Genomic DNA, 99,252 nt, shown 5'->3' on the forward strand with positions numbered 1-99,252 from the left:
ACACGCTCAACGTGCGCCTCGAGCAGGCTCATGGCCAGCTGCTACAGAACGAGAAGCTCGCTTCGGTGGGCCAGCTCGCGGCTGGCATGGCTCACGAGATCAACAATCCGATCGGCTTCGTATCCTCCAACCTCGGCAGCCTCGACAAGCATATCCAGGCCTTGCTGCGCCTGATCGAGCATTACGAAGTGCTTGAACGCGATGGAGCGCTGGCCGCTCCGCAGCTGGAAAGCCTGGCCCTGCTCAAGCGCTCCATTGATTACGACTACCTGCGTGAGGATGTGCAGGATCTGCTCCAGGAATCCCGCCAGGGTGTTGAGCGGGTGCGCCGCATCGTCAAGAGCCTGAAGGACTTCTCACGCGAGGGCGTGGAATACCAGTGGGGCGAGATCGATCTTCACCACTGCCTGGAGAGCACGCTTGATGTGCTGGCGCGCGAGTTCGACGGGCGCTGCGAGCTGCATCGGGAATATGGCGACATCCCGCCTGTGTTCTGCCTGGCCTCCGAGATCAACCAGGTGTTCATGAGCGTGCTGCTCAATGCGGCGCAGTCGATTCAGACGCGGGGCCGCATCACGGTGCGCACCACGCTGGAGGGGGAGCGCGTGGTGATCAGCATCGAGGACAGTGGTTGTGGCATTGCGCCCGAGGTGCTGCCGAATATCTTCGATCCCTTCTTTACCACCCGCTCGGTGGGGCAGGGCAGCGGGCTTGGGCTTTCCGTGGCCTACGGCACGGTGCAGCGGCATGGTGGTGATATTGAAGTGCACAGCACGCCCGGTGCCGGTACCCGGGTGCGCATCCTGTTGCCGCTGCGTGGCGGCGCAGCCCATCTTCAGGGAGGCAAGCCATGAGCGAACTGTTGCCTGCCACTGGCTGGCCACCGGGCTTCACGGCCGCGCCAGTACTGCTGCTGGTCGATGACGAGCCTAATGTGCTCTCAGCCCTGCGCCGCCTGCTGCGGCCCAGTGGCTACCAGCTGCATCTGGCGGGCAGTGGCGCGGAGGCCCTCGAGCTGCTTTCCCGCGAGCCGGTGGATCTGATCGTGTCGGACATGCGCATGCCCGGCCTGAGCGGCGCCGAGTTGCTGGCCCAGGCGCGCGCACGCTGGCCGGATACCCTGCGCATCCTGCTCACCGGTTATGCCGAGGTCAGCTCGGCGATTGCGGCCATTAACGAGGGCGGCATCTATCGCTACATCGCCAAGCCCTGGAATGACGAAGAGCTTCTCAAGACGCTCCAGCAGGCGCTCGAGTTGCGTGGCCTGCAGGCCGAAAAGCAGCGCCTGGAAGCCCTTACCGCGCACCAGAACGCCGCGCTGCGCGAGCTCAATGCGACGCTCGAAGACAAGGTGAGAATCCGCACCGAGGAGCTGCGCATCGCCAATCAGGAAATCTCGCTGGCGATGGAGAAGTTGCGTAAAACCTTCTTCACCTCGGTACAGGTGCTTTCCAATCTGATCGAGATGCGTGCCCCGGCACTGGCCGGGCATAGCCGGCGGGTGGCCGATGTCGCGCGCAAACTGGCCGAGAAAATGGGGCTGGGTGCCGATCTGCAGCACGAAATCCTGCTTGCCGGCCTGCTTCACGATATCGGCAAGATCGGCTACCCGGACGCCCTCTTTGGCACTCCGCTGACACGCATGAACAGTGACGAACTCGGGATTGCGCGCAAGCATCCGATCAATGGGGCGGCGGCCCTGATGTCGATGCCGGATATGCGTGGCGTGGCCGACATCATCCGCAGCCACCACGAGCGCTGGGACGGGCAGGGCTTTCCAGACGCGCTCACGGGCGAAAAGATCCCGCTCGGTGCCCGCATCCTGGCGCTGGCCAATGATTACGACGGCGCCCAGCTTGGCACTCTCAGCGCCAAGCGAATGACGCCGGAAGAAGCCAAACAGTGGGTCATCGAAGGGCGCAAGTTCCGCTACGACCCGGATGTGGTTGATGCCTTCGGCCAGCTCATCGGCAAACTGCCACGCCAGACCATCATCGAGCGCCGCCTGAGTGGCGCCGAGCTGGAGGCCGGCATGGTGCTCTCGCGTGATCTGCATAGCCCGGACGGCATGCTGCTGCTCGCAACCGAGTATGTACTCGATGACTTGCTGATCCGCCAGATCCGCGATTTCGAAGAATCCTTCGGCCGCCGTCTGGTGGTGTGTGTGCGGGTATGAAGCCGGCCATGGACGACACGCTGAAGATTCTGCTGGTCGATAGCGAAGCCGGTCTCCATGAGGCCGTCAGTGCTGCCCTGCAGCGCGGCGGCCTGCGTTTTACGCTGCAGCGAGTGGCCACCCCGCAGGCACTGCCTGATCTGCTTCGCGCCGGGCCAGTCGATTGCCTGCTGTGCTGTATGCGCCCGGCCGGTGCATTCCCGGCGGACGCGCTTCCGGCAGGCCTGCGCCTGCTCGAAGAGTGGCTGGCGCTGCCCGAGCTGCCGGCAGTGATCATGCTTTGTGAGCCTGATGATGAGCAGGAAGGAGCGGGCAGCGGCAAAGGGGCCTATGCGCTGCGCAGCCTGTGGCTGGGAGCGGCGGATTACGTGCTTAGCGACAATCTCGCGTTGCTGCCCCGGCGCGTCCGCTCGGCCGTGCTGCACCAGCGCGCACTGGCCGAAGCGCGGCTGCATGATGCCGAATATGCCCTGGCGCTGCAGATCCTTCGCGGCAGCAGCGATGCGATCTGTGTGACGGATGCCGAGGCGCAGATCGTGCTGGTCAATGATGTGTTCAGCCAACTGACCGGCTATTCCTATGACGCAGTGCGCGGGCGCAATCCGCGCATGTTCCAGTCTGGCGAGCACGATGCAGGCTTCTATGCCGAGATGTGGCGCGCGATCGAGGAGGAGGGCTGCTGGCAAGGCGAAGTCACCAATCGCAAACAGGATGGCGAAACCTATCGCGAGTGGCTGCGGATCTCGTCGGTGCGTAATGATGCTGGCGAGATCACGCATTACGTTGGCCAGTTCGGCTACGTGGCGGCCCAGCGCCAACTGGTGGAGCGCATCCACCATCTGAGCCAGTTTGATCCGCTCACCGGCCTGCCCAGTCGCGGCCTGTTCCTCGATCGGCTTGAGCAGGCGCTGGTGACCGCCAAGCGCAGCCAGCGTTGTGTGGCGGTGATGCTGATCAACCTTGACCGCTTCCGTAGCATCAACGACGCACTGGGTCAGGCCCTGGGCGATCAGGTGCTGATTGACATGGCCCAGCGCTTCTCCAGCCAGATTCGCCAGGGCGATACCGTGGCGCGCCTGTCCGGTAACGAGTTCTGTTTCCTGCTTGGCGAACTGGCCGATCCTGAACTGGCCCTGCATCTGGCCAGCCGCCTGCAGAGCCTGATCACCCGGCCGGTGGAATGTGCGGGGCACAGCGTGATCGTGAGCGCCAGCATCGGCATCAGCGTGTCGCCACGCGATGGTCTCAACTCCGATGAGCTCATCAAGGCCGCCGATGTCGCCCTGATGCGCGCCAAGCATGAGGGCGGCAACTGCTTCAGCTTCCACTCGCATGGCATGGACGAGGACGCGCGCCGGCGTCAGCTGATCGAGGCCTGCCTGCGCGAGGCGCTGGGCAAGGGCGAGTTCGAACTGGTGTATCAGCCGCAGAACAGTCTCGACAGCGGCAACATCATCGGTTGTGAGGCCTTGCTGCGCTGGTATAGCCCGCAACTCGGGATGGTCAGCCCGGGTGAGTTCATCCCGGTGGCCGAAGATACCGGCCTGATCATTCCGATCGGCTCCTGGGTGCTGCGCGAAGCTTGCGAGCGCAACAAGGCCTGGCTGGATCTTGGTCTGCAGCCGCAGCGCGTGGCGGTCAATCTCTCGGCGCGCCAGTTTCGGGGAGACAGCCTGGTTGAGGAAGTACGTAACGTGCTGGTGGATACCGGGCTGGCCGCAGAGTTCCTGGAGCTGGAAATCACCGAGTCCGCGCTGATTCACGATCTGGATGCGGCGATTAGTACTTGCCGCAAGCTCAAGGCATTGGGCGTGAAGCTTTCGCTCGATGATTTCGGCACCGGCTATTCCTCGCTGGCCTATATCGCGCGTTTCCCCTTCGACAAGCTCAAGATCGACCAGGGCTTTGTGCGCGACATTACCCATAACCCGGCCAATGCTGCGATCGCCACGGCGGCCATCGCGATCGCTCACGGCCTCAATCTGGCGGTGCTTGCCGAAGGCGTGGAAACCGAGGCGCAGGCCCTGTTCCTGCGCAGCCGGCGCTGTCATGCCATGCAGGGCTATCTGTTTCATCGGCCGTTGGCGGCGGACGACTACGCCCGCCTGCTCGCCAGCCGTGAGCGCCTGCATCTGGGTGAAGTGCAGGCACAGGGCAACCAGTACCTCCTGATCGTGGATGACGAGCCCTCCATCCTCAGTGCGCTTACCCGCCTGTTCCGCCACGAGAGTTTCCGCGTACTCACCGCAGCGAGCTGTAATGAAGCCTTCGAGCAGTTGGCGCGCCATCCGGCACACGTGATCCTTTCGGATCAGCGCATGGCCGGCATGACCGGCACCGAGTTCTTTGCCCGCGTGCGCCAGCTTTATCCGGATACCGTGCGCATCATCCTGTCGGGCTATACCGAACTTGAATCGGTCATGGATGCGATCAACCGTGGTGCGGTGTACAAATTCCTCACCAAACCCTGGGAGGATGACCCGCTGCGTGAGCAGATCCGTGAAGCCTTTCGCATCGCGGCCAGCAAGGAGCCATCGTGAGTGTCCGCCAGGCCCTGGCCCGCATACCCTGGCCGCGTCCGGGTAGCCAGGTCATGATGGCCGGCATGGTGCTGCTGGCATTGCTGACCTTCATGCTGGTGGGCTGGCATTTCACTTACGAAGCGCGCAGCAGTGCAGACAGCAATCTTGCGGCGATCGCCGAACTCAAAGCGCACGAGATCGAGCGTTTGCTGGAGGAGCGCCGCCATGCCGCCATTCTCGCTGCCTCGCGGGACTTGCCCCTGGCCATGAAGGTATGGGCCGGAGAGCGTCAGCAACCCCATGCCGATGAGCTCATGCGCGCCAGCCTGAACAGCAGCCTGCGTCGGCTCAAGGATGCGAGCCGGATTGATCTGTATGACCCGAGTGGCAGATTCCTGATCAGCTCGGCTGAGCGCGCACCCGATTTTGCGAGTCTGACCGGTGCGGCCTCCGGGGAGGCGCCACAGCCGCACTTTGTGGATCTTCACATGAGTGCCGCCTCGGGGGCTCCGCGCCTGGGCTTCGTCGTGGCGCTCGGCCGGGATGATTATCTGCCTGGCTTTGCCTACATCGAATTTGATCCGGAACTCACCCTGTATCCGACCCTGGCCGTCTGGCCCGGCAGTCAGCGCAGTGGTGAGCTGGTCCTGGCGCGGATCGACGGGCGCCGGCTGGATTATCTTGCCCCCCTCGGTGCGGGCCGGATTGCCGCCCTCAGCACGCACGCCGGGCTGGATGAGCTAGGGGTTGAGCTGCCCCGGCCGGGCATGACCTTGCTGTCGCCCGGGCGGGATTACCGCCAGATCGAAGTGCGCCGCGCCTTGCACGATATCGAGGATGGCCGATGGTGGCTGGCGGCCAAGGTCGATGAACAGGAGATCCTCGCACCGGCGCGACTGGCCACCCTCTATGCCGGCCTGTTCATTGCAATTACTACCTTTGCCCTGCTGCTGCTGGCTCATCAGAACAATCGTTTCGCTCTGACCCGTGCCTTGCAGCGCGAGCGGGAGCGCTATGCCGGTCTCCTTCAGGCCTTCATGAATGCGGTGCCGGAAACTCTGCTGATGCTCAAGCCGGAGGGGCGTCTGGAACTGATCAATCAGACGGGAGCCCGGCGCCTGGGCAGTACGCCCGAGCAGATGATCGGGCAGGATATTTTCCGTCAGCTCAGCCCTGAGATCGCGGCCAGCCGCCGCGCCGCGCTGGAGCGGGCACGTGATACGGAGGTGCCGCAGCGGCTGATCGATCATCGCCAGGGGCGTGAGTTTGAAAGCATGATCTATCCCTTGGGCGATGGTGAGCATGTCGTCGTGATCGGCATTGATGTGACCGAGCGCAATGCCGATGCGCGCCGTGCCCAGCGCCTGCAGGCCACCTTGCAGAGTTTCATCGATCACCTGCCGGGCACGGCTTACGTGAAGGACCATGAGTCCCGCGTGCTGATGGCCAACCGGGGGTTTCAGACACTCCTTGGCATCGATCCGGCCGGCATGATCGGCAAGCTCTCGAGCGAGATTTTTCCGGGCGAGTTCGGTGCCAAGATCGTGGCGGATGATCTGCGCGTGCTGGCCAGCGGCGAAACCGAAGTGCTCGAAGAGGAGCTTGCCGGCCGTCATTATGAGTCGATCAAGTTCTGCATTCCGCGCGATGAAGGCCCGCCGGGGCTGGGGGGGGTGACACTCGATGTGACTGCGCGCTTTGAAGCACTCAAGGCCTTGCGTGAGCGGGAGGCGCTGTTCCGCACCGTGGGAGACAACCTGCCCGAAAGCTATCTCTATCAGATCCTGACCGGGCCGGGCGAGGCGCGCTGCTTTACCTATATCAGCTCAGGCGTGGAGCGCATTCACGGCATCACGCCCGAGAGCGTGCTGGCCGATGGCCAGCAGCTCTATGCCTGTGTACATCCAGAAGATGTGGCGGTGCTGGCCGACACCGAAATGCGTTGCCAGACCGACTGTAGCGAGTTCTCGATGGAGCTGCGCATGCGTCGCCGCGAAGGGGATTACGGCTGGTTCATCATGCGCTCGCGGCCGCAGGTGCTAGACAACGGTCAGCTGCTGTGGAACGGCGTGATTACGGAAATTACCACCCGGCGCCGTACCGAACTTCTCATCGAACTCCAGGCCCGGCGTGCGAACGCCTTGCTGTCCATGCCTTTGAAAGCCGAAGTGCTCGATGAGGCAGGTTTTCTGTCTTTCGCCCAGGATCTTGCCGAAGCGCTCACGGCCAGCCAGATCGCGTTCATCCATTTCATCAGTGAGGATGGCCGCTCCATCGAACTCGTGGCCTGGTCGCGCAACACCCTTGCACACTATTGCCAGGCGGTTTTCGACAAGCATTACCCGCTCGAAAAGGCGGGTATCTGGGCTGATGCTGCGCGGCTGCAACGGCCCGTGATGGTCAATGATTACCCCGACGCGCCGAACAAACGCGGTCTGCCCGAGGGCCATGCCACGCTCCAGCGCCTGATCACCGTGCCGGTGATCGAGGAAGGGCGCGTGCGCATGCTTGCCGGGGTGGGCAACAAGGCAAGTGATTACACCGATACCGATGTCGAGAGTCTGCAACTGATCGCCAACGAGGCCTGGCGTATTTCCCGCAAGCGCCGCATTGAGAGTGCGCTGCGGCAGACCGCGCAGGTGGTTCAGGCGAGCCCTGCGATCTGCTTCCGCTGGCGTCTGGAGGAGGGCTGGCCGGTTGAGTTCGTGTCAGACAACGTTCGCCGCTGGGGCTATGAGCCCGCCGCGCTGGTTGCAGGGGAACCGAGCTTTGCCAGCCTGATCCATGCGGAGGATCTCGCGCGGATTGGTGAGGAAGTCGGCGTACATCTGGCTGCCGGGCATGCCGAGTATGTCCAGGAGTACCGCCTGCGTTGCGCCAGCGGTGAGTACATCTGGGTCTCGGACTACACCACGGTGGCGCGGGATGTTGATGGGCGGGTCTGCTATGTCGACGGGGTGCTGACCGATATCAGCGAGCGCAAGGCACAGGAGGCGTATCTCGCCGAAAACCTGCGCGCCCAGGAAGCCCTCAACCGCCGGCTCGAAGAGGCGCACACGCAGCTTCTGCAGGCCGAGAAACTGGCGGCCATTGGCCAGCTCGCAGCCGGCGTGGCCCATGAGCTGAACAATCCGATTGGTTTCGTACACTCCAACCTGGGCACCCTCAGCGAGTACTGCACTGCACTGATCGCCCTCTGCGACGCTTACACCACCCTGATCGACGAGGCTCATCCGGATAATCCGAATCTCGCCGAAATCCGTCGCATCAAGCAGGACCAGGATTACAACTACCTGCGCAGTGACATCTTTCCCTTGCTTGAAGAGTCTCGTGAAGGCCTGCAGCGGGTGCGCAAGATCGTGCTGGACCTGCGCGATTTCTCGCGCACTGGCGAGCAGGACTGGGGCTGTGCCGACCTGCATCGGGGCCTCGACGCCACCCTGAACATCCTTGCCAACGAGCTCAAATACAAGTGCAAGGTGCACAAGGCCTACGGCAGGATTCCGGAAATCGAATGTGTCATCTCGCAGCTCAATCAGGTCTTCATGAACCTGCTTGTGAATGCTGCCCAGGCCATTGAAACCCAGGGTGATATCACCATCACCAGCTGCATGGTGGGCGAGGATCAGGTGTCGATCAGCATCGCCGATACCGGCCAGGGGATTCCGCCCGAACACTTCAAGCACATCTTCGATCCCTTCTTTACCACCAAGCCGATTGGTGTCGGAACCGGTCTTGGCTTGTCCCTGGTATTCGGCATCGTCAATCGCCACCACGGCCGCATCGAGGTCAGCAGCGAAGTCGGGCAGGGCACTACCTTCCGCATCCTGTTGCCAATACGCCAGCCGGCACCGGCCGAGCCTTCCGAATCCAACCCCAGCCAGGAGGCCCCCTATGAGCCAGATCCTGATTCTTGATGATGAGCCTGCCATTCTGCAGTCCTTGCGCCGCATGCTGCGCGTAGCCCCCTGCGTGTATGGCAGCCAGCACTTCGATCTGCAGATCGAAACCTTCGTTTCCGCGCGCGCTGCGCTGGAACGGGCTCGCCATGAGCCTTTCGACTTGTTCCTGACGGATTACCGGATGCCGGAAATGGACGGCGTCAGTTTCCTCAAGGCCGCCAAGGAGGCTCAGCCGGATGCCTGCCGCCTGATCCTCTCGGGCTACGCGGATTTGAATGCGCTGACGCGGGCAGTGAATGAGGTGGGCATCGATCGCTTTATCGGCAAGCCCTGGAACGATTACGAACTGGTCTCGGCAATCGCCCAGGCGCTGGCGCATCGTGAGCTACTGCTGGAGAACCGGCGCCTGGCCGATCTGATGCGCGTGGATATCGGCGATCTGAGCCCGGCCGATCTCGAGGCCCGTCGCCTCGAAGCTATCGAACCCGGCATTACCCGGGTCAGCTGGGCAGCGGATGGCTCCGTGATTCTTGAGCCAGATCCCGAGTCTGAAGCACCCGCCGGACCTGTAACCTGAACAAGCGCCGCCTCTGGGTGATCTTGCGGGTGTTGGGTGCCAAAACTTTATGGGACTCCTTGGCCATCACCAGCAAGGGGCCTTGGGTCAGCGCGGGCGCTTGAGTCTCACAGCGCACTCCAGATCAGCTTGATGCCGGTGAGCAGCAGAAAAATGTAGCTCAGGCGGTAGAACAGCTTCTCGTCGATACGCTTGTGCAGCCAGATGCCCAGATACACGCCTATCGGCGCCAAGGGCGCGAGCACCAGCGCCGTGCCGAGGTTGCGCGCGTCCAGCAGGCCCAGCTCGGCGAAGGGCACCAGCTTCAGGTAATTCACCACCGCGAAGTAGAGCGTTAGATTCGCCACCAGCACCGTCTTGTCCAGCTGCTTGGGCAGCAGGTAAATCATCATCGGCGGCCCGCCCGCATGCGCCAGCGTGCTCGTGAAGCCGGAAAGGCTGGTCCACCAACCGGCGCGCAGCCACTCCGGCAGGCGCGAGGTGTCGCGCAGCTGCAGGCCCGCCAGGCGCTGCAGCGCGAAGAGGATGGCAATGCCACCGATGATCAGGTTCAGCGCCGTGGGCGAAATATGGCGGAACAGCAGCCAGCCCACGCCGATGCCCAGCACCGCGCCCGGCATCAGGCGGCGCAGCAGCTTGTAATCCCAATGCGGGTGATAGCTCCAGCTGCCCACCAGATCCATCAGGCACAGGATCGGCAGCATCACGCTCGCCGCCTGCGGCGCCGGAATCGCCAGCGCCATCAGCGGCACCGCCAGCACGCCCAGCCCACCGGCGAAGCCGCCCTTCGAGATGCCCGCCAGCAGCACCGCTGGCACGGCGGCGAGGTAGAAGTACGGGTTGGTGATGAATTCCATGGGGCGGGAGGTGGCGGGTGGATAGGGGATTATCCTGCGATTTGGAGCGAGAGAAGGGAGCGTGCCTTACATGATGCGGTTCGACGAGGTGCGGCATGTGACGAGCTAATTACCAAGAGCATCAATAACCCGCTTTAGTTTTTCATATTGCGGGTCATCGAATGTTTTGATCTCGCCTAGGCTAGCCTCGAATAGCGCTTTCTTTGCACGCCTAAGTCTATCCAATAATGGAATGGTTTGACCGTTAACAAGCTCAACAAAATCCATGTAATCAGCGTGTGTTTGTGGAATTTTGTAGCCCCGGTTTGAACTGGAAATGAGAACATCGCAGTCACGCAACTTTGATATAACCATGGACTTAAATTGGTGCTCTGAGATGTCGGCATAGCCGCATGCAGCAAGGTGGTCACGCAATTCTCCCGAGCTAATATACTCGGTGTGTACGAATTGAGCTTGAAATAGCAGGTACTTAAGGACGATGAGTTGGGGCTGGATTTCCTCATCCGAAAATTCGGAATTCTCTGAGACAAAGCTTGCTGCGCTGTTCATTGCGACAGTAAAAACAACTTCGTCATGCTCTTCTCGATCCGGTCTTTGGTCAATGCGTCTAAAGTGCTGTGGGGGCCATTCTTCAATTGATAACCTAGATTTTGTTGCCAGTTTTATGAATGCTTCGTTTAAGTCTTTGGATGCGTTTTCTTCGTAGAAAATTCGGATTGTTCCGGCGAGAAAATCTGCTAACTGTACTAGTACGTTGCTTTCACTTTTTACGTGTTCAACGGTGCACGTTTTGAATAGGTCTGGAATGTGATTTTTGGTTATGTAGTTACGAAAACCAATCATGAACTCTTCTCGGCCATGTTCGTCCGCGCGAATGGAAATGTCTTGATATGTCGCCACAAGACTTTTATATAAAATCCCGTGTAAAAATTTTACAAAGCTTTTTTTGTGAGGAAAGCCGCCGATTTTTTGAAGCTCATTTTTGTTGACGGCAATTGCGGTGAATTTGAAATCTATGTCGAGAAGGTCGTTAATGACGCGCAGTCGTCGATCCTCTTTAGTCTTGCTGGATTTGATCTCGCCGGTTCCATAGTGCTTATTTTTGATTACATCGACAGTTTTAGTGAGAGACTCAACGTTGGCGCTCTTGCAGACAATCGCGGCAACAACGTAGTACGTGGATACTCCTTCTTTGGATGTATCCAAGTCGTGGTTCCCCGATTCATCAATGAATGCAAAATATTCGGACATGTTGCTGCTACTCATGAAGAGTTAAAGGAACGGGGCTCTAATAGTTTCTTAACAAGCGGCGCGGAAATGGGATCAAACTCGAATAATTGCTAGATCAAGAGTGGTTATTAGGTTGCAAACAGGGCCTGATCTTCCGCGAGGCTAATGATAAGCCTATGCAATGCGGTTCGGTATGCCGCCATCGTGAGGTGCAGCTTGTCTTTGACCTGGCGCGCAGATGCGGGAGCCGGAAGAATAAGGCTGAGCACACCGCGTAAAAGTAGGACAGCACTGAACGCTGCAAGCTGCGCCGAATGCACGGGCGAAAAATCCGGCGCAATTCCGCTTCGCTCCATTGTTCCCTGCGGCGCCCTACGTTTCCATTGGCTCATTGCAGCTTCATTGGTTGCCCGAAGAACTAGGCTGGGCGCGGTTCTTCAGGCTGGCTGCAGCATTACGAGCTTGATGTGTTCCTGCTCGACCGGGCGCAGGGTGACCTGTCGGTAATTCAGCGGGCCGCGCTGTGGGTGCAGGAAGCCGCGTTCGCCACCTTGGCGCTCCAGCACGTCGTGCTGTTTCCAGAAGGCGGCGAAGTCGGCGCTGCCGGTTTCGAGTTCGTCGACGAGGCGGAGCAGGGCGGGTTCGTCCAGCCGCGTGCGGCAGTCGGCGCGGAATTCGGCGCTGATGCGGCGGGCGCGTACTTCCCAGTCGACGAGAAAACTTTTGGTTTCTGGCCGCAGGAAGACGAAGCGCAGCATGTTGGGCGGCGGGGCGTTGGCGTCCTGCGGTTGGTCGAGCCAGCCGGTGAAGAGCTCGGCGGCCGGGGCGTTCCAGCCGAGGATGTCCCAGTAGCGGCCCATCAGGTAGGCGGGCACGCGGATGTCTTCGAGCAGGGTGGAAAAGAGCGGCGCTGCGTCATCGTCTTCAGGCAGGCTGGCCTGCGGGTCGCGCCGGTCGGCCATCTCGAAGAGGTAGGCGCGCTCGCTGCGGGTGAGCTTGAGGCTGCGGGCCATGCGGTCCAGCACCTCGGCGGAGACATTCACCTCGCGGCCCTGTTCGATCCAGGTGTACCAGGTGGGGCTGATGCCGACGAGTTGCGCCATCTCCTCGCGGCGCAGGCCGGCGGTGCGGCGCCGGCTGCCGGCCGCGAAGCCAAAGTCGGCGGGCTGACTGCGGGCGCGCAGCACCTGCATGAATTCACCGAGTTCCTTGCGGCGGGTGTCCATCCGTCTATCCTGAGTGATCAATCCTGTTAGTGTTGATACTAGTATAAGTGCTTGCCTTGTGCGGGTATAGAACCCGGCCTAGTATCCGCGTCACAAACCGGGTCAGGGCCGCAAGCCTTCCCCGGAACCCAGATCCGCGCTGAGTTTGCAGCGCCCAGGCAAGGAGTGATTTGAATGGCCAAGACTCTCTACGACAAGCTGTGGGACTCCCACGTTGTCCGTCAGGAAGAAGACGGTACCTGTCTTCTCTATATCGACCGTCACCTGATGCACGAAGTGACCAGCCCGCAAGCCTTTGAAGGCCTGCGTCTGGCTGGCCGCAAGGCCTGGCGCAATACGTCGATCGTGGCGGTGCCGGATCACAACACGCCGACCAATCACTGGGATCGCGACATCGAAGACCCGATCTCGAAGACTCAGGTCGACACGCTGGACGCGAACATCAAGGAATTCGGTTCGCTGATCTACTTCCCGTTCAAGCACAAGAACCAGGGCATCATCCACGTGATCGCGCCGGAAAACGGCGCGACCCTGCCGGGCATGACGGTGGTGTGCGGCGACAGCCACACCGCGACCCACGGCGCTTTCGGTGCGCTGGCCCACGGCATCGGCACCTCGGAAGTTGAGCATGTGCTGGCCACGCAGACGCTGGTGCAGAAGAAATCGAAATCCATGCTGGTCAAGGTCGAAGGCGCGCTCGGCGCTGGCGTGACGGCCAAGGATGTGGCGCTGGCTATTATCGGCAAGATCGGCACTGCTGGCGGCACGGGCTACTGCATCGAGTTCGCCGGTTCGGCGATCCGTGGCCTGTCCATGGAAGGCCGCATGACGGTGTGTAACCTCGCCATCGAAGCGGGCGCGCGCGCCGGCATCATCGGTGTGGATGACACCACCATCAATTACCTCGAAGGCCGCGAGCATGCGCCCAAGGGCGAGCAGTGGACCAAGGCCGTCGAAGTCTGGAAGACCCTACATACCGAAGACGGCGCGAAGTTCGATGCCGTGGTCGAGATGAATGCCGCTGACATCGAGCCGCAAGTGACTTGGGGCACATCGCCCGAGCAGGTGCTGGCGGTGGGCGGCAATGTGCCGAACCCGGCCAACGAAGCCGACCCGGTGAAGCGTGCCGGCATCGAGCGCGCGCTGCAGTACATGGGCCTGCAAGCCGACATGCCGATCACCGACATTCAGATCGACAAGGTGTTCATCGGCTCCTGCACCAACAGCCGCATCGAAGACATGCGCGCTGCGGCAGTTGTGGTGAAGGGCAAGAAGGTGGCTGGCAATGTGAAGCTGGCGCTGGTGGTGCCGGGCTCCGGCATCGTCAAGCGTCAGGCTGAAGAAGAGGGTCTGGACAAGATCTTTACCGAAGCGGGCTTCGAATGGCGCGAGCCGGGTTGCTCGATGTGTCTGGCGATGAACGCCGACCGTCTGAGCCCGGGCGAGCGCTGCGCTTCGACCTCCAACCGCAACTTCGAAGGCCGTCAAGGCCCCGGTGGCCGTACTCACCTGGTGAGCCCGGCCATGGCCGCTGCCGCCGCGATTGCCGGTCACTTCGTTGATATCCGTCAGGCATAAGGAGCTAACAGATGAAAGCATTTACCCGTCTTAATGGCCTCGTGTGCCCGATCGACCGCGCCAATGTCGATACCGACGCGATCATCCCGAAACAGTTTCTGAAGTCCATCAAGCGCAGCGGCTTCGGGCCTTACCTGTTCGATGAATGGCGCTACGCCGATTTCGGCGAGCCGGGCATGGACTGCACGAACCGCCCGAAGCGCCCCGAGTTCGCGCTGAACCAGGCGCGCTATCAGGGCGCGCAAGTGCTGCTGGCGCGTGACAACTTTGGCTGCGGTTCCTCGCGCGAGCACGCCCCGTGGGCTATCGAGGATTACGGCTTCCGCGTGATGATTGCGCCGTCTTTCGCCGATATCTTCTTCAGCAACAGCTACAAGAACGCGATCTTGCCGATCGTGGCCTCCGCTGAAATCGTCGACCGCCTGTTCAAGGAATGCGAAGCGACTGAAGGCTACAAGCTCGATGTGAATCTGGAAGCCCAGACCGTGACCACGCCGAGCGGCTTCTCTTTCAGCTTCGACATCACGCCGCACCGCAAGCATTGTTTGCTCAATGGTCTGGACGACATCGGCCTGACGCTGGTGCATGCCGAAGAGATCAAGGCTTTTGAAGAGAAGCACAAAGCCGCGCAACCTTGGCTGTTTGCCTGATCAAACCATACGAAATACAAAGTGCCGGCTGATGCCGGCCTTTGTTCATGCAAAGGAAAAGAAATGAAGATCTGTGTTCTGCCGGGTGACGGCATTGGTGTCGAGATCATTGCCGAAGCGGTGCGCGTGCTGGATGCGCTGAAGACCGACGGCCTCAAGCTGGAAATGGAATACGCCGAGCTGGGCGGCTGTGCCGTGGATTCCACTGGCTCGCCTTACCCGGAAGCCACCCAGAAGCTGGCGCGCGCGGCCGATGCTGTGCTGCTCGGCGCCGTGGGCGGCCCGAAGTGGGACGTGCTGCCGCGTCCGCAGCGCCCCGAGCGCGGCCTGCTGGGCATCCGCAAGGATCTGAACCTGTTCGCCAACCTGCGCCCGGCCGTGCTGTATCCCGAGCTGGCCAATGCTTCTTCGTTGAAGCCGGAAATCGTGTCGGGTCTGGATATCCTGATCGTGCGCGAGCTGACCGGTGACATCTATTTTGGCGAGCCACGTGGTATCGCCGTGGAAGACGGCAAGCGCGTCGGCCGCAACACCATGATCTACAACGAAGACGAAATCCGCCGCATCGGCCATGTGGCGTTCAAGTCCGCCCAGAAGCGCAACAAGAAGCTGTGCTCGGTCGACAAGATGAACGTGCTGGAAACCACCCAGCTGTGGCGCGATGTGATGATCGAGATCTCGTCCGAGTACCCGGACGTGGAGCTCTCCCACATGCTGGTCGACAACTGCGCGATGCAACTGGTGCGCGCACCGAAGCAGTTCGACGTGGTGGTCACTGGCAACATGTTCGGCGACATCCTGTCCGACGAAGCTTCGATGCTGACCGGCTCCATCGGCATGCTGCCGTCCGCTTCGCTGGACCAGAACAACAAGGGGATGTACGAGCCCTGCCACGGTTCCGCACCGGACATCGCCGGCAAGGGTGTGGCCAATCCGCTGGCAACGATCTTGTCCGCCGCCATGATGCTGCGTTACAGTGGCAATAACGAGGCGGCAGCTGTCCGCATCGAAGCCGCCGTGAAGAAGGTGCTGGCCGCAGGCCTGCGTACCGGCGACATCTGGGAAGAAGGCACGAAGCGCGTCGGTACGCGCGAAATGGGCGACGCGGTCATCGCAGCGCTCTGAGTTTTGGCCCCCGGCTAAATTCTTGGGAATTTAGCCGCCCCCGAGGTGGCGCAAGTCAATCTTGGGGCGGCCCTGCAATTGACTTGGCGAAAACGTGATGCAACGGAAACAAAATACATTCGGGCTGGAAGCTTTCTGCGTTGCAGAGGCTTCCGCTCGCGTGTCCGTTGCCACGACCGTCACCACCACGACCAAAAAAACCACCACGGTTTAGCCCTGTCACGCCGCTTGATGTCTCCGCGGTGGCGGAGACAGGCTAAAGCGAGCGGAGGCAGTTCAGGCAAAAGGTAATCACGATGAAGAAAGTTGGTATTGTCGGCTGGCGCGGTATGGTCGGCTCGGTGCTCATGCAACGCATGCGCGAGGAAAACGATTTCGCCCTGATCGAGCCGGTGTTCTTCACCACCTCGAACGCGGGCGGCGCTGGCCCGGCCGAGAGCGGCGGCGCGCCTCTGAAGGATGCTAAGTCCATCGCCGATCTGGCGAAGATGGATGTGATCATCACCTGCCAGGGCGGCGACTACACCAACGAAGTCTTCCCGCAACTGCGTGCTGCTGGCTGGAATGGTTACTGGATCGACGCGGCTTCCAGCCTACGCATGAAGGACGACGCAATCATCATCCTCGATCCGGTCAACAAGAACGTGATTCAGGATGGTCTCTCCAAGGGCGTCAAGAACTATGTAGGCGGCAACTGCACGGTCAGTCTGATGCTGATGGCGCTGGGCGGTCTGTTCCAGAACGACATGGTCGAGTGGGCAACCTCGATGACCTATCAGGCTGCATCCGGCGCCGGTGCGCAGAACATGCGCGAGCTGATCGCGCAGATGGGCAAGATTCACGCATCCGTGGCCGACCTGCTGGCTGATCCGGCTTCCGCGATTCTTGAAATCGACCGCAAGGTCGCCGAAACCATGCGTTCCGCCGACATGCCGGTGCAGAACTTCCGCGGTGTGCCGCTCGCCGGCAGCCTGATTCCCTGGATCGATGTGCCGTATGAACACGGCCAGAGCAAGGAAGAGTGGAAGGGCGGCGCCGAGTGCAACAAGATCCTCGGCAAGCCGGCGTTCCGCACGGCGGGCTCGGTGCCCATCGATGGCCTGTGCGTGCGTATCGGTGCGATGCGTTGCCATAGCCAGGCACTGACCATCAAGCTGCGTCAGGATGTGCCGCTGGATGAGATTCACGAGATTCTGGCCGGCGCCAATGACTGGGTGCGCGTGGTCCCGAACGAGCGTGAGCGTAGCGAGCGTGAGCTGGCCCCGAACGCCGTGACCGGCCATCTGCATGTGCCCGTTGGTCGCCTGCACAAGATGGCGATGGGCGGCGAATACCTTGCTGCCTTCACTGTTGGCGACCAGTTGCTGTGGGGCGCGGCCGAGCCGCTGCGCCGCATGTTGCGCATCCTGCTGGAGGCTTGAGCGGGTTTTTACTGTTCTTGTGAAATAAGTCCTTGTAGTCCAGTGTTTTGATCTATAAGGAATTTGGGATGCGGCGGTTGCGCTTCAGAGCGGGCCGCCGTATTTTCATCTGGCTTTCAGATTGATGCCTGTGGCGTATTTTTTGGCCAGGCAGAATTGCCGCAATGCCCCTGAAATACGGTGTTGTATTGCTGATACTCAGGTAATAGGTTAGCTTGCGGCGATAACTCGTTGATGTTATTTTGAAGTTTATCTCTAACCCTCAGAGACGGTGGCTTCCTGAATGCACCGCGCGTACTCGATATGAAAACTCCGATGCTTCGTAACACCCTCGTCGCAGCGATGATGTTGGCCTTTTGCGGAAGTGCCGGCGCTGCCGGGCTTGGCCGTATCAATGTCATGAGTGCGCTAGGGCAGCCTTTGCGCGCTGAAGTCGAGCTCTCGGCCAGCCCCGAAGAGCTCGATGGAATGATTGCGAAGCTGGCATCAGCCGAAGCCTTCAAACGTGCCAACGTTGAATATCTCGCTGAATTCACCAGCGTAAAAATGGCTATTGAACGTCGGGGCAGCAGATCGGTTGTCAAGATCTCTACAGACCGTGCTTTCAATGAGCCCTTTGTAGAACTACTGCTCGACCTGAACTGGGTGGGCGGTCGTCTGCAGCGTAATTACACTTTCTTGCTGGATCCTTCTGATGTCGGGGCCGCTCGGGTTGCTGCACCGGCGGTTGCGCCAGTCGTGTCCGCACCGGTTGCCAAGGGGGTAGCGCCGACTTCCGGCCCCGCTACGCCTCGCGAAACGAAATCTGCAGCGGCCGCGTCTCCAGCACCGGCAGCAGACATGACTTCCGGTGAGTACAACATCAAGCGCGGTGACACGCTCTCCAAGATTGCAGCAGAAACCAAGCCGGCTGAAGTCAGTCAGGAACAGATGCTGGCCGCCCTGTATCGAGCCAATACCGATGCATTTGTGGGGGGGAATATCAACCGTCTGCGTGCTGGGCGCATTCTTAAGGTGCCGGAAGCAGGTAGTGTCGCGGATATTTCCAAGCGTGAGGCCCGTCAGATCGTCCTTAAGGCCTCGAGTTTCGAGCAGTATCGTCAGTCCGTGGCTTCTGCCGCAACAGCCGCTCCTGCCAAGGAGGGCGGTGCAGCTCAGGGTTCCTCGGGCAAGATTGCTCCCAAGGTTGAGGAAAAAGCTGTCGCCGCGCAGCAAGGTAAGGACAAGGTCAAAGTGACGGCTGCCGAAGGCAAAGCCTCCGCAGCGGCAACGGGCGATGCGGCCACCAAGGCACGCATCCAGTCGTTGCAGGATGATGTGGTCGCGCGTGAAAAGGCGCTCAAGGAGGCTAACTCGCGCGTTGCTGACCTTGAGAAGAATGTGCGTGAGTTGCAGAAGCTTGTCGATCTGAAGAACAAGAGCTTGGCGGATGCCCAGGCTGCAGCAAAGGCTGCCGAAAAATCGGACAAGGCCAAAGCTGAGATGAGTAAGGCAGACAAGGCCAAGGCTGAAAAGGCCGAGGCTGCAGCCAAGGCCGAGGAGGCCAAGCGGGCTGACGAGGCCAGGAAGGCTGAGGAGGCGCGCAAGGCAGAAGAGGCTCGTCTGGCTGATGAGGCCAGGAAAACTCAGGAAGCTCTCGCCGCTGAGGAGGCGCGCAAGGCCGCCGAAGCCTCGGCAGTTGCTGCATCGGCGCCTGTTGCAGAAGCGTCTGCACCGGTGCTTGAGTCACCGGCGCCGGTCGCCGAAATATCTGCGCCTGCGGTGGAGCAGTCTGTAGTGGCGGCCCCGAAGCTTGAGCCAGCCCCGTTACCGGTTGAGGAGGAGGGGTTGCTCAGCAATCCCTTGTTGGCATTGCTTGGACTGGCGGGGGTTGCCGGTGCTGTTGGTTATGTGGTTGTTAAACAGCGTCGAAAAATGGCAGCTGCGGGTAGCGGGAATACTCAGCTGACTGAGTCCTCGATTACCAGCCCTAACTCTGTGTTTGGCAGCGCCGGTGGTCAGACGGTGGATACGGGCGGCACTAGTTTGCTGCATACCGACTTCAGCCAGTCTGGCATGTCCGCGATTGATGCTGATGAAGGCGTTGATCCGGTAGCTGAGGCCGATGTATACATGGCTTATGGCCGTGATGCTCAGGCTGAGGAAATTCTTCTCGATGCACTGAAGAATGATCCTTCGCGTGCTGCGGTGTATTTGAAGTTGCTCGAAATCTATTCGCAACGCCGCTCCCTGAAGCAGTTTGAGAACATTGCTACTGATCTCTACACTCAGACGGCAGGTGTAGGTGATGATTGGAGCAAAGCTGCGGCGCTGGGTCTGAAGCTCGATCCAGCTAATCCGCTCTACAAGATGGCTGCTGGTGATGCGGCTCCTGCTGTCGTCGCTGCTTCGGCTGCAGTGAATCTGCCGCCTGAAACGCCGGTGGCGGAAGCGCCGGCAGTGAGTTTTGGCACCAACAACATTTCGCAGGTCCGTTCGACGTGGACTGTACCGGGTGAGATTAATCAGTTCACGACGGGTGAGAGTGACATGCCCGTGCTGGCTGAAGCGACTCCCGCAGCGCCGGTTCAGCCGGTCCCTGAGTCTCTTAATCTGGATTTCAATCTGGATCTTGAAACTCCCGCAGGTGTCGATCAGCCGACCGAGATGGAGCCTCGTGAGGACGAGTTTCGGACGATGGATGAAGCGACTTCGACCCAGCCTTCATTGCCGAGTGAAGAAATGCCGCTTGAGTTTGATATCGGGCTGGATGATGAGCCAGTGACGCAGGCTGTTGTGAAGCCTGCTCAGGCTGCGGTAGCGGCGGATGAGGATTTCGATCTCGGTATTGAGACGTCTGCTCGCGGGGAGTCGCTTTCTGAGGTGGATCTGGAGAAAACCAACTTTGAAGGCAGTTTGCTTGATTTTGATTTCGAGTTGGGTGAAGAAACCAATACCAAACCGACCATGCTGGATCTGTCTGCTGTGAATCTCCGTGCCGAGAATGCCGCGACTCCTGCCGCCTCGCTGACTGCTTCCGTCGTGCATGAGCCTATTCAGGACAATATCGACGTCAATGAAGAGGTCAGCACCAAGCTCGAGCTTGCTAAGGCTTACGAGGAAATGGGCGATATGGAAGGCGCGCGTGAGCTGCTCGAAGAGGTGATCTCGGATGGTGCCGACTTCCAGAAGGAGCAGGCTCGCACGATGCTCGGGCGCCTAGGCTGATTCATGAGGTTTGCCAGCTGAATACAAATGTTTAGATCTATCCATCCGGCCGTCTGCATGACGGCCGGTTTTTTTTTGATTCTCCTGTTGCAATGCCTTAGCGGGCCAGGTTTCTGGTTGCTTGCGCTGCTGGTTGGCGCAATCAGTCTGTTGCTGGCGAAGACGCCTACCTGGCGTACCTGGCGGCGTATGCGCTTCATTCTTCTTGCTCTGTTCATCCTGTTTGCCTGGCAGACGCCTGGAAGTCTCATGTGGCCGCAAGCAGGGGGCTTCAGTCCGAGTCGCGAAGGGGTGTTGCTAGCCCTTGAGCAGTCCTTGCGCCTGCTGGCGGCTGCTAGCGTACTGGCTGTTCTGCTCGTGGTGCTTGATAAGTCAGCCTGGATGAATGGTCTGCACAGTTTGATGAAACCCTTGGTTGTGCTTGGGGTTAGTGTGGATCGCTTCATCCTGCGCCTGCGTCTGGTGCTCGATCATCTTGCTGTGGATGCGGGAAATTGGCGCGAAATCCTCATGGCTGCCCCAAGGGAGCAGGATTTGACCCCTCTGGGTTGGGAGCTGAAATCCTTGTCCGGGACTGACCTGGCGCTGATGATGCTCATGCTGTTGATTGCGGGAGGTTGGCTATGGCTCGCATAGTGCTCGGCCTGGAGTATTGTGGCGCCGCTTTTGAGGGCTGGCAGACTCAGCGTCACGGACGCACGGTGCAGGATTGCCTGACCCGTGCGGTGAGTGAAATAGCAGGCCAATCTGTACAGCTACAGTGCGCTGGGCGGACAGATACGGGTGTGCACGCTGCCGTGCAGATTGCACATTTCGACACCACGGTTTGCCGCCCTGCAAGTGCGTGGGTGCGTGGCGTGAACGCTCACTTGCCGGAAGGGGTGGCGGTTAATTGGGCGCAGGAGGTTGCGGAGGACTTTCATGCTCGTTTTTCCGCCCTGGGCAGGCGCTATCGATACGTGTTGCTTAATCGACCCGTGCGCAGTGCGCTCCTGCATGGCCGGGTTGGCTGGTTTCATTCGCCGCTGGATATTGCTGCAATGCGGGCAGCGGTGCAGTACCTGCATGGGGAGCATGATTTTTCTTCCTTCCGGGCGGCTCAGTGTCAGGCCAACTCGCCAGTGAGGAATTTGCGCGAGGCCTGTGTGATACAGAGCGGGCCGTGGTTTGTATTCGACTTCGAAGCCAATGCCTTCCTTCATCACATGATCCGTAACATGGTGGGGGCGCTGGTGTATGTCGGCAAGGGCGCCTGTTCTCCAGAATGGCTTGGCGAGCTTTTGGCGATGCGCAATCGCCGCCTGGCGCCGCCGACTTTTGCGCCGGATGGTTTGTATCTTGCCGGGGTGGAATACCCGGATCGCTGGAATCTGCCGGACGGAGGCCGTATCATCGCGCCCCTGTTCCTGCCTACAGGACTCTGAATCATGCGAACCCGCATCAAGATTTGTGGACTGACTCGCATCGAGGACGTGAAGGCGGCTGTTGTTGCCGGAGCGGACGCGATCGGTTTCGTGTTTTATCCGCCCAGTCCGCGCGCCGTAAATATTGAGCAGGCGCGCGAGCTTTGCGCGGTTTTGCCCCCGTTCGTGAGCAGCGTGGGCTTGTTCGTTAATGAGGCTCCGGAACGGGTGCGCGAGGTACTGGCGGAAGTGCCGCTATCTTTGCTGCAGTTTCATGGCGAAGAGGACGCTGCCTATTGCGCATCCTTTGGCCGTGCCTGGATGAAAGCGGCTCGGGTGAGGGCGGGCTTCGATCTGTTAAACTACGCGGCTCGTTTTCCGGGGGCGGCTGGCTTGCTGGTTGATGCTTGGGTCGAGGGTTATGGTGGCGGTGGCGAAGTGTTTGACTGGAGCCTTCTTCCTGAGACCTTTCCGGTGCCACTGGTGCTGGCTGGTGGCTTGAGCCCGGGGAATGTAGCGCAAGCTGTCCGCACGGTGCAGCCGTGGGCAGTGGATGTGAGTAGTGGTGTCGAAGCGGCCAAAGGAATCAAGGACCGCGCCCTGATGGAAGCTTTTGTTGCTGGAGTGCGTGAAGCAGATGGCCGAAAACAATTCCTCGTATAACTTCCCCGATCTGTCTGGCCATTTTGGCCAGTTTGGCGGCATTTATGTCGCTGAGACCCTGATTCCAGCGCTGGATGAGCTGCGCGTCGAGTACGAGAAGGCCATCCGGGATCCGGAGTTCATGGCCGAGTTTCATTACGAACTGAAGCATTACGTGGGGCGCCCAAGTCCTCTTTACCACGCCAAGCGTTGGTCTGAATTGCTCGGAGGGGCGCAGATCTATCTCAAACGTGAGGATCTGAATCACACCGGCGCTCACAAGGTGAACAACACCATCGGTCAGGCCTTGTTGGCTCGCCGCATGGGTAAAAAGCGCGTGATTGCTGAAACTGGCGCTGGTCAACATGGTGTGGCTTCGGCGACTGTGGCGGCCCGTTATGGCCTCGAGTGTATCGTTTATATGGGGGCTGAGGACGTGGCCCGCCAGGCGCCGAACGTGTTCCGCATGAAGCTTCTGGGGGCGACCGTGGTGCCGGTGGAAAGCGGCTCCAAGACTCTCAAGGACGCCATGAACGAAGCCATGCGTGACTGGGTCACCAACGTCGATTCCACCTATTACATCATCGGCACCTGTGCCGGCCCGCATCCGTATCCGCAACTGGTGCGTGACTTCCAGTCGGTGATCGGCGAAGAGTGCAAAGTGCAGTGCGCCGAGCAGCTGGGGCGTCAGCCCGATGCTGTGGTGGCCTGTGTGGGGGGCGGGTCCAATGCGATTGGTATTTTCTACCCCTACATCGAAGTGCCGGGGGTGCGCCTGATCGGAGTCGAAGCTGGTGGCCATGGTATCGAAACCGGCAAGCATGCCGCCCCGCTGACGACCAATGCCCGTCCTGGCGTGCTGCATGGCCAGCGCGTCAATCTGATGCAGGACGAGAACGGCCAGATCGTGGATACCCATTCGATCTCGGCAGGTCTGGATTATCCTGGCGTTGGCCCCGAACACTGCCACCTCAAAGACATCAATCGTGCCGAGTATGTGGCCGCGAATGACGATGAGGCGTTGGCAGCCTTCCACGATCTGTGTCGTTTCGAGGGCATCATTCCTGCGCTGGAATCAAGCCACGCACTGGCCCATGCCGCCAAGATGGCCAAGGATATGAGCTCTGATCAGGTGATCGTGGTGAATCTGTCCGGTCGTGGCGACAAGGATATTCCGACCATTGCCCGTCTCGACGGCATCGTCCTGTAACCCGGCTTCAGATACATCATGTCCCGTATTCAGAACACTTTTTCCCGCCTGCAGGCCGAAGGCCGCAAGGCATTGATTCCCTACGTCACTGCAGGCGATCCGAATCCGGCGGCAACGCTGGGGCTGATGCACGCATTGGTTGAGGGGGGCGCCGATATCATCGAGTTGGGCGTACCGTTTTCCGATCCAATGGCGGATGGCCCGGTGATCCAGCGTGCTGCCGAGCGTGCGCTGAAGTTCGGTACCAGCCTGCGTCAGGTCATCGCGATGGTGGCGGAGTTCCGCAAGACCAATACCGATACGCCGGTGGTGCTGATGGGCTATGCCAATCCGCTCGAGGCCATGGGCTATGAGGTTTTCGGTGAGCTGGCATCCGTGGCAGGCGTGGATGGTGTGCTGACCGTTGATCTGCCGCCTGAGGAGGCTGTTGAGCGTGTGGCCGTGCTCAAGCGTTTCGGCGTTGCCCCGATTTTCCTGCTGGCCCCGACCACCCCTGTCAGTCGCATGCAGGCTGTGGCGAAGCTTGCTGAAGGCTATGTTTATTACGTTTCCCTGAAGGGGGTGACGGGCGCAGCAAACCTGGATGTGGCCAATGTGGCAGCCAAGCTAACCGAGTTGCGCGCGCATATCTCCCTACCGATCGGTGTGGGCTTCGGTATCCGTGATGCCGCGTCGGCTCGTGCCGTAGCTGCCGTCGCGGACGCTGTGGTGATCGGCTCGCGCATCGTGCAGGAAGTGGAGCAGGGCGAAGAAGGGCTGAACGCCCGTGTCCAGGCCTTTTTGGCTGGCATCCGTTCTGCCATGCGGCCTGAGTAATTTAAGATTGAAGAGGTATTGATATGAGCTGGCTGACCAAACTCCTGCCCCCGAAGATCAAGCGCGACCAACCGGTGCGCAAGTCGATCCCGGAAGGTCTATGGATCAAGTGTGATAGTTGCGAGGCGGTGCTGTATCGCTCCGATCTCGAAGCCAGCGAACATGTGTGCCCGAAATGTGGCCATCACAAGCGCATCCGTGCGCGCGCGCGCCTGGATCTGTTGCTCGATCCGGAGGGGCGTTTTGAGATTGGCGCGGAAGTCGTGCCGGTCGATCCGCTGAAGTTTCGCGACAGCAAGAAATACGTTGATCGTCTGGTGGCCGCTGCCGAAGATACCGGTGAAGCCGACGCGATGGTGGTCATGCAAGGCGCGATCAAGACCGTACCGGCCGTGGTTGCCGTATTCGAATTCGACTTCCAGGGCGGCTCGATGGGCTCGGTGGTCGGCGAGCGTTTTGTGCGCGGCGTGAACGCGGCTGTTGAGCAGGGACTGCCCTTCATTTGCTTCACCGCCACCGGCGGTGCGCGCATGCAGGAAGGCCTCTTTTCCCTGATGCAGATGGCCAAGACGACGGCTGCTATCACCAAGCTGTCAGCCAAGAAGCTGCCCTTCATTACTGTGCTGACCGACCCGACCATGGGCGGTGTGTCGGCCAGTTTCGCTTTCATGGGTGATGTGGTGATGGCTGAGCCGAATGCGCTGATCGGTTTTGCCGGCCCGCGCGTGATTGAGCAGACCGTGCGTGAGAAGCTTCCTGAAGGTTTCCAGCGTTCCGAATTCCTGCTCGAAAAGGGCGCCATCGACATGGTGGTGGATCGCCGCGAACTGCGCGATCGGCTGTCCCAGGTTATTACCTTGTTGTCCCGCCAGCCGGCGGTTGCCAACGGCTGATTCATGCCCGCAGCATTTGCCACGCTGGAGGCCTGGCTGGCGCACATTGAGGCGCAGCATAGCCGGCCGATCGACTTGGGCTTGGACCGTGTTGCTCAGGTGCGCGATGCGCTTGGCGCTAGCTCGTCGGCTCGAGTCATTACGGTGGGTGGCACCAATGGCAAAGGATCGACCTGCGCCATGCTGGAAGCCATTCTGCATGCGGCAGGCTACCGAGTGGGGCTTTACACATCTCCTCACCTGCTGCGTTATAACGAGCGCGTACGCATTGATCTGCAGGAGGCGAGTGATTCTGATCTGTGCGCAGCTTTCGCTGCGGTAGATGCGGCCCGTTGCGCCAGTGCAGAGCCGGTTCCACTGACCTATTTCGAGTACGGTACGCTGGCGGCCTGGTGGCTGTTCTGCCAGAAAAATCTTGATGTGATCATTCTGGAGGTAGGTCTGGGCGGTCGGCTTGATGCCGTCAACACCCTTGAGCCGGATTGCTGCATCGTGACCGGCGTAGCCATGGATCACATGGATTATCTGGGCGACACGCGTGAAAAGATCGGCTTCGAGAAGGCGGGTATCTTCCGTGCCGGCAAGCCCGCAGTGTGTGGTGATCCACAGCCGCCGGAGAGTCTGCTTGCGTACGCCCGGGCCATCGGAGCCGATCTGCGCCAGCAGGGCAAGGATTATGGCTTCACGGGTGACAAGACGCAGTGGAGTTTCCAGGGGCGTGCCCAGCGACGCAACAGCCTGGCCTATCCGGCCCTGCGTGGCGCCAATCAGCTGTTGAATGCATCGACTGTGCTGGCCGCGCTGGAGTGTCTGCAGGAAAACTTACCGGTCCCCATGCAGGCGGTACGTCAGGGACTCATGACGGTTGAGCTTCCTGCGCGGTTTCAGGTGCTGCCAGGCCGGCCCGCTGTGGTGCTGGACGTGGCGCACAATCCACAGGCTGCTGCCGTGCTGGCCGACAATCTATCCAATATGGGCTTCTTCCCGGATACCTGGGCGGTATGCGGGATGCTGGCTGACAAGGATATTGCGGGGAGCCTGCAGCATATGCTTCCGCGGGTCGATCACTGGTTGCTGTGTGACCTGCCGGGGCCGCGTGCGGCCAGTGCCGCGCAACTGGCTGAGGTTCTGGATGCGTCTGGCTGCAAGGCCAGTCTTGCCTGTTTTGCGAGCCCGGCCGAAGCTTTTGCCGCAGCGCGGAAGCAGGCTGCCGAGGGTGATAGAATCGTGGCCTTTGGTTCCTTCCTGACCGTGGCCGACGTGATGTGTGCGGCTGCTTCCCGGTGAGTTTTCATGGCTGAAAACGACGTCCAGCTCGATCTCAAGAAACGCGCCCGACGCCGTCTGGTAGGGGCCATTGCATTGGCTCTGGTGGCGGCCATCGTGCTGCCGATGGTGATGGACAGCGAGCCCGCCCCCGGTTCTCAGGAGCTCTCGATCCGTATACCCAGCCAGGAGGGAGGTAACTATGCCTCCCGCTTGATCGCCGGAGCGGCTCCGCCACCCGTTTCACCGGTTTTGCCTGTCCAGTCAGTGCCTGCCGCCAAGCCTGCGGAGCTCGCCCCGGCCGTTGCGCAAAGTGCTGTAGTCCCTCCTCCTGTTCCTGAAGCGCCCGCCCAAAGTGCGCCCAAGCCTGCTGTCAAACCGCCTGTGGAGGCGCAGCGTGCGCGTGACATTCTTGAAGGGCGCAGTGATAGCAGTGCTGCTGCCCGGTCTGCCGAGGCCAAGCCAGCTGAGCCTAAACCCGCTGAGCCCAAGCCTGTCGTGACGGGGAAGTTCTTCGTGCAGCTGGGGGTGTATCGCGAGGAAGCCAATGCGCGCGAGGTGGCGACTCGGGCCTCATCCAGCGGAGTGAAGGCGAGTCTGGAGAAGCAGGCGGATCGGACCCGCGTGCGCGCCGGTCCTTATGCTGATCGCGCAAGTGCCGATAAAGTCGTGGAGAAGCTCAAGAAAGCGGGTCTTAACGGAATCGTGACAAGCAAGTGAGCGTCGGAGCGTGACGCTGTTTGATCACATCTTTCTGGTCTTGCTCGCGCTGAGCGCGTTGCTGGGCTTATGGCGTGGGCTGGTTGGCGAAGTATTTGCGCTGCTGGGCTGGATCTTCGCGCTGGCCACCGCCTGGTACTGTGCGCCCCTGGGCGTTCCGATGTTGGCGGGTGCGGTGGAAACGGAGTGGGCTCGCTGGCCGCTGGTCTTTTTGGCGGTGTTCGTTACGGTCTTGTTGTTGCTGGCCTTGCTGAGATTCCTGTTGCGGGAGCTATTGAGTGTGGCAGGCCTCGGTGTGTTGGATCGTATGGCAGGGGCCGGTTTCGGTGTGCTGCGCGCGCTGGTTCTGGCCTTGCTGCTGGTGGCAGCAGCGGGCATGAGCAGCCTGCCGAAAGAACAATGGTGGCGCGGATCAACTTTCGCACCGCCGCTGGAAGTTGCTGTACTGGCTGTCAAACCCTGGCTCCCCCGGGATCTGGCAGATCGAATCAAGTATTGAATACAGGTGAAGAAGGTATGTGCGGAATCATCGGCGTAATGGCCAAAGGCCCGGTCAACCAGTTGCTTTACGATGGCCTGCTGGTCTTGCAGCATCGCGGTCAGGATGCCGCCGGTATCGCCACCACGGAGTCCGGTCGTTTCCACATGCACAAGGGTTCCGGCCTGGTGAGCGAAGTCTTCCGCACTCGCAATATGCGTAATCTGGAAGGTAACTGGGGGATCGGCCACTGTCGCTATCCGACTGCTGGTTCGGCCTTCAATGCGGCAGAAGCCCAGCCTTTCTACGTCAATTCGCCCTTCGGTCTGATGCTGGCACACAACGGCAACCTGACGAACTCGGATGAACTCAAGCGCGAGATGTATCTGGGCGATCTGCGTCACATGAACACCAACTCTGATTCGGAGGTGCTGCTCAATGTGCTCGCGCATGAGTTGCAGGTGGCCTCGAACGGTGCATTCCGCCTCGACGAAGACACCATCTTTACCGCTGTGGCGGGTACTCACAAGCGTGCTAAGGGTGCCTATGCTGCGGTAGTGATGATTGCAGGTTATGGCCTGCTGGCTTTCCGTGATCCGCACGGGATTCGGCCGCTGATTCTCGGCGCGCATGAAACGCCTGAGGGCACCGAGTACATGGTGGCCTCCGAATCGGTCGCGATGGATGTGCTTGGCTTCAAGACTGTGCGCGATATCGCGCCGGGTGAAGCGGTGCTGATCGATACCCATGGCAAGCTGTCTACACGCCAGTGCGCGGATATGCGCAGTTTCGCACCCTGCATGTTCGAGTATGTGTATCTGGCTCGCCCTGATTCGATCATCGACGGTATTTCGGTCTACGAGAGCCGCGTGAAAATGGGCGTGTATCTGGCGGAGAAGATCAAGCGCGAATACAGCCATCTCAAGATTGACGTGGTGATTCCGATTCCAGACTCCAGTCGTTCGGCGGCGATGGAGTTGGCAAGCCATCTCGGCGTGTCGTATCGCGAAGGCTTTGTGAAGAATCGCTACATCGGCCGAACCTTCATCATGCCGGGCCAGGCAGTGCGCAAGAAGTCGGTGCGCCAGAAGCTCAATGCCATGCATCAGGAGTTTGTCGGCAAGAACGTGCTGTTGGTGGATGACTCCATCGTGCGCGGTACCACCAGTCGCGAGATCATCAACATGGCGCGCGAAGCCGGAGCAACCAAAGTCTTCATGGCCTCCGCTGCGCCACCGGTACGCCATGCCAACGTGTACGGGATCGATATGCCCAGCAAGAACGAGCTGATCGCTGCTTTCCGCGATGCCGATCAGGTGGGCAAGGAAATCGGGGCCGATGCGATGATCTATCAGGATCTGGAAGACCTGAAGAAGGCTGTCGGTGATTTGAATCCGGCCATTGAGCAGTTCGAGTGTTCCTGTTTTGATGGTGTGTATGTCACCGGCGATGTGACTTCCGCTTACCTCGATAGCGTTGAGGGTGGGCGTGGTGCGGCCAGCAAGGCGGCTGACGATGACGCTGAGCAGCTCGATCTGAATCTGATGGCAGGCGCCAGCAACTGAGTCTGGCTTTGCTGCTGAAACGACAAGCCCCGGCTGATGACCGGGGCTTGTCGTTTCAGCTGGCCGAATTCAGCCGCCGCGTGCAATGAGTCCCTCTGGTCCGGCTTCCAGCCAGGTGGCCTTGCCGTGCCAGTCAGCGAGCACCCAGCGCTGGCATTCGCGCCCGTCCACTGCCAGCGTGTGGCAGGCCGGCTGGTGTGTATGGCCGTGAATCATGATATCTGCGCTGGTTGTGCGGAAGACCTCGGCGATCGCGTCGGCATTCACGTCGGAGATTTTTCTTTCTCCGTACTTTTGCCGGTTCATGACGCTGCGTTGGCGAATGCGGCGCACGATGGCACGCCGTACAAAGTAGGGCAGATTGCGTTGCAAAGCCTGAATGAAGGGCGAGCGGATGCGGCGGCGATAACGCTGGTAGGCGACATCATCCGTGCACTGCGCATCGCCGTGCAGCAGCACCAGACGTTTGCCCTCAAATTCGAGTAGCGCGGGTTCAGACACGATACGGGCGCCGCTGCGCGCTTCGAAAACCTTGCCGAGCATGAAGTCGCGATTGCCTACCACGATGCGGACGGCAACGCCGCTGCGGTAAAGCTCGTTCAGCGCATCGGCGATGCTGGCCGGAAAGGCTTCGCGCAAATCGTCGTCGGCTGTCCACAGTTCAAACAGATCGCCCAGAATCCATAGTTCGCGAGCCTGGCGGGCTGGGCCAGCGAGAAACTCTAGGAAAGCCTGTGCTGTTTCCGGTTCTGCGGCTTGTAGATGCAGGTCGGAGATGAAGAGGATCAAGGTGTGAAGTCCGGTAGATGAAAGAACGCCGGCTCGAAGCCGGCGTTGCTCAAATCGGGTGGTGAGGAATCAGACCACTTCCGCTTTGGTGATGACAACTGCTTCCACCGGCACATCCGAGTGATAGCCGCTGCGACCGGTCTTGACTGCGCGGATCAGGTCGACGACATCCATCCCTTCCACAACCTTGCCGAATACGGTGTAACCCCAGCCCTGCACGGATTCGTTGCGGAAGTTGAGGAAGTCGTTATCGACGGTATTGATGAAGAACTGGGCGGTAGCTGAGTGCGGATCCGAGGTGCGGGCCATGGCGATCGTGCCGCGTTCGTTCTTGAGGCCGTTGTTGGCTTCGTTCTTGATCGGTGCTTGAGTCGGTTTCTGGCTCATGTCCGGCAGCATGCCGCCACCCTGGATCATGAAGTCCTTGATAACGCGATGGAAGATGGTGCCGTCATAGTGGCCGGCCTCCACGTAAGCAATGAAATTTTTGGTGGATTCGGGGGCTTTTTCGGCGTCGAGTTCGAGGGCGATGATGCCGTGGCTGGTGTGCAGCTTGATCATGTAGGGCTCCGGGGGAAAAACGGCCCCGGATGGGGCCGGATGGTGAAAGTTATTTGGCGGCAGGTGCCGGCAGTAGCTTCATGCTCTGGATGGTGACGGGCTTGACCGGAACGTTCTGATGCATGCCGGCATTGGTGGTCGGCACGCTGCGGATCCTGTCGATCACGTCCATCCCTGTCACAACCTTGCCGAATACGGCGTAGCCCCAGCCGTCCTGGCCCGGGTAATCGAGGAAGTTGTTATCCACTGTATTGATGAAGAACTGGGCGGTGGCGGAATGCGGGTCGCCGGTGCGGGCCATGGCAATGCTGCCGCGAACATTCTTGAGGCCGTTGGCGGCTTCGTTCTGGATCGGGGCCTGCACGGACTTCTGGCTCATGTCGGCGCTAAAGCCACCCCCCTGGATCATGAAATCCTTGATCACGCGGTGGAAGATGGTGCCTGCGTAATGGCCGCTTTCAACGTACTTCAGGAAATTGGCAACGCTCTTCGGCGCGCGCTCGGCGTTCAACTCGAGGGTGAATTCGCCTGCGCTGGTGACGACCTGAACGCGGGGTGCTGCAGTCTGGGCGGCAACGGGCAGAGCTAGGCAACTCAGCAACAGCATGGTGCAGCGCATCAGTCGGATGATCGTTGTGCTCATGTTCAGGCAACTCCTTCGTAGATGATTTTCCAGCGCCCGTTTTCCTTGCGCCAGTATTGGCGCTTCTTGGCGACATTGTTGAGATTGCTGCTGCGGTACTCCTGCTCGAAACTGACCATTACCATCTCATCCTGGCTGCCCGGGTTGCGTAGCACGCTCAGATTGCGCAGCTCGACTTTGACCCAGGTTTTTCCAGCAGTGACTTCACGTTTCTGACGTGCCCAAGCTTCAAAATCCTGATCATTGGTCTTGAAGCGGGTGGAGTAGTGGGACAGGTAGCGCGAGACGTCGCGGCTCTCCCAGTCGCGCCGCCAGTCGTCGATAGCCTGATTCAGTGCGCTGCGCTCGTTTTGCCAGTCATCCAGCGACAGCCATTCGATGCCGTTGCTGATGATCACTGGAGTGACACCGATCTGCAGATAGGTGGAAAGAGCGTCCAGGTCTTGGTTGGCCAGTACGACGCAGCCTTCCGAGGCCTTGGGCGGGCGGGCGAAGGTATCGCGTGGTACCCCGTGCAGCCAGATGCCGTGACCGTTGCGCCCCTGCATCTTGTCCCATTCATTGGGATAGTTGAGCGGGAAGGCACGCTTGCCGTAGAAGTCGGTGAGCTTTTCTGGCGGCATCACGCTGGTGACCTGGTAGAGGCCAACCGGGGTTTTGTTGTCACCCTCGCGCTGCTTCTCCGCGCCAGCTTTACCCTGACTGATATACCAATCCGCGACGAAGACCGGGCGGCCTTTTTCGTTGCGATAAAGATAGAGGCGAGACTGCTTGGTATCGACCACTACCGCATGGTTCTGATCTTCGCGCATCTGCAGCAGATAGCGGGGCACTTGATTCTGTGCCGGGCGATTGCGATAGCCCTGCAAGCGTGCAATGGCTTCTTCACGCAGATCACGCAGTTTGTCGGCGGGCGCGCCTGCAGCATTGCCAAAGGTTGCCAGTGGCTGGGTGCGCGCAAGTAGCAGATCGCCACGGATCAGGTGAGCGAGCCGGAAATTCGGATAAAGCCCGAGCAGGTTTTCGGTGCGTGCCAGCGCGACATCGAGCTTGTTCTGCTCAATGTCACGAATGATCAGAGTGATCGTGGCATCCGGACCAGCATCCGATACGCCGGCGTAGAGTCCGGTGGGTGCCCAGGCGGCCGAGGAGACGATGAGCGCCGCACAGGCGGCGATGCGGTGCAGCTTGCTGCTGAACAGGTGCTTGAGTGTGCGGGTCAACGTCCGATCCGTTCCTGTTGAATCTGCCAGCGACCATTGCGCAGGATCATTTCAAGGGTCTTGCCACTGGCAGACTTGAAGCTGGCAGACTGGTAGTTCTGCTTGAAGCGGACGATGGCACGGTCGCCATTGAGCTTGATGTCTAGTTCGCTGAGCGTAACCTTGATGGCTCCTGGCTTGCCGACCCGATCGATACGTTCTGCTTCCCAGGCGCTACGGGTCTTGCCATCCGGCACGTCAAAATCCCTGGCGTAGTAGCCCAGATACTCCTTGGTGTTTTTCTTCGACCAGGCCTCCGCCCAGGACAGAACTGTGCTGCGTACGGCACGCTGATCGTTGTCTGCTGTAGCAGGTTTGGCCGGCGCTTCGGCCACGGCGCTGGAACTCGCTGCGGAAGCTGCAGGCTTGCTGCTGGCTGCAACGGCTGCCGTACTGCTCGCGGCCTGCACCGGTTTGACGGCAGGAACTTCAGGTGCGGCGGTGGGGGCTGGCGTGGTGACGGCAACGGTGACGGGCTTGGTCGGTGTGGCAGGGCGGGCGCCGGCCGTGCTGATATCGCGCAGCAGGTTCAGCTTGGCCTGTGCATTGCTGTTGCTTGAATCGATCTGCAGGGCGCGGTCATAGGCCTGACGGGCCATCTTTGCGTAGAGATCGCCCAGATTCTCGTGCGCTACGGCATACGAGGGATGGGTGCGGATAGCCATTTCGAGCGCGGCCTTGGCCTTGTCAAACTGCTTCTGCTGGGCGTAGATGACGGCCAGGTTGTTATAGGGTTCGGGGAGTTCCGGGGCTTCTTCAGTGAGCTTCACGAACACCACGGCAGCGTCATCGAGACGATTCATCTCGGCGAGAATCACGCCTTTCAGGAAGCGCGCCTGACGATCTTTGGGGGTGCTGGCCAGCACACGGTCGATCTTGTCGAGGGCCTGGCTGCGCTGGCCTTGAGCGAGCAGGGCCTGGGCTTCGCTGAGTGTGGCCTGGGCAGCAGCAGGAGCGGAGAGCGCAGCAGTCGAAAGAGCCAGCAGTGCAGTGATGCAGATGCGGGAGCAACGGGAGATCGAGTGGCGCATTATGGTAGAGTCGGTCCGGTTGTGCGTGGGTCGGCAGAGTGCGAGCGCGATTTTACTATGCTCTGTCCCCAATCCCAACGCATTCAAGGAGGATGTCCTTCCGGACGCGCCCGGAGACCCTCATTCCCACAGACTGTCTTCGTCGAATCATGCTCAGGATCCACAATTCGCTCGCCCGCGAGAAGCAGGCCTTTACGCCCATTGAACCCGGCAAGGTGCGCATGTATGTGTGCGGCCTCACGGTTTACGACTATTTTCACATCGGTAACGCTCGCACCCTGACCGTGTTTGACATGGTCTATCGCTGGCTGACGGCCGCCGGCTACGAGGTGAAATATGTGCGCAACATCACCGATGTGGACGACAAGATCATTGATCGCGCGAACAAGAATGGCGAGCCGATCGAGGCCTTGACCTCCCGCATGGTGACGGCCATGCATGAAGACTGCGACCGCCTGTTGATGCTGCGTCCCTTGGCCGAACCGCGTGCCACCCAGCACATTGACAACATGCTGGGGCTGATCGGCGATTTGGTGACCAATGGAAAGGCCTACCCAGCCAGTAATGGCGATGTTTACTACGCCGTGCGCGAGTTCCCGGGGTACGGCAAGCTTTCCGGCAAGTCGATTGACGATTTGCGTGCAGGCGAGCGTGTGGCGGTGGATGGTCACAAGCGAGATCCGCTCGACTTCGTGTTGTGGAAGGCGGCCAAGCCACAGGAGCCGCATTGGTGTTCGCATTACGGCGAAGGCAGGCCGGGCTGGCATATCGAATGCTCGGCGATGAGCCGGGCCGAGCTCGGTGAAACCCTGGATATCCATGGCGGTGGTTGGGACTTGCAGTTCCCGCACCACGAGAACGAGATCGCCCAGAGCGAGGGGGCTTCCGGCAAGCCTTTTGTGAATTACTGGATGCATGCGGCTTTCCTCAACATGGACAACGAGAAGATGTCCAAGTCGCTGGGGAACGTGTTTACGACGCGTGCCGTACTCGACAAGCTCGATCCAGTACAGGGCGGCGAGGCTGTACGGTTTTTCTTGCTGCGCGGCCATTACCGCTCCGAGATCAACTACACCTGGGACATCCTGCAGGATGCGCGTGGGGCACTGGTCTCGTTGTACACCGCCTTGCGCGACGTTCCGCCAGCTGAGTTTGAGCTTGACTGGACTGAGCCCTACGCCAAACGTTTCTTCGACGCGATGTGCGATGACTTCAATACGCCGATGGCTTTTGCGGTGCTCTTCGAGTTGCGCAACGAGATCAACCGCACGCGCGACGCGAAACTCTCCGCGCTGTTGTGCGCGCTGGGCGGCACGCTGGGGTTCTTGCAGGCGGATCCGGCGGCTTTCGTGCAGGGTGAGGCGGCGGGAGACGAGGCCGCCGAGATCGATGCCCTGATTGCGGCGCGCAATGAAGCGAAGAAAGCGAAGAGTTTTGCTGAAGCCGATCGCATCCGTGATGAAATCAAGGCACGTGGCATCGTGCTTGAGGACGGTGCCGGCGGTACCACCTGGCGCCGCGCTTGATGTAAATCTGCTGCGCGGGGCAAGCCCGAAACTGTAGTGCTCGGCCTACCCCCGTAGGCTGGCGCTCCTTCTTTCGGCCTTGTCCCCGCGCGTTACGATTTCCATTCAGGCGCGGATCGACTGCGATTGAAATCTGGAGATTAGTCATGCAGGTCTATCTCGTCGCCAATCCCAAGGGTGGGGCCGGTAAAAGCACGCTGGCCACGAATCTGGCTGGCTTGTTGGCCTGGCGTGGTGGTGCGACGGGGCCTGCGACAGTGATGCTGGGGGATGTTGATCGCCAGCAGTCCTCGCGTCTATGGCTCGCACGGCGTCCTGCCGTGTTGCCGGTGATCCGGCCATGGGACTTGAAGCCGGATCGCGCCGCGCGCCCGCCCGCAGGGACAACACATGTGGTGCTCGATACTCCAGCGGCGTTTCATGGCGACAAACTCAAGGAGTGCCTGAAGCTGGCTACACGCGTGCTGGTACCGGTGCAGCCTTCGATGTTCGATATTCTCGCTACGCGTTCATTCTTCGATGAGCTCGCCGAGCTCAAGGCGGCACGCGGTGTGCAGGTAGCATTGATTGGCATGCGCGTGAATGAGCGCTCCCGCGCCGCCGCCGAATTCCTGCGTTTCGTGGAAGGCAGTGGCCTGCCATTGGTGGCCTGCCTGCGCGATACGCAGAACTATGTGCAGCTGGCTGCCCACGGCATGAGTTTGTTTGACATCGCGCCCGCGCGGGTCGCGCGCGATCTCGAGCAGTGGCAGGCGATCGCGGCGTGGCTGGGCGTGAACTGCTTGCCGCCAACACTGGATTGATCAGCTGAGCCGCTGCTCGATCGCTTCCCACAGCCCGATCGGGTCATTACTGCCTAGCATGAACTGCTTGCCGTCCTTCAGCGTGATGGCCACTGCATCCCGTCCGGATACGTTGTAGAGCCAGCCACGCTTCGTGTAGTGGATACCGACGCCGTCCCATAACCGGGTACGGACGATTTCCGCACGGGCTACGTCGGCTATGGGAACCGCTTTGCGGATCAGACCGGGACCAAAGTGCCAGTGCAGCTCATCGTTCGACACACGGATCGTCAACGACGAAAACAGCATGAAGGCGATAAGAAAAATCGAACTGATGATCCATAGGCTGAAACCATATTCCTTGCGGCTGATGGCTGCGAGCAGGCAGATCAGCAATGGGATGCCAACCATTACCGCCAGGGTGCGGGCTGGTTGGCGATTGGAATAAGTCTGCAGGTTGTGTTTCGGGCGGTTCTGGCGTTGCGGGCGACGGCTGGGTTTGCTCATGAGTGTTCCGAGTGCTTGAGGATGCTGGCTGCGAGCTGTTCGATGCCGGCCGTGGAAAGGTCGTTTGTCTTGCAGCGCTGTGTTTGCGGGAAACGGGTGAAATTACGATTCTGTGAGCGTGTGTAGAGCGGATAGTAGTGTATCGGCGTAGAGCACAGACAGTGCTCGTGCCAGTACCCAGTCTTGCCAGTGGCTGAGTGTTTCGTTGGCTTGCAGCCCCTTGAGAAAGCCCAGTTTCTGAGCCAGTTCGGCAGACTGCTTGCCGAGCCAGGCATAGTCACGCAGCAGATATTCGACACGCGCCTCGCGGCTAGTTTCGATTTCGATGCAAAGGGCTGCACGTATCCGCTCGATGAGAATTGCAGGTACGAACAGGGTGAAGATCTTGCGGCTCTCCGCTTCGACAAAAACTGGGCGGACCAGATCGAAGCACATCAAGGTCTGCTCAATCAGGTTTTAGAACCATTTCTGAGCGGGTTGGGGCTGGCTTGGCCGGCCACCGAGCACAGAGCCCTTGTGTGCCGCCAGGCCTTCCAGATCAGCACTTGAGCATCTTGAGCGGTACACCGATCATGGCCCTGGCTATTGTCGACATGCCGCTGGATAAGTTGCCGCCCAAAGTGATTGGCAAGGTGCTCGAGGGCGATGCCAGCATCTGCCGCGAAGTGGGCTTCCGATCGCAGGCTGGCGTTCGATTGATGTGCTGGGGCCGTTCTATGGCCTGGTTGCGCTGGGGCGGGTGGAACCCGACAAAGTGCGCTGCAATGCCGACGCTCAAGCGGGGGAGTACTCATCCCGGGCTAACCGCTCGGAGTGGGGGGCTCTCTGCCGCACTTAAGAAGGAGCGGCTGGACGCACCAGGCTATGCCGAGATGGTCCGCCACACAACCCAGCTCAATCGGGTTGGCCCCTTGCTGGTAGCCCTCGATGGCGTACATGCGATTACCAATGTGACCGACTTTGGCCTAGCCGGCCACCTGCTCGAAATCTGTCGCGGTTCGCCGTTGGCTGCAACGATCGAGTTTGCCCGTATCCCACGGATTGCTTCGGCTGAAGTCTTTGCCTGTGAGGGGCTGCGTACCGGAGCCAGTCCGCGCAACTGGAAGGTCTATGGTCAGGATGTGCGCTTGCCGGTAGTCTGTCCGGACTGGCAGCAGATCTTTGCTGACGGATCCGCAGACCCGCGGCGGTTTGTTGGTGAGTTGCGCTCCGTCCGTCGCCGAGGCGGCCTTGCGGGTATTCCATGACAACGGATTTGAAGTGGCGAGCGTTATTGGACACTTGATCAACGGCGCACCGGAGTTGTTGGTGAGATGATTGCCTGTTTCGAATTCTTTTAATCGTGAGCGTCCCTAGAAGGCGCCAGGGCCGGGAGTTAATGCATGAAGAAAACGACGATTGTGCTGTGCCTGCTCGGTCTGTTCGCCTTCGGGGCACAGGCCGAGGTTTATAAATGGTTGGATGCTGACGGCAAAATCCAGTACGGCGATACGCCGCCCAAGGATGTCAAGGCTAGCAAGGTGTCTGGCGGCGTTACGGTGATGCCGGCTTTCACGCCGCCGCCTGCAGCGCCGTCACCGGAAGCTGCCAAGGCCGCGTCGAAAGCGGTGGGGCCGGCGGCGGGGGGGATTACCACCAAGCCAGAGCAGGAGAGCGCCAGCAGCGCCGCACCGGTGTCGGATGTCGAGGCGGCTCGTCTGCGGATGATCGAAGCCTGCAAGCGCAATCGCGGGGTGGATTGTGAAGACAATGTTGATGCCCAGCTCTACGGCCAGGGCGGCAGTTCAACGGTGTATGTACCGGTACCCGGCTGGAGTCAGCCGCCGATTCGTCCGACACCCAAACCTCCGGCACAGTCCAGTTCGTCTTCAAAAACGGCAAAAATGGCTAAGGAGCCCGCAAAAAAATCCAATAGCACCAAGGCTGACGGCTTGTGAGTACGGCTACTTGCGCAGCAGCGGTTTGAGCGCTGACCACACGTTGGCGAGGATCAGAGGCTGGGCCTCTGCGGTGGGGTGAAGGTTGTCGCCCTGGAATAGCTCGCTGCGCTCGGCGAAGCCTTCCATCATGAAGGGCAGAAGGGCCGTCTTGTACTGCTGCGCGAGCTCACTGTAGGTCTGCTGGAACTTTTGGGTGTAGACCGGGCCGAAGTTGGGCGGCATGCGCATGCCGATCAGCATCACCCGGGCGCCGCTGGCCTGAGCGCTGCGGATCATGGCATCAAGGTTCTTGCGCATGGCCGGCACCGGCAGGCCACGCAGGCCATCGTTGGCTCCCAGTTCGATGATGATGATGGACGGCTTGTCGCGGGTCAGGGCTGCAGGCAGGCGGCTCAGTCCGCCAGCACTGGTCTCGCCGCTGAGACTGGCGTTGATTACCGTGTGGCGGTAGCCTTCGGTGGCCAGCTTGCGGCTCAGCAGTTGCGGCCAGGCTTGTTCCTGGGCAATGCCGTAGCCGGCTGAGAGGCTGTCGCCCCATACCAGGATGTTTGCCGCCAGGGCATTTTGAATCGAGCAGATTGCAAACAGGATGATGATGAAACGAGACATGCCTAAGGGCTCCGGGCCAGTGCTGGAAGTGAAAGGGCTTGCCAAGACGGTTGCCTTGGCCGATGGCGGCAAGCTGGACATCTTGCAGCAGATCGAATTTTCGGTCGAGGCCGGAGAGACGCTGGCCATCGTTGGCGCTTCGGGGTCGGGGAAATCCACCTTGCTCGGACTGCTGGCCGGCCTCGATGTTCCCAGTTCGGGGGATGTAAAGCTTGGCGGGCAGAGTCTCTATGCCCTCGATGAGGACGGGCGAGCAGCCTTGCGCGGGCGCATGATCGGTTTCGTGTTCCAGTCCTTTCAGCTCTTGCCGGCGCTGACGGCACTGGAGAACGTCATGATGCCGTTGGAGCTGGCTGGGCGCAGCGGTGCGAGGGAGCTTGCGCGGCAATGGCTGGACCGGGTCGGGCTCGCTGCACGGGCCGGGCATTATCCGAAGCATCTTTCCGGTGGTGAGCAACAACGGGTGGCGCTGGCGCGTGCTTTTGCCATGCAGCCGGCCTTACTGCTGGCTGACGAACCGACAGGAAATCTGGACGGCACCACCGGCCGGCACATCATTGATCTGCTTTTCGAGCTCAATAGGGAGTCCGGTACTACGCTCTTGCTGGTGACGCATGATGATGGACTGGCCCATGCCTGTGGTCGCAGCATCCGCCTGCGCAGCGGCTGCATGATCGAGGCGGAGGCCTTGCTGGCGGATTGACCGCTAGGGTGGCTGTCATGCCGCCGTCAGCCGGGCGTGGGAGAATGCGGGCCTGTTTGTGCTTGTGCCTGGTTCGATCCATGATTACCCGCGAAAAACTTCTTGCCTTGCTTCCCCGCCTGCGTCAGCTGGCAGCACGCCGTAGCGTGAAAATTGCTGCCGCCAGTGTGTTGGGCTTGCTGGTGCTGGCTTGGCTGGGTACGCCGCCCTTGCTGCGCTGGGCCGTGGAGACTCAAGGCAGCGCAGCGCTCGGGCGCAAGCTCAGCGTGGAGCGGGTGAGCTTCAATCCGCTGCGTTTGTCGGCGCGCCTGGAAGGGTTGCGAATCGCTGAGGCGGATGGGCAGAGTGATTTTGTGGCCCTCGCTGCCGTCCAGGCGAACGTTTCCACCGCGTCGCTCTGGCATCGTGCCCTGGTGCTTGATGCCTTGCGCGTGGAGCAGCCGCGGCTGAAACTGGTGCGGATCGAGGCGCAACGCTTCAACTTCAGTGACATCCTTGAGCGCTTTGCTAAGCCCTCTGCCGAGCCCGCCCCAGACGCTGCGCGCTTTTCGCTCAACAACATCGAGCTTGAAGGGGGGGAGATCGAGTTCGACGATCGCCCGCTCGGCAAGCAACACCATGTCCGCGCGCTGGCCCTGGGCTTGCCTTTTCTTTCCAACTTGCCGGCCCGCGTCGAAAACTTCGTCAAGCCGAGACTGGCCTTCGACCTCGAAGAAAGCTCCTTTGAGTTGCTTGGTGAGCTCAAGCCTTTTGCCGATCGTCGCGTGGCTACGCTGGATGTGGACATCGAAGATCTGGATCTCACCGCCTACCTCGCTTATGTGCCGGTGAAGCTGCCGGTGCGCATAGAGCAGGCTCATTTCGGCTCCGCCCTGCGGTTGCACTGGGAGGATGCTTTGGGCGACAAACCTGCTGCGTTGGCGGTGAGTGGTCGTTTCGGTCTCAAGGACTTGAAGATCAAGGAACACTCCGGCGCCGATCTGCTCGCAGTGCAGAGCCTGCAGGTGGAGCTTGAGCGCGTGGAGCCGATTGCCAGCCAGCCTTTGCTGCATGTGCGTGCGTTGAATGTCGAAGCGCCGCAGATCGAATTGTTGCGCGAGAAGGACCGTCGCTTCCGTCTAGAGCGCCTGGCCACGGAATTTGTCGCGCCTGCGCGCAAGGTACAACCAAGCCCCGCCGCGAAAACAGAAGTGAAAGTGGCCGCGCCGCGCGTGCTGATCGACAAATTGAGCGTGAGCCATGGGCGCCTCAATTGGCGCGACGAAGCCGTGCCCGGCGGTTTTGCACTCAAGCTCGATCCTTTTGAGGTGCAACTGAGCCAATTCGATCTTGGCACTAGCAAACCCGCCAGTTTTACCTTGCAGGCGGCCAGCGAAAAGAGCTTGCGCATCGATCTGCAGGCCCAACTGAACGTACTAGCCGAAACCTACAGCGGCCATTTTGCGTTTGCCGGCATGCAGCTTGAACCCTTGCGCCCCTACTATCAGGCCGCCTTGCCGCGCGCCTTATTCAAGGGCGAAACGGCGCTGGCGGGCGAGTTCAGCGTGGTACCCGGCAAGGCTGGTCCTGCAGTCAGGCTCGACAAGATGGCGCTGGATCTGCGGGATTTCAGCCTTGCAGATGCGGCTGCAAAGCCGGACAAGGCCGGTCAGCGCAGCATTCTGCTGAAGGTACCACAGACTCGTGCGGAGGAAATGCGCATGGATCTTGAACTTCGCGAACTCCATATCGGCCGTTTCAGCAATCGTGGCCTGCAAGCCATGCTGCTGCGTGATGCTGACGGCGTGCTGAACCTGGCAGACATGTTCCAGAGCCATTCGAATGCTGATTCAAAGGCCCGCAAGGTGCTCAAGGATCGCCTGGAGCGTGCGGCTGAAGCAGTGCTGGAGGCCGCTCCGGCGGCCGAACCCGAGCTGCCCTGGCAATTCAGTGTGGGTAGGGCCGAGATCAATGAGGGCGGCGTGCGCATCGAAGATCGCAGCAGCAGTGTGCCGGTTGTCGTGGATGTGCGCGAACTGGGGCTGAGTCTGCAGGACTGGAGTTCTCGGCGCAATGCCCAAGCCAAGGCAAGCCTGAGCGCGCGCATCAATCGCAACGGGCGCATGAATGCGGACGCTGCGTTCTCTACCGAGCCGCTGCGCGGGCGCGTAAATCTCGACCTGAGTGCGGTGGAGTTACTGCCTGCCCAAGCTTATCTTGAAGATCAATTCCGCGTGCTGCTCACCCGAGGTACGTTGACTGCGAAAGGAAAACTTGATTTCGATCTCGCCAAAAGCCAGCCGGATATCCGTTTTGCCGGCGCGCTGGCGGTAGATGATTTCAACATGCTGGACCGGGTGAATGAAGAGGACTTCCTGCGCTGGAGGCGCCTCGCGCTGCAGGACATGAGCGTGCAGACCGAGCCGCTGGGCTTCAGCAGTCGCGAAATTCGTCTGAGTGACTTCTATACCCGCCTGATTCTGGATGCGCAGGGGCGTTTGAACCTGCGCGAGATCACAGCCCACGAAGCTGCTCAGATGGCCGCTGCGCCGCAAGCTGCACAGTCGGCGGCGGCAAGTGCTGTGAACAAACCACTGCCTAAGGTCAGGGTAGAGCGCATTGTGCTGGAGAAGGGTCAGGTGCGTTTCAGCGATCGTTTCGTGAAGCCCAATTACGATGCCAATCTGCTTGCTCTGAACGGCAGTCTGGGAGGGCTATCCTCGGATGAAAGCTCGGTGGCGCTGCTCGATCTCGGCGCCAGCCTGGATGGCGCGGCGCCGGTGAAGGTGAATGGCAGCCTCAACCCTTTCCGCCAGGATGGCTTCCTCGATATTCAGGCTCAGGTACGCGACGTGGATCTCACCTCTGCGTCGACCTATGCCGGCCGCTACGTGGGCTATGGAATCGATAAGGGCAAGTTGTCGATGGATGTGCAGTATCAGATCCGCGATCGCCGGCTCACTGCGAAAAACAGTGTCAAGCTGGATCAGCTGACCTTTGGCGACAAGGTTGAGAGCCCGGACGCGACGAAGTTGCCTGTGCTGTTTGCGGTCTCCCTGCTGAAGGACCGCAACGGCATGATCGATATCAATTTACCCATCAGTGGCTCGCTTGACGACCCGGAATTTTCGGTCGGAGGCGTGATCATCAGGGTCATTACCAATCTGATCGGGAAGGCAGTGACAGCGCCCTTCGCCTTATTGGGCTCGATCTTCGGCGAAGAAGCGGAGGCTCTGGCATGGGTGGATTTCGAGCCAGGTTCGGCGACGCTAAACAAGGCGGCACTCGACAAGTTGGGGGGGCTGGCCAAGGGTCTGACGAGCCGGCCGGTGCTGAAACTGGAGATCGCCGGTAGTGCCGATCCGGCATCCGACACGACGGGCCTCAAGCGTGCCCGCCTTGAGGCCCGGGTGCGCGCCCTTAAAGCTGAGCAACTGGTTCGGCGCGGCGACAGTGTTGATCAGGTGGATGCCTTGCAGATCGAGGCTGCGGAATATCCGGCACTGCTCAAGCGTGTGTATGAAAGCGAGAAAGTCGATGCTCGGCCGCGTAACGCGCTGGGCATTCTGAAGGATCAGCCGCCTGCCGAGATGGAACGCATCCTGCTGGCCAGCTTCGCGATTACCCAGGCCGACCTGCAGACTTTGGCCAGAACGCGGGCACAGACTGTGCGGGCGTATCTGCTCGAGAAAAATGGCGTGGATCCGGCGCGGGTTTTTCTCGTAGCCAACCGGGAAGCGGAAGAGGGTAAGCCTCTGCAAGCCCGCGTCGAATTCATGTTGCGCTGAAGCAGAAAAAAAGCCGCCTCCAGACCGCAAGTTTTCGCTTTCCCTGCCGATACCTGAAAGAGATGGTTACGGATAGGCAGGAGCGGGGCATGGGGGCAGTGGACAGGGAAGCCACGGTATCAGACGCAGCATTCCGGGAGGACGTACGGTGAGTTCGACCCTCGAGCAGGGGGATGCGATAGCGCAGGCGGGCGACATGCTGGAGTTCGTCGACGAAGCGCTGGCTCATCCGGTGAAAGAGGGGCCTGCGCCCTGGAAAATCCTGATTACTGACGACGATGACGAGGTGCACCGCGCCACCGCTTTCGCACTGCGCGGGTTTCACATTGACGAGCGCCCGCTCGAATTGCTGCATGCTTACAGCGCGCGTGAGGCCGAAGCGATGCTGCGTGAACATCCAGGCGTGGCAGTGGCGATGCTGGATGTGGTGATGGAAACGCCGGATGCTGGTTTGCGCTTGGTCGATACCATCCGCAACGAGCTCGGCATGCATTCTGTGCGCATCGTGCTGCGTACTGGCCAGCCTGGCTATGCACCGGAACTGGAAGTGATACGGCGCTACGACATCAATGACTACCGTACCAAGTCCGAGCTGTCGCAAACCCGACTGATCACGACGCTGACTGCTGCCGTGCGCGCTTACGAGCAGATCGAAACTGTGCGTGCGGCCAATCGCGGCATGGATGCCGTCTCGCGTGCGGCCAATACGGTTTTCCGCCTGCGCAGCTCAGTCGAATTCTCGCGGGTACTGCTTGAGCGCGTCGAAGAGATCCTGGGGGAGGCTGCCGATGCGCTGGTCGCCATGGAGCACAGCTCGGCTACCCCGGGTGAGGCTGGGTTGCACGTGGTGTGTGGCCGTGGGCGCTACGCCAACCTGGCCGGCTGCGCGATCGAGCGCAGCGTGGATGTGGAGATGCAGCGCGGTATCCGGCGTTGCCTGGCAGCGCATACCTGTGTTTTCGAAGCCGGGCGTTTTTTGCTCTGGCTCGGCAATGGCGGGCGTGACGCGGTGGTGGTGGTGGACCATCCACATCCCCTGCGTAGTTTGCAGCAGCGACTGGTGGAAATGTTCGCGGCCAGTCTCGGTGTGGGGTTCGAGAACGTAGATCTGATCGAGCGCCTCGATTTCTTCGCTTTCTATGATCCGCTGACTCATCTTCCCAACCGCACGTGCTTCATCAATGAAGTCGATCAGGATCTGCTGGTGCGTCAGGGTGGTTCGCGTTGCCTGGCTCTGGCGGACGTGGTGCGGTTTTCCGAAATCAATGATGCGTTGGGCTATCGCTGTGGTGACACCTTGCTGGTAGCTGTAGCCAAGCGCCTGCGCAGCGCACTGGGCCCGGGCGTCACGCTGGCGCGGGTGTCCGGTGACACTTTCGGTATTTTCGGTCCGGAAAATGCGCTCGATCCGGCGCTTATCAACAAGGCTTTCGAGCAGGCTTTCTTTGTTCATGGCCACGCGCTCACGGTGCAGTTGCGTATCGGACTAGTGCGCCTTGCGGAGTGCAAGGGCAATGCGGTGGAGCTCATGCGCAACGCCAGTCTGGCGCTGAATCAGGCCCGGCAAGCCGGGGGGAGCGCTTTCAGCGTTTTCTCGGCAATGATGTCGGACGACGTACAGACCCGGGTGGCGATGTTGCACAGTCTGCGCGCCGCCATTGATTTCAAGCGTGGTCTGAGCCTGTGCTGGCAGCCCATTGTGCAGGCTGGCAGCGGCGAGTTGCAGGGGCTTGAGGTGTTGCTGCGCTGGCGCAACGATTTTGGAGAGCTGGTGCCGCCCGCCCGTTTCATCCCGCTCGCGGAGCGTACCGGCATGGTTCATGAGCTGGGCCAGTGGGTGCTGGGTCAGGCGCTGGAGCGTTTCGGTATCTGGCGGCGCCAGGGCTGGCGTGGTCTCGAGCTCACCCTGAATATCTCCTCGGTGCAACTGCGCGACGAGCGCTTCGTGCAGCGCTTGCGGGCCCAGCTTGAATACAGTGATGTGGAAGCAGATCGGCTAGTGCTGGATCTTGATGAAAGCCTCGCTTTCGAGGAGCCTCGGCTGTTGCAGCATCAGTTGCGCGGCTTGCGCGAGCTGGGCGTACGCTTGGCACTCGATAACTTTGGTTGTGGCCGGGCGTCCCTGAGCCAGCTCGGTACTTTTCCGGTCGATCGGATCAAGCTTGATCGGAACCTGTTGGCCAACTTCGGCGAAACACCTGAGGCGACAGCGCTCCCTGCTGCAATCGCTGAGCTGGCGTGCAAGCGTAAGCTGGTGCTGATGGGGGAAGGGGTGGAGAGCGCAGCCCAGGCCTCCATGCTGGAGACTCTGGGGTGTAGCCTGCTGCAGGGTTTTCATTTCGCTCGGCCGATGGCCGCCGAGCAGATGGATGCCTGGTTGCGCGAGCGACGCAGCAATTTCGACGTGCTCTGAGGCTTCTCCTGCGCCGCGATCTGCGGCGCAGATGTCACTCAAGTTGCCTGCGTGACCTCGATCAGGCCACGCAAGGCGTTGCCCAGCCAGATACGGTTGGCGCGTGCCAGGTCCTCGCGTTGCAGTACGGCTTCACGGGCCTTGCCGCTGGCCAGCAGGCTGGTACGCAGTACGCCTGGCAGCAGGCCGCAGTGGCTGGCGGGGGTGAGCATTTCCCCATCAATCTCGAGAAACAGGTTGCTACGCGTGCCTTCGCACAATTCGCCGCGCGTGTTGCAGAACACGAGGTCGAAGAGGCCGCGCTGCAATGCGCTCTGCAAGGCGCTGTCGTAGAACCGGCGTGCGGTGGTCTTGTGCGACAGGCGTGGGTCTTGCGGATCGAGTGCCCAGTCTGCTAGCGCGAAGCGGGCTGTGGCTGGAGTCTCGTCCAGTCCGGCGTTTTGCAGGTTGAACTGTCCGTTGCGTGACAACAGCAGACGCACGCGTTGTGCGCAGCCAGGCAGGATGTTGGCCAGTGCTTGCAGTGCTGCGCGGATCTCTGTCAGGGGGCAACTGAAGGCCAGTGTGCGGGCCGAGGCCTGCAGGCGTTCGAGGTGGCCGTTCAAGAATGGATAGCCCTCTGAGGGCGTCCAGCGCAGGGTTTCAATGAGTTGCAGGGGGGGGGCAAGCTGGGTGAGGAAGCGGCTTTTAGTGAGGCATTCGCGATACTCGGCGGCCGGCTCTGAATCGGCCACGACCCCACTGCCCACATCCAGACGGCAAGCGCCCTCGGAATCCACCAACAGGGTACGGATCGGCACATTTAGGCTGAACTCGCCCTCCGGAGCGAGCCAGCCCAGCGCACCGCAGTAAATGCCGCGCGGTCCGTCTTCAAGCTCGTTGATGATCTGCATGGCACGTATCTTTGGCGCACCGGTGATCGAACCGCAGGGAAACAAGGCGTGGAAGATGGTTTCCAGGGGAGCGCTGACGGGCTCTGCGCTGACCGTGGAGGTGAGCTGATGCACGCTGGGATAGGTTTCCAGCGAGAACATCTGTTCGACGCGCACCCCTCCGGCGGGGGCAAGACGGCCAAGGTCGTTGCGGATCAGATCCACGATCATCAGGTTCTCTGCGCGATCCTTGTCCGAGTGCACGAGGCGGCTGGCGGCTGCGGCATCCGCCAGCGGATCGTCGCTGCGTGTGGCCGTACCCTTCATCGGGCGGCAGGTGAGGGTACTTGCGTGACGCTCGACGAAGAGTTCCGGTGAGCGCGAAATGATCCAGTCTTCGCCGTCGTGGATCAGCACGCCATGAGCTACGGGTTGGGCCTCGCGCAGCCGAGCGGCGAGCGCCAGCGGATGGCCATAAATCTGGCCCCGGAGGGGAAAAGTCAGGTTGACCTGATAGCAATCGCCGGCGTGGATGTAATCAAGGATGCGCTGGCAGGCAGTGGCATGGCGCGCTTCGTCCCAATCGGCTTCAAGGTGCAGCAAGCCGGCCTCACTCGCTTGCGGGCTGAGTGCGGCAGCCTGCATCTGCCACCAGTGGGCGAGCGCATCGCCGCTGAGCTCACTTCGGTGGGCGAACACCCAGGCCTGTAGCAGAGGCTGGGTGCTGTGGCAGTGGAGCAGGTGGGGTTCGAAGGCGCTACCAAGCTCATAGCGGGCCGCGAGGGCAATCCAGCGGCCGCTTGCCTGGGCAGCCTCCAGACGCTCGAAAAATTCCGCCAGTTCGCTGGAGTGGTGGGCAAGCAGGCGCTGTTCAAGTCCTTCAAGCAGACAGGCGCGCGGCGCTTGGGCGAGATTGTCCTCAAACAGCGCGAAGGCGCTGGCCCCCAGCTGTTGCATGTCAGCCGCGCCGGGTCGGTGTTTTCTTGGCCGGTGCGCGTGCCGCAGCCTTGTTCAGGGCTGGCGATGGAGCACGGCTGGAGCTCTTGTTCTGCACGCCAGGCTTGCTGGTTTCTGCCGTTTCGATCGGCGCTGTGATGTCGGTGGCGTGCGGCACGAGCAAGGTATAGCCGGCTGCCAGTTTGGCGCGTGGGGGCAGGCCATTGGCACTGCGCAGAGCGTCCGGGCTCAGCTTGAGGCTTTGGGCGACCTGCTCGACGCGCGCCCCGCGTGGCAGTGAATAGGTCTTCCAGCTCAGCAGCGGGCCACCGTGGGCGGCGAAGTTCTCGCTGAACTTCCGTGCGTTGTCGACTGGCAGGATCAGGTCTGCATCATGGTTGCCGGGAATGATCGGGCGGTTATACGCAGGGTTCAGGGCCAGAAATTCGTTCAGCGGCATTTCGGCGAATTTCGCCGCGAGCGCCACATCCATGCCTTGATCACGCTCCACCGTCACGAAATAGGGTTCGTCCGGGATGGGGGGGAGGCGCAGGCCATAGCGCTCCGGGTTGGCTACGATCATTTTCACGGCTTGCAGCTTGGGCACGTATTGGGCCGTTTCCTTGGGCATGCGCAGGCTGTTGTAGTCGGTCGGCCGGCCGGCATTGCGGTTGGAATTCACGGCGCGCAGCACCGCGTTTTCACCCCAGTTGTAGGAAGCCAGCGCGAGGTGCCAGTCGCCCTGAAGTTCGTATACAGCCTGCAGGTAGGTCAGTGCGGCGGCGGTGGAGGCCAGCACGTCGCGACGCTCATCCACCCACCAGTTCTGCTGCAGACGGAAGTCACGCCCCGTCGAGGGAATGAACTGCCACAAGCCGGCGGCCTTGGCTGGCGAGAAGGCCATCGGGTTGTAGGCCGACTCCACCAGTGGCAGCAAGGCCAGCTCGGTCGGCATGCCACGCGCTTCGAGTTCGCTGACGATGTGATAGAGATACTTGCTGCCACGCTCCATCAGATTGGTGATGGCTTGCGGGCGGGCCTGGAAAGCGGCGATGTGGCGATCCACATTCGGGTTGTCGACCAGATTTGGAATGCCGAAGCCCTTGCGGATGCGGTCCCAGAGGTCGGAACTGGCTTTGGCATGGGCACCGGTATTGATTGGGGTGCGCTGCGGCAGTTCGGTCGTGACCGGCGTGCTGGCGCCTTCACTGTTTGCTGTTGTGCCCGCCGCGGGCGCCGGGGCAGTCAGAGCGTTGGCAAACTGAAGGCTGACCGTTTCAGGCTCGGCGGCGTGCAGGAAGGGGCTGCCGCAAAGGCAGAGCAGGCTGAGGCTGGCAGTCAGCAGGCGCGAAATCAAGGCGGGCGCTCCTTGGGCTAGGGTGGCGGGATTGTAATGGCTGCAGCACGAAAGCGGCTTTGATGTTTTTTATGCGCCGCCGAAACGAAAAAGGCCATCCCGCAGGATGGCCTCTGGTGACGCTGTGCGGTGCTCAGGCTTCGTCGCTGCGGAAGGCACGCTTGCGTTCGTGTTCCTTCAGGTAGCGCTTGCGCAGGCGGATCGACTTTGGGGTGATTTCGACCAACTCGTCATCGGCGATGAACTCGATGGCGGATTCGAGCGTCAGTGCAATCGGTGGTACCAGACGCACGGCTTCATCGGTACCCGAGGCGCGCACGTTGGTGAGTTGCTTGCCCTTGATCGGGTTGACCACGAGGTCGTTATCACGCGAGTGGATGCCGATGATCATGCCTTCGTACACCGGGTCGTTGTGGCTTACGAACATGCGACCGCGATCTTGCAGCTTCCACAGGGAGTAAGCCACAGCAGCGCCGTCGTCCTGCGAGATCAGCACGCCGTTGCGGCGCTCGCTCATGTTGCCAGCCACCGGGGCGTAGTCGTCGAACACATGGCTGGCCAGACCCGTGCCGCGGGTCAGGGTCATGAATTCACCCTGGAAGCCGATCAGGCCACGCGCCGGAATGCGGTATTCGAGGCGCACGCGGCCCTTGCCGTCCGGCGCCATGTCTTGCAGTTCGCCACGGCGGCGGCCGAGCTCTTCCATCACGCCGCCCTGATTGTCCTCTTCCACATCCACGGTGAGCATTTCGTAGGGCTCGCACTTCACGCCGTCGATTTCCTTGAACACTACGCGCGGGCGGCCCACGGCCAGCTCGAAACCTTCGCGGCGCATGGATTCGAGCAGGATGGTCAGGTGCAGTTCGCCACGACCGGAAACTTCGAACACATCAGCGTCGTCCGTATAGACCACACGCAGGGCAACGTTCTTAAGGAGTTCTTTTTCCAGGCGCTCGCGGATCTGGCGGCTGGTCACGAACTTGCCTTCACGGCCGGCCAGCGGGGAGCTGTTCACGATGAAGTTCATGGTCAGGGTCGGCTCATCCACTGCGATGGGCTTCATGCCGTCGAGTTGGTCCGGGTCACAGATGGTCACGCCGATGCCTACTTGATTGATGCCGGACACCAGCACGATGTCGCCGGCTTCGGCCAGCTCTGAGGATTTGCGCTCAAGGCCTTCAAAGGTCAGGATTTGGCCGATCTTGGCCTTGCCCTTGTTCTCGTCACCGTACATCACGACCACTTCCTGGTTCGGGCGGATGCGACCGCGCTTGATGCGGCCGATGCCGAGTTGACCGATATAGGTGGAGTAGTCGAGCGAGCAGATCTGCAGTTGCAGAGGGCCGTCCGAATCCACTTCCGGCTGCGGCACGTGCTTGAGAATGGCTTCGAACAGCGGCTTCATGTCGGTGCCAGGCTGATCGGCGTCGAGCATGGCAAAGCCATTCAGTGCCGAGGCGTAGACGATCGGGAAATCCAGCTGTTCTTCGGTGGCGCCGAGCTTGTCGAAAAGATCGAAGGTCTGGTCGATGACCCAGTTCGGGCGTGCGCCCGGACGGTCGATCTTGTTGACCACAACAATCGGCTTCAGCCCCATGGCCAGTGCCTTGCGGGTCACGAAACGGGTTTGCGGCATCGGGCCTTCAACGGCATCCACCAGCAGCAGCACGGAATCAACCATCGACAGCACGCGCTCGACTTCGCCGCCGAAGTCAGCGTGCCCCGGGGTGTCGACGATGTTGATATGGGTCTCGCCGTACTTGATTGCGCAGTTCTTGGCCAGAATCGTGATGCCGCGCTCTTTTTCAAGATCGTTGCTGTCCATCACGCGTTCGGTCACGGCCTGGTGGGCGGCAAAAGTGCCGGACTGGCGGAGAAGTTGGTCGACCAAAGTGGTTTTGCCGTGGTCGACGTGGGCAATGATGGCGATGTTGCGGATGGCACGGCTCATGATATTTTCGGTCTGCGGGGGAAGTGGTTAGACGCGTCAACCCTGAGGGCTTGATCGCAAAGCCCTCTATTCTATCATGCTGAAGTGGACAAACCGTGACAGTTTGTCAGCCATGCCTTCAGCCCCGTGAGCCGCCGCGGCCGCCATGGCCGCTAGCTGCGGCGAGCCTGCAGCCCTGCGTGCTAAGATCCATCGACTATTTTTCAGCCCGGTACGGACATGATCGCAATCATCGGTGGCAGTGGCCTGAGCCAGCTTTCCAATCTCGACATCACGCGCCGTGAAGTGGTGCGTACGCCTTATGGCGAGCCTTCCGGTGCTTTGCTCTTCGGTCATCTGTGTGACCAGCAGACGGTGTTCATTGCCCGGCATGGTTACGGCCACACGATCCCGCCGCATGGCGTGAATTACCGTGCCAACCTCTGGGCCCTCAAGGAAGCGGGTGCCAAGGAGATCATCTCGGTGGCGTCGGTGGGCGGTATTCAGGACCATCTTGGACCGGGCGTGCTGATGGTGCCTGATCAAATCATCGATTACACCTGGGGCCGCAAGGCGACATATTTCGACGGCGTGGATGGCCCGGTCGTGCATGTGGATTTCACCGATCCCTACGATGCCTCCTTGCGCACGCGCATCCTCGCCGCTGCCCGGAATGCAGGTGAGGCGATCGTGGATGGTGGTACCTATGCTGCGACTCAAGGGCCACGTCTTGAAACAGCGTCCGAAGTCACCCGGCTGGAGCGCGATGGTGCACACGTGATCGGCATGACCGGCATGCCTGAAGCGGTGCTGGCGCGAGAGCTGGGCATCCCGTATGCGGCAATTGTGGTCGTGGTGAATCAGGCGGCCGGGCGTGGCAGTAGCGCCCACGGCATCCAGATGGCCGATATCGAGGCCACCGCCAAGACGGCGATGGTGCGCGTGCATAACGTGTTGCAGCATTTCTGCACCAATTGCTGAGGCGCCAATGATTCGCGAGATCCTGCGGATGGGGGATGAACGCCTGTTGCGCCATGCGCAAGAGGTGGAGGCTTTCGACACGCCGGAGCTGCACGCGTTGATCGCTGACATGTTCGACACCATGCGTGAAGCGGGTGGTGTGGGCCTCGCCGCACCGCAGATCGGAGTAGATCTGCGGGTGGTGATTTTCGGTTTTGAGGCCAGTGAGCGCTATCCGGAAGCCCCGGCCGTGCCACTCACGGTGCTCGTCAATCCGGTGCTGGAATTCATCGGCGATGAGCTGGAAGAAGGCTGGGAGGGTTGCCTCTCGGTGCCGGGATTGCGTGGCGTGGTGCCGCGCCATGTGCGCCTGCGCTATAGCGGCTTCGATCAGTTCGGCACGCCGATTCTTCGCGAGGTGGAGGGTTTTCATGCCCGCGTGGTGCAGCATGAGTGCGACCATCTGGATGGCACCCTGTATCCGATGCGGGTACAGGACTTCACCCGCTTCGGTTTTACCGAGGTCTTGTTCCCAGCCTGAGTTCGGCAGCAGTGCAAGGGGTATCAAGCCCCTTGTGGCTTGAACATCTCGGTTGGCGTTAGTCCGAAGTTTCGCCGGAAGGCTGCGATGAAGGCCGAAGGTGAGGCGTAGCCGGCATCCAGCGCCACGCGTGTGACGCGTTCGCCGCGCTCCAGTCCGTTCAGTGCTAAGAGCAGACGCAGGCGCTGGCGCCAGTCGCCGAAACTCATGCCGCTCTGCTGCACGAAAAGCCGGGCCAGACTGCGCTCGGAGAGGCCGACCCGTTCGCCCCAGGCTGCCATGGTCCGGGTGTCGTCGGGCCGGTTCTGTAGTTCGCTGCAGATCCGGCGCAGGCGCGGATCGGTCGGCATCGGCAGGTTGAAGGCCACTTCGGGCAGGTGCTTGAGCTGATCGACGAGGACCTGGATCAGTCGTTCGGCTTCGCCGGACGGCTCGTAATCTTCCGGCAGCGTCGTCACGGCCAGCATCAGCTCCCTCACCAGGGGCGTGATGCGCACTACCCTGCAGTGTGGCCCGGCCCATTCCATCAGGCTGTGATCCACATACAGATTGCGCATTTCGGTGAGCGGAGCGTTGGTGGCTTGATGCTCGATGTCTGGCGGAATCCAGATCATTCGTTCTGGTGGGGCCATGAAACTGCCATCTTGCGTTTCGATGGCCAGTACGCCACTCATGGCCCAGGTCAGCTGCCACCAGCGATGGCTGTGCCACGGGGTCAGCGAGCCGGGAAGGCGATCACCTATGCGGGCAACGACAGGCCGTGGGAGTGTCTGGTAGCTGGGCAGGCGCAAAATGATGTTGTGGCTGTTTTGCGACATATTCTGGCTTTTTGTGGTTAGACGGAATTTTCACCCTCACCTATATTCTTTCGCAAGCCCTGCGTAGAGGCAGGTGGCATCCATTCCACAGGGAGACGTGATTTGAGCGCGCAGTCAGCAGGGCAGACAACCTCGTTCCGTGTGCTGGGCGCGATCAGCGCCTCGCATTTCCTCAATGACATGATGCAGTCGCTGATCCTGGCGCTGTATCCCCTGCTCAAGGGCGGTTTCAATCTGAGTTTCGGGCAGATCGGCCTGATCACCTTCACTTTCCAGGCCACCGCTTCCTTGTTGCAGCCACTGGTCGGGCTGTACACCGATCGCTATCCCAAGCCTTACTCGCTGATGTTCGGCATGTGCAGTACGCTGGTGGGGCTGCTCTTGCTGGCCACGGCCACGACTTATCCGGCCTTGCTGATCGCAGCCGCGATGGTCGGCACCGGTTCCTCGATCTTCCATCCTGAGTCTTCGCGAGTGGCGCGCATGGCTTCGGGCGGCCGTCTGGGGATGGCGCAGTCCGTGTTCCAGGTCGGCGGTAATGCCGGCACGGCGCTGGGCCCTTTGCTGGCGGCGCTGATCGTGATTCCGAACGGGCAGGGTAGTGTGGCCTGGTTTGCGCTGGCTGCCTTGCTGGCGATCACTTTGCTGTGGAAGGTGGGGCAGTGGTATGCGCATCAACAGGCGCAAGGGGCGCTGAAAGCCAGGATTCGCCAGGGGGCGGCCGAAACCGGCCTGTCGCGTGGCAGGGTGGTGGGCTCTGTTGCAGTCCTGCTGAGCCTGATCTTTTCAAAGTATTTTTATCTCGCCAGCCTGTCGAGCTACTTCACTTTCTATCTGATGGAGAAGTTCGGGCTCGGCGCGCAATCGGCCCAGTTGCACCTCTTTGTTTTCCTGTTTGCGGTGGCTGCAGGGACCGTGATTGGTGGGCCGCTGGGCGATCGCATCGGTCGCAAGCGGGTGATCTGGTTCTCGATCCTCGGCGTGGCGCCGTTCACCCTGATCCTGCCGCATGTGGGGCTCACTGCGACAACCGTTCTGAGCTTTATCATCGGCTTGATCCTGGCTTCGGCTTTCTCGGCGATCATCGTTTATGCGCAGGAATTGTTGCCGGGCCGGGTGGGGCTGGTGGCGGGCCTGTTCTTTGGCTTTTCCTTTGGCATGGGAGCCATCGGTGCTGCGTTGTTGGGCATGCTGGCGGATCTGCGCGGCATCGAGTTCGTCTATCAGGTCTGCGCCTTCCTGCCCTTGTTGGGACTGCTGACAGTCTTCCTGCCTGACCTGCGGAAAAAAGCGGCCTGAACAGTGTGCATTGCAACATGCCTGCGGCACACTGCAGGCTGTTGCACACCTGGATTGCGCACATGTTTGCCAAGGTCAGCCCGAGCTCGTTCTCCCTCAATCTTGCCTTGCAAGGCGGTGGTGCCCACGGAGCCTTTACCTGGGGTGTGCTGGATGCCTTGCTGGAAGACGGCCGCTTCGGCTTCGAGGGCATCAGCGGCACCAGCGCCGGAGCCATGAATGCGGTGGCTTTGGCGCACGGCTGGCTGCTCGGTGGTGCGGAGGGCGCACGTGAGGCGCTGAGTAATTTCTGGGAGGGAGTGGCCTTGAGCGGGCCCCGTGAGGTGGTGCCGCCGATCATCGACCCGACCACCCCTATGCCCGGCATGAACTGGATGCTGCAGCTTACGCGCTGGTTCTCGCCCTACCAGCTCAATCCGCTGGATCTGAATCCCTTGCGGGATCTGGTTGAAGCTCAATTCGATTTCGAGCGTCTGCGCCGCGAGTCGCCCTTCAAGTTGTTCATTGCCGCAACGCATGCCAACAGCGGGCATCTGAAGCTTTTCCGGAATGCCGATCTGAGCGCCGATGCGCTGCTGGCCTCGGCCTGCCTGCCAACCATCCACCATGCCATCATGATTGATGGCGAGCCCTACTGGGATGGTGCCTATGCGGCCAATCCGGCGGTGTTTCCGCTGTTCCGTTTTTGTGATTCGCGCGACATCCTGATCGTGATGCTGGCGCCGCTCCATCACGAGCGCACCCCGCGCGGTGCCGATGAGATCCAGGAGCGCGCTGCGCAACTGGCTTTCACCAATGCCTTCATGCGTGAAATGCGTTTGCTGGCGGCCATGCGCGAGATGGCGAGCGAGAGTGGTTGGCTTTCCGGCTCGTTGGAAGCACGTCTGCGCAGCACACGTTTCCATCTGATCGAAGCCGAAGCGGTGCTCGGCGGGCTCACCGCAGCGAGCAAGAGCGTTGCCAATCAAGCCTTTCTGCACCGCCTGCGTGATGCCGGCCGCAGTCATGCCCGGCGCTGGCTGGCAGAGCACGCCGAGGTCGTGGGGCATCGAGCCAGCCTGGATCTGCAGGCGACTTTTCTTCCAGCGTAAGAGGCTCCGGAAAGCGCATTGAGCCTCCTTGCTGCCCGTGGGTGTGGCGGCGCTTGGGTCAGCAATGCCTGAATAAGCCCGCTTTCTCATCCCTGTTCGGCCCGGCAAGGATTGCCGTTGCGGCAAATAATGCCTCTATTGCGCAGAGGCAGTGGACATGGCTGAAGGCAGCGACCTCGAAAAGACCGAACCAGCGTCAGGCCGGCGCATCGAGCAGGCACGTGCCGATGGGCAGGTGCCGCAGTCGCGTGAGCTAGCCAGTTTCCTGACCATGATTTCGGCTGTGCTGACCTTGCTGGTGGTTTCCCGCTGGATGGTGGCGCATGCCTCGGCATTGATGCGAGGCGGGCTCAGCTTTGGTCGTGAGCAGAGTTTCAATAGCGAGTACATGTATGAGCAGCTCTTGCGCCTGAGCATCGATGCGCTTACGGCACTGCTGCCTTTTTTTGTGGTGATGCTGGTGGCCGCTGTGGCGGCGCCGGTGATGATGGGGGGGCTGATTTTCTCCTTCAAGGCTTTTCAGCTGGATCTGAATCGGCTGGATCCTCTTAACGGCCTCAAGCGCATGGCGTCGATGCATGGTGTGGCCGAGCTGGTGAAAGGGCTGCTCAAGTCCGGTCTGATCGGCAGCATCGGCTGCTGGGTGCTGTGGTCGCAGCGGGGCGAGATAGTTGCTTTGATGAGCATGCCGCTGGAGTCTGGCATGAGCATGTTCGGCGACATGCTGCTGATGTCCCTGTTGTGGGTCGTGGCGAGCCTGGCGTTGGTGGCGGCGCTTGATGTGCCCTTCCAGCTCTGGCGTTACTACGAGGGGCTCAAGATGACCAAGGAAGAGCTCAAGCAGGAATACAAGGAAATGGAAGGCGATCCGCAGCTCAAGGCACGGATCCGCGCCCGCCAGCGCGACATGGCGCGTCGCCGCATGATGGCGGCGGTGCCCAAGGCCGATGTGGTGGTGACCAACCCGACCCACTATGCCGTGGCACTGAAATACGAAGCCGGGGCGATGGGGGCCCCCACCGTGGTGGCCAAGGGGGCGGATCTGGTGGCACAGGCGATCCGCGAACTGGCCCAGGAGCACAAGGTGCCACTGCTCGAAGCTCCGCCCCTTGCGCGTGCCCTGTTTCGCCATTCCGAGGTCGGCGATCAGGTGCCGGCCGCGCTGTACACCGCCGTGGCCGAGGTGATGGCCTATGTGTATCAGCTCAATCATTTTCTCGCTCAGGGCGGCTTGCCACCTGAGCGACCGCACGATCTTGATGTTCCACCAGAGCTGGATCCGGGGGCAGCCACCGCGCCCGAGGCTGCTGGTGCGAATCGATATTGAAGAGGGTTTGAGTCATGGCGAGTAACGCAAACACGGTCAATTTGAAGACGCTCTTTGCGCCGAGCAACATCCGCCAGTTGGCTGCGCCGATCCTGCTGCTGGCGATGCTGGCGATGATGGTGTTGCCGCTGCCGGCGTTTGCGCTGGACGTGTTTTTCACCTTCAACATCGCGATCTCGATGATGGTGCTGCTGGTGGCGATGTACACCAAGAAGCCGCTGGATTTCTCGGTCTTCCCCACCGTGCTGCTGATCACCACCTTGCTGCGCTTGTCGCTGAACGTGGCCTCCACCCGGGTGGTGTTGCTGCACGGCCATACCGGCCCGGACGCGGCAGGCAAGGTGATCGAGGCCTTTGGTCACTTCCTGGTGGGCGGCAACACGGCGGTGGGCGTAGTGGTGTTTGTGATCCTCACCGTGATCAACTTCGTGGTAATCACCAAGGGCGCCGGGCGGATCGCCGAAGTGGGGGCACGCTTCACCTTGGACGCGATGCCCGGCAAGCAGATGGCCATCGATGCCGACCTGAATGCTGGCCTGATTGACGACAAGGAAGCCAAGCGGCGGCGTATCGAGGTGGCCCAGGAAGCGGATTTCTATGGTGCCATGGACGGTGCCTCGAAGTTCGTGCGCGGCGATGCGGTGGCCGGCATCCTGATTCTGTTCATCAACGTGATTGGCGGGCTGATCGTCGGCGTGCTGCAGCACCATATGGAGCTTGATCGCGCGACCAACCAGTATGTGATGTTGGCCATCGGTGACGGCCTGGTGGCCCAGCTACCGTCCCTGATCATCTCGGTGGCCGCTGGCATGGTGGTCTCCCGCGTGGGTGATGAAGGCGATGTGGGCGGGCTGCTCATCAACCAGCTCTTCGGCAATGTAAATGTGAGCATCCTGGCCGCAGCGATCCTCGGCGTGCTGGGCATGATCCCGGGCATGCCGAACTTCATCTTCCTGACCCTGGCGGCGGGCCTCGCGGCGGTGGCCTGGAATACCGGCAAGAAGCAGGCGGCCGAGGCAGAGGCCGAAGCGCAGCCCCTGCCGGCGCAGACACCGGGGCAAGCGCCCGAATCGCTGGATGCGACCTGGAACGATGTGACGCCGGTGGACGTGCTGGGCCTCGAGGTGGGCTATCGCCTGATCCCGATGGTGGACAAGAGTCAGGATGGCGAGCTGCTCAAGCGCATTCGCGGCCTGCGCAAGAAGTTTGCGCAGGACATCGGTTTTCTCTCTTCGCCGGTGCATATCCGCGACAACCTGGAACTCAAGCCGAACGCTTACCGGATCACCCTCAAGGGGGTGGAGATCGGCAAGGGAGAGGCCTATCCCGGGCAGTTTCTCGCCATCAATCCGGGGCGTGTGGGCGGCACCTTGCCCGGCACCGCCACGACCGATCCGGCCTTTGGCCTGCCTGCTGTGTGGGTGGATAACGCCCGCCGCGAGCAGGCGCATGCCCTGGGCTATACCGTGGTGGACGCCAGCACCGTGGTGGCTACCCATCTCAATCACCTGCTCATGAGTCATGCGGCAGACCTGCTTGGGCGCCAGGAAACCCAGGCCTTGCTGGATCACATTCAGCGCGAGTCGCCCAAGCTGGTCGAGGATCTGGTGCCCAAGGTATTGCCGTTGCATGTGCTGCAGCGCGTGCTGCAATACCTGCTGGAAGAAGGCATCAATATCCGCGACATGCGTACCATCGTCGAATCGCTGGCCGAGCATGCTCCGCGCAGTCAGGATCCGGTGGAGCTCGCCTCCCGGGTGCGTACTTCGCTGGGCCGGGCCATCGTGCAGCAGCTTTTCCCGGGCAGCAACGAAGTGTCGGTCATCGCGCTGGAACCGGGGCTGGAACGTCTGCTGCATCAGGCCCTGGCCTCAGGCGGCGAAGGTGGCGCAATCGAACCCGGCCTGGCCGATACCCTCATGCGCGAAACCGCTGCGGCGGCGCAACGTCAGGAAGAAGTCGGCCTGCCGGCGGTGTTGCTGGTGCCCAACAGCCTGCGCTGGCTGCTGGCGCGTTTCCTGCGGCGTGCCGTGCCTTCGCTCAAGGTCATTGCTCACTCCGAGGTGCCCGAGAGCCGCAGCATCCGCGTGGCGAGCATGGTGGGCGGCTAAGCACACCTCCGCCCCGCGCCGGGGCGGCCTGCTTGATCAGGCGCGGGCTTCGTGGCTCATGATCTGGCACACCCAGGCCCGCTGCTTGTTTTGCTTGCGGGTGATCAGCATCTGCTCGCGGATGCGATCGCGTACCTGGGTCAGGGGCACCTTGCCGGCCGGCTGGATGTTTTCGCAGCGCAGCAGGTGAAAGCCCATGGGGGATTCCAGCGCTTCCGACAGGCTGCCGGCACGCATCGTGAACGCGGCCGCATCCAGCGCCGGGAACAGCTGGCCTCGCGGCACCTGGCCGAGCAGGCCACCCTGCATCGCCGTGGGGCATTCGGAGTGACGCAGGGCCTGTTCACCAAAACGATCCGGATGGCGCAGCAGTAGTTCGCGGATAACTTCGATGCGCTGACGGCTCGTAGCGCGGCCCGCCTCGCTGTCGTCATGGGTCAGCAGGATGTGGCGAAGGGTACGGCGCTCTGGGGTTTCAAAGCGGGCGTGGTGCAGGTGGTAGAAGAGCTCCACTTCCATGTTGCTGACCGGAGCGACTTTTGCCGAGACCATTTCCAGCACGGCTTCGACGCGCAATTCGCGCTCCACTTCGGCGCGCAGCGATTGTTCGCTGAGTCCGAAACGGGCCAGATCGCACACGAATTCGGCCTCATTGCTGAAGCCTGCAGCAATCTCGGCAATGCTGTGGGTGACTGCCTCCGGACTGATCACGACGTGCGTGGCCTGGCGGCTGCCGAGGATGCGCGTTTCGATCGCGCGCTGGCGATTGACGACGGCCTCGAGCTTGCGGCGTTGCTCGGCGTCGAGGCGCTCGGGCGTGGTCTTGAAGAGGGCCTGAGACTGCTTGAGCGCCAGGTAACCCGAGGCGGCAGGGCTGGCGGGCGTGGCGGACGCTGGAGTGGCGGCGACTACGGGGGAGGGGGAGGCGATTTCAGACATTGCAGCAGGCTTCCGGCAACGGGGTTGAAACAGGGGCAAGCGCAGCTTCGCGCACGATCAGCGGGTGGCCCGCCCAGCACTCGAAATGCACGTGGTAAGCCGGGCCTTCCGGCAGATCGCGGAGTACCTTGAGGATTTCGCCGCGTGCACCGGCGGGCACGCGCACTTCACCGCCAATGGCCAGATCGCGTGCGCTGAGCACGCGTTCGCGCGATTCGAAACGGGTGTCGATCCAGGCTTCGTCCAAGCCGAGCAGCTCTTCTTCGCGGCAACCGACGATGCGGTTCTGCTCAAGAAAGTGCAGTGAGTAGATCACCTGATCCATCAGAAAGCTGCCGATGTCGACCACCGTGCCGATGCTGCCGCGGCGCACCAGCAGCTCGCCGCGGGTGGCGCCGGGAAAGGTGCCGTCGTCGCGCACATTGCGCGTCACGCGCAGGCTTTCGCCAAGCTCCCAGCGCGGTCTCATGGCTGCCTCCTGCCAATGGCGGTGATCGCCACGGTCTGGATGCCGCGAGCACGTTTGAAAACGCTGAAGACTCCTTCGGTGAGCGCATCGGAATGAACGAAGTCCTGATAGGCGCGAGCCAGCAGATGTTTCCAGGTTTCGTATTCCAGCGCCTTGCCGGCCCCGTTCAGATAGTTGTGAAAGCGCTGCAGGATGTGCAGGTGATTGATCCTTACAACCTTGGGATCAAATGCAATGCCGAAGTAGGTGAGGAAGTCCTCGGCCGATTCGAGCTCGGCCAGATCGTCCGTAAAGTCAGGGTGCTCGGTGCTCATGATGACCTCTCTCTGTCAGCAGCATTCCTGATGCAGGCCCTTGAAGAGCAGCATCAGTTCGGATTCGTCCGGGGTACGTTTTTCGAGGGCGACGAAACGCCGCACCATCTCCAGCAGCAGGTGTGCCTCCAGATCGCCGAGTTGGCGCCCGAGGGCGGCGAAGACCGACTTCACGGCACGGGTGCCGGAGTGTTTGCCCAGCACCACGCGATGCTCCCGCCCGACGATGGCCGGATCGAAACCTTGGTAGTTGTGCGGGTCCTTGAGCAGGCCATCAACATGGATGCCTGCTTCATGCGTGAACACGTTCGACCCGGTCAGGCTTTTCTGGGCCGGAATCGGTCGCCCCGAAGCCTTGGCTACGCACTGGGCGAGTACCGGAAAATTGCACAGTTCAACGCCGGTTTCGAGCTTGTAACACTGACGCAAACCGAGCACGACTTCTTCCAGCGCCGCATTGCCGGCCCGCTCTCCAAGCCCGCCGACCGTGGTGTTCAGATGGCTGGCACCGGCCCGTGCTGCCGCCAAGGTGTTGGCCGTGGCCATGCCCAGATCGTTATGAGCATGCATCTCGATTTCGAGCCGGGTCGTCTTGCGCAAGGCCTTGATGGCGCGCTCCACGCCGAAGGGCTCCATGATGCCCAGGGTGTCGGCAAAGCGCAGGCGACGCGCGCCCGCCCGGGCCGCTACCTCGGCAATCTGGGCGAGAAAGGCGGGGTCGGCCCGTGAAGCGTCCTCCATGCCGATACTCACTTCCAGGCCAAGGTCGCGGGCGAAATGCACCAGACGATGGATCTCGGAGAGCAACCAGCTGCGCGGGCGCCCCAGCTTGCTGGCCAGGTGCTGGTCGGAAGAGGGCGCCGAGATGTCGATCAGCTGCGCGCCGAGACCGGCGCAGGCGGAGATGTCACGTTCATTCAGGCGGGCCCACACCATCAGCCGGGCTTGCAGACCCAGCTCGGCAATGGCGCGAATGCAGTCACGCTCGGCTTCGCCCATGGCCGGGATGCCAACCTCCATCTCCGGCACGCCCAGCGCGTCGAGCTGGCGGGCGATATCCAGCTTCTCGGCGGCGCTGAAGGCTACGCCGGCGGTTTGCTCACCGTCGCGCAGTGTGGTGTCGTTGATGATGATCCTGCGGCCCATGCCCAGCCCCTTTGGTTGCCTTGGCTGTATTCAGCAAGCACGGTGCCAGAACTTATCCGCATGATTTAAAAGGGATAAATTAAGAGGCGGGAGCGTTTGTGTGGGGGCTTGGTGACAAAACCCTGCAGGATTTGCGACAGCAGCGTCAGCTGCGCACGATCTTCAGGATTTGTACTAGCGCGGCTGGCTGCTGGGTGAGATCGGCCAGGGTGTATTCATCCAGCGTGGCGTAGAGCGCATCGAAGGCGCGGCGCAGGGCGCCCGCCAGTTTGCAGTTCGGAGTGATCCGACAAGTGTCGTTGGCGCTGAAGCATTCCACGATCGGGCCGTCGCCCTCGGCTTCGCGTACAACCCGGCCGATGCGGATCTCGCTCGCCGGCAAGGCCAGGCGGATGCCGCCGCCCTTGCCACGCAGGGCTTCGATCACGCCGGTCTTGGCTAGATGCTGCACCACTTTCATCAGGTGGCTTTCCGAGATGCCATAGGCTTCGGCGATGCCCTGAATGGTGGCGAGGCGGTCCTGATTCAGCGCGAGGTACATCAGCACGCGCAGGGTGTAATCGGTGAAGGTGGTGAGTTTCATGGCGGGCGACGATCTTTTCCTGCTGCGAACGATACAGGCTTACGCCCTTGGCGGCTGCATCAAAACAGGCCGAGGCTGGCCGAATGGGTGATGGCCACGCACACGATGTAGGCCACGCAGAGCAGCGCGCCGCCGAAAGCCAGCGCCGCGCGCCGGGGCGGCTGGCCGGCCTTGAGCGCCAGACGGCCAAGCAGGATGTAAGCGACGAGCGCCAGCACCTTGGCGGTGATCCAGCCATGCACGAAGGGAATCTGCTGCAGCAGGGTGGCGAGCCAGATCGCCGCACTCAGCAGCACCGTGTCGACCACATGCGGGGCGATGCGCAGCAGGCGCCAGCGCCGCCAGTCGATGCCCGCCAGCTGCAGGCCGCCGCGCAGGCTGAAGAGGCTGATGCTGAGGCCGGCACACCACATGTGCAGGGCCTTGATCGTGAGGTAGTCCATGCCGGGATTGTGCAAGAAAAAGCCCGCGCTGGAGGGCGCGGGCGGGTGATGAAGCGGCTTAGCGTTCGGCGGTACGGACCTGCCCAACTGCTTCGGGCTGGCGCCGCTTGCCGAGCAGGCGCAAGGCGAACACGCCGAGGCATAGCACGCCGATGGCAAACACGATGTCGCCCGGCACACGCAGCCACACCAGGGTGTGCATCACGGCGGACTGCACGATCTCCGGCGAGCGGGCATACCACAGGCCTTCGCTGACGCTGGCCCAGGCTTGGTAGATGCCGGCCGGTACCAGCGAGATGAAGACCATCATCGCTAGGCCGATATTGAGCATCCAGAACATGCGCTTGAGCCACACATCCTGCCAGTTCTCGCGCGGCATCAGGCCCCGCAGGCAGAACAGCATCAGGCCGATGCCGAGCATGCCGTACACCCCGAACAGCGCGGCATGGCCGTGTGCCGGTGTCATGTTGAGGCCTTGCATGTAGTACAGCGAGATCGGCGGGTTGATCGAGAAGCCCAGCAGACCTGCGCCCACCGAGTTCCAGAAGCCGACGGCGACGAAGCACAGGATGATCCAGCGGTAGCTCGCCACCCACGGCGCGGCCTGGCTGCGCTGATAGTTGCGATAGCCTTCGAAGCCGATCAGGGCCAGCGGTACCACTTCCAGCGCCGAGAAGATGGCGCCGATGGCGATCACCGAGGTCGGCGTGCCGGTGAAGTAGAGGTGGTGCAGGGTGCCGAGGATGCCGCCGAAGAGGAACACGATGGTTTCCATCACGATCGCGGCGTTGGCCGAGGCCGAGCGGATCAGGCCGAGGCGCGTGAAGATCAGGGCGATCACGGCGGTGGCGAACACCTCGAAGAAGCCTTCCACCCACAGGTGCACCAGCCACCAGCGCCAGTACTCGATCATCGAGTAGTGGCTGTGCTGGCCCCACATCAGCGAGCTGGCGTAGAAGCCGCCAATGCAGGTGGCGGACAGGAACACCATGGCGATCAGGCCACGCGATTCGGAGGGCTTCTTGAGTGCCGGCCACAGGCCACGTGCCATCAGGCCCAGCCAGATCATCAGGCCGGCGAACAGGCCGTACTGCCAGATGCGGCCCATGCTGGTGTATTCGAGGCCTTGGTTACCGAGCCAGAAGCTGAAATTGGTGCCCAGGCGTTGCAGAGTGCCGATCCAGCCGCAGGCAATCGAGCCGACCACGATCAGCAACAGGGCGTAGAACAGCACGTTCACCCCGAGTGCCTGGAACTTCGGTTCGTGACCGGAGAGCGCCGGCGAGATGTAAAGACCGGTGGCCAGCCAGGCGGTGGCGATCCACAGCACGCCAAGCTGGGTGTGGATGGTGCGGCTCACCGTGAAGGGCAGCACTTCGGCCAGCGGGATGCCGAAGAAGCTCTGCCCTTCCACCGCGTAGTGGGCCGAGACCACACCCATCACCACCTGCAGCAGGATCAGGCCGATCACCACATAGAAGTACTTGGTGGTGGCGCGCATCGAGGCCGTCGGCTTGAGTTCGAACAGCGGGTCATGGGCCGGTGGGGTCGGGTCGTCTTCTTCCTTGGAGGCCGAATGCCAGGCAATCATGAAAGCCACGCCGGCGATCAGCAGCACCACGCTAACGATGGACCAGATGCCGTTGCCGGTAGTCGGTACATTGTCGATCAGCGGTTCGTGCGGCCAGTTGCTGGTGTAGGAGAGGTCCTTCTCGCCCGGGCGGTCGGTGGCTGAAGACCAGGCCGACCAGAAGAAGAAGGCCGGCAGAGCCTTCAGGTCTGCGGGATCCTTGAGGGTGTCCTTGACCATCGCGTACTGCTCACGCAGCGCGTCGAGCGACGTGTCGCTGCCGAACAGGCCAGTGTAGTGCTGCACCAGTTCGCGCACCACTTTGGCGCGCTCCACGCTCAGGGTGACCGTGCCGCTGGCGGCATCCCAGGTATTGCTGCGCAGCTCGCTCTTCACGCGGGCGCCGATCAGCGCTTGCTGATCGCTCGCCAGCGTCGCGTAGCTTTGCTGGAAGGCTTTCTGTGCGAGCGCTTCACGCAGGCCAATAGCCTCGCGGTGCAGCCAGTCGGCCGACCAGTCCGGCGCCACATAGCTGCCGTGGCCCCAGACCGAGCCGAGTTGCTGGCCGCCGGCCGACAGCCAGGCCTCCTGGCCGTGCATGACTTGGCCCTCCTCGAAGACCACGCTGCCGTCGCTGGCGACGACGCGGGTCGGAATGGGCGGGGCCGAGAGGTAGATCTCATGGCCGATCCAGCCCAGCACGGCAAACGACAGCAAGAAGATTGCTGCCAGCCATTGCCACAGCTTGCGTGACGATTTCATGTCCGGATTCTCCAGAAGGTGAGGACGGGTGTTTATAAGAGGTACTTTATGTGAATCTTCTAAAAGATGCAATAAAAGTGAATCTTATGTGTCCGGATCGATCGTGCTGCCTGCGCACGGCATTTGCTTATGCGGAAGATGTCTGAGCATGCTCAAAAACTGCATGCAGAATCCGGTCAACGCATCAGGCCTTAGTGCCGTTACTCCTCACATGTGCCAGTTACTCGGTATGAATTCGCTGAAGCCTGCCCGCCTGAGTTTTTCGCTCGAGGGCTTCCTGCGTCGTGGGGGCGAAACGGACGAGCACGCAGATGGCTGGGGCATCGCCCTGTATGAGGATCGCCGCTGCCAGTTGCTGATTGATGAACTGCCGTCTGCCCGCTCACCGCTGGCCGAGTGGATCCAGCTCTATTCCGGCCGCTCGCGTAACGTCATCGCGCATATCCGCAAGGCGACTCAGGGCAGCATCAGTGCCACCAACTGCCACCCCTTCCTGCGCCACTTGTGGGGGCAGGAATGGTCCTTCGCCCACAACGGCAATCTGGATGTCAGCAAGTTGCCGGCGCCGGTCTGCTTCACGCCCTGCGGCCAGACCGACAGCGAACACGCCTTCTGCCTGTTGCTGGATGGCCTGTTCAGCCGTTTCGGCCGCCAGGCGCCGGGGCTGGCGCAACTGAGCCAGACCCTGGCCGAACTGGCGCGCCTGATCGCTGCGGCTGGCAGCTTCAATTTCGTGCTGTCCAACGGCGAATGGCTGTTCACCCACCGCAGTACCGAGTTGCACTATCTGCAGCGGGCCTATCCCTTTGGCCGGGCACATCTGCTCGATTGCCCGCTGGGTATCGATTTTTCCCGCCACAACGAGCAGGACGACCGCATGATCATCGTCGCCACCCGACCGCTCACGGACGAGCACTGGCAGCCCCTGCCGGTGGGTGAGCTGGCCGTATTTGCTGAGGGGCGACGCGTGGCGTGCTGAGCCGCGCTCACGCAATTCTGCCGATTTCCGTCTCCTGACTGCCGCTAGCGGGCAGTTTCCAGTCGTTTGCCGACGCGCGACAGCGCAAAGCAGAAGGCCCAGTAGATGAAGGCGATGAAGAGATAGCCTTCGAGATAGAAACTGCGCCAGTCGGCATCACCGCCGAGTGCCAGCGAGAGCGCGCCGGTGAGTTCGTGCAGGCTCACGATGGAGATCAGCGAGCTGTCCTTGAAAATCCCCACAAAGCTGTTGACCAGTGCCGGCAAGGCCTTGCGCAAGGCCTGCGGCAGTACGATCCACAGCAGGGCCTGCCATGTGCGCATGCCCAGTGCGCGGGCGGCCAGTAATTGCCCTGCAGGAATGGCCTGCAGGCCACCGCGGATCACCTCGGCCAGATAGGCTGCTGCGAAGGCCGCGATACTTACGATCACCCGCGGCAGGATGTCCAGCCGCCAAGCTGTAGGCAGCAGCAGGGGGAACAGGAAGGCTGCCATGAACAGCAGGCTGATCAGCGGTACGCCGCGGATCAGCTCGATATAAGTCACACACAGGCTGCGCAGCAGCGGCAGGGATGAGCGCCGCCCCAATGCGAGCAGCACAGCCAGCGGGAAGGCCAGCAGGGTGCCGCCCAGCGAGACCAGCAGGGTCAGTGGCAAGCCCCCCCACAGCTTGGTCGGCACCGGGCTCAGTCCGCCGATATCGCCCCGCATCAGGGCGACTGCCAAAAGCAGGATCAGGCCCGCCAGCGCGGCGAAGCGCAATTGCCACAGCTGGCGCCAGCAGGCAGCGCCGAGCACTGCGATGATCAGCAGGGTGGCCAGCAAGGGTCGCCATTGTTCTTCGAAGGGGTAGCGGCCAAACAGCAGCAGGCGATGCTTTTCAACAATGACTCCCCAGCAGGCACCGGTACCACGCGCCGCGCGGCAGGCTTCCAGGTCGGAACTCCAGATTGCATGCACAAGCCCCCAGCTGAGGAGTGGCCAGAGCAGGGCTGCCCCCAGCAGAATCCAGAGAATCGTGCGTTTGCGTGGCTGGCGGATCATCGCGTTCCTCGCAGGGCAACGCGGGCGTTATACAGATTGACCAGTGCTGCGGTGATGAGCGAGAGCGTCAGATACACCGCCATCACGATCACGATGCACTCGAAGGCGCGGCCAGTCTGGTTCAGTGAAGTGTTGGCGACCGACACCAGTTCCGGATAGCCCACCGCCACCGCCAGCGAAGAGTTCTTGATCAGATTCAGATACTGGTTGCCCATTGGCGGCACGATCGCGCGCAAGGCCAGCGGGAACACCACTTCGCGCAGCACCTGCAGAGGTCGCATGCCCAGCGCGCGTGCTGCATCGATCTGGCCCTGGGCGACGGACTGGATCCCGCCGCGCACGATTTCGGCGATGAACACCGCGCTGTAAAGGCTCAGTGCGATCAAGACGGCGAGGAACTCGGGGCTCAGTGACCAGCCACCGCTGATGCCGAAGCCTTCAGCTAGAGGCACATCCAGTGAGCAGGCTGCGCTGCAATCTAATGCCGGCAGGAACAGGCCGCCCTTGCTGATCAGCACGCCGGGGAAAGGCGCCAAGGCGTTGCTGGCTTCCGGCAGCAAACCGGTCAGGGCGAAGTAGCAGATCAGCAATTGCAGCAGCAGTGGGATATTGCGCAGGGTTTCAACCAGTGCGTCGCACAGCCGACGTGGCAGCGGATGCTCTGCGAGTCGCCCCAGCCCGATCAGGATGCCAAGCAAGGTTGCCAGGAGGATTGCGGGCAGGGCTACGCGCAGAGTATTCAGGCTGCCGGTGAGAAAGGCGCGCCACATCGGCTGGCTGGCGTCATACGCCAGTAGCCCTTCGCCGATTTCGAAGCCGGCCGGATCGAGCAGGAAGTCGAAACCAGCACGGATGCCGCGCTCCCGCATGTGCTCCAGCACGTTGTGCCCCAGCCAGCCCAGCAGCAGGGCAAGCAGGCACAGCAGCAGAATCTGGGGCAGCCAGCGCAGAAGGGGGCGAAGCATGATCTCTCTTCAAATGAGACGGGCCGCTGAGCGGCCCGTCGATGTGGCAAATCCGGAAGACTCAGCGAACCGGCGGTGCGTAGAGGATACCGCCCTTGTTCCACAGATTGTTGAGGCCACGTGGCAGCTTCAGCACCGATTCGGGCCCCACGTTGCGGGCGAAGATCTCACCGTAATTGCCGACGGCCTTGATCGAGCGGTAAGCCCAGTCACGATCAAGTCCGAGGAGCTTGCCGGTGTCTTCCGTGGAGCCCAGCAGGCGGCCAATGGCCGGATCCTTGTTCTCGGCACGAATCCGGTCGACGTTGGCGCGGGTGATGCCGTATTCCTCGGCTTCGATCAGAGCGAAGGCCACCCAGCGCACGATGGAAAACCATTCGTCATCCCCGCGGCGCACCGCCGGACCGAGCGGCTCCTTGGAGATCACCTCAGGCAGGATCACATAGTCATCCGGATTCTTGGCTTCCTTGTTGCGCACGCCGGCCAGCCCTGAAATGTCGGTGGTGTAAGCCTGGCAGCGTCCCGAGAAGAAGGCTTTGAAGGATGCTTCGAAACCTTCGAAAACCACCGGCTTGATCTTGATGCCCTGGCTGCGGAAGTAGTCCGCCAGGTTCTTTTCGTTGGTGGTGCCGGACTGCACGCAGACCTCGGCATTCTTCAACTGTTTGGCACTCGTAACCTTCAGCTTCTTCGGCACCAGGAAGCCCTGGCCGTCGTAGTAGGTCACGCCAGTGAAGTTGAGCCCTAGCGAAGCATCACGATTGAGGGTCCAGGTCGTGTTGCGCGCCAGCACGTCTACCTCGCCGGACTGGATGGCGGAGAAGCGTTGCTGCGAGTTCAGCGGTACGAAGCTCACCTTGTTCGCGTCTCCCAGAACCGCCGCCGCGATGCCGCGGCACAGGTCCACATCGAAACCGCTCCAGTTGCCCTGGCTGTCCGGCAGTGAGAAACCGGCGACACCCGTGCTGACCCCGCACTGGATATTGCCGCGGGCTTTGATGGCGTCCAGCGTCTTGCCGGCGTGGGCGGGTGTCGCCAGCAGCGAAGCTATCAGCAGAGGAAGTGTGAGGCTCAGGCGACGCAGGGAGATGCCGTGCATGGTGGGCTCCTGGAAGGCAAAACAGGAGACTACCAACTGCAGGGGCAATCCAGAAGTGGAATTTTCTTCTATCAAAATTCCATCCGGGTGCTTCAGGCAAGCGCTTGCGCGAACCCTGTTTTGCCTGCTTCAGGCTTACTTGCGGCCGAACTTGCTGGCCAACAGAGCGAGTTTTTCCTGGCGCTCGGTTTCGGCGCGTGCTTCCTTTTCAGCCTTTTCCTTGGCGGCCTTTTCAGCCTTGTGTTCTTCGGCGCGCTTCTTGAAGCGCTCGATCAGTTCCTTGCTGGCCAGTCCGCGCTGTTCTTCGCTCACTTCGCCAGCCGGGCTGCCGTCCAGATTGAAGCGTTGGGTCGCACTCTGCAGATTCTTCAGGTAGCGCACCGAGCGGGTGTGCATGCCCAGTGCGCCGCGCAGCAGCTTGGCGGGGATGTCCGCCCGGGCAGCCAGCAATTGCTTGTCGATGCCGATCGCCATGGGCTGATGCTCTCCGATCAGCTTGTATTGCTGCTGCAGTTGCTTCAGCAAGGCCGAAGCAGATGCTGCGGGGGCTGCGGGAGTGCTGGGGGAAGAGGCGTCAGTCATTTCAGTCATCGTGTGAAAGTGTGCAGGTGCGCAGTTTAACCAGTCAGAAGCAGGCTTGCCTGCATGCTTTGCACGGTTCCGGCTGTTTGGCGTGCTGGATTACCGCATTTACTGGGGGCAGGAGGTGGCTTGAGGAGCCCGGCTTTTCTATCTCAGAGGGCTGATTGAAGGCCTGTGGCACATAGGTTTTTCCCTTATACCCCTGCTTTTCACAGGGGCAAGACGCTATTGACGTGACATACTAAATGCTCAAGTCAGGTGGGTTGCCCGGACAGAGAGAGGCTCCTGCATGGCAGCGGCCGCCGCACTGAATGCGGGTGAGCGACTGTTGCCGGAGGAGTGCGGCGCGCACTGCGCCCGGGGTACCGGGGAATCCAGGTGTGAATTTACCTGGAGGCTTTCATGGATCAAGACAATCGCCGCGCAGCAGGCATGCAGATGAACCGGCGCCAGTTTTTCAGGATTTCGGCGGCCGGGCTGAGCAGTTCCGGTCTGGTGTTGATGGGGGCTTATTCCGGCGAAGCACATGCCGAGGTGCGCCAATACAAGCTGGCCCGCACCCGTGAAACGCGCAACACCTGTACTTACTGCTCGGTGGGCTGCGGCCTGCTGATGTACAGCTTGGGCGATGGCGCCAAGAACGCCAAGGCCGAGATCATCCACATCGAGGGCGACCCGGATCATCCGGTCAGCCGTGGTGCGCTGTGCCCCAAGGGCGCCGGCCTGCTTGATTTCATCCATGCCCCGGGGCGCCTCAAATTCCCTGAAGTGCGCGAGGCGGGCAGCAAAGAATGGAAACGCATCTCCTGGCATGAGGCCATCGAACGTGTGGCCAAGCACATGAAGGCCGACCGCGATGCCAATCTGATCGAGAAAAACGCCGAGGGCGTGCCGGTCAATCGCTGGCTCTCCACCGCCATGCTGACGGCTTCGGCCTCATCGAACGAGACCGGCATCATCACGCAGAAATTCATGCGCTCGCTGGGCATCGTCGCCACCGATGCGCAGGCCCGCGTGTGTCATGGCCCGACCGTGTCGGCGCTGGCCTCGACCTTCGGCCGCGGCGCGATGACCAACAGCTGGGTCGATATCAAGAATGCCGACTTTGTGCTGGTGATGGGCGGCAACGCGGCCGAAGCGCATCCGGTGGGCTTCCGCTGGGCGATCGAGGCCAAGAAGCAGCGCGGCGCCAAGCTGATCGTGGTGGATCCGCGCTTCAACCGCACGGCTGCGGTGGCCGATCATTACGTGCCGATCCGCGCGGGTTCCGACATTGCCTTCCTCGGCGGCATCATCAACTGGCTGATCAAGCACGACAAGATCCAGTGGGACTACGTCAAGGCCTACACCAATGCCAGCGCCATCGTGCAGGAAGGCTATGCCTTCGATGAGGGCCTGTTCTCCGGCTACAACGAGGAGAAGGGCAGCTACGACAAGAAAACCTGGAACTACGAGCTGGACGACAAGGGCATCGCCAAGGTCGATCCCACGCTGCAGCATCCGCGCTGCGTGTGGAACCTGATGAAGCAGCACTACGAGCGCTACACGCCGGAAGTGGTGAACAATCTCACCGGCAGCCCGGTCGAGGGCTTCGAGCTGGTGTGCAAGCATCTGGGCGACACCTGCACGCCGGACAAGGTGGGCACCATCCTCTACGCGCTGGGCTGGACGCAGCACACCACCGGCGCGCAGAACATCCGCACCATGGCGATGATCCAGCTCCTGCTCGGCAACATCGGCATGCCCGGCGGCGGCGTGAATGCCCTGCGTGGCCACTCCAACATCCAGGGCCTGTCGGATCTGGGCCTGCTGTCGACCTCGCTGCCCGGCTATCTCACGCTGCCCAACGAGAAGCTGCACCCGACGCTGGATGCCTATCTCACCCAGACCACGCCCAAGCCGCTGCGCGACGGGCAGCTCAACTACTGGAGCAATACGCCCAAGTTCTTCATCAGCCTGATGAAGTGGTTCTGGGGCGACAAGGCCACCAAGGACAACAACTGGGGCTACGACTGGTTGCCGAAGTGGGACAAGATGTACGACGTGCTGCACATCACCGAGCTGATGTATCAGGGCAAGATCAACGGCTTCATCGTGCAGGGCTTCAACCCATTGGCTTCGTTCCCGGATGCGCACAAGGTGCGCGACGCCTTCTCGAAGCTCAAGTACATGGTCATCATCGACCCGATCGCCACCGAGACCTCGACCTTCTGGCAGAACCACGGCGAATCGAACGATGTGGATTCCGCCTCGATTCAGACCGAGGTGTTCCGCCTGCCTTCGACCTGCTTTGCCGAAGAAGACGGTGCCATCGTCAATTCCGGCCGCTGGCTGCAATGGCACTTCAAGGGTGCCGAGCCACCCGGCGAGGCGCGCGGCGATCAGGAGATCATCGGCGAACTCTTCGTTGCCCTGCGCGAGCTGTATCGCAAGGAAGGCGGCAAGGGCGCCGAGCAGGTTCTGAATCTCTCCTGGCCCTACCGCGATCCGAAGAACCCGACGCCGGAAGAGCTGGCCAAGGAGCTCAACGGCCGCGCGCTGGCCGACATCCCTGATCCGGCCGACAAGAGCAAGGTGCTGGTGAAAAAGGGCGAGCAGCTGCCCGGCTTCGCCACGCTGCAGGACGACGGCAGCACGCTGTGCGCCTGCTGGATCTTCTCCGGCTGCTGGACTCAGGCCGGCAACCAGATGGCACGCCGCGACAACACCGATGTGGGCCTCGGCAACACGCCGGGCTGGGCCTGGTCCTGGCCGGCCAACCGGCGCATCCTCTACAACCGCGCGTCCTGCGACCCGGCCGGCAAGCCTTGGGACGCCACGCGCCGCCTCATCGCCTGGAACGGCGAGCGCTGGGCCGGCGCCGACGTGCCGGACTTCAAGGTGGACTCACCACCGGAAGCCGGCATGAACCCATTCATCATGAACCCGGAAGGCTTCGGTCGCCTGTTCTGCACCGACAAGCTCGTGGATGGTCCTTTCCCCGAGCACTACGAGCCGATGGAAACGCCGCTGGGCACCAATCCGCTGCACCCGAAGGTGGTCAACAGCCCGGCGGTGCGCATCTTCAAGGGCGACCGCGAGCGGCTCGGCAAGCACACCGAGTTCCCCTTCGTGGGCACCACCTACCGGCTTACCGAACACTTCCAGTTCTGGACCAAGTCGGTGCGCTTGAGTGCCATCGCTCAGCCCGAGCAGTTCGTGGAAATCAGTGAGGCGCTGGCGCAGGAGAAAGGCGTGAAGGCGGGTGACTGGGTCAAGGTCAGCTCCAAGCGTGGCTTCATCAAGGCGCGTGCGGTGGTGACCAAGCGCATCAAGCCGCTGACGGTGAACAAGCAGACGGTGCACCAGATCGGCATCCCGCTGCACTGGGGCTGGGAGACGCTGGCCAAGAAGGGCTACCTGACCAACATCCTGTCGCCCGCCGTGGGGGACTGCAACACGCAGACCCCTGAATACAAGGCTTTCCTTGTCAATCTGGAAAAGGCTTGAGGAGGCTGAATCATGGCACTGCAATCCCTCGACATCCTGCGCCGTTCCGCCACCACTACGCCCTCGACCCAGGTGCGCGCACCGATCGAAGTCGCCAAGCTCATCGATGTATCAACCTGCATCGGCTGCAAGGCCTGCCAGGTGGCCTGCTCGGAATGGAATGACATTCGTGAGGAGGTGGGCGAATGCGTCGGCGTGTATGACAACCCGACCGATCTTTCGGCCAAGGCCTGGACCGTCATGCGCTTCGCTGAAGTAGAAGAGCATGGCCGCCTCGAATGGCTGATCCGCAAGGATGGCTGCATGCACTGTGCAGACCCCGGCTGCCTGAAGGCTTGTCCATCTCCCGGCGCGATCATCCAGTACAAGAACGGCATCGTCGATTTTCACGAAGAGAACTGCATCGGCTGCGGTTACTGCGTGACCGGCTGCCCCTTCAACGTGCCGCGTATCTCCAAGGACGACGGCAAGGCCTACAAATGTTCGCTGTGTTCCGACCGAGTCGCGGTGGGGCAGGAGCCGGCCTGTGTGAAAACCTGCCCGACCGGCGCCATCCAGTTCGGCAGCAAGGAGGACATGAAGGACTACGCGGCGACCCGGGTGGCGGATCTCAAGCGCCGCGGCTTCGACAACGCAGGGCTCTACGACCCGCAAGGCGTAGGCGGCACCCATGTGATGTACGTGCTGCATCACGCCGACAAGCCCGAGCTCTACAGCGGCTTGCCGAGCAATCCGTCGATCAGCCCGCTGGTCTCGCTGTGGAAGGGTATGGCCAAGCCGCTCGCCACGCTGGCCCTGGCTGGGGTGGCGCTGGGCAGCCTGTTCCACTACGTGATGAAGGGACCGAACGAGGTCTCGAAGGAAGTCGAAGACGAGATCGACGCTGAAGACCGCCGCGAACGTGCAGAAAAGGAAGGTGCGAAATGATCCGCGATCCGAAGGACCTCAAGCGCTACAACGCCTCCGAGCGGGCCAACCACTGGGTAGTAGGCATGAGCTTCATCCTGCTCGCGCTCTCCGGCCTGGCCTTCTTTCATCCGGCCTTCTTCCCGCTCACCCAGCTCTTCGGCGGCCCGGTATGGACGCGCATCCTCCATCCCTGGGTAGGCGTGTTGATGGCAGTGGCCTTCTTCATCATCTTCGTGCGCTTCTACCGCCTCAACATCATGACGCCGGCGGATGTCGAGTGGCTCAAGAAGGCAAAGAACATGGTTGATGGCAATGACCATGACATGCCAGAGCAAGGCAAATACAACGGCGGGCAGAAGGCACTGTTCTGGACGCTCGGCGTCGGCATGCTGCTGATGACGGTGTCCGGCCTGCTGATGTGGCGCAGCATGTTTCATGTCGATACGCAGCTCGTGCGCGTGGCCGTGGTGGTGCATGCCGCCACCGCCGCCGTGATGATCGGCCTGATCTTCGTGCACGTGTATGCCGCGATCTGGGTGAAGGGCACCATCCGCGCCATGTGGTACGGCACCGTGACCCGCGCCTGGGCCAAGCAGCATCACCGTGGCTGGTATCGCCAGATGACCGGCAAGTGAGCCAAGCATGAGCTGCACAGTTCCTGTTCTTCCCTTGCCGGGCGGCGCGCCTGCTGACGAAGCTGATCACGCGCCGAGCGCGCTGGTTGAGGTGCTGCGCATACAGGCGGAAAGCCGCGCCGAGCAAGAGGACGAAGTCATCGAGGAGGTGCCCGTTGCTTTGAGCTACAACGGCATTTCGCATGCCGTGATGCTTGCGACGCCGACGGACCTCGAGGATTTCGCGCTGGGCTTCAGCATCAGCGAAGGTGTCGTGGAAAATATGGAGGAGATTCATGATCTCGAGGTCCAGCCGGGCTGCGCGGGCATTGTCATCGAGATGCAGATTGCCCAGCCGCGCTTTCTGGCCTTGAAAGAGCGGCGCCGTTCGCTGGCTGGCCGTACCGGCTGTGGTCTGTGCGGCGTGGAAAGCCTGACCTATGCCATTCGCCCACTGCCCGAGGGGCGCCTCGCTAGCGCTGCGTCCGTATCGGTCAGTGCGATCGATGAGGCCGTGCGGCAGCTTGCGCACTGGCAGCCTTTGCGTCAGCAGACGGGGGCCTCCCACGCGGCGGCCTGGGTGGATGGCGAGGGTCGGATCCGGATGGTCCGCGAAGATGCCGGGCGCCACAATGCGCTCGACAAGCTCGCTGGAGCCATGTTCCGCAGCCGGCATGAGGCAGGCGCTGGCTTCGTACTGGTCAGTAGCCGTGCCTCTTATGAAATGGTGCAGAAAGTGGTCGCGCTGGGCGCGGGGGCACTGGTTGCGGTGTCCGCGCCTACTGCCCTGGCGATCCGCACGGCAGAGGCCGCGGGTATCCTGCTCGTCGGTTTTGCGCGCCCTGGCCAGATGGTGGCTTATTGCCATGCAGAACGGCTCACCGGTGAAATGCCTCTGGCCGGTCAGGCCCGGCGCGGCATGATGTGAGTGTGAGCATCTCGCCCAACGATCAAGAAAATCATGAATCTTCCTGAACAGATCTCCTCGGCTATTGCGCCGATCCTTGTGCTTGCGCCGGATGCCCGGCTTTTTTCCCACCGCGCGCAACGCCTTCGGAGTCTGGCCCCCGGCCATGCGCTGGAAGCCTGGTTGCTGTGGCTGGCTGAACTGGTTGATGCGCAGCAGCGCGCCCTGGATGCGTTGGGCCCGAAGTTTGCGGTTGTATCTGATGCGGCGCTCGGAGCCGCCTGGCCCGAGGCCTTCGAGTATCTGCGCGGCAGTTTGGCTGCGGGTACTGATGAGCCTGATCCGGCGGTACTGGCGGCACGTATTCGGGACAATCTCGAGTTTGCGCGCGGCGAGCGCCCTGCAGAGGGCCGTAGCCAACTTGATCTGGTCCTCAGCGCAGCCCTCCAGGTGGTGTGGACGCTGCTTGCTTGGCGCCGGGTGGCGGCTTCTGCGCCGATCGTGCAACGCGCACAGTGCCCCTGTTGTGGCAGTGCCGCCCTGGGCGGGGTGATCCTTGCCGGTGAAGGGCGCGGCGGCCTGCGCTATCTTGAATGTGCTTTGTGTGCCACGCGCTGGCATATGGTGAGGGCGCACTGCAGTCTGTGCGACGCCGATGGTGTGGTCGATTACCTCGGCCTTGCACCTGACGCGCCCATCCAGGCTGAAACCTGTGATGCCTGCCACGGCTACATCAAGCTGTTCTTCCAGTCGCGGGATCCGGCCTTCGATCCGCTGGCTGATGATCTTGCCTCGCTGCTGCTTGATGTGCTGGTGGGCGAGCAGGGTTATGCAAGAGGGGCGCCCAATCTTTTCCTGCTCAGCGGCGAAGCAGCCTGAGCTTCTCCTGCGCCTGTGCGCTGCATGTCAGGCGGGCTGTACGTGCATGGGGTGAGGGCGATGGCCACTCAAGTCGCCATCGCCCTCCCAAGCTGTCACGTTAGTTAGAACGCATTCTCCCGATGCGGTGCAACGGCAGCCCTTACATTGGTTTCCGTCAGCTCAGGCGAGCACAGCTCGATGAAGCGATAGGCATAGCCGCGCAGGTAGTGGCCGCGGCGTACCGCGATCAGCGTGGTGTTGCGGGCGAACAGATGGGATGCGTCGATCAGGCGCAGATCGTGATCCTTGAGCGGATTGAAGGCGCTCGGCGCGATGATGCCAACTCCCAGCCCAAGTTCGACGTAAGACTTGATCACATCCGCGTCCAGTGCGGACATTACGATGTCCGGCGTCAGATTGGCTGCGGCGAAGGCCTTGTCGATCTTGCTGCGACCGGTAAAGCCTGAGTGGTAGGTGATCAGCGGATACTCAGCCAGGGCTTCGAGGCTCAGCGTGGTTTCGGCAAGCAGCGGGTGCCCGGCCGGCACCAGCACCGCGTGGTGCCAGTCGTAGAACGGGAAAGTCACCAGCTCTGGTTCATTGTCGAGCGATTCGGTGGCGATGCCGATATCCGCTTCGCCCGAGAGCAGTTGCTGGACGATCTCCTGTGGGCTGCCCTGATGCAGCGCCAGATGCACCTTGGGATATTCCTGTTTGAAGGTGGTGACAACCTTGGGGATCGCGTAGCGTGCCTGGGTGTGGGTGGTGACCACGGTCAGCTGGCCCTGGTCACGCTGGGTGAACTGGTCGGCGAGCTTCTTGATGTTGCGTGCGTCGAGCAGCATGCGTTCGACGATGACCACCAGTTCCTTGCCCGGTTCTGTCAGCCCCAGCAGGCGCTTGCCGCGGCGGATGAAAAGCTCGACGCCGAGCTCGTCCTCCAGATCCTTGATGTGCTTGGACACACCGGGCTGAGAGGTGAATAGCGCGTTGGCAACCTCTGTGAGGTTGTAGTTCTGGCGGACTGTTTCGCGCACGATGCGCAGTTGCTGGAAGTTCATGTTCAGATCCCCGCTGCGATGTAATGGTCGGACGCTGCTGCGGCAGATTGCTGGAAGACCTTCAGGCGCGAGGGCACCAGACGGACTTCGCTACCGGTCTGCAATTGCAGCGAGATGAGGCGTTCGAGCGGCAACTCCACCTCGTGATGATGTACGGTCTGGCCGGCATCGATACGTTCGAGCTCAACCCGGGCGGTAATGCCAAAAGCCTGGATGCGGGCAATGCGCGCACGGATGCCTTGCGACGAGGCCAGATCCGTCTCGATGTCGAGCTCATGCGGGCGGGCGAAAGCGATGACTTCAGCGCCCGGCGGGATGCTTGCTTCCGAGTGCGCAAGGCTGTGCTCGCCCACTTTCACTTCACCCTGTTCGGCTCGGCCATGGAACAGGTTTACCGCCCCCAGAAAACCATACACGAAGGGCGTTTTCGGCGTATTCCAGACTTCTTCCGGGCTGCCGATCTGCTCCACGCTGCCATGATTCATCAGCACCACGCGGTCGGCCACTTCAAGGGCTTCCTCCTGGTCGTGGGTCACGAAGATGCTGGTGATGTGCAGTTCGTCATGCAGCTTGCGCAGCCAGCGGCGCAGCTCCTTGCGGACCTTGGCATCGAGCGCGCCGAAAGGCTCATCGAGCAGCAACACCCGCGGTTCTACCGCCAGTGCGCGGGCGAGCGCGATGCGCTGGCGCTGGCCACCGGAGAGCTGGGAGGGAAAGCGATCGGCCAGCCAGTCCAGCTGTACCAGTTTGAGCAGATCCGTCACCTTGCGTTTGATGATCTCTTCCGAGGGACGTTCATGGCGCGGCTTCACGCGCAGGCCGAAGGCGATGTTGTCAAACACCGTCATGTGGCGGAACAACGCGTAGTGCTGGAACACGAAGCCGACCTGACGTTCGCGCACATGGGTGCCGGACGCGTCGTTGCCCTCGAGGATCACGTTGCCGCTATCGGCCGATTCGAGGCCGGCGATGATGCGCAGCAGCGTGGTCTTGCCGCAGCCGGAGGGGCCTAGCAGGGCGACCAGTTCGCCGGTCGGGAAGTCGAGCGAAACGTCGTTCAGCGCAATGAATGAACCGAACTGCTTGCGGATGTTCTGGACCTGGATGCTCATGCTTGTTCTTCCTGTTGGCTATCGCGAGCGGCTTGCCACTCGATGAAGGTTTTAAGTACCAGTGTCACCAAGGCCAACAGGGCCAGAAGCGAGGCCACGGCGAAGGCGGCGGCAAACTGGTATTCGTTGTAGAGAATCTCGATCTGCAGCGGCATGGTGTTGGTGAGGCCGCGGATATGCCCGGAGACAACGCTGACCGCGCCGAACTCGCCCATCGCCCGGGCATTGCACAGGATCACGCCGTAGAGCAGGCCCCACTTGATGTTGGGCAGGGTCACATGCCAGAAGGTCTGCCAGCCGTTGGCGCCCAGAACGATGGCGGCCTCTTCTTCTTCCTTGCCTTGGGCCTGCATCAGCGGGATCAGCTCGCGGGCGATAAAGGGGAAGGTCACGAAGATGGTGGCCAGTACGATTCCGGGTACGGCAAACACGATCTTCAGGTTGTTCTCGATCAGCCAGGGGCCGAACCAGCCTTGGGCACCAAAGATCAGCACATAAATCAGGCCAGCTACCACAGGCGACACTGAGAAGGGCAGATCGATCAGGGTGATCAGGAATTGCTTGCCGCGGAATTCGAACTTGGCAATGGCCCAGGCCGCCGACACACCGAAGACCAGATTCAAGGGCAGGGCGATCACGGTGGCGATCACCGTCAGTTTCACGGCAGCCAATGCGTCGGCCTCGGTGATCGCAGCCAGATACACATCCCAGCCCCGCTTGAAGGCTTCGACAAAGACGGTGGCCAGTGGCAGCAGCAGAAAAGCTGCGAAGAACAGCAAGGAAACCGTGACGATGCTCCACTTCACCCAGGCCTGGTCACGGGTTGCGGCCTTGTCTTCGAAGTGGCGCGGCGCGTTCAGTGAGGCCAGATGCGCAGCATTCAGGGTGGCAGTAGCAGCGGCCATGTCAGATTTTCCTTCCGATCCGGCGGGCCGACCAGGCCTGCAGGCTGTTGATGACGAAGAGGAGGGCAAAGGAGGCCAGCAACATCACCACGGCAAGGCTGGTCGCTCCGGCGTAATCGAATTGCTCGAGTTTGGTGATGATCATCAGCGGCGCGATCTCCGACACCATCGGGATGTTGCCGGCAATGAAGATCACTGAACCGTATTCGCCGACGGCCCGGGCGAAGGAGAGCGCAAAGCCTGTCAGTAGCGCCGGCAGCAAGGTCGGGAAAATCACATAGCGGAAGATCTGCCAGCGGTGCGCGCCGAGGCTTGCGGCGGCTTCCTCCAGCTCGGTTTCCAGATCCTCCAGCACCGGTTGAACGGTGCGCACCACGAAGGGCAGGCCGATGAAGACCAGCGCCAGCAATACGCCCCAGGGGGTGAAGGCAATCTTGATGTCATGCGCCGCAGCAAGGCTGCCCACCCAGCCCTTGGGCGCATAGATAGCCGTCAGCGCGATGCCAGCGACAGCGGTGGGCAGGGCGAAGGGCAGATCGACCAGCGAATCCACGATCTTGCGACCCGGAAAGCGATAGCGCACCAGCGACCAGGCCAGCAGCAGGCCGAACACCGCATTGATTGCCGCAGCAATCAGCGAAGCGCCAAAAGACAGGCGCAATGAAGCGAGCACTCGAGGGCTGCTGACCGACCACCAGAAATGCTCCCAGCCGCCCTGGGCTGTCTTGATGAATACCGCTGCCAGCGGGATCAACACGATCAGGGATAGGTAAAGCAGCGTGTAACCCAGGGTCAGCCTGAAGCCGGGCAGTACATGGGCCGAAGAGCGTCTTGAAGCGGTCATGGCGCAGAGCCTTATATGAAGTGACCGCAGTGTATGGCTCTGCTTATTCATTGCTAACTAATAAAAGCTGAAGTCCTTATTCCAATTTTGAGTAAAGAGGCTTGCCTTGGCCGGCCCTCTGCGAGCCAGGCTTTGCCTGGCATTGCAGGCCCATCCGTCGCGTTGATGCGCTTGTGAGGGCAGGGCGCCACTGATATGAAAGCGCTGCTTCTGGCGATCCTCCTCTGATGCTACAGGCATCCACCCCCTTGTTTGGGCTTATCAGGAAAGCGGATAAGCGAACAATTTTTAAATCGTTTTGCTGGCTAAAGACGGCGCATAAGCTGCTGCTCATCACGGAACTCCAATGCTTATGGCATCACAACGGAGCTTCCCGTCAAGGAGAGTGAAATGACAACAGCCGGTTCTCTTGTTCAGTCGCACAGCGAGGCGAAAGCGCCCGCTACTAAGGCCCTTCAGCCAGTACCGGCCGGGGAGCGCCTCAATATTCTGCAGCGTGCCCGCGAAAACGCGCTCGGGGAGCAGCTGCCCTTCGCGGGAGGGGTTACGCCGGCGCAAGCCTGGGATCTGTTCAGTGCGGGCGAAGCCTTGCTGGTAGATGTGCGCAGCGCAGAAGAGCGCAAGTTTGTGGGCCATGTGCCTGGTTCGCTTCATGTGGCCTGGGCGAACGGGACGGCTCTGACGCGTAACCCGCGCTTCGTGCGTGAGCTCGAAACCAAGGCCGGCAAGGAGCAGGTGATCCTGCTGCTGTGCCGCAGTGGCAAGCGCTCGGCCCTGGCGGCCGAAGCCGCCGCTAAGGCGGGCTTCAATCATGTTTTCAATGTGCTTGAAGGTTTCGAAGGTGATCTGAACGATCAGCAGCAACGCGGCGAGCACAACGGTTGGCGGTATTGGGGCCTGCCCTGGAACCAAGACTAAGGACGGGCGCCAATCTGCCGCACGGGTGCTATCTCGCAAATCGGGTGCTTAACGTATTCAGATACGTTTCCGTGTCTCCTGGCGACCTGGCTTCCGTTCGCGGTGATTGTTGTTCCGTTTTTTGGGGCGGTCGGGTGTTAACGAATTTCAATCAAGTCGGGGAGCAATAAATGAGCAAGGTCTTTTCGGATAATTCGCAATCCATCGGCGCTACGCCGTTGATCCGCCTCAATCGCATTACGGACGGCGCGGGTGCCACTGTGCTGGCCAAGATTGAAGGGCGTAACCCCGCCTACTCGGTGAAGTGCCGCATCGGTGCAGCATTGATTGCCGATGCTGAAAAGCGTGGCCTGCTCGGCCCGGGCAAGGAACTGGTTGAGCCCACTAGCGGCAATACCGGCATCGCACTGGCCTTCGTGGCCGCAGCGCGCGGTATTCCACTCACGCTGACCATGCCGGAAACCATGAGCCTGGAACGGCGCAAGCTGCTGGTGGCCTATGGTGCGAAGCTGGTACTGACCGAAGGCGCCAAGGGCATGAGCGGCGCGATTGCCAAGGCCGAGGAAATTGCTGCGTCTGACCCCAAATATGTGTTGCTGCAGCAGTTCAAGAACCCAGCCAACCCGGCGATTCACGAAGCCACCACGGGCCCCGAAATCTGGGACGCGACCGATGGCGCAGTGGATATCTTTGTCGCTGGCGTGGGTACCGGCGGCACGATTACCGGCGTGTCCCGCTATATCAAGCAAACCAAAGGCAAGGCGATCACCTCCGTAGCCGTTGAACCGGCCGCCAGTCCGGTGCTGACCCAGACGCGTAACGGCGAACCCGTGAAGCCCGGTCCGCACAAGATTCAGGGCATCGGCGCGGGCTTCGTGCCGGGCGTGCTGGATCTTTCGCTGGTGGATGCCATCGAGCAGGTCAGCAACGAAGACGCCGTTGAATACGCTCGTCGTCTGGCACGTGAAGAAGGCATCCTTTCCGGTATCTCAAGTGGTGCTGCTGCGGCTGCCGCAGTCAGGCTCGCTCAGAAGCCGGAGAACGCCGGCAAGACTATCGTGGTCATTCTGCCTGACTCAGGTGAGCGTTATCTGAGCTCGGTTCTGTTTGAAGGCTTGTTCGATGCAGCCGGGATTGCGGCATGAACATCGGGCTTTCGACACTGGACGGAGCCGGCGCCTCGGTGCTGGCTTCGGCCACATCGAACTGGGATCTGGACCGCGTCGTTGCCGGCCTGCGTGAAGTGCGCGAAGGCTGGCGTGAAGCCCAGCAACGCCGCCACGAGTACGGCGGGCGCGAGTTGCCGTCGCCGGAAACCTTGCGCCAGCTTCTGCTTGCCCTGCGCGGCGCGCTGTTTCCGATGCGTCTCGGTCCGGCCGACTTGCGGCAGGAAAGCGAGGATTTCTACGTCGGCCATACCCTGGACGCGGCGCTGAACAACCTGTTGGCTCAGGTGCGCCTTGAACTGCGCTACGCGGCCCGGCAGAGCAATGTGGGCGCGACCTCGCTTGAGCTGCAGGCCGTGGGCATCGTGCGCGATTTCGCGACTGCCTTGCCAGATATCCGCCGCTTGCTCGATACCGATGTGGAAGCCGCTTTTCGGGGCGATCCGGCTGCGCGCAGCGTTGATGAAGTGCTGCTGTGCTACCCCGGCATCGTAGCGATGATTCATCACCGCATCGCTCACAAGCTGCATCAGCTTGGCGTGCCGCTTCTGGCACGTATCGTGGCGGAATTGGCGCATTCCGAAACCGGGATCGATATCCACCCTGGTGCGCAGATCGGCCCCGGCTTCTTCATCGATCATGGCACCGGCGTGGTGATTGGTGAGACAGCTGTGATCGGCCGCAATGTGCGCGTGTATCAGGCCGTCACCCTGGGCGCCAAGCGCTTTACCAGCGATGAGGAAGGCAAGCTGCACAAGGGCTTGCCGCGTCATCCGATTGTTGAAGATGACGTGGTGATCTACGCCGGCGCCTCGGTGCTGGGGCGCGTCACCATCGGCAAAGGGTCTGTCATTGGCGGCAATGTCTGGCTGACGCGCAGTGTTTCCGCAGGTAGCAACGTCACTCAGGCCAACTCGCAGCATGAAGTGCTGAATCACGGTGGAGGGATTTGAGTATGAGTCCGGTCGTCAGCCGATTTCCTGGTGTCGTACGCCAGTTGCGCGAAGCGCGTGGCTGGTCGCAGGAAGAGCTTGCTGAGCGTGCCGATCTGAACCGCTCCTATGTGGGCGAGATCGAGCGCGGTATTGCCATGCCTTCACTGGTGACCATCAACAAGCTTGCCAGTGGTTTCGAGCTTCTGCCCTCCTATTTGCTGGCCCGCTGTGAGCAACATTGATGGCTTTGTGCTGGCGATAGCATGTTGAGACGCGCTTAGAAGAAAAGCATATTTATTAAGACGTTTTCCTGATAAACCTGATTCTTGCAAGGAGCCATGAATGGCCGCAAATGAAGTCCAGCAAGCGCTTGGCGATAATGCCGCACGCCAGCTTGCGAATGCCACCAAGACTGTCCCGCAGCTTTCTATCATCACGCCGCGCTGGCTGACCCATCTGCTGCAGTGGCAACCCGTCGAGGCGGGTATCTACCGCCTCAACAAGGTCAAGAATCCGCTGGATGTGCAGGTGACCTGCACTCAGCGCGAAGGCTCCGGCGAACTGCCGAACACCTTCGTTGATTACGAAGAAGCCCCGCGTGAGTACTTCCTTAATGCAGTCAGCACCGTGCTAGACGTGCAGACCCGCGTGTCCGATCTCTACAGTAGCCCGCATGACCAGATCAAGGAACAACTGCGCCTGACGATCGAAACGATCAAGGAGCGTCAGGAGTCCGAGCTGATCAACAATCCGGACTACGGCCTGCTTGCCAGCGTGCATCCGGATCAGATCATTTACCCGCTGACCGGCGCACCAACGCCGGATGATCTGGACGAGCTTCTGACCAAAGTGTGGAAAGAGCCGGCCTTCTTCCTGACTCACCCGCTTGCGATTGCCGCCTTCGGCCGTGAGTGCACCCGCCGTGGCGTGCCGCCCCCCACCGTGTCGCTCTTCGGCTCGCAGTTCCTGACCTGGCGCGGCATCCCGCTGATCCCGTCGGACAAGGTGCCGGTGGCCGATGGCAAGACCAAGATCCTGCTGATCCGCGTGGGCGAGAAGCGCCAGGGCGTGGTTGGCCTGTTCCAGCCGGGTCTGGCGGGCGAACAGAGCCCGGGCCTGTCGGTGCGCTTCATGGGTATCAACCGCAACGCCATCGCGTCCTACCTGATTTCGCTGTACTGCTCGCTGGCCGTGCTGACCGACGACGCCCTCGCTGTGCTTGATGATGTGGAGATTGGCAAGTTCCATGACTACCCAGACACCTACAAGTAATCCTGCAGGCGCAGGCAGCTTGGGTGGTGTGACGGGACTGACGCCGCCGGCAGGCATTCCCAAGGAGCCTTCTTCGGGTCTGCCGGATGTGGCAAGCCTGGCGAAGCTGGCGGGCGAGTTTTTCTCAGCCCTGCCTGGCAACACCGCGACGACCGCACTGCCAGGCGGCGCCACCAATGGTTTGCCCCTCGGGCTGAGCCATCTGGGTGGCCCGTCGCAGCTCGCTATGCCGCCCCAGCCGTCCGAGCCGGTGCTGGCCCTCGGTGCGCGTGCCCCTGCGCTCGCACCGGTTGCCCAGACACAGACCGGGCTGCCGGAAAAAGCGGTGGATTCTGCTGGCGTATCGAGCCGTTCTCCGACGCAGGGCGTGCCCGAAGCCTATGCGGCCTCGCTACCCAGCATCGATCTGCCGCAAGCCCCCGTGCAAGCGCCTGCAACGCCGCCCAGCTCACCGTATTACTTCCTCGGTGACGAGGTTGCCAAATTCGGCGCATATCCGGTTGCCAGCGAAGTGGATGTGCCGCGTGAAGATCGCGTGACAGCCCGTTCTTTCGGTTTGCCCGGTGAGGACGAGTTGCGTGAGTTGCTCGGTGGTGTGCCGCCAACCGCTGCTGCTCTGACTGCCGAACCTGCGAAGAAGGATCAGTGGTTTTACTTCACGGATCTGACTCGTAACGAGAATGGTCGCGCACCGGCATCGCAAGCTGGCGCGCGTCCGCCTTTCGACGTGAACGCTGTGCGTCGCGACTTCCCGATCCTGCAGGAACGCGTGAACGGCAAGCAGTTGGTCTGGTTCGACAACGCGGCCACCACCCACAAGCCGCAGGCCGTGATCGACCGTCTCGCTTACTTCTACGCCCACGAGAATTCCAATATTCACCGTGCGGCGCATGAACTGGCGGCGCGGGCGACGGATGCCTACGAGGGTGCGCGCGACAAGGTCAAACGCTTCATCGGCGCCAGCTCGACCGAAGAAATCATCTTCGTGCGCGGAGCCACCGAAGCCATCAACCTGGTCGCCAAGACCTGGGGTGCGCAGAACGTCGGCGAGGGTGACGAGATCATTGTCTCCAACCTGGAACACCATGCCAACATCGTTCCCTGGCAGCAACTGGCTGCCGCCAAGGGTGCGAAGTTGCGCGTGATTCCGGTAGATGACACGGGCCAGATCCTGCTCGACGAGTATCGCAAGCTGCTCAACGACAAGACCAAGATCGTCGCGGTAACGCAAGTATCCAACGCGCTCGGCACGGTCACGCCGATCAAGGATATTGTCGCCCTCGCTCACTGCGTGGGCGCCAAGGCTCTGGTCGATGGCGCACAGTCCGTGTCGCACATGCGGGTAAATGTGCAGCAGCTCGATGCCGACTTCTTCGTCTTCTCGGGCCACAAGATCTTCGGCCCGACCGGCATCGGCGTGGTCTACGGCAAGCGCGACATTCTGGAGAACATGCCGCCCTGGCAAGGTGGGGGCAACATGATTGCGGACGTCACGTTTGAGCGTACGATCTATCAGCCGCCGCCCAACCGCTTCGAAGCCGGCACCGGCAACATCGCGGACGCGGTCGGCCTCGGCGCTGCGCTGGATTATGTGGATCGCATAGGTATCGAGAATATCGGCAGCTACGAGCACGACCTGCTGGCTTACGCCACGCAGGGCTTGCTCACGATTCCGGGTATCCGTCTGATCGGCACGGCGGCCGAGAAAGCCAGTGTCGCGTCCTTCGTGCTCAAGGGTTTCACCACGCAGGAAGTGGGCGAAGCGCTGAACCGCGAAGGCATTGCGGTGCGCACCGGCCACCACTGCGCCCAGCCGATTCTGCGGCGCTTCGGTGTCGAGCAGACCGTGCGGCCCTCGCTGGCCTTCTACAACATCTGCGAAGAGGTCGATCGCATGGTGCGCGTGGTGTACCAGCTGGCGACTTCGCGTCGTTGAGCATGCAGTAATCAGTCACCAGCCGGCAGCCGGGAAACCGCTGCCGGCTTTCTTATTTGAGCGAGCACGCATATGGAATGCACAGTCAGCTGGGCCGGAGAGGCCCGTTTTGTTGCGTCAACCGGCAGTGGTCAGGAAGTCCGCATGGAAGGCGGGGCAGGGGAGCTGGGAGGCCGTAACCGGTTCCCATCGCCCGATGGAGTTGATCCTCGCGGGAGTAGTGGGCTGCACGGCGTATGACTTGTGAACTGCCCTTAAGCTTTCTACGCTCAATGTCTGGCGGCCAACGAAACGATGAATAGTGATTTGGCGCCTACGAAACTGGAAGTGTGGCGCAACGAAAAAGGCCTACAGCATTGCTGTAGGCCTTTTCTGAGAATTTTCAGTCATTAACTCCAGACTGAAAAAATATTTGGTAGGCGGTATTGGACTCGAACCAACGACCCCGTCCGTGTGAAGGACGTGCTCTACCAACTGAGCTAACCGCCTGCATGACTGGGAAAAATTTCGTTCCCGTCAGAAGAGAGGCCGAATTATAGGGAAGCTTTTTCGGTTCGTCAAAGCTTTCATCGCTTAAAATGCACATCTTTCGTTTTGATGCTATTCCGTCAGCCATGAGCACTCCTGTTCGAACCCGTTTTGCCCCCAGCCCAACTGGCTTTCTGCACATCGGCGGCGCTCGCACTGCGCTGTTTTCCTGGGCCTTTGCACGTCGCCATGGTGGTCAGTTTGTCTTGCGTATTGAGGATACTGACGTTGCACGCTCTACGCCCGAAGCAGTCCAGGCCATCATTGATGGCATGAGCTGGCTGGAGCTGACCCACGACGAAGGTCCTTTCTATCAGATGCAGCGAATGGAGCGTTACAAGCAGGTGATTGGTGAAATGCTGGCGGCTGGAACGGCTTATCACTGTTACACCCAGCCGGAAGAACTCGAGGTAATCCGCGAGGCGCAACGTGCGCGTGGCGAGAAGCCTCGTTACGACGGTCGGTGGCGTCCGGAGCCAGGAAAGGTTTTGCCTGCTGTGCCGGAGGGACTGCATCCGGTGGTGCGTTTTAAGAATCCGCTCGAGGGAGTGGTGGCCTGGGACGATCTGGTTAAGGGGCATATCGAGATCTCCAATGCCGAACTGGATGATCTGGTTATCGCTCGTGCCGATGGCACGCCGACCTACAATTTCTGCGTGGTGGTGGATGACTGGGATATGCGTATCAGTCATGTGATTCGTGGCGATGATCATGTGAATAACACCCCGCGTCAGATCAATATCCTCAAGGCTCTGGGGGCGAGTGTGCCGCTGTATGCGCATCTCTCGATGATCCTGGGTGATGACGGTACCAAGCTTTCCAAGCGTCACGGGGCTGTCAGCGTGATGCAGTATGACGAAGAGGGTTTTCTGAAAGAGGCAGTGATCAACTATCTCGCGCGTCTGGGCTGGAGCCATGGCGACGAAGAGGTCTTCTCGCGCGAGCAGTTTGTCGAGTGGTTCGATCTGGATCACATCACGCCCTCAGCCGCGCAGTTCAATACCGAGAAGCTCAAGTGGCTGAATGCGCATTACATCAAGCAGACTGAACCGTCAGTGTTGGCGGCGGATGTGGTGAAGCGTCTGGCCGCTCGCGCGGTAAGTGTCGAGGGTGGGCCGGAGCTGGCCGCAGTTGTGGCACTGTACCGGGAGCGTGTATCAACCCTGGTTGAGCTGGCTGATTCGGTGGAGTCATACTTCGTCGAGGTAGCGCCGTCTGCTGAGTTGGCGGCCCAGCACCTAACCGAAAGCGCCTGTTCGGCGCTGGCGTTGCTGGCTAGCAAGCTTGCTCTCGTGAGCTGGGATAAGGCGGCCTTGAGCGGGTTGATCAAGGAAACCTGCAGCGAGTTGGGTCTGAAAATGCCCCAGCTTGCAATTCCGCTGCGCGTGAAGTTGCTTGGTGTGGCGCAAACGCCGTCGATCGATGCCGTCCTGGAGGTGCTGGGGCGTGAGCGGGTGCTGGCGCGTTTGAGGTAAGGCGAGCGGCCTAGCTGCACTCTCTTGGAGGGTGCAGCCCGCCCGCTGCGTGGCGAGGCGCCGAGAACAGCGTTGCTTGCTTCTGCTGCGCTAGATCAGCGCGTTTTGTCGCGCATGAGGCGTTGCTTCTCGCGTTCCCAGTCGCGTTCTTTTTCGGATTCGCGCTTGTCGTATTGCTTCTTGCCCTTTGCCAGGCCGATTTCCATCTTGACTCTGCCCTTGCTGTAGTGCAGGTCGAGTGGTACCAGTGTGAAGCCGGCGCGTTCAACCTTGCCGATCAATTTGTCGATCTCGTTCGCGTGCAGCAGGACTTTGCGGGTGCGGACCGGGTCAGGCTTGATGTGGGTGGAGGCGGCGAGTAGCGGGCTGATATGCATGCCGATGATGAAAATCTCGCCGCTGCGAATCAGTACGTAGGCTTCCTTGATCTGCGCGCGGCCGGCACGGATGGCCTTTACCTCCCAGCCTTCCAGAACAAGGCCGGCTTCGAAGCGTTCCTCGATGAAGTAGTCGTGAAAGGCTTTGCGATTGTCAATGATGCTCATGATGCTGCGTGGCTGCAGTGTTGGCGCGTGATCCGCTAGAATCGCGCATTCTAGCAGCGACGCAGCAGGCAGCCTCAATCGCATGGCCGAAATCAGAAAGTCCGTTCTTGTTGAGCATGGTGCCGACGCTATGTTCAGGCTCGTTGATGGCGTGGAGGATTACGCAGCCTTTCTGCCCTGGTGTGGCGGGGGGGAGGTGCTTGAGCGCAGTGTGGAGCATGCGGTGGCGGTGGTGCATATTCGCTATCACGGGATCAAGGCGCACTTTTCTACTGTGAATGAAATCGAACCTGGCCGGCGCATCCGCATGCGTTTGCGCGAAGGACCGTTTCGCAAGCTTGATGGGGAGTGGAACTTCACTCCGCTTACTGAGGCGGCTTGCAAAGTGGAGTTTGTTTTGCATTACGAGTTTTCCAGCAGCCTGCTTGAAAAGGTGTTGGGGCCGGTGTTCAGCCAGATTACCGGCAGTTTCGTAGAGGCCTTTATCCGGCGCGCCGATCAGTTGGCCGCTCAGGGTTCCGGAGCTGTATTCAAATGAAAATTGAAGTCTGTTATGCCTTGCCCGAAAAGCAGGAGTTGGTCAGTCTGCAGCTGGCTGAGGGTGCGAATATTGAGCAGGCGCTAAAAGCGTGTGGCCTGCTTCAGAAGCACCCGGAGATAACGCTCGAGCAAGGAAAATTCGGCGTGTATGGAAAAATTTGCCGACTTGATACGGTTTTGCGTGATGGTGACCGGATCGAAATCTACCGCCCTTTGATTGCTGATCCGAAAGAGGTGCGTCGCAAACGTGCTGAAGAGGGTAAGGTCATGAAAAAGGGTGGCGGAGAACTGTAAAAACGCAAAAGGCCCGCAACGCGGCAATGCTGCTCAGTTAAGCCTGAGCGGCATTTTTCTTGATGGAGCTGATGCGCTCATCGTTCCGTCTAGGCAAGGCTAGCTCCAGCACCTCCGCCACACACAATTGAGTGCTCCCTGAGCAGCGACCCCAGCACCCGCCAGATGGCTTGCTCCGTGGGTAAGCGACGATTCGCATAGTAGCCACGCCGCTCATCTGTAATGCCTAACCCAGTGCTGCGGGCCACTCCGTTGCTCAGGGGGCTCAACGTCGTGGGGGTCACTCAGGTACTCTTGCAGCGGCTGAGCCATCCACTGGCTGCAAGGGGCTCAGCTTTGTTGTCATGCCCTGCACTTTACAAACAACAAAGGCCCCGAGGGGGCCTTTGGCTTAACTTAGCGGCAATGGCCTGAAGGCGGCCTTGCTGACAGTCAGGCTTACTTGCAGTCCTTGGCTAGTTGTGCCTTGCTGCGAGAGATTTCAGCCTGCATCTGCGAATCATCCATCGGGATGTTTTCGCCTTTTTCGTTGGCCTTGCCGACTCGGCCACCGCGTTCGAGCATTGCTATGTTGCGCCGCAGGTCGGAGCAGTAGCGCTCCTTGTCGGCCTTGGCTTCTTGTTCCTTCTTCAGTTTTGCGTCAGCTTCTGCCTTCTCGGCCTGTCGCTGCTTGAAGTCGCGGTCGCGCTCCTCCCATCCTTTGGGGCCGGAGGCTTTTGCTTCAGGCACGCCGGAGGCGTTGGCTGCTGGAGGGCTGCCAGCGCTCTTGGGGGCGGCTGCAGGCTCTGGAACCATGTTGTTGCGCACGGTTTTGGCATCAGTGTTGGGGGGCGGCTGGTCAGAGAAATGGGTGCGGCCACTGCTGTCTTTCCATGTATAGACTTGGGCGCCAGCTACCACAGGGAGTGTGCAGGCCAAGGTGATGGCGAGAAGCTTCAGTTTCATGGTGAGTCCTTGAAGGGAGTGCAGGGCCGCCGCTCGGTTTTGCCGGATGGCCCTCCGCCTGTATAATGCCGATTTGCCGGTAAGGATTATAAACATGCGTTTGATCCAGAAGGCGCTGACCTTCGACGATGTTCTCCTGGTCCCCGCCCATTCCAATGTTCTGCCGCGTGACGTCAGCCTTGCTACGCGCCTGACACGTAATATCAGCCTCAACATTCCGCTGGTTTCCGCAGCGATGGATACCGTAACCGAATCCCGCCTGGCGATTGCTTTGGCGCAGGAGGGTGGTATCGGCATCATTCACAAGAACCTTACACCCAAGCAGCAGGCTCAGGAAGTGGCGCGGGTCAAACGGTTTGAATCCGGTGTCCTGCGTGATCCGATCACTATTCCGCCGACGCTGACCGTTCGTGAAGTGACTGCGCTTACTCGCCAGCACAAGATTTCAGGCTTGCCTGTTGTCGAAGGCAAGAAGGTGGTTGGCATCGTCACCAACCGTGATTTGCGCTTCGAAACCAATCTCGATCAGCCTGTATCGTCCATCATGACCCCGCGCGAGCGTCTGGTGACTATCCAGGAAGGGGCGTCGCTCGACGAAGCTAAGGCGCTGATGCACAAGAGTCGCCTTGAACGTGTGCTGGTGCTTAAGGCTAACGGTGATCTGTATGGCTTGATCACGGTGAAGGATATCCAGAAGGCGACCGAGCATCCGCTTGCTGCCAAGGATGCTCAGGGCCGCTTGCGAGTAGGGGCCGCGGTGGGTGTGGGCGAAGGCACTGAAGAGCGCTGTGAGTTGCTGGCTGAGGCGGGCGTGGATCTGATCGTGGTGGATACTGCGCATGGTCATTCGCAAGGTGTGCTGAGCCGCGTGAATTGGGTCAAGAAGAATTTCCCGCAAGTGGAAGTGATCGGCGGCAATATTGCGACAGCCGCCGCTGCGCTGGCTTTGGTGGATGCCGGAGCCGATGCAGTCAAGGTTGGTATCGGTCCGGGCTCGATCTGTACGACACGTATCGTCGCCGGGGTTGGCGTGCCGCAAATCACTGCAATCGATAACGTGGCCAACGCCTTGGCGGCTCACGGCGTGCCTTTCATTGCCGATGGTGGCATTCGCTACTCGGGTGACATCTCCAAAGCCATTGCGGCTGGCGCCAACTGCGTGATGCTTGGCGGTCTGTTCGCCGGAACCGAAGAGGCGCCGGGTGAGACTGTGCTGTTCCAAGGCCGCAGTTACAAGTCTTACCGCGGTATGGGGTCTCTCGGCGCCATGCAGCAGGGGTCGGCGGATCGCTACTTTCAGGACAACGAAGGCGGTAACGCTGAGAAGCTGGTTCCAGAGGGTATTGAGGGGCGCGTGGCCTACAAGGGACCGGTGGGTGCGGTAATCCATCAATTGATGGGTGGCCTGCGCTCTTCGATGGGCTATGTGGGCTGCAGCAGCATCGAAGAGATGCGCGCCAAGGCCGAATTCGTGGAAATTACTTCGGCAGGTATCCGGGAGTCTCATGTCCATGACGTGCAGATCACCAAGGAAGCGCCGAATTACCAGCACATGGACTGAGTTGCACGGGCCGTCTTCTGACGGCCTGCTCTCAAGACTTCCGGAAATTACTTGATGAATCACCCCGCATCTGCACCTGAACAGCAATCCAAGGGGCGTAGTGCGGGGATCGGTTTCATCATGATCACCGTGCTGATCGACATGATTTCGATCGGTTTGATCATCCCGGTGTTGCCGGCGCTGGTCGGCAGTTTTACCCGTAATCCGGTTGAGCAAGCCTGGTGGTATGGAGCAGTGGCGTTTGCTTTTGGTTTTGCCAACTTCATCGGCTCACCGCTTCTTGGCGCGCTGTCGGATCGCTATGGCCGACGTCCTGTACTGCTGCTTGGCTTCTGCGGTTTGGCTCTGAATTTCTTTGCGACAGCCTTGGCGACTTCACTTTGGATGCTGGTGGCGGTTCGCTTGGTTGGCGGCGCCATGCAGGCCAATGCGGCGGTGGCGAATGCCTATGTGGCCGATATCACACCACCTGAGCAGCGAGCGCGCCGCTTCGGCATGCTTGGGGCCATGTTTGGCATGGGCTTTATTCTCGGCCCCGTGATGGGCGGCATTCTTGGTGCCATCAATTTGCATCTGCCGTTCTTCGCCGCAGGTTCGCTGGCTATCCTGAACTGGTTGTATGGTTATTTCGTACTGCCCGAATCTTTGCCGCTTGAGCGTCGCAAGCCGATCCAATGGCGTACTGCGGTTAATCCTGTTGCATCCTTGCGCAAGTTGAATCAACTCAAGGGGGTGGGGCCGTTGGTGGCAGTGATTGCGCTGGCTTCGCTGGCCCAATTCACCTTGCATACAAGCTGGGTTCTGTCCAATAGCTTCCGCTTTGGCTGGGGGCCGGGTGAAAACGGTTGGTCGCTGTTTGCGGTAGGGGTCATGTCTGTGATCGTGCAGGGTTTCCTGCTCAAACATTTCTTGCGCTGGTTCGGTGCTCGCAAGCTGGCTGCGATCGGGCTTGCGTCGGGGGCTGTTGCTTACTTCCTGTGGGGTATGGCGACCCAGGGCTGGATGATGTACGCAGTGATCGGCTGCAATGTGCTGGCATTTGGCGCCATGGCTGCCGTACAAAGCCTGATTTCAAACTCGGCTGAAGCCCATAATCAGGGGCAGACCATGGGGGCTGTATCTTCGCTCAATAGCCTGATGGCTGTGCTAGCGCCAATGCTTGGTGCTCCATTGTTGGCCACCGTCTCGCATCTGCCGCCGCATGACTGGCGTGTTGGCGCGCCTTTCTTTTTCTGTGCTGCACTGCAGGCCGCCGCTGCCGTGTTGGCCATGCGTTATCTGATGACGCACAAAGCCACGCTGGCGGCCGCTGCGGCCGCTGCTTCCTCTGTTCCCGATTCCGCCACGCCCTGATCCATCATGCACAAGATCCTTATTCTCGATTTCGGTTCCCAAGTTAGCCAGTTGATCGCACGTCGCGTGCGTGAAGCACATGTCTATTGCGAACTGCACTCCTTTGATGTCTCCATCGACTTCATTCGCGACTTTAATCCCACCGGCATCATCCTGTCCGGCGGTCCGAATTCGGTTTACGAGAGTGATTACCAGGCCGATCCGAAACTTTTCGAACTGGGCGTGCCGGTCCTGGGGATCTGCTACGGCATGCAATGGATGGCGCAAGCGCTGGGTGGCAAGGTTGAAGCGGGCAAAGTGCGTGAGTTTGGTTTTGCGGAGATCCAGTCGCACGGCGGCGCGTTGTTTGAGCACCTTGAAGACCGGGCTGGCGATGCAGGGGAAAAATTCCTCGAAGTCTGGATGAGCCACGGTGACAAGGTCACCGCGTTGCCTGCCGGCTTCAAAATCATCGCCAGCAACGCGGCGTGTCCGATCGCAGCCATTGCTGATGAAGACCGCGGCTTCTATGCCGTGCAGTTTCACCCTGAGGTGACGCACACCCTCAAGGGGCGTGACATGCTTAATCGCTTCGTGCTGCAGATCTGCAAGGTGGAGCCGTCCTGGACCATGCCGAACTACATCGATCAGGCCGTTGCGAAGATCCGCGAGCAGGTCGGTTCCGATGAAGTAATTCTGGGCTTGTCCGGTGGTGTTGATTCTTCTGTGGCGGCTGCGCTGATTCATCGTGCGATTGGCGACCAACTCACCTGTGTGTTTGTTGATAACGGTCTGCTGCGCCTGAACGAAGGCGAGCAGGTCATGAACATCTTCAACAAGCATCTTGGCGTGAAGGTCATCCACGTGAACGCCACCGAGCAGTTCATGGGCCATCTTGCGGGCGTGACTGATCCGGAAGCCAAGCGCAAGATCATCGGCCGCGAGTTCGTTGAAGTTTTCCAGGCCGAATCCGCCAAGCTGCCCAGCGCCAAGTGGCTGGCGCAAGGCACGATCTACCCGGATGTGATCGAGTCGGCTGGTGCCAAGACCAAGAAGGCCCACACCATCAAGAGTCACCACAACGTCGGTGGCTTGCCGGATACGTTGAAGCTGAGCCTGCTGGAGCCGCTGCGCGAGCTGTTCAAGGATGAAGTGCGCGAGCTGGGCGTGGCGCTGGGCCTGCCGCACGAGATGGTCTATCGTCACCCGTTCCCTGGGCCGGGCCTTGGCGTGCGCGTGCTGGGCGAAGTGAAGAAAGAATACTGCGACCTGCTGCGCCGCGCGGATGCCATCTTCATCGATGAGCTGCGCGCTTTCGACTGGTACGATAAGACCAGCCAGGCCTTCGCGGTATTTCTGCCGGTCAAGAGCGTCGGCGTGATGGGCGATGGCCGCACCTACGAATACGTCGTAGCCCTGCGGGCTGTGTGCACCTCTGACTTCATGACCGCCAAGTGGGCCGAACTACCCTATGAGCTGCTGGGCAAGGTCAGCAACCGCATCATCAACGAGGTGCGTGGTATTAATCGCGTGGTCTACGACGTGTCGGGAAAGCCGCCGGCTACGATCGAGTGGGAGTGATCTCGCGTTTGGCATCGGTTGGCAATATCAGGCAATAAAAAACATATAAGCCCGTGATTTTACGGGCTTTTTTGTGACCGTCTGCAGTACTGGCTGGCAAGATTTGGCACGGCCAAGCAAGCTTTTTTCATGGCATTGCAAGTGGTACTATTTTCTTCGGATGCCATGAGTCCAGCCGATACCATGAGGCTTGTATTTCTTGTTGCATGGTATTGAAGATGCGTAACTTATTGTAATTGTTAGGTAATTTGAAAGTTTTTGGGGCTGTTTTCATTATGGCATAGGACTTCGAATAGGGCCGTAATCATGCTGACCGATACCAAGCTCCGCAACCTCAAGCCGCAGGATAAGCTCTACAAGGTGAACGACCGAGATGGCCTCTATGCTGCAGTTACTCCGGCGGGATCTATCTCTTTTCGCTACAACTATTCGATTCACGGCAGGCAGGAGACCATCACCTTCGGTCGTTATGGTCTCGGTGGCATCACCTTGGCGGAAGCACGTGAGCGATTGGGTGAAGCAAAGAAGATGATTGCGGCGGGGAAGTCGCCAGCCAAGGAAAAGGCGCGGGACAAGTTTCGCGTCAAGGATGCGGAGACCTTTGGGGCCTGGGCCGAAAAGTGGCTACGCGGATACCAGATGGCTGATTCCACTCGTGACATGCGCCGCTCAGTCTATGAGCGGGAGCTCAAACCGAAATTTGGCAACCAGAAGCTGATTGAGATTACTCACGAAGATTTGCGCGCACTGACCGATGCCATCGTGGAGCGAGGTGCGCCAGCAACTGCGGTACATTCTCGCGAGGTAGTGCTGCAGGTCTATCGCTGGGCCATTGAACGTGGCCAGAAGGTCGAGAACCCTGCAGAGCTGGTGCGTCCGACAACAATAGCCAAGTTTGAGCCGCGTGACCGTGCGCTGACGCCAGACGAAATCGGTTTGATGTATCAGTACATGGAGCGCATCGGAACAACACCATCCATCCGTGCAGCTGCCAAGCTTTTGCTGCTGACGATGGTGCGCAAGAGTGAACTGACCAACGCGACTTGGGGCGAGATTAGCTTCAGCGACGCGCTCTGGACGATCCCTAAGGAGCGCATGAAGCGGCGTAGTCCGCATCTGGTGTTTCTGTCCCGGCAGGCTCTGGATATTTTCATTGCACTAAAAACCTTTGCCGGAGGATCAGACTATGTACTGCCTTCGCGGTACGACTCAGATTCTCCTATGAGCAGTGCGACACTTAATCAGGTTCTGACGCTGACCTATAAATTGGCGCAGAAAGAAAAAAAATCTTTAACGAAGTTCGGCCCTCACGATTTGCGTCGAACGGCCAGCACCTTGCTGCATGAAGCTGGGTATAACACCGACTGGATTGAGAAGTGTCTCGCCCACGAGCAGAAGGGCGTCAGGGCGGTGTACAACAAAGCGGAATACCGAGAACAGCGTACAGCTATGCTGCAGGATTGGGCGGACATGATTGATGAATGGACGCTCAAGCCGGCATGTTCATCAGCATGAGGCCGGGGCGCATAGCCTGACCCCCTGATAGTTTGCGTGTCTCGATCCACGCCTCGACCTCTTCCAGATCCCAGGCCACGTTCCTGCTAGTGAGTGCAATGCGTCGGGGGAACTCCCCGCGCTGCTCTAGATTGAAGATTGTTCGCTCAGACAGTGGGATGATCGACAGCAGTTTCTTGCGATTGATAAGAACCTTCGTAGTCATTTGTCTTTCTCCATGCGCATAAATCGTCTCGATCAAGAGTGCCTGCTGGATGTCATGGCTCATTTATTTGATCAATGTCGTTAGCCTAGGAGGGTGTGAATTTGTCGTCAAATCGCTACCTAAAGTAGTTTTTTGCGGTTTGTTTGATGAGATTTCAGGTTTTTTCGTTCAGGTTAGAGGAAATGTGGACTTTGAGAATTTGTGCGTGAAGATTTGATTATTTTTTCTGACGCCATATTTACGGGTTTTCAAAATTCGGGCCGCCTGGAGATGGGTTTGTTGGATTTTCTTCGAGAAAGAAGTAGTTGCCTAAGTCCTTGGCGCCGCCCTGTGGTATTTAGTGCAAGGAATTCCCGTTCGTCGGTTGATTTTTCGCTGATGAGCGGTGTGCTCTGGCTGCGGTGAAGTTGGCGCCGGCGCCTAACTCATGCAGCCTCTAGGCACCATCAACGTTTGCGAGGGGAGGTGCTGGCACGCTCAGGCGGTTCGCCGGGGGCGACGGGCTGAAGGCACCAGTGGGGTGGATGTGTCGGAATAATCTATCGTCGACATATCACGACGAACGGGGCTCAGTTGCCGGTGGATTTACGGAATGACAGCAACTCGGCCAATGTGGTCACTGGGCATGCCTATCGGTAACGTCAGCTATAGCGTGTAGAGCGGATGGACACGCGACGTTATGGCTGGCTTGGTCTTTGGGGCTAACCGAGTGTCGGCAGTGCATCCATCGGGCTACGTACCCCCATGCCGCCCAGATTCAACACATGGGTGTAGATCATCGTCGTGCTCACGTCCGAATGCCCCAGTAACTGCTGGACCGTGCGAATGTCGTAGCCTGACTGCAGCAGGCTCGTCGCGAAGGAGTGGCGCAACGTGTGCGGTGTAGCCGGTTTTTCGACACCTGCCCGGCGTACCGCCTGTTTGAATGCCCGCTGAAAAGTCTGGTCGTACAGGTGGTGGCGCCGAAAAACACCTGAGCGCGGGTCTTTCGACAACTCTGCCTGCGGAAACACCCAGAACCACGGCCACGATTCGCCAGCGCGTGGGTACTTCCGTGCCAGCGCATCGGGCAGCTCCACTCCGGAAACACGATTTGCCACATCGGCCGCCCACAAGGTGCGCGCCCGCGTAAGTTGCGAACGCAGCCCGGGGATCAGGCTTTGCGGAAGCATCACTACGCGGTCTTTGGCGCCCTTGCCCTCACGCACGATGATCGAATTATGCGCAAAATCCACATCCTTGACGCGCAAGCGCATGCCTTCGGCAATCCGCAGGCCTGTGCCGTACAAGAGTTGTGCAAACAGCCGGTGTTCGCCGTCCAGCACAGCCAGAATTCGCGCCACCTCATCCGGCACCAGCACGACCGGCAAGCGCTTTTTGACATGCGGGCGCCCGATTTTAGTCAGCCAGGGCAAATTAACGCCGAGCACCTTTTCATACAGGAACAGTAAGGCCGACAAAGCTTGCCGGTGCGTTGAGGCTGACACTTTGCGCTCGTTCACCAGCCAACGCAGAAAAGCCTCTACCTCCGGCCCCGCCATCGTTGCAGGGTGACGGATGTCATGAAAGCGGATGTACGCCCGCACCCAATAGACATAAACTTCCTCGGTCCGTAAGCTGTAGTGCAGATAGCGGATGCGTTCCCGCAGCTGATCGAGCACTTTCGGGG

At 60.8% G+C, this 99,252-nt stretch carries 86 protein-coding genes and 1 tRNA gene (1 of these 87 only partly in view); 52 read left to right on the top strand and 35 right to left on the bottom strand.

The features are described from left to right. The 5 genes in view from C0V76_RS12190 to C0V76_RS12210 are tightly spaced (at most 8 nt apart) and all read left to right on the top strand, a layout consistent with a single transcriptional unit that may run on beyond the window. Positions 1 to 854 carry the 3' portion of an ATP-binding protein gene (locus C0V76_RS12190; RefSeq protein WP_101942668.1) on the top strand. 433 nt of this gene lie to the left of the window's left edge, so 854 of the gene's 1,287 nt are visible here — the last part of the coding sequence; its start codon lies beyond the left edge, outside the window; the stop codon is at positions 852 to 854. Continuing rightward, positions 851 to 2,176, top strand: coding sequence for an HD domain-containing phosphohydrolase (locus C0V76_RS12195; RefSeq protein WP_101942669.1), 1,326 nt, complete (start codon positions 851 to 853; stop codon positions 2,174 to 2,176). The genes C0V76_RS12190 and C0V76_RS12195 overlap by 4 nt, the downstream gene beginning before the upstream one ends. Positions 2,177 to 2,184: 8 nt before the next feature. After that, positions 2,185 to 4,716 carry an EAL domain-containing protein gene (locus tag C0V76_RS12200; RefSeq protein WP_158239234.1) on the top strand — a complete coding sequence of 844 codons (2,532 nt, stop codon included), beginning with the start codon at positions 2,185 to 2,187 and terminating at the stop codon, positions 4,714 to 4,716. Further along, a complete protein-coding gene (locus tag C0V76_RS12205) occupies positions 4,713 to 8,615 on the top strand; it encodes a PAS domain-containing protein (protein ID WP_101942671.1) in 3,903 nt (1,300 codons plus the stop codon). Before C0V76_RS12200 ends, C0V76_RS12205 begins: the two co-directional genes overlap by 4 nt. Beyond that, on the top strand, positions 8,593 to 9,177 hold the full coding sequence (locus tag C0V76_RS12210) for a response regulator (RefSeq protein ID WP_101942672.1): 585 nt from the start codon (positions 8,593 to 8,595) through the stop codon (positions 9,175 to 9,177). The genes C0V76_RS12205 and C0V76_RS12210 overlap by 23 nt, the downstream gene beginning before the upstream one ends. A gap of 107 nt (positions 9,178 to 9,284) precedes the next feature. Here C0V76_RS12210 and C0V76_RS12215 read toward each other — a convergent pair whose 3' ends face one another. The 3 genes from C0V76_RS12215 to C0V76_RS12230 form a co-directional block, all read right to left on the bottom strand. Next, positions 9,285 to 10,034 (bottom strand): sulfite exporter TauE/SafE family protein, encoded by a 750-nt coding sequence (locus C0V76_RS12215; RefSeq protein ID WP_101942673.1) that lies wholly within the window; start codon positions 10,032 to 10,034, stop codon positions 9,285 to 9,287. Positions 10,035 to 10,139: 105 nt separating this feature from the next. Then, a complete protein-coding gene (locus C0V76_RS12220) occupies positions 10,140 to 11,285 on the bottom strand; it encodes a DUF3800 domain-containing protein (RefSeq protein WP_158239235.1) in 1,146 nt (381 codons plus the stop codon). Between the two features lie 416 nt (positions 11,286 to 11,701). Next, the gene (locus C0V76_RS12230) at positions 11,702 to 12,490 is read right to left on the bottom strand and encodes a helix-turn-helix transcriptional regulator (RefSeq protein WP_101942676.1); all 789 of its coding nucleotides are present in this window, start codon (positions 12,488 to 12,490) and stop codon (positions 11,702 to 11,704) included. A 174-nt stretch (positions 12,491 to 12,664) separates the two neighbouring features. Here C0V76_RS12230 and leuC point away from each other — a divergent pair, with 174 nt between their 5' ends. The 15 genes from leuC to purF all read left to right on the top strand — a co-directional run bounded on the left by leuC (position 12,665) and on the right by purF (position 29,464). After that, positions 12,665 to 14,068, top strand: coding sequence for a 3-isopropylmalate dehydratase large subunit (leuC, locus tag C0V76_RS12235; protein WP_101942677.1), 1,404 nt, complete (start codon positions 12,665 to 12,667; stop codon positions 14,066 to 14,068). A gap of 11 nt (positions 14,069 to 14,079) precedes the next feature. Beyond that, complete coding sequence (gene leuD, locus C0V76_RS12240) at positions 14,080 to 14,718, top strand: 3-isopropylmalate dehydratase small subunit (RefSeq protein WP_101942678.1); 639 nt, start codon at positions 14,080 to 14,082, stop codon at positions 14,716 to 14,718. A gap of 63 nt (positions 14,719 to 14,781) precedes the next feature. Continuing rightward, positions 14,782 to 15,843 (top strand): 3-isopropylmalate dehydrogenase, encoded by a 1,062-nt coding sequence (gene leuB, locus C0V76_RS12245; RefSeq protein WP_101942679.1) that lies wholly within the window; start codon positions 14,782 to 14,784, stop codon positions 15,841 to 15,843. A 296-nt stretch (positions 15,844 to 16,139) separates the two neighbouring features. Beyond that, on the top strand, positions 16,140 to 17,264 hold the full coding sequence (gene asd / locus C0V76_RS12250; RefSeq protein ID WP_101942680.1) for an aspartate-semialdehyde dehydrogenase: 1,125 nt from the start codon (positions 16,140 to 16,142) through the stop codon (positions 17,262 to 17,264). 315 nt (positions 17,265 to 17,579) lie between these two features. Next, positions 17,580 to 20,471 (top strand): FimV/HubP family polar landmark protein, encoded by a 2,892-nt coding sequence (locus tag C0V76_RS12255; protein WP_158239236.1) that lies wholly within the window; start codon positions 17,580 to 17,582, stop codon positions 20,469 to 20,471. A gap of 27 nt (positions 20,472 to 20,498) precedes the next feature. After that, positions 20,499 to 21,107, top strand: a complete 609-nt coding sequence (locus C0V76_RS12260; protein ID WP_101942682.1) for a CbiQ family ECF transporter T component — start codon at positions 20,499 to 20,501, stop codon at positions 21,105 to 21,107. After that, a complete protein-coding gene (gene truA, locus C0V76_RS12265; RefSeq protein WP_101942683.1) occupies positions 21,095 to 21,895 on the top strand; it encodes a tRNA pseudouridine(38-40) synthase TruA in 801 nt (266 codons plus the stop codon). Before C0V76_RS12260 ends, truA begins: the two co-directional genes overlap by 13 nt. Next, positions 21,896 to 22,537: a phosphoribosylanthranilate isomerase gene (locus tag C0V76_RS12270; RefSeq protein WP_101942684.1), complete on the top strand. Its 642-nt coding sequence runs from the start codon at positions 21,896 to 21,898 to the stop codon at positions 22,535 to 22,537. After that, a complete protein-coding gene (gene trpB, locus C0V76_RS12275) occupies positions 22,512 to 23,726 on the top strand; it encodes a tryptophan synthase subunit beta (protein ID WP_101942685.1) in 1,215 nt (404 codons plus the stop codon). The genes C0V76_RS12270 and trpB overlap by 26 nt, the downstream gene beginning before the upstream one ends. 18 nt (positions 23,727 to 23,744) lie before the next feature. Then, positions 23,745 to 24,542 carry a tryptophan synthase subunit alpha gene (gene trpA / locus C0V76_RS12280; RefSeq protein WP_101942686.1) on the top strand — a complete coding sequence of 266 codons (798 nt, stop codon included), beginning with the start codon at positions 23,745 to 23,747 and terminating at the stop codon, positions 24,540 to 24,542. A gap of 23 nt (positions 24,543 to 24,565) precedes the next feature. Then, positions 24,566 to 25,435: an acetyl-CoA carboxylase, carboxyltransferase subunit beta gene (gene accD / locus C0V76_RS12285; RefSeq protein WP_101942687.1), complete on the top strand. Its 870-nt coding sequence runs from the start codon at positions 24,566 to 24,568 to the stop codon at positions 25,433 to 25,435. Between the two features lie 3 nt (positions 25,436 to 25,438). Continuing rightward, positions 25,439 to 26,722 (top strand): bifunctional tetrahydrofolate synthase/dihydrofolate synthase, encoded by a 1,284-nt coding sequence (gene folC / locus C0V76_RS12290; RefSeq protein ID WP_101942688.1) that lies wholly within the window; start codon positions 25,439 to 25,441, stop codon positions 26,720 to 26,722. A gap of 6 nt (positions 26,723 to 26,728) precedes the next feature. Then, positions 26,729 to 27,421 (top strand): SPOR domain-containing protein, encoded by a 693-nt coding sequence (locus C0V76_RS12295; protein ID WP_101942689.1) that lies wholly within the window; start codon positions 26,729 to 26,731, stop codon positions 27,419 to 27,421. A gap of 10 nt (positions 27,422 to 27,431) precedes the next feature. Beyond that, a complete protein-coding gene (locus tag C0V76_RS12300) occupies positions 27,432 to 27,920 on the top strand; it encodes a CvpA family protein (protein WP_101942690.1) in 489 nt (162 codons plus the stop codon). Between the two features lie 17 nt (positions 27,921 to 27,937). Beyond that, positions 27,938 to 29,464, top strand: a complete 1,527-nt coding sequence (gene purF, locus C0V76_RS12305) for an amidophosphoribosyltransferase (protein ID WP_101942691.1) — start codon at positions 27,938 to 27,940, stop codon at positions 29,462 to 29,464. Between the two features lie 69 nt (positions 29,465 to 29,533). Here the strand turns inward: purF and C0V76_RS12310 are convergent, their stop codons facing one another. The 5 genes from C0V76_RS12310 to C0V76_RS12330 all read right to left on the bottom strand — a co-directional run bounded on the left by C0V76_RS12310 (position 29,534) and on the right by C0V76_RS12330 (position 33,750). Then, positions 29,534 to 30,253, bottom strand: a complete 720-nt coding sequence (locus C0V76_RS12310) for a UDP-2,3-diacylglucosamine diphosphatase (protein WP_101942692.1) — start codon at positions 30,251 to 30,253, stop codon at positions 29,534 to 29,536. A gap of 69 nt (positions 30,254 to 30,322) precedes the next feature. Then, complete coding sequence (locus tag C0V76_RS12315) at positions 30,323 to 30,814, bottom strand: peptidylprolyl isomerase (protein ID WP_101942693.1); 492 nt, start codon at positions 30,812 to 30,814, stop codon at positions 30,323 to 30,325. A 49-nt stretch (positions 30,815 to 30,863) separates the two neighbouring features. After that, positions 30,864 to 31,457, bottom strand: a complete 594-nt coding sequence (locus C0V76_RS12320) for a peptidylprolyl isomerase (protein WP_371460173.1) — start codon at positions 31,455 to 31,457, stop codon at positions 30,864 to 30,866. A 2-nt stretch (positions 31,458 to 31,459) separates the two neighbouring features. Next, complete coding sequence (locus tag C0V76_RS12325) at positions 31,460 to 32,680, bottom strand: murein L,D-transpeptidase family protein (protein ID WP_254048232.1); 1,221 nt, start codon at positions 32,678 to 32,680, stop codon at positions 31,460 to 31,462. After that, positions 32,677 to 33,750, bottom strand: coding sequence for a tetratricopeptide repeat protein (locus C0V76_RS12330; protein WP_101942695.1), 1,074 nt, complete (start codon positions 33,748 to 33,750; stop codon positions 32,677 to 32,679). The genes C0V76_RS12325 and C0V76_RS12330 overlap by 4 nt, the downstream gene beginning before the upstream one ends. A 149-nt stretch (positions 33,751 to 33,899) precedes the next feature. Here C0V76_RS12330 and cysS point away from each other — a divergent pair, with 149 nt between their 5' ends. Together cysS and C0V76_RS12340 are read left to right on the top strand one after the other, a co-directional pair. Next, a complete protein-coding gene (gene cysS / locus C0V76_RS12335; protein ID WP_101942696.1) occupies positions 33,900 to 35,276 on the top strand; it encodes a cysteine--tRNA ligase in 1,377 nt (458 codons plus the stop codon). 146 nt (positions 35,277 to 35,422) lie between these two features. After that, a complete protein-coding gene (locus C0V76_RS12340; protein ID WP_101942697.1) occupies positions 35,423 to 36,079 on the top strand; it encodes a ParA family protein in 657 nt (218 codons plus the stop codon). Here C0V76_RS12340 and C0V76_RS12345 read toward each other — a convergent pair whose 3' ends face one another. Together C0V76_RS12345 and C0V76_RS12350 are read right to left on the bottom strand one after the other, a co-directional pair. Further along, positions 36,080 to 36,565, bottom strand: coding sequence for a hypothetical protein (locus C0V76_RS12345; protein ID WP_101942698.1), 486 nt, complete (start codon positions 36,563 to 36,565; stop codon positions 36,080 to 36,082). It abuts the gene before it with no gap. Positions 36,566 to 36,667: 102 nt separating this feature from the next. After that, complete coding sequence (locus C0V76_RS12350; protein WP_101942699.1) at positions 36,668 to 37,000, bottom strand: hypothetical protein; 333 nt, start codon at positions 36,998 to 37,000, stop codon at positions 36,668 to 36,670. A 110-nt stretch (positions 37,001 to 37,110) separates the two neighbouring features. Here C0V76_RS12350 and C0V76_RS12355 point away from each other — a divergent pair, with 110 nt between their 5' ends. Continuing rightward, a complete protein-coding gene (locus C0V76_RS12355) occupies positions 37,111 to 37,812 on the top strand; it encodes an AIR synthase-related protein (RefSeq protein ID WP_371460175.1) in 702 nt (233 codons plus the stop codon). 135 nt (positions 37,813 to 37,947) lie between these two features. Continuing rightward, a complete protein-coding gene (locus tag C0V76_RS12360; protein WP_101942700.1) occupies positions 37,948 to 38,502 on the top strand; it encodes a DUF4124 domain-containing protein in 555 nt (184 codons plus the stop codon). Between the two features lie 6 nt (positions 38,503 to 38,508). On the opposite strand, the gene C0V76_RS12365 is transcribed toward C0V76_RS12360, so the two are convergent. After that, positions 38,509 to 39,114 carry an arylesterase gene (locus C0V76_RS12365; protein WP_101942701.1) on the bottom strand — a complete coding sequence of 202 codons (606 nt, stop codon included), beginning with the start codon at positions 39,112 to 39,114 and terminating at the stop codon, positions 38,509 to 38,511. Here C0V76_RS12365 and C0V76_RS12370 point away from each other — a divergent pair. The 3 genes from C0V76_RS12370 to C0V76_RS12380 all read left to right on the top strand — a co-directional run bounded on the left by C0V76_RS12370 (position 39,101) and on the right by C0V76_RS12380 (position 45,997). Beyond that, positions 39,101 to 39,817 (top strand): ABC transporter ATP-binding protein, encoded by a 717-nt coding sequence (locus C0V76_RS12370; protein ID WP_101942803.1) that lies wholly within the window; start codon positions 39,101 to 39,103, stop codon positions 39,815 to 39,817. The two genes, C0V76_RS12365 and C0V76_RS12370, sit on opposite strands and share 14 nt — an antisense overlap. 80 nt (positions 39,818 to 39,897) lie before the next feature. Beyond that, on the top strand, positions 39,898 to 43,584 hold the full coding sequence (locus tag C0V76_RS12375) for a DUF748 domain-containing protein (protein ID WP_158239238.1): 3,687 nt from the start codon (positions 39,898 to 39,900) through the stop codon (positions 43,582 to 43,584). A 148-nt stretch (positions 43,585 to 43,732) separates the two neighbouring features. Continuing rightward, on the top strand, positions 43,733 to 45,997 hold the full coding sequence (locus tag C0V76_RS12380; RefSeq protein ID WP_143707421.1) for an EAL domain-containing protein: 2,265 nt from the start codon (positions 43,733 to 43,735) through the stop codon (positions 45,995 to 45,997). Positions 45,998 to 46,035: 38 nt separating this feature from the next. On the opposite strand, the gene pabB is transcribed toward C0V76_RS12380, so the two are convergent. The 3 genes from pabB to typA all read right to left on the bottom strand — a co-directional run bounded on the left by pabB (position 46,036) and on the right by typA (position 51,113). Next, on the bottom strand, positions 46,036 to 47,826 hold the full coding sequence (pabB, locus tag C0V76_RS12385; RefSeq protein WP_101942704.1) for an aminodeoxychorismate synthase component I: 1,791 nt from the start codon (positions 47,824 to 47,826) through the stop codon (positions 46,036 to 46,038). 1 nt (position 47,827) lies between these two features. Continuing rightward, on the bottom strand, positions 47,828 to 49,162 hold the full coding sequence (locus C0V76_RS12390; protein ID WP_101942705.1) for a transglycosylase SLT domain-containing protein: 1,335 nt from the start codon (positions 49,160 to 49,162) through the stop codon (positions 47,828 to 47,830). 133 nt (positions 49,163 to 49,295) lie between these two features. After that, positions 49,296 to 51,113: a translational GTPase TypA gene (gene typA, locus C0V76_RS12395; protein ID WP_101942706.1), complete on the bottom strand. Its 1,818-nt coding sequence runs from the start codon at positions 51,111 to 51,113 to the stop codon at positions 49,296 to 49,298. A 219-nt stretch (positions 51,114 to 51,332) separates the two neighbouring features. On the opposite strand from typA, the gene C0V76_RS12400 reads away from it, so the two are divergent. After that, complete coding sequence (locus C0V76_RS12400) at positions 51,333 to 52,073, top strand: S-methyl-5'-thioinosine phosphorylase (RefSeq protein WP_101942707.1); 741 nt, start codon at positions 51,333 to 51,335, stop codon at positions 52,071 to 52,073. 7 nt (positions 52,074 to 52,080) lie between these two features. Further along, positions 52,081 to 52,593, top strand: a complete 513-nt coding sequence (gene def, locus C0V76_RS12405) for a peptide deformylase (protein WP_101942708.1) — start codon at positions 52,081 to 52,083, stop codon at positions 52,591 to 52,593. A gap of 23 nt (positions 52,594 to 52,616) precedes the next feature. Here def and C0V76_RS12410 read toward each other — a convergent pair whose 3' ends face one another. Further along, on the bottom strand, positions 52,617 to 53,411 hold the full coding sequence (locus C0V76_RS12410; RefSeq protein WP_101942709.1) for a helix-turn-helix domain-containing protein: 795 nt from the start codon (positions 53,409 to 53,411) through the stop codon (positions 52,617 to 52,619). A gap of 102 nt (positions 53,412 to 53,513) precedes the next feature. Between C0V76_RS12410 and C0V76_RS12415 the strand changes: the two genes are divergently transcribed. The 4 genes from C0V76_RS12415 (at position 53,514) to flhA (ending at position 59,239) form a co-directional block, all read left to right on the top strand. Further along, a complete protein-coding gene (locus tag C0V76_RS12415; RefSeq protein ID WP_305798473.1) occupies positions 53,514 to 54,710 on the top strand; it encodes an MFS transporter in 1,197 nt (398 codons plus the stop codon). Between the two features lie 62 nt (positions 54,711 to 54,772). Beyond that, the gene (locus C0V76_RS12420) at positions 54,773 to 55,801 is read left to right on the top strand and encodes a patatin-like phospholipase family protein (RefSeq protein ID WP_101942710.1); all 1,029 of its coding nucleotides are present in this window, start codon (positions 54,773 to 54,775) and stop codon (positions 55,799 to 55,801) included. Positions 55,802 to 55,958: 157 nt separating this feature from the next. Continuing rightward, complete coding sequence (flhB, locus tag C0V76_RS12425) at positions 55,959 to 57,128, top strand: flagellar biosynthesis protein FlhB (RefSeq protein ID WP_101942711.1); 1,170 nt, start codon at positions 55,959 to 55,961, stop codon at positions 57,126 to 57,128. Between the two features lie 14 nt (positions 57,129 to 57,142). Next, positions 57,143 to 59,239: a flagellar biosynthesis protein FlhA gene (gene flhA / locus C0V76_RS12430; protein WP_101942712.1), complete on the top strand. Its 2,097-nt coding sequence runs from the start codon at positions 57,143 to 57,145 to the stop codon at positions 59,237 to 59,239. A 36-nt stretch (positions 59,240 to 59,275) separates the two neighbouring features. Here the strand turns inward: flhA and nifM are convergent, their stop codons facing one another. The 7 genes from nifM to C0V76_RS12465 all read right to left on the bottom strand — a co-directional run bounded on the left by nifM (position 59,276) and on the right by C0V76_RS12465 (position 65,465). Beyond that, on the bottom strand, positions 59,276 to 60,178 hold the full coding sequence (gene nifM / locus C0V76_RS12435; protein ID WP_101942713.1) for a nitrogen fixation protein NifM: 903 nt from the start codon (positions 60,176 to 60,178) through the stop codon (positions 59,276 to 59,278). After that, positions 60,171 to 60,647: a nitrogen fixation protein NifZ gene (locus tag C0V76_RS12440; protein ID WP_101942714.1), complete on the bottom strand. Its 477-nt coding sequence runs from the start codon at positions 60,645 to 60,647 to the stop codon at positions 60,171 to 60,173. The genes nifM and C0V76_RS12440 overlap by 8 nt, the downstream gene beginning before the upstream one ends. Next, the gene (gene nifW / locus C0V76_RS12445) at positions 60,644 to 60,961 is read right to left on the bottom strand and encodes a nitrogenase-stabilizing/protective protein NifW (protein ID WP_101942715.1); all 318 of its coding nucleotides are present in this window, start codon (positions 60,959 to 60,961) and stop codon (positions 60,644 to 60,646) included. The genes C0V76_RS12440 and nifW overlap by 4 nt, the downstream gene beginning before the upstream one ends. A gap of 15 nt (positions 60,962 to 60,976) precedes the next feature. After that, positions 60,977 to 62,107, bottom strand: a complete 1,131-nt coding sequence (gene nifV / locus C0V76_RS12450) for a homocitrate synthase (protein WP_101942716.1) — start codon at positions 62,105 to 62,107, stop codon at positions 60,977 to 60,979. A 145-nt stretch (positions 62,108 to 62,252) separates the two neighbouring features. Beyond that, positions 62,253 to 62,690 (bottom strand): Rrf2 family transcriptional regulator, encoded by a 438-nt coding sequence (locus C0V76_RS12455; RefSeq protein WP_101942717.1) that lies wholly within the window; start codon positions 62,688 to 62,690, stop codon positions 62,253 to 62,255. A 59-nt stretch (positions 62,691 to 62,749) separates the two neighbouring features. Next, positions 62,750 to 63,133: a SirB2 family protein gene (locus C0V76_RS12460; protein WP_101942718.1), complete on the bottom strand. Its 384-nt coding sequence runs from the start codon at positions 63,131 to 63,133 to the stop codon at positions 62,750 to 62,752. Positions 63,134 to 63,191: 58 nt separating this feature from the next. Beyond that, positions 63,192 to 65,465, bottom strand: coding sequence for a nitric-oxide reductase large subunit (locus C0V76_RS12465; RefSeq protein ID WP_101942719.1), 2,274 nt, complete (start codon positions 65,463 to 65,465; stop codon positions 63,192 to 63,194). A 211-nt stretch (positions 65,466 to 65,676) separates the two neighbouring features. Between C0V76_RS12465 and C0V76_RS12470 the strand changes: the two genes are divergently transcribed. Then, positions 65,677 to 66,444, top strand: a complete 768-nt coding sequence (locus C0V76_RS12470) for a class II glutamine amidotransferase (protein ID WP_101942720.1) — start codon at positions 65,677 to 65,679, stop codon at positions 66,442 to 66,444. Positions 66,445 to 66,488: 44 nt separating this feature from the next. Here the strand turns inward: C0V76_RS12470 and C0V76_RS12475 are convergent, their stop codons facing one another. The 4 genes from C0V76_RS12475 to C0V76_RS12490 all read right to left on the bottom strand — a co-directional run bounded on the left by C0V76_RS12475 (position 66,489) and on the right by C0V76_RS12490 (position 70,133). Further along, positions 66,489 to 67,487 (bottom strand): amino acid ABC transporter permease, encoded by a 999-nt coding sequence (locus C0V76_RS12475; RefSeq protein WP_101942721.1) that lies wholly within the window; start codon positions 67,485 to 67,487, stop codon positions 66,489 to 66,491. After that, on the bottom strand, positions 67,484 to 68,452 hold the full coding sequence (locus C0V76_RS12480; protein WP_254048233.1) for an amino acid ABC transporter permease: 969 nt from the start codon (positions 68,450 to 68,452) through the stop codon (positions 67,484 to 67,486). Before C0V76_RS12480 ends, C0V76_RS12475 begins: the two co-directional genes overlap by 4 nt. Before the next feature lie 61 nt (positions 68,453 to 68,513). Continuing rightward, on the bottom strand, positions 68,514 to 69,551 hold the full coding sequence (locus C0V76_RS12485) for an amino acid ABC transporter substrate-binding protein (RefSeq protein WP_101942722.1): 1,038 nt from the start codon (positions 69,549 to 69,551) through the stop codon (positions 68,514 to 68,516). A 135-nt stretch (positions 69,552 to 69,686) separates the two neighbouring features. Continuing rightward, positions 69,687 to 70,133, bottom strand: a complete 447-nt coding sequence (locus C0V76_RS12490) for a ProQ/FINO family protein (protein ID WP_101942808.1) — start codon at positions 70,131 to 70,133, stop codon at positions 69,687 to 69,689. 432 nt (positions 70,134 to 70,565) lie between these two features. Between C0V76_RS12490 and fdnG the strand changes: the two genes are divergently transcribed. From fdnG to fdhE, 5 genes are read left to right on the top strand one after another with little or no spacing between them, the layout of a single operon-like run. Further along, entirely contained in the window at positions 70,566 to 73,622 is a 3,057-nt protein-coding gene (gene fdnG / locus C0V76_RS12495; protein ID WP_101942809.1) for a formate dehydrogenase-N subunit alpha, read from the top strand. 12 nt (positions 73,623 to 73,634) lie between these two features. After that, entirely contained in the window at positions 73,635 to 74,549 is a 915-nt protein-coding gene (gene fdxH, locus C0V76_RS12500) for a formate dehydrogenase subunit beta (protein WP_101942723.1), read from the top strand. After that, the gene (locus C0V76_RS12505) at positions 74,546 to 75,166 is read left to right on the top strand and encodes a formate dehydrogenase subunit gamma (RefSeq protein ID WP_101942724.1); all 621 of its coding nucleotides are present in this window, start codon (positions 74,546 to 74,548) and stop codon (positions 75,164 to 75,166) included. The genes fdxH and C0V76_RS12505 overlap by 4 nt, the downstream gene beginning before the upstream one ends. 7 nt (positions 75,167 to 75,173) lie before the next feature. Next, positions 75,174 to 76,073, top strand: a complete 900-nt coding sequence (gene fdhD / locus C0V76_RS12510; RefSeq protein WP_101942725.1) for a formate dehydrogenase accessory sulfurtransferase FdhD — start codon at positions 75,174 to 75,176, stop codon at positions 76,071 to 76,073. 33 nt (positions 76,074 to 76,106) lie between these two features. Next, positions 76,107 to 76,931, top strand: a complete 825-nt coding sequence (gene fdhE, locus C0V76_RS12515) for a formate dehydrogenase accessory protein FdhE (RefSeq protein ID WP_101942726.1) — start codon at positions 76,107 to 76,109, stop codon at positions 76,929 to 76,931. Positions 76,932 to 77,035: 104 nt separating this feature from the next. On the opposite strand, the gene C0V76_RS12520 is transcribed toward fdhE, so the two are convergent. Genes C0V76_RS12520 through cysT form a run of 4 tightly spaced genes read right to left on the bottom strand, consistent with a single transcriptional unit; the run spans position 77,036 to position 80,835 of the window. Next, complete coding sequence (locus tag C0V76_RS12520; protein ID WP_101942727.1) at positions 77,036 to 77,974, bottom strand: CysB family HTH-type transcriptional regulator; 939 nt, start codon at positions 77,972 to 77,974, stop codon at positions 77,036 to 77,038. A 2-nt stretch (positions 77,975 to 77,976) separates the two neighbouring features. Then, positions 77,977 to 79,086, bottom strand: a complete 1,110-nt coding sequence (locus C0V76_RS12525) for a sulfate/molybdate ABC transporter ATP-binding protein (protein ID WP_101942728.1) — start codon at positions 79,084 to 79,086, stop codon at positions 77,977 to 77,979. Then, a complete protein-coding gene (gene cysW / locus C0V76_RS12530; protein WP_101942729.1) occupies positions 79,083 to 79,991 on the bottom strand; it encodes a sulfate ABC transporter permease subunit CysW in 909 nt (302 codons plus the stop codon). Before cysW ends, C0V76_RS12525 begins: the two co-directional genes overlap by 4 nt. A gap of 1 nt (position 79,992) precedes the next feature. Next, on the bottom strand, positions 79,993 to 80,835 hold the full coding sequence (gene cysT / locus C0V76_RS12535; protein WP_101942730.1) for a sulfate ABC transporter permease subunit CysT: 843 nt from the start codon (positions 80,833 to 80,835) through the stop codon (positions 79,993 to 79,995). A 390-nt stretch (positions 80,836 to 81,225) separates the two neighbouring features. Here cysT and C0V76_RS12540 point away from each other — a divergent pair, with 390 nt between their 5' ends. The 6 genes from C0V76_RS12540 to C0V76_RS12565 all read left to right on the top strand — a co-directional run bounded on the left by C0V76_RS12540 (position 81,226) and on the right by C0V76_RS12565 (position 87,062). Next, entirely contained in the window at positions 81,226 to 81,753 is a 528-nt protein-coding gene (locus tag C0V76_RS12540; RefSeq protein WP_101942731.1) for a rhodanese-like domain-containing protein, read from the top strand. A 170-nt stretch (positions 81,754 to 81,923) separates the two neighbouring features. Next, positions 81,924 to 82,898: a cysteine synthase A gene (gene cysK / locus C0V76_RS12545; protein ID WP_101942732.1), complete on the top strand. Its 975-nt coding sequence runs from the start codon at positions 81,924 to 81,926 to the stop codon at positions 82,896 to 82,898. A 41-nt stretch (positions 82,899 to 82,939) separates the two neighbouring features. After that, entirely contained in the window at positions 82,940 to 83,872 is a 933-nt protein-coding gene (epsC, locus tag C0V76_RS12550) for a serine O-acetyltransferase EpsC (protein ID WP_371460189.1), read from the top strand. A gap of 2 nt (positions 83,873 to 83,874) precedes the next feature. After that, on the top strand, positions 83,875 to 84,096 hold the full coding sequence (locus C0V76_RS12555; protein ID WP_101942734.1) for a helix-turn-helix domain-containing protein: 222 nt from the start codon (positions 83,875 to 83,877) through the stop codon (positions 84,094 to 84,096). Positions 84,097 to 84,196: 100 nt separating this feature from the next. Continuing rightward, positions 84,197 to 85,126 carry a family 2A encapsulin nanocompartment shell protein gene (locus C0V76_RS12560; protein ID WP_101942735.1) on the top strand — a complete coding sequence of 310 codons (930 nt, stop codon included), beginning with the start codon at positions 84,197 to 84,199 and terminating at the stop codon, positions 85,124 to 85,126. After that, entirely contained in the window at positions 85,101 to 87,062 is a 1,962-nt protein-coding gene (locus tag C0V76_RS12565) for a family 2A encapsulin nanocompartment cargo protein cysteine desulfurase (protein ID WP_173893992.1), read from the top strand. Before C0V76_RS12560 ends, C0V76_RS12565 begins: the two co-directional genes overlap by 26 nt. A gap of 413 nt (positions 87,063 to 87,475) precedes the next feature. Here the strand turns inward: C0V76_RS12565 and C0V76_RS12570 are convergent. Continuing rightward, positions 87,476 to 87,551 (bottom strand) — tRNA-Val (locus tag C0V76_RS12570). Positions 87,552 to 87,676: 125 nt separating this feature from the next. Here C0V76_RS12570 and gltX point away from each other — a divergent pair. Next, a complete protein-coding gene (gene gltX / locus C0V76_RS12575) occupies positions 87,677 to 89,065 on the top strand; it encodes a glutamate--tRNA ligase (RefSeq protein WP_101942811.1) in 1,389 nt (462 codons plus the stop codon). 95 nt (positions 89,066 to 89,160) lie between these two features. Here the strand turns inward: gltX and smpB are convergent, their stop codons facing one another. Next, positions 89,161 to 89,610, bottom strand: coding sequence for an SsrA-binding protein SmpB (smpB, locus tag C0V76_RS12580; protein WP_101942736.1), 450 nt, complete (start codon positions 89,608 to 89,610; stop codon positions 89,161 to 89,163). Positions 89,611 to 89,692: 82 nt separating this feature from the next. Here smpB and C0V76_RS12585 point away from each other — a divergent pair, with 82 nt between their 5' ends. Both C0V76_RS12585 and C0V76_RS12590 read left to right on the top strand, forming a co-directional pair. Then, a complete protein-coding gene (locus C0V76_RS12585; RefSeq protein ID WP_101942737.1) occupies positions 89,693 to 90,148 on the top strand; it encodes a type II toxin-antitoxin system RatA family toxin in 456 nt (151 codons plus the stop codon). Continuing rightward, a complete protein-coding gene (locus C0V76_RS12590) occupies positions 90,145 to 90,444 on the top strand; it encodes an RnfH family protein (protein WP_101942738.1) in 300 nt (99 codons plus the stop codon). Before C0V76_RS12585 ends, C0V76_RS12590 begins: the two co-directional genes overlap by 4 nt. Before the next feature lie 438 nt (positions 90,445 to 90,882). Here the strand turns inward: C0V76_RS12590 and C0V76_RS12595 are convergent, their stop codons facing one another. Continuing rightward, positions 90,883 to 91,389, bottom strand: coding sequence for a DUF4124 domain-containing protein (locus tag C0V76_RS12595; protein WP_158239239.1), 507 nt, complete (start codon positions 91,387 to 91,389; stop codon positions 90,883 to 90,885). Between the two features lie 94 nt (positions 91,390 to 91,483). Between C0V76_RS12595 and guaB the strand changes: the two genes are divergently transcribed. The 4 genes from guaB to C0V76_RS12615 all read left to right on the top strand — a co-directional run bounded on the left by guaB (position 91,484) and on the right by C0V76_RS12615 (position 97,378). Beyond that, on the top strand, positions 91,484 to 92,950 hold the full coding sequence (gene guaB, locus C0V76_RS12600) for an IMP dehydrogenase (RefSeq protein ID WP_101942740.1): 1,467 nt from the start codon (positions 91,484 to 91,486) through the stop codon (positions 92,948 to 92,950). A gap of 54 nt (positions 92,951 to 93,004) precedes the next feature. Then, complete coding sequence (locus C0V76_RS12605) at positions 93,005 to 94,303, top strand: MFS transporter (protein WP_101942741.1); 1,299 nt, start codon at positions 93,005 to 93,007, stop codon at positions 94,301 to 94,303. A gap of 6 nt (positions 94,304 to 94,309) precedes the next feature. Then, the gene (guaA, locus tag C0V76_RS12610) at positions 94,310 to 95,863 is read left to right on the top strand and encodes a glutamine-hydrolyzing GMP synthase (RefSeq protein WP_101942742.1); all 1,554 of its coding nucleotides are present in this window, start codon (positions 94,310 to 94,312) and stop codon (positions 95,861 to 95,863) included. Positions 95,864 to 96,169: 306 nt separating this feature from the next. Beyond that, complete coding sequence (locus tag C0V76_RS12615; RefSeq protein WP_101942743.1) at positions 96,170 to 97,378, top strand: site-specific integrase; 1,209 nt, start codon at positions 96,170 to 96,172, stop codon at positions 97,376 to 97,378. Here the strand turns inward: C0V76_RS12615 and C0V76_RS12620 are convergent. Together C0V76_RS12620 and C0V76_RS12625 are read right to left on the bottom strand one after the other, a co-directional pair. Beyond that, a complete protein-coding gene (locus C0V76_RS12620) occupies positions 97,353 to 97,583 on the bottom strand; it encodes an AlpA family transcriptional regulator (protein WP_101942814.1) in 231 nt (76 codons plus the stop codon). The genes C0V76_RS12615 and C0V76_RS12620 overlap by 26 nt on opposite strands. A gap of 701 nt (positions 97,584 to 98,284) precedes the next feature. After that, a complete protein-coding gene (locus tag C0V76_RS12625; protein ID WP_216821731.1) occupies positions 98,285 to 99,244 on the bottom strand; it encodes an integron integrase in 960 nt (319 codons plus the stop codon). Positions 99,245 to 99,252: the final 8 nt, after the last annotated feature.

Source organism: Uliginosibacterium sp. TH139, assembly GCF_002855595.1.
In the GTDB taxonomy this organism is placed as follows: domain Bacteria; phylum Pseudomonadota; class Gammaproteobacteria; order Burkholderiales; family Rhodocyclaceae; genus Uliginosibacterium; species Uliginosibacterium aquaticum.

Coding starts and splice junctions, on each gene's coding strand:
- C0V76_RS12195 (WP_101942669.1), top strand. CDS start 851: ATGAGCGAACTGTTGCCTGCCACTGGCTGGCCACCGGGCTTCACGGCC.
- C0V76_RS12200 (WP_158239234.1), top strand. CDS start 2,185: ATGGACGACACGCTGAAGATTCTGCTGGTCGATAGCGAAGCCGGTCTC.
- C0V76_RS12210 (WP_101942672.1), top strand. CDS start 8,593: ATGAGCCAGATCCTGATTCTTGATGATGAGCCTGCCATTCTGCAGTCC.
- C0V76_RS12215 (WP_101942673.1), bottom strand. CDS start 10,034: ATGGAATTCATCACCAACCCGTACTTCTACCTCGCCGCCGTGCCAGCG.
- C0V76_RS12220 (WP_158239235.1), bottom strand. CDS start 11,285: ATGTCCGAATATTTTGCATTCATTGATGAATCGGGGAACCACGACTTG.
- C0V76_RS12230 (WP_101942676.1), bottom strand. CDS start 12,490: ATGGACACCCGCCGCAAGGAACTCGGTGAATTCATGCAGGTGCTGCGC.
- leuC (WP_101942677.1), top strand. CDS start 12,665: ATGGCCAAGACTCTCTACGACAAGCTGTGGGACTCCCACGTTGTCCGT.
- leuD (WP_101942678.1), top strand. CDS start 14,080: ATGAAAGCATTTACCCGTCTTAATGGCCTCGTGTGCCCGATCGACCGC.
- leuB (WP_101942679.1), top strand. CDS start 14,782: ATGAAGATCTGTGTTCTGCCGGGTGACGGCATTGGTGTCGAGATCATT.
- asd (WP_101942680.1), top strand. CDS start 16,140: ATGAAGAAAGTTGGTATTGTCGGCTGGCGCGGTATGGTCGGCTCGGTG.
- C0V76_RS12255 (WP_158239236.1), top strand. CDS start 17,580: ATGCTTCGTAACACCCTCGTCGCAGCGATGATGTTGGCCTTTTGCGGA.
- C0V76_RS12260 (WP_101942682.1), top strand. CDS start 20,499: ATGTTTAGATCTATCCATCCGGCCGTCTGCATGACGGCCGGTTTTTTT.
- truA (WP_101942683.1), top strand. CDS start 21,095: ATGGCTCGCATAGTGCTCGGCCTGGAGTATTGTGGCGCCGCTTTTGAG.
- trpB (WP_101942685.1), top strand. CDS start 22,512: ATGGCCGAAAACAATTCCTCGTATAACTTCCCCGATCTGTCTGGCCAT.
- trpA (WP_101942686.1), top strand. CDS start 23,745: ATGTCCCGTATTCAGAACACTTTTTCCCGCCTGCAGGCCGAAGGCCGC.
- accD (WP_101942687.1), top strand. CDS start 24,566: ATGAGCTGGCTGACCAAACTCCTGCCCCCGAAGATCAAGCGCGACCAA.
- folC (WP_101942688.1), top strand. CDS start 25,439: ATGCCCGCAGCATTTGCCACGCTGGAGGCCTGGCTGGCGCACATTGAG.
- C0V76_RS12295 (WP_101942689.1), top strand. CDS start 26,729: ATGGCTGAAAACGACGTCCAGCTCGATCTCAAGAAACGCGCCCGACGC.
- purF (WP_101942691.1), top strand. CDS start 27,938: ATGTGCGGAATCATCGGCGTAATGGCCAAAGGCCCGGTCAACCAGTTG.
- C0V76_RS12315 (WP_101942693.1), bottom strand. CDS start 30,814: ATGATCAAGCTGCACACCAGCCACGGCATCATCGCCCTCGAACTCGAC.
- C0V76_RS12320 (WP_371460173.1), bottom strand. CDS start 31,457: ATGAGCACAACGATCATCCGACTGATGCGCTGCACCATGCTGTTGCTG.
- C0V76_RS12330 (WP_101942695.1), bottom strand. CDS start 33,750: ATGCGCCACTCGATCTCCCGTTGCTCCCGCATCTGCATCACTGCACTG.
- cysS (WP_101942696.1), top strand. CDS start 33,900: ATGCTCAGGATCCACAATTCGCTCGCCCGCGAGAAGCAGGCCTTTACG.
- C0V76_RS12340 (WP_101942697.1), top strand. CDS start 35,423: ATGCAGGTCTATCTCGTCGCCAATCCCAAGGGTGGGGCCGGTAAAAGC.
- C0V76_RS12345 (WP_101942698.1), bottom strand. CDS start 36,565: ATGAGCAAACCCAGCCGTCGCCCGCAACGCCAGAACCGCCCGAAACAC.
- C0V76_RS12350 (WP_101942699.1), bottom strand. CDS start 37,000: ATGTGCTTCGATCTGGTCCGCCCAGTTTTTGTCGAAGCGGAGAGCCGC.
- C0V76_RS12360 (WP_101942700.1), top strand. CDS start 37,948: ATGAAGAAAACGACGATTGTGCTGTGCCTGCTCGGTCTGTTCGCCTTC.
- C0V76_RS12370 (WP_101942803.1), top strand. CDS start 39,101: ATGAAACGAGACATGCCTAAGGGCTCCGGGCCAGTGCTGGAAGTGAAA.
- C0V76_RS12365 (WP_101942701.1), bottom strand. CDS start 39,114: ATGTCTCGTTTCATCATCATCCTGTTTGCAATCTGCTCGATTCAAAAT.
- C0V76_RS12375 (WP_158239238.1), top strand. CDS start 39,898: ATGATTACCCGCGAAAAACTTCTTGCCTTGCTTCCCCGCCTGCGTCAG.
- pabB (WP_101942704.1), bottom strand. CDS start 47,826: ATGCAACAGCTGGGGGCCAGCGCCTTCGCGCTGTTTGAGGACAATCTC.
- typA (WP_101942706.1), bottom strand. CDS start 51,113: ATGAGCCGTGCCATCCGCAACATCGCCATCATTGCCCACGTCGACCAC.
- C0V76_RS12400 (WP_101942707.1), top strand. CDS start 51,333: ATGATCGCAATCATCGGTGGCAGTGGCCTGAGCCAGCTTTCCAATCTC.
- def (WP_101942708.1), top strand. CDS start 52,081: ATGATTCGCGAGATCCTGCGGATGGGGGATGAACGCCTGTTGCGCCAT.
- C0V76_RS12410 (WP_101942709.1), bottom strand. CDS start 53,411: ATGTCGCAAAACAGCCACAACATCATTTTGCGCCTGCCCAGCTACCAG.
- C0V76_RS12420 (WP_101942710.1), top strand. CDS start 54,773: ATGTTTGCCAAGGTCAGCCCGAGCTCGTTCTCCCTCAATCTTGCCTTG.
- flhB (WP_101942711.1), top strand. CDS start 55,959: ATGGCTGAAGGCAGCGACCTCGAAAAGACCGAACCAGCGTCAGGCCGG.
- flhA (WP_101942712.1), top strand. CDS start 57,143: ATGGCGAGTAACGCAAACACGGTCAATTTGAAGACGCTCTTTGCGCCG.
- nifM (WP_101942713.1), bottom strand. CDS start 60,178: ATGTCTGAAATCGCCTCCCCCTCCCCCGTAGTCGCCGCCACTCCAGCG.
- C0V76_RS12440 (WP_101942714.1), bottom strand. CDS start 60,647: ATGAGACCGCGCTGGGAGCTTGGCGAAAGCCTGCGCGTGACGCGCAAT.
- nifW (WP_101942715.1), bottom strand. CDS start 60,961: ATGAGCACCGAGCACCCTGACTTTACGGACGATCTGGCCGAGCTCGAA.
- nifV (WP_101942716.1), bottom strand. CDS start 62,107: ATGGGCCGCAGGATCATCATCAACGACACCACACTGCGCGACGGTGAG.
- C0V76_RS12455 (WP_101942717.1), bottom strand. CDS start 62,690: ATGAAACTCACCACCTTCACCGATTACACCCTGCGCGTGCTGATGTAC.
- C0V76_RS12460 (WP_101942718.1), bottom strand. CDS start 63,133: ATGGACTACCTCACGATCAAGGCCCTGCACATGTGGTGTGCCGGCCTC.
- C0V76_RS12465 (WP_101942719.1), bottom strand. CDS start 65,465: ATGAAATCGTCACGCAAGCTGTGGCAATGGCTGGCAGCAATCTTCTTG.
- C0V76_RS12470 (WP_101942720.1), top strand. CDS start 65,677: ATGTGCCAGTTACTCGGTATGAATTCGCTGAAGCCTGCCCGCCTGAGT.
- C0V76_RS12475 (WP_101942721.1), bottom strand. CDS start 67,487: ATGATCCGCCAGCCACGCAAACGCACGATTCTCTGGATTCTGCTGGGG.
- C0V76_RS12480 (WP_254048233.1), bottom strand. CDS start 68,452: ATGCTTCGCCCCCTTCTGCGCTGGCTGCCCCAGATTCTGCTGCTGTGC.
- C0V76_RS12485 (WP_101942722.1), bottom strand. CDS start 69,551: ATGCACGGCATCTCCCTGCGTCGCCTGAGCCTCACACTTCCTCTGCTG.
- C0V76_RS12490 (WP_101942808.1), bottom strand. CDS start 70,133: ATGACTGACGCCTCTTCCCCCAGCACTCCCGCAGCCCCCGCAGCATCT.
- fdnG (WP_101942809.1), top strand. CDS start 70,566: ATGCAGATGAACCGGCGCCAGTTTTTCAGGATTTCGGCGGCCGGGCTG.
- fdxH (WP_101942723.1), top strand. CDS start 73,635: ATGGCACTGCAATCCCTCGACATCCTGCGCCGTTCCGCCACCACTACG.
- C0V76_RS12505 (WP_101942724.1), top strand. CDS start 74,546: ATGATCCGCGATCCGAAGGACCTCAAGCGCTACAACGCCTCCGAGCGG.
- fdhD (WP_101942725.1), top strand. CDS start 75,174: ATGAGCTGCACAGTTCCTGTTCTTCCCTTGCCGGGCGGCGCGCCTGCT.
- fdhE (WP_101942726.1), top strand. CDS start 76,107: ATGAATCTTCCTGAACAGATCTCCTCGGCTATTGCGCCGATCCTTGTG.
- C0V76_RS12520 (WP_101942727.1), bottom strand. CDS start 77,974: ATGAACTTCCAGCAACTGCGCATCGTGCGCGAAACAGTCCGCCAGAAC.
- C0V76_RS12525 (WP_101942728.1), bottom strand. CDS start 79,086: ATGAGCATCCAGGTCCAGAACATCCGCAAGCAGTTCGGTTCATTCATT.
- cysW (WP_101942729.1), bottom strand. CDS start 79,991: ATGGCCGCTGCTACTGCCACCCTGAATGCTGCGCATCTGGCCTCACTG.
- cysT (WP_101942730.1), bottom strand. CDS start 80,835: ATGACCGCTTCAAGACGCTCTTCGGCCCATGTACTGCCCGGCTTCAGG.
- C0V76_RS12540 (WP_101942731.1), top strand. CDS start 81,226: ATGACAACAGCCGGTTCTCTTGTTCAGTCGCACAGCGAGGCGAAAGCG.
- cysK (WP_101942732.1), top strand. CDS start 81,924: ATGAGCAAGGTCTTTTCGGATAATTCGCAATCCATCGGCGCTACGCCG.
- C0V76_RS12555 (WP_101942734.1), top strand. CDS start 83,875: ATGAGTCCGGTCGTCAGCCGATTTCCTGGTGTCGTACGCCAGTTGCGC.
- C0V76_RS12560 (WP_101942735.1), top strand. CDS start 84,197: ATGGCCGCAAATGAAGTCCAGCAAGCGCTTGGCGATAATGCCGCACGC.
- C0V76_RS12565 (WP_173893992.1), top strand. CDS start 85,101: ATGACTACCCAGACACCTACAAGTAATCCTGCAGGCGCAGGCAGCTTG.
- gltX (WP_101942811.1), top strand. CDS start 87,677: ATGAGCACTCCTGTTCGAACCCGTTTTGCCCCCAGCCCAACTGGCTTT.
- smpB (WP_101942736.1), bottom strand. CDS start 89,610: ATGAGCATCATTGACAATCGCAAAGCCTTTCACGACTACTTCATCGAG.
- C0V76_RS12585 (WP_101942737.1), top strand. CDS start 89,693: ATGGCCGAAATCAGAAAGTCCGTTCTTGTTGAGCATGGTGCCGACGCT.
- C0V76_RS12590 (WP_101942738.1), top strand. CDS start 90,145: ATGAAAATTGAAGTCTGTTATGCCTTGCCCGAAAAGCAGGAGTTGGTC.
- C0V76_RS12595 (WP_158239239.1), bottom strand. CDS start 91,389: ATGAAACTGAAGCTTCTCGCCATCACCTTGGCCTGCACACTCCCTGTG.
- guaB (WP_101942740.1), top strand. CDS start 91,484: ATGCGTTTGATCCAGAAGGCGCTGACCTTCGACGATGTTCTCCTGGTC.
- C0V76_RS12605 (WP_101942741.1), top strand. CDS start 93,005: ATGAATCACCCCGCATCTGCACCTGAACAGCAATCCAAGGGGCGTAGT.
- guaA (WP_101942742.1), top strand. CDS start 94,310: ATGCACAAGATCCTTATTCTCGATTTCGGTTCCCAAGTTAGCCAGTTG.
- C0V76_RS12615 (WP_101942743.1), top strand. CDS start 96,170: ATGCTGACCGATACCAAGCTCCGCAACCTCAAGCCGCAGGATAAGCTC.
- C0V76_RS12620 (WP_101942814.1), bottom strand. CDS start 97,583: ATGACTACGAAGGTTCTTATCAATCGCAAGAAACTGCTGTCGATCATC.